86 protein-coding genes and 10 pseudogenes are annotated in these 107,351 nt (G+C 61.4%); 51 read left to right on the top strand and 45 right to left on the bottom strand.

Annotated elements, in window-relative coordinates:
• Positions 1 to 264: 264 nt before the first annotated feature.
• The 7 genes from VOM14_RS27775 to VOM14_RS27745 form a co-directional block, all read right to left on the bottom strand.
• Positions 265 to 2,952: an excinuclease ABC subunit UvrA gene (locus tag VOM14_RS27775; RefSeq protein WP_327631933.1), complete on the bottom strand. Its 2,688-nt coding sequence runs from the start codon at positions 2,950 to 2,952 to the stop codon at positions 265 to 267.
• Positions 2,953 to 3,324: 372 nt separating this feature from the next.
• Positions 3,325 to 4,953 carry an FGGY-family carbohydrate kinase gene (locus VOM14_RS27770; protein ID WP_327631932.1) on the bottom strand — a complete coding sequence of 543 codons (1,629 nt, stop codon included), beginning with the start codon at positions 4,951 to 4,953 and terminating at the stop codon, positions 3,325 to 3,327.
• 69 nt (positions 4,954 to 5,022) lie between these two features.
• A complete protein-coding gene (locus VOM14_RS27765; protein ID WP_327631931.1) occupies positions 5,023 to 5,751 on the bottom strand; it encodes an SDR family oxidoreductase in 729 nt (242 codons plus the stop codon).
• A gap of 25 nt (positions 5,752 to 5,776) precedes the next feature.
• The gene (locus VOM14_RS27760; RefSeq protein ID WP_327631930.1) at positions 5,777 to 7,060 is read right to left on the bottom strand and encodes a sugar ABC transporter permease; all 1,284 of its coding nucleotides are present in this window, start codon (positions 7,058 to 7,060) and stop codon (positions 5,777 to 5,779) included.
• Positions 7,061 to 7,085: 25 nt separating this feature from the next.
• Complete coding sequence (locus VOM14_RS27755; protein ID WP_327631929.1) at positions 7,086 to 7,889, bottom strand: ATP-binding cassette domain-containing protein; 804 nt, start codon at positions 7,887 to 7,889, stop codon at positions 7,086 to 7,088.
• A gap of 70 nt (positions 7,890 to 7,959) precedes the next feature.
• Positions 7,960 to 9,015, bottom strand: coding sequence for an ABC transporter substrate-binding protein (locus tag VOM14_RS27750; RefSeq protein ID WP_327631928.1), 1,056 nt, complete (start codon positions 9,013 to 9,015; stop codon positions 7,960 to 7,962).
• Positions 9,016 to 9,025: 10 nt separating this feature from the next.
• Positions 9,026 to 10,015, bottom strand: coding sequence for an AraC family transcriptional regulator (locus VOM14_RS27745; protein ID WP_327631927.1), 990 nt, complete (start codon positions 10,013 to 10,015; stop codon positions 9,026 to 9,028).
• A 687-nt stretch (positions 10,016 to 10,702) separates the two neighbouring features.
• Between VOM14_RS27745 and VOM14_RS27740 the strand changes: the two genes are divergently transcribed.
• The gene (locus VOM14_RS27740) at positions 10,703 to 11,161 is read left to right on the top strand and encodes a hypothetical protein (protein WP_327631926.1); all 459 of its coding nucleotides are present in this window, start codon (positions 10,703 to 10,705) and stop codon (positions 11,159 to 11,161) included.
• A gap of 211 nt (positions 11,162 to 11,372) precedes the next feature.
• On the opposite strand, the gene VOM14_RS27735 is transcribed toward VOM14_RS27740, so the two are convergent.
• From VOM14_RS27735 to VOM14_RS27705, 7 genes and pseudogenes are all read right to left on the bottom strand, one after another.
• Positions 11,373 to 11,759, bottom strand: a complete 387-nt coding sequence (locus tag VOM14_RS27735; protein ID WP_327631925.1) for a hypothetical protein — start codon at positions 11,757 to 11,759, stop codon at positions 11,373 to 11,375.
• A 140-nt stretch (positions 11,760 to 11,899) separates the two neighbouring features.
• Positions 11,900 to 13,204 (bottom strand): annotated as a pseudogene (locus VOM14_RS27730) (methyl-accepting chemotaxis protein); the annotation flags it as partial.
• Positions 13,146 to 14,405 (bottom strand): MFS transporter, encoded by a 1,260-nt coding sequence (locus tag VOM14_RS27725; protein ID WP_327631923.1) that lies wholly within the window; start codon positions 14,403 to 14,405, stop codon positions 13,146 to 13,148. The pseudogene VOM14_RS27730 and the gene VOM14_RS27725, both read right to left, overlap by 59 nt.
• 33 nt (positions 14,406 to 14,438) lie before the next feature.
• The gene (locus tag VOM14_RS27720; protein ID WP_327631922.1) at positions 14,439 to 14,783 is read right to left on the bottom strand and encodes a hypothetical protein; all 345 of its coding nucleotides are present in this window, start codon (positions 14,781 to 14,783) and stop codon (positions 14,439 to 14,441) included.
• Positions 14,784 to 14,880: 97 nt separating this feature from the next.
• Positions 14,881 to 16,299, bottom strand: a complete 1,419-nt coding sequence (gene pyk / locus VOM14_RS27715) for a pyruvate kinase (RefSeq protein ID WP_327631921.1) — start codon at positions 16,297 to 16,299, stop codon at positions 14,881 to 14,883.
• Between the two features lie 2 nt (positions 16,300 to 16,301).
• Positions 16,302 to 17,642, bottom strand: a complete 1,341-nt coding sequence (locus VOM14_RS27710; RefSeq protein WP_442955592.1) for a glycerate kinase type-2 family protein — start codon at positions 17,640 to 17,642, stop codon at positions 16,302 to 16,304.
• A gap of 158 nt (positions 17,643 to 17,800) precedes the next feature.
• Positions 17,801 to 18,895 (bottom strand): tartrate dehydrogenase, encoded by a 1,095-nt coding sequence (locus VOM14_RS27705; protein WP_327631920.1) that lies wholly within the window; start codon positions 18,893 to 18,895, stop codon positions 17,801 to 17,803.
• Between the two features lie 115 nt (positions 18,896 to 19,010).
• Between VOM14_RS27705 and VOM14_RS27700 the strand changes: the two genes are divergently transcribed.
• Positions 19,011 to 19,937, top strand: coding sequence for a LysR family transcriptional regulator (locus tag VOM14_RS27700; RefSeq protein WP_327631919.1), 927 nt, complete (start codon positions 19,011 to 19,013; stop codon positions 19,935 to 19,937).
• Between the two features lie 56 nt (positions 19,938 to 19,993).
• Here the strand turns inward: VOM14_RS27700 and VOM14_RS27695 are convergent.
• Positions 19,994 to 20,077: pseudogene (locus VOM14_RS27695) on the bottom strand (IS6 family transposase); the annotation flags it as partial.
• Positions 20,078 to 20,182: 105 nt separating this feature from the next.
• On the opposite strand from VOM14_RS27695, the gene VOM14_RS27690 reads away from it, so the two are divergent.
• Positions 20,183 to 21,628, top strand: a complete 1,446-nt coding sequence (locus VOM14_RS27690; RefSeq protein WP_327631918.1) for a DEAD/DEAH box helicase — start codon at positions 20,183 to 20,185, stop codon at positions 21,626 to 21,628.
• A gap of 106 nt (positions 21,629 to 21,734) precedes the next feature.
• Positions 21,735 to 21,956 (top strand): annotated as a pseudogene (locus tag VOM14_RS27685) (EAL domain-containing protein); the annotation flags it as partial.
• A 494-nt stretch (positions 21,957 to 22,450) separates the two neighbouring features.
• Here the strand turns inward: VOM14_RS27685 and VOM14_RS27680 are convergent.
• Positions 22,451 to 23,491, bottom strand: coding sequence for a helix-turn-helix domain-containing protein (locus VOM14_RS27680; RefSeq protein ID WP_327631917.1), 1,041 nt, complete (start codon positions 23,489 to 23,491; stop codon positions 22,451 to 22,453).
• A gap of 185 nt (positions 23,492 to 23,676) precedes the next feature.
• Between VOM14_RS27680 and VOM14_RS27675 the strand changes: the two genes are divergently transcribed.
• The 3 genes from VOM14_RS27675 (at position 23,677) to VOM14_RS27665 (ending at position 27,404) form a co-directional block, all read left to right on the top strand.
• Complete coding sequence (locus tag VOM14_RS27675) at positions 23,677 to 24,498, top strand: SDR family NAD(P)-dependent oxidoreductase (RefSeq protein ID WP_327631916.1); 822 nt, start codon at positions 23,677 to 23,679, stop codon at positions 24,496 to 24,498.
• 52 nt (positions 24,499 to 24,550) lie between these two features.
• Positions 24,551 to 26,008 carry an amino acid permease gene (locus tag VOM14_RS27670; protein ID WP_327631915.1) on the top strand — a complete coding sequence of 486 codons (1,458 nt, stop codon included), beginning with the start codon at positions 24,551 to 24,553 and terminating at the stop codon, positions 26,006 to 26,008.
• 259 nt (positions 26,009 to 26,267) lie between these two features.
• Positions 26,268 to 27,404, top strand: a complete 1,137-nt coding sequence (locus VOM14_RS27665; protein WP_442955591.1) for a branched-chain amino acid ABC transporter substrate-binding protein — start codon at positions 26,268 to 26,270, stop codon at positions 27,402 to 27,404.
• Here VOM14_RS27665 and VOM14_RS27660 read toward each other — a convergent pair.
• A pseudogene (locus VOM14_RS27660) lies at positions 27,350 to 27,847 on the bottom strand (NAD(P)-binding domain-containing protein); the annotation flags it as partial. The gene VOM14_RS27665 and the pseudogene VOM14_RS27660 sit on opposite strands and share 55 nt — an antisense overlap.
• Positions 27,848 to 28,004: 157 nt before the next feature.
• Entirely contained in the window at positions 28,005 to 28,256 is a 252-nt protein-coding gene (locus VOM14_RS27655) for a putative quinol monooxygenase (protein WP_327631914.1), read from the bottom strand.
• Positions 28,257 to 28,259: 3 nt separating this feature from the next.
• Here VOM14_RS27655 and VOM14_RS27650 point away from each other — a divergent pair.
• A pseudogene (locus VOM14_RS27650) lies at positions 28,260 to 28,550 on the top strand (TRAP transporter large permease subunit); the annotation flags it as partial.
• Between the two features lie 131 nt (positions 28,551 to 28,681).
• On the opposite strand, the gene VOM14_RS27645 reads toward VOM14_RS27650, so the two are convergent.
• Positions 28,682 to 29,584, bottom strand: coding sequence for a 3-keto-5-aminohexanoate cleavage protein (locus VOM14_RS27645; protein WP_327631913.1), 903 nt, complete (start codon positions 29,582 to 29,584; stop codon positions 28,682 to 28,684).
• 184 nt (positions 29,585 to 29,768) lie between these two features.
• On the opposite strand from VOM14_RS27645, the gene VOM14_RS27640 reads away from it, so the two are divergent.
• On the top strand, positions 29,769 to 30,812 hold the full coding sequence (locus VOM14_RS27640) for a phosphotriesterase family protein (protein ID WP_327631912.1): 1,044 nt from the start codon (positions 29,769 to 29,771) through the stop codon (positions 30,810 to 30,812).
• Positions 30,813 to 30,831: 19 nt separating this feature from the next.
• Here VOM14_RS27640 and VOM14_RS27635 read toward each other — a convergent pair whose 3' ends face one another.
• Entirely contained in the window at positions 30,832 to 31,710 is an 879-nt protein-coding gene (locus tag VOM14_RS27635; protein ID WP_327631911.1) for a TetR/AcrR family transcriptional regulator, read from the bottom strand.
• Positions 31,711 to 31,983: 273 nt separating this feature from the next.
• Between VOM14_RS27635 and VOM14_RS27630 the strand changes: the two genes are divergently transcribed.
• The 5 genes and pseudogenes from VOM14_RS27630 to VOM14_RS27610 all read left to right on the top strand — a co-directional run bounded on the left by VOM14_RS27630 (position 31,984) and on the right by VOM14_RS27610 (position 38,222).
• A complete protein-coding gene (locus VOM14_RS27630) occupies positions 31,984 to 33,069 on the top strand; it encodes a porin (protein WP_327631910.1) in 1,086 nt (361 codons plus the stop codon).
• 55 nt (positions 33,070 to 33,124) lie between these two features.
• Complete coding sequence (locus tag VOM14_RS27625; RefSeq protein WP_327631909.1) at positions 33,125 to 34,423, top strand: MFS transporter; 1,299 nt, start codon at positions 33,125 to 33,127, stop codon at positions 34,421 to 34,423.
• A gap of 116 nt (positions 34,424 to 34,539) precedes the next feature.
• Positions 34,540 to 35,901: an aspartate aminotransferase family protein gene (locus tag VOM14_RS27620; protein WP_327631908.1), complete on the top strand. Its 1,362-nt coding sequence runs from the start codon at positions 34,540 to 34,542 to the stop codon at positions 35,899 to 35,901.
• 3 nt (positions 35,902 to 35,904) lie between these two features.
• Positions 35,905 to 36,813, top strand: a pseudogene (locus VOM14_RS27615) (amidase); the annotation flags it as partial.
• A 1,127-nt stretch (positions 36,814 to 37,940) separates the two neighbouring features.
• The gene (locus VOM14_RS27610; protein WP_327631907.1) at positions 37,941 to 38,222 is read left to right on the top strand and encodes a phosphatase PAP2 family protein; all 282 of its coding nucleotides are present in this window, start codon (positions 37,941 to 37,943) and stop codon (positions 38,220 to 38,222) included.
• Here VOM14_RS27610 and VOM14_RS27605 read toward each other — a convergent pair.
• The gene (locus tag VOM14_RS27605) at positions 38,215 to 39,150 is read right to left on the bottom strand and encodes a LysR family transcriptional regulator (RefSeq protein ID WP_327631906.1); all 936 of its coding nucleotides are present in this window, start codon (positions 39,148 to 39,150) and stop codon (positions 38,215 to 38,217) included. The two genes, VOM14_RS27610 and VOM14_RS27605, sit on opposite strands and share 8 nt — an antisense overlap.
• A gap of 145 nt (positions 39,151 to 39,295) precedes the next feature.
• Here VOM14_RS27605 and VOM14_RS27600 point away from each other — a divergent pair, with 145 nt between their 5' ends.
• A complete protein-coding gene (locus tag VOM14_RS27600; protein WP_327631905.1) occupies positions 39,296 to 40,675 on the top strand; it encodes an NAD(P)H-dependent oxidoreductase in 1,380 nt (459 codons plus the stop codon).
• 94 nt (positions 40,676 to 40,769) lie between these two features.
• Positions 40,770 to 42,074, top strand: coding sequence for an MFS transporter (locus VOM14_RS27595; RefSeq protein ID WP_327631904.1), 1,305 nt, complete (start codon positions 40,770 to 40,772; stop codon positions 42,072 to 42,074).
• A gap of 400 nt (positions 42,075 to 42,474) precedes the next feature.
• On the opposite strand, the gene VOM14_RS27590 is transcribed toward VOM14_RS27595, so the two are convergent.
• Positions 42,475 to 43,623, bottom strand: a complete 1,149-nt coding sequence (locus VOM14_RS27590; RefSeq protein WP_327631903.1) for a WD40/YVTN/BNR-like repeat-containing protein — start codon at positions 43,621 to 43,623, stop codon at positions 42,475 to 42,477.
• 34 nt (positions 43,624 to 43,657) lie between these two features.
• A complete protein-coding gene (locus VOM14_RS27585; protein ID WP_327631902.1) occupies positions 43,658 to 43,927 on the bottom strand; it encodes a MoaD/ThiS family protein in 270 nt (89 codons plus the stop codon).
• A gap of 519 nt (positions 43,928 to 44,446) precedes the next feature.
• Here VOM14_RS27585 and VOM14_RS27580 point away from each other — a divergent pair.
• The 7 genes from VOM14_RS27580 (at position 44,447) to VOM14_RS27550 (ending at position 52,531) form a co-directional block, all read left to right on the top strand.
• A complete protein-coding gene (locus VOM14_RS27580) occupies positions 44,447 to 45,022 on the top strand; it encodes a hypothetical protein (protein ID WP_327631901.1) in 576 nt (191 codons plus the stop codon).
• An 11-nt stretch (positions 45,023 to 45,033) separates the two neighbouring features.
• Entirely contained in the window at positions 45,034 to 46,671 is a 1,638-nt protein-coding gene (locus tag VOM14_RS27575) for a hypothetical protein (RefSeq protein ID WP_327631900.1), read from the top strand.
• 1 nt (position 46,672) lies between these two features.
• Entirely contained in the window at positions 46,673 to 48,691 is a 2,019-nt protein-coding gene (locus VOM14_RS27570; RefSeq protein ID WP_327631899.1) for a hypothetical protein, read from the top strand.
• Positions 48,692 to 48,720: 29 nt separating this feature from the next.
• Positions 48,721 to 49,410 carry a hypothetical protein gene (locus VOM14_RS27565; protein ID WP_327631898.1) on the top strand — a complete coding sequence of 230 codons (690 nt, stop codon included), beginning with the start codon at positions 48,721 to 48,723 and terminating at the stop codon, positions 49,408 to 49,410.
• A 123-nt stretch (positions 49,411 to 49,533) separates the two neighbouring features.
• Positions 49,534 to 49,926: a lysozyme inhibitor LprI family protein gene (locus VOM14_RS27560; protein ID WP_327631897.1), complete on the top strand. Its 393-nt coding sequence runs from the start codon at positions 49,534 to 49,536 to the stop codon at positions 49,924 to 49,926.
• A 1,000-nt stretch (positions 49,927 to 50,926) separates the two neighbouring features.
• Positions 50,927 to 51,193, top strand: coding sequence for a hypothetical protein (locus VOM14_RS27555; RefSeq protein ID WP_327631896.1), 267 nt, complete (start codon positions 50,927 to 50,929; stop codon positions 51,191 to 51,193).
• A 510-nt stretch (positions 51,194 to 51,703) separates the two neighbouring features.
• A complete protein-coding gene (locus VOM14_RS27550; RefSeq protein WP_327631895.1) occupies positions 51,704 to 52,531 on the top strand; it encodes a gamma-glutamyltransferase in 828 nt (275 codons plus the stop codon).
• 529 nt (positions 52,532 to 53,060) lie between these two features.
• On the opposite strand, the gene VOM14_RS27545 is transcribed toward VOM14_RS27550, so the two are convergent.
• The 4 genes from VOM14_RS27545 to VOM14_RS27530 form a co-directional block, all read right to left on the bottom strand.
• Positions 53,061 to 54,935, bottom strand: coding sequence for a TRAP transporter large permease (locus VOM14_RS27545; protein ID WP_327631894.1), 1,875 nt, complete (start codon positions 54,933 to 54,935; stop codon positions 53,061 to 53,063).
• A 54-nt stretch (positions 54,936 to 54,989) separates the two neighbouring features.
• Positions 54,990 to 56,009 carry a TRAP transporter substrate-binding protein gene (locus VOM14_RS27540; protein WP_327631893.1) on the bottom strand — a complete coding sequence of 340 codons (1,020 nt, stop codon included), beginning with the start codon at positions 56,007 to 56,009 and terminating at the stop codon, positions 54,990 to 54,992.
• A gap of 162 nt (positions 56,010 to 56,171) precedes the next feature.
• The gene (locus VOM14_RS27535) at positions 56,172 to 57,068 is read right to left on the bottom strand and encodes a PCC domain-containing protein (RefSeq protein WP_327631892.1); all 897 of its coding nucleotides are present in this window, start codon (positions 57,066 to 57,068) and stop codon (positions 56,172 to 56,174) included.
• A 119-nt stretch (positions 57,069 to 57,187) separates the two neighbouring features.
• The gene (locus VOM14_RS27530) at positions 57,188 to 58,018 is read right to left on the bottom strand and encodes an IclR family transcriptional regulator (protein WP_327631891.1); all 831 of its coding nucleotides are present in this window, start codon (positions 58,016 to 58,018) and stop codon (positions 57,188 to 57,190) included.
• A gap of 286 nt (positions 58,019 to 58,304) precedes the next feature.
• Between VOM14_RS27530 and VOM14_RS27525 the strand changes: the two genes are divergently transcribed.
• From VOM14_RS27525 to VOM14_RS27510, 4 genes are read left to right on the top strand one after another with little or no spacing between them, the layout of a single operon-like run.
• Positions 58,305 to 59,126, top strand: a complete 822-nt coding sequence (locus VOM14_RS27525; RefSeq protein WP_327631890.1) for an SDR family NAD(P)-dependent oxidoreductase — start codon at positions 58,305 to 58,307, stop codon at positions 59,124 to 59,126.
• A 52-nt stretch (positions 59,127 to 59,178) separates the two neighbouring features.
• A complete protein-coding gene (locus VOM14_RS27520) occupies positions 59,179 to 59,949 on the top strand; it encodes an SDR family NAD(P)-dependent oxidoreductase (protein ID WP_327631889.1) in 771 nt (256 codons plus the stop codon).
• Between the two features lie 34 nt (positions 59,950 to 59,983).
• Entirely contained in the window at positions 59,984 to 61,153 is a 1,170-nt protein-coding gene (locus VOM14_RS27515; protein ID WP_327631888.1) for an acetyl-CoA acetyltransferase, read from the top strand.
• Entirely contained in the window at positions 61,150 to 62,751 is a 1,602-nt protein-coding gene (locus tag VOM14_RS27510; protein ID WP_327631887.1) for an acyl-CoA synthetase, read from the top strand. The genes VOM14_RS27515 and VOM14_RS27510 overlap by 4 nt, the downstream gene beginning before the upstream one ends.
• Before the next feature lie 138 nt (positions 62,752 to 62,889).
• Here the strand turns inward: VOM14_RS27510 and VOM14_RS27505 are convergent, their stop codons facing one another.
• Positions 62,890 to 63,132 carry a hypothetical protein gene (locus VOM14_RS27505; RefSeq protein ID WP_327631886.1) on the bottom strand — a complete coding sequence of 81 codons (243 nt, stop codon included), beginning with the start codon at positions 63,130 to 63,132 and terminating at the stop codon, positions 62,890 to 62,892.
• Between VOM14_RS27505 and VOM14_RS27500 the strand changes: the two genes are divergently transcribed.
• The gene (locus tag VOM14_RS27500) at positions 63,131 to 63,442 is read left to right on the top strand and encodes a DUF4148 domain-containing protein (RefSeq protein WP_327631885.1); all 312 of its coding nucleotides are present in this window, start codon (positions 63,131 to 63,133) and stop codon (positions 63,440 to 63,442) included. The two genes, VOM14_RS27505 and VOM14_RS27500, sit on opposite strands and share 2 nt — an antisense overlap.
• Before the next feature lie 165 nt (positions 63,443 to 63,607).
• Here the strand turns inward: VOM14_RS27500 and VOM14_RS27495 are convergent, their stop codons facing one another.
• From VOM14_RS27495 to pdhA, 4 genes are all read right to left on the bottom strand, one after another.
• Entirely contained in the window at positions 63,608 to 63,763 is a 156-nt protein-coding gene (locus VOM14_RS27495) for a hypothetical protein (protein ID WP_442955590.1), read from the bottom strand.
• Positions 63,764 to 64,020: 257 nt separating this feature from the next.
• A complete protein-coding gene (locus VOM14_RS27490) occupies positions 64,021 to 65,136 on the bottom strand; it encodes a dihydrolipoamide acetyltransferase family protein (protein ID WP_327631884.1) in 1,116 nt (371 codons plus the stop codon).
• Positions 65,137 to 65,143: 7 nt separating this feature from the next.
• A complete protein-coding gene (locus tag VOM14_RS27485; protein WP_327631883.1) occupies positions 65,144 to 66,121 on the bottom strand; it encodes an alpha-ketoacid dehydrogenase subunit beta in 978 nt (325 codons plus the stop codon).
• Positions 66,114 to 67,202 (bottom strand): pyruvate dehydrogenase (acetyl-transferring) E1 component subunit alpha, encoded by a 1,089-nt coding sequence (gene pdhA, locus VOM14_RS27480; protein WP_327631882.1) that lies wholly within the window; start codon positions 67,200 to 67,202, stop codon positions 66,114 to 66,116. The genes VOM14_RS27485 and pdhA overlap by 8 nt, the downstream gene beginning before the upstream one ends.
• Before the next feature lie 934 nt (positions 67,203 to 68,136).
• On the opposite strand from pdhA, the gene VOM14_RS27475 reads away from it, so the two are divergent.
• The 6 genes from VOM14_RS27475 (at position 68,137) to VOM14_RS27450 (ending at position 75,497) form a co-directional block, all read left to right on the top strand.
• Entirely contained in the window at positions 68,137 to 69,372 is a 1,236-nt protein-coding gene (locus tag VOM14_RS27475; RefSeq protein ID WP_327631881.1) for an MFS transporter, read from the top strand.
• Between the two features lie 71 nt (positions 69,373 to 69,443).
• A complete protein-coding gene (locus VOM14_RS27470) occupies positions 69,444 to 70,367 on the top strand; it encodes a LysR family transcriptional regulator (RefSeq protein ID WP_327631880.1) in 924 nt (307 codons plus the stop codon).
• Between the two features lie 74 nt (positions 70,368 to 70,441).
• Entirely contained in the window at positions 70,442 to 71,971 is a 1,530-nt protein-coding gene (locus VOM14_RS27465) for an amidase (protein ID WP_327631879.1), read from the top strand.
• Between the two features lie 7 nt (positions 71,972 to 71,978).
• Positions 71,979 to 73,343, top strand: coding sequence for a D-serine ammonia-lyase (gene dsdA, locus VOM14_RS27460; protein WP_327631878.1), 1,365 nt, complete (start codon positions 71,979 to 71,981; stop codon positions 73,341 to 73,343).
• Positions 73,344 to 73,682: 339 nt separating this feature from the next.
• Positions 73,683 to 73,871 carry a hypothetical protein gene (locus VOM14_RS27455; protein WP_327631937.1) on the top strand — a complete coding sequence of 63 codons (189 nt, stop codon included), beginning with the start codon at positions 73,683 to 73,685 and terminating at the stop codon, positions 73,869 to 73,871.
• A 501-nt stretch (positions 73,872 to 74,372) separates the two neighbouring features.
• On the top strand, positions 74,373 to 75,497 hold the full coding sequence (locus tag VOM14_RS27450; RefSeq protein ID WP_327631877.1) for a VIT1/CCC1 transporter family protein: 1,125 nt from the start codon (positions 74,373 to 74,375) through the stop codon (positions 75,495 to 75,497).
• Positions 75,498 to 76,929: 1,432 nt separating this feature from the next.
• On the opposite strand, the gene VOM14_RS27445 is transcribed toward VOM14_RS27450, so the two are convergent.
• Together VOM14_RS27445 and VOM14_RS27440 are read right to left on the bottom strand one after the other, a co-directional pair.
• Positions 76,930 to 77,892 carry an aliphatic sulfonate ABC transporter substrate-binding protein gene (locus VOM14_RS27445; protein ID WP_327631876.1) on the bottom strand — a complete coding sequence of 321 codons (963 nt, stop codon included), beginning with the start codon at positions 77,890 to 77,892 and terminating at the stop codon, positions 76,930 to 76,932.
• Between the two features lie 10 nt (positions 77,893 to 77,902).
• On the bottom strand, positions 77,903 to 79,231 hold the full coding sequence (locus tag VOM14_RS27440; RefSeq protein ID WP_327631875.1) for an LLM class flavin-dependent oxidoreductase: 1,329 nt from the start codon (positions 79,229 to 79,231) through the stop codon (positions 77,903 to 77,905).
• A gap of 281 nt (positions 79,232 to 79,512) precedes the next feature.
• Between VOM14_RS27440 and VOM14_RS27435 the strand changes: the two genes are divergently transcribed.
• From VOM14_RS27435 to VOM14_RS27420, 4 genes are all read left to right on the top strand, one after another.
• Positions 79,513 to 80,418: a TauD/TfdA dioxygenase family protein gene (locus VOM14_RS27435; RefSeq protein ID WP_327631874.1), complete on the top strand. Its 906-nt coding sequence runs from the start codon at positions 79,513 to 79,515 to the stop codon at positions 80,416 to 80,418.
• 41 nt (positions 80,419 to 80,459) lie between these two features.
• The gene (locus VOM14_RS27430) at positions 80,460 to 81,515 is read left to right on the top strand and encodes an ABC transporter substrate-binding protein (protein ID WP_327631873.1); all 1,056 of its coding nucleotides are present in this window, start codon (positions 80,460 to 80,462) and stop codon (positions 81,513 to 81,515) included.
• A 205-nt stretch (positions 81,516 to 81,720) separates the two neighbouring features.
• Positions 81,721 to 82,560 carry an ABC transporter ATP-binding protein gene (locus VOM14_RS27425; RefSeq protein ID WP_327631935.1) on the top strand — a complete coding sequence of 280 codons (840 nt, stop codon included), beginning with the start codon at positions 81,721 to 81,723 and terminating at the stop codon, positions 82,558 to 82,560.
• Positions 82,557 to 83,441 (top strand): ABC transporter permease, encoded by an 885-nt coding sequence (locus VOM14_RS27420; RefSeq protein ID WP_327631872.1) that lies wholly within the window; start codon positions 82,557 to 82,559, stop codon positions 83,439 to 83,441. The genes VOM14_RS27425 and VOM14_RS27420 overlap by 4 nt, the downstream gene beginning before the upstream one ends.
• Positions 83,442 to 83,549: 108 nt before the next feature.
• Here VOM14_RS27420 and VOM14_RS27415 read toward each other — a convergent pair whose 3' ends face one another.
• Both VOM14_RS27415 and VOM14_RS27410 read right to left on the bottom strand, forming a co-directional pair.
• Entirely contained in the window at positions 83,550 to 84,224 is a 675-nt protein-coding gene (locus VOM14_RS27415) for a LysR substrate-binding domain-containing protein (RefSeq protein ID WP_327631871.1), read from the bottom strand.
• Positions 84,225 to 84,303: 79 nt separating this feature from the next.
• Positions 84,304 to 84,501 (bottom strand): annotated as a pseudogene (locus VOM14_RS27410) (integrase core domain-containing protein); the annotation flags it as partial.
• On the opposite strand from VOM14_RS27410, the gene VOM14_RS27405 reads away from it, so the two are divergent.
• The 7 genes from VOM14_RS27405 (at position 84,489) to VOM14_RS27375 (ending at position 91,295) form a co-directional block, all read left to right on the top strand.
• Positions 84,489 to 84,818, top strand: a complete 330-nt coding sequence (locus VOM14_RS27405; RefSeq protein WP_327631934.1) for a DUF5372 family protein — start codon at positions 84,489 to 84,491, stop codon at positions 84,816 to 84,818. The pseudogene VOM14_RS27410 and the gene VOM14_RS27405 sit on opposite strands and share 13 nt — an antisense overlap.
• Positions 84,819 to 84,994: 176 nt before the next feature.
• Complete coding sequence (locus tag VOM14_RS27400) at positions 84,995 to 85,447, top strand: helix-turn-helix domain-containing protein (protein WP_073426921.1); 453 nt, start codon at positions 84,995 to 84,997, stop codon at positions 85,445 to 85,447.
• 279 nt (positions 85,448 to 85,726) lie between these two features.
• Positions 85,727 to 86,098, top strand: a complete 372-nt coding sequence (locus VOM14_RS27395; protein ID WP_327631870.1) for a recombinase family protein — start codon at positions 85,727 to 85,729, stop codon at positions 86,096 to 86,098.
• A gap of 127 nt (positions 86,099 to 86,225) precedes the next feature.
• Positions 86,226 to 87,467 carry a site-specific integrase gene (locus VOM14_RS27390; protein ID WP_327631869.1) on the top strand — a complete coding sequence of 414 codons (1,242 nt, stop codon included), beginning with the start codon at positions 86,226 to 86,228 and terminating at the stop codon, positions 87,465 to 87,467.
• Positions 87,464 to 88,444, top strand: a complete 981-nt coding sequence (locus tag VOM14_RS27385; RefSeq protein ID WP_327631868.1) for a tyrosine-type recombinase/integrase — start codon at positions 87,464 to 87,466, stop codon at positions 88,442 to 88,444. Before VOM14_RS27390 ends, VOM14_RS27385 begins: the two co-directional genes overlap by 4 nt.
• Positions 88,441 to 89,460 carry a site-specific integrase gene (locus tag VOM14_RS27380; protein WP_327631867.1) on the top strand — a complete coding sequence of 340 codons (1,020 nt, stop codon included), beginning with the start codon at positions 88,441 to 88,443 and terminating at the stop codon, positions 89,458 to 89,460. The genes VOM14_RS27385 and VOM14_RS27380 overlap by 4 nt, the downstream gene beginning before the upstream one ends.
• Positions 89,461 to 89,645: 185 nt before the next feature.
• Positions 89,646 to 91,295, top strand: coding sequence for a recombinase family protein (locus VOM14_RS27375; protein ID WP_327631866.1), 1,650 nt, complete (start codon positions 89,646 to 89,648; stop codon positions 91,293 to 91,295).
• Positions 91,296 to 91,307: 12 nt separating this feature from the next.
• Here the strand turns inward: VOM14_RS27375 and VOM14_RS27370 are convergent.
• Both VOM14_RS27370 and VOM14_RS27365 read right to left on the bottom strand, forming a co-directional pair.
• Positions 91,308 to 92,320: pseudogene (locus tag VOM14_RS27370) on the bottom strand (IS3 family transposase); the annotation flags it as partial.
• Positions 92,321 to 92,952: 632 nt separating this feature from the next.
• Positions 92,953 to 94,014, bottom strand: coding sequence for a class I SAM-dependent methyltransferase (locus VOM14_RS27365; protein ID WP_327631865.1), 1,062 nt, complete (start codon positions 94,012 to 94,014; stop codon positions 92,953 to 92,955).
• A gap of 204 nt (positions 94,015 to 94,218) precedes the next feature.
• On the opposite strand from VOM14_RS27365, the gene VOM14_RS27360 reads away from it, so the two are divergent.
• The 3 genes and pseudogenes from VOM14_RS27360 to VOM14_RS27350 form a co-directional block, all read left to right on the top strand.
• The gene (locus VOM14_RS27360; RefSeq protein ID WP_327631864.1) at positions 94,219 to 94,638 is read left to right on the top strand and encodes a MarR family winged helix-turn-helix transcriptional regulator; all 420 of its coding nucleotides are present in this window, start codon (positions 94,219 to 94,221) and stop codon (positions 94,636 to 94,638) included.
• An 84-nt stretch (positions 94,639 to 94,722) separates the two neighbouring features.
• Entirely contained in the window at positions 94,723 to 96,033 is a 1,311-nt protein-coding gene (locus tag VOM14_RS27355) for a chloride channel protein (RefSeq protein ID WP_327631863.1), read from the top strand.
• A gap of 598 nt (positions 96,034 to 96,631) precedes the next feature.
• Positions 96,632 to 96,815: pseudogene (locus VOM14_RS27350) on the top strand (protein mobD); the annotation flags it as partial.
• Positions 96,816 to 96,928: 113 nt separating this feature from the next.
• On the opposite strand, the gene VOM14_RS27345 reads toward VOM14_RS27350, so the two are convergent.
• Both VOM14_RS27345 and VOM14_RS27340 read right to left on the bottom strand, forming a co-directional pair.
• Positions 96,929 to 98,788, bottom strand: coding sequence for a sulfatase-like hydrolase/transferase (locus tag VOM14_RS27345; protein WP_327631862.1), 1,860 nt, complete (start codon positions 98,786 to 98,788; stop codon positions 96,929 to 96,931).
• A 312-nt stretch (positions 98,789 to 99,100) separates the two neighbouring features.
• The gene (locus VOM14_RS27340; RefSeq protein WP_327631861.1) at positions 99,101 to 99,565 is read right to left on the bottom strand and encodes an SgcJ/EcaC family oxidoreductase; all 465 of its coding nucleotides are present in this window, start codon (positions 99,563 to 99,565) and stop codon (positions 99,101 to 99,103) included.
• 101 nt (positions 99,566 to 99,666) lie between these two features.
• On the opposite strand from VOM14_RS27340, the gene VOM14_RS27335 reads away from it, so the two are divergent.
• Positions 99,667 to 99,921, top strand: coding sequence for a hypothetical protein (locus VOM14_RS27335; protein WP_327631860.1), 255 nt, complete (start codon positions 99,667 to 99,669; stop codon positions 99,919 to 99,921).
• Between the two features lie 266 nt (positions 99,922 to 100,187).
• Here VOM14_RS27335 and VOM14_RS27330 read toward each other — a convergent pair whose 3' ends face one another.
• Positions 100,188 to 100,508, bottom strand: coding sequence for a DUF4148 domain-containing protein (locus VOM14_RS27330; protein ID WP_327631859.1), 321 nt, complete (start codon positions 100,506 to 100,508; stop codon positions 100,188 to 100,190).
• Positions 100,509 to 100,782: 274 nt separating this feature from the next.
• Here VOM14_RS27330 and VOM14_RS27325 point away from each other — a divergent pair, with 274 nt between their 5' ends.
• Positions 100,783 to 102,636, top strand: a complete 1,854-nt coding sequence (locus VOM14_RS27325; RefSeq protein ID WP_327631858.1) for a hybrid sensor histidine kinase/response regulator — start codon at positions 100,783 to 100,785, stop codon at positions 102,634 to 102,636.
• Here VOM14_RS27325 and VOM14_RS27320 read toward each other — a convergent pair.
• The 3 genes from VOM14_RS27320 to VOM14_RS27310 form a co-directional block, all read right to left on the bottom strand.
• Positions 102,578 to 103,330 carry a response regulator transcription factor gene (locus tag VOM14_RS27320; protein WP_327631857.1) on the bottom strand — a complete coding sequence of 251 codons (753 nt, stop codon included), beginning with the start codon at positions 103,328 to 103,330 and terminating at the stop codon, positions 102,578 to 102,580. The genes VOM14_RS27325 and VOM14_RS27320 overlap by 59 nt on opposite strands.
• A gap of 257 nt (positions 103,331 to 103,587) precedes the next feature.
• Complete coding sequence (locus tag VOM14_RS27315) at positions 103,588 to 104,058, bottom strand: ribonuclease (protein WP_327631856.1); 471 nt, start codon at positions 104,056 to 104,058, stop codon at positions 103,588 to 103,590.
• Between the two features lie 327 nt (positions 104,059 to 104,385).
• Positions 104,386 to 105,300, bottom strand: a complete 915-nt coding sequence (locus VOM14_RS27310; protein ID WP_327631855.1) for a LysR substrate-binding domain-containing protein — start codon at positions 105,298 to 105,300, stop codon at positions 104,386 to 104,388.
• 135 nt (positions 105,301 to 105,435) lie between these two features.
• Here VOM14_RS27310 and VOM14_RS27305 point away from each other — a divergent pair, with 135 nt between their 5' ends.
• On the top strand, positions 105,436 to 106,833 hold the full coding sequence (locus tag VOM14_RS27305; protein WP_327631854.1) for an FAD-binding oxidoreductase: 1,398 nt from the start codon (positions 105,436 to 105,438) through the stop codon (positions 106,831 to 106,833).
• Between the two features lie 41 nt (positions 106,834 to 106,874).
• Here VOM14_RS27305 and VOM14_RS27300 read toward each other — a convergent pair.
• Positions 106,875 to 107,351, bottom strand: a pseudogene (locus VOM14_RS27300) (hypothetical protein); the annotation flags it as partial.

Genomic DNA, 107,351 nt, shown 5'->3' with positions numbered 1-107,351 from the left:
CTGCCAACACATCGCGCTGCTGACATCGACCAGTTGCTGCCTCATCGTTGGAAACCTGACGTAGCCGCGATATAACCTCAGCTCGCGCCAGCGCTACCTGCCGTGCCTTCCCCGGGCGCTTACGGCGTATCGGGTTTTCGACCCAGTTATGCCGACTCCCCGGTTATGCCGCGTTCTGAATCCACGGGCACAACATGCCAGCGGCCCTCTGTTCGATTTCCGAAAGAGAAACACGGAACTCGCTAGCGTACATGTTTCCTTCTTTCATGCTACGAGGTGCTGCCGCAGATACGCCGCGGTGCGGCTTTCCTTCGCGCGCACGACCTGGGCCGGTGTGCCGCTCGCCACGATCTCGCCGCCGGCGTCGCCGGCGCCCGGGCCGACGTCGACAACCCAGTCGCTTTGTGCGGCCACCCGCATGTCGTGCTCCACCACGACGACGGTGTTGCCGGCATCCACGAGTTCCTGGAGTTGCACCATCAGCCGGTCGACGTCGGCGGGATGCAGGCCGGTGGTCGGTTCGTCGAGGATATACAGCGTGTCGCCGCGTTGCGCGCGTTGCAGTTCCGTGGCGAGCTTGATGCGCTGAGCTTCGCCACCGGACAATTCAGTGGCGGGCTGACCGAGCCGCAGATAGCCAAGGCCGATGTCACGCAGCACTTTCAGTGCGCGCATCGCGCTGGCTTCGTCGGCGAAGAAATCGCAGGCGGCGTCGACGGTCAAGCCGAGCACCTCGGCGATGTTCTTATCGCGCCATGTGACTTCCAGCGTCTGCGTGTTGTAGCGCGTGCCATCACAGGTCGAGCAGGGCGCATAAACGCTTGGCAGGAACAGTAGTTCGACGCTGACGAAGCCTTCGCCTTCACACGTCGGGCAACGGCCTTGCGCCACGTTGAACGAGAAGCGGCCCGCGCCGTAGCGACGCTTGCGAGCCAGTGGCGTGTCGGCGAACAGCTTGCGCACGTGGTCGAAGAGGCCCGTGTAGGTGGCGAGATTGGAACGCGGCGTGCGGCCGATCGGTTTCTGATCGACGCGCGCGAGGCGGCGCAGCGCGTCCATGCCTTCGGCAATGCGGCCGCCGGTCGGCGCGCTCGCGCCCGCGAGCAACGGGTCCTGCTCGTCGTCGTCCGGGTTTTCAAAGACGCGTCCAAGGTGGCTAGCGACCAGTTCCGGCAACGCCTGGCTCACGAGGCTCGATTTGCCCGAGCCCGACACGCCCGTGACGGCAGTCAGGCAGCCGAGCGGAAACGCGGCGTCCAGCCCACGCAGATTGTTGCGCGTGATGCCGGCGAGCCGCAGCCAGCCGGCCGGTTCGCGCGTCGCGCGTGCGACGGGCGCGGGCGGCGCAAACAGATGCTGGCGCGTATGCGACGCTTCGACATTCGCGAGGCCGGCGGGCGGCCCGCTATAGATCACATGGCCGCCGGCTTCGCCGGCCGCGGGACCGACATCGACGAGCCAGTCTGCGCACCGCATCATCTGCAGATCGTGTTCGACGACAAACAGCGAATTGCCCGCGGCCTTCAGGCTTTGCAGCGCGCTGAAGAGCGCTTCGCCATCCGCGGGGTGCAGGCCGGCCGACGGCTCATCGAGCACATACACGACGCCGAACAACTGCGACGACAACTGCGTGGCGAGTCGCAAGCGCTGCAGTTCGCCGGATGACAGCGTGGGCGTACTGCGCTCCAGCGCGAGATAGCCCAGACCAAGATTGACCAGAGTCGTCAGGCGTTCGAGCAGCTCGGCTGCAATGCGTTGCGCGGCGACGCGTTTTTCCTCGGACAGGTTGGGTGTGCGCCGCACGTCGGGCGACGCTTTATGCGCGGAACCGCCTGCGGCGATCCGTTTATCGACGGCATCGCGCATGGCGCTCCTGCTGAGCACGCTGCCTTTGCCGGCGTCTTTGCCCGAATGAGCGGCATCCCGCTCGGGCCATTCGCCGCGCGCGATCGGTTCGAGCATCTCGGCAAGTCTGGCCAGCGGCAACTGAGCGAACGCGCCGATGTCGAGTCCGGCGAATTTCACCGACAGCGCTTCCTTCTTGAGCCGCTTGCCATGACAGGCCGGACAGACGCTGCCAATCATGAAACGCGACACGCGTTTTTTCATCAGCGCGCTTTGCGTGTTCGCGAACGTGTGCAGCACATAGCGGCGTGCACCGGTGAATGTCCCTTGATAGCTTGGTTCGTCCTTGCGCTTGAGCGCGGCACGCGTTTCTTTCGGCGTGAGTCCGGCGTAGACGGGCGCGGTCGGCTGTTCGTCGGTGAAGAGAATCCAGTCGCGGTCTTTCTTCGGCAAATCACGCCACGGTTTATCGACGTCGTAGCCAAGGGTCACCAGAATGTCACGCAGGTTTTGTCCGTGCCACGCGGGCGGCCATGCAGCGATTGCGCGCTCGCGAATGGTCAGCGAGTCGTCGGGCACCATCGATTTTTCCGTGACCTCGTACACGCGGCCAACTCCATGGCAAGTCGGACAGGCGCCTTGCACCGTGTTCGGCGAGAAATCCTCGGCGAACAGCATGGGCTGCTTCGACGGGTAGTCGCCCGTGCGCGAATAGAGCATGCGCACGAGACTCGACAGCGTGGTCACGCTGCCAACCGACGAGCGCGCACTCGGCGTGCCGCGCTGCTGCTGCAACGCGACCGCGGGTGGCAGGCCTTCGATGGCGTCCACTTCGGGCACGCCGACCTGCTCGATCAGGCGCCGGGCATACGGCGCGACCGATTCAAAATAGCGCCGCTGCGCTTCGGCGTACAACGTGCCGAATGCCAGCGAAGATTTGCCCGATCCGGACACGCCGGTGAAAACGACCAGCGCATCACGCGGAATCTGCACATCGATGTTTTTCAGATTGTGTTCGCGAGCGCCGCGCACCCGCACGAAGCCGGTGAAGGCGGGTTCCTCGGACGGCGGCGGCGTCGAGCGAGCTTTGTTGTGGATGGGGTCCATATCGATGAGTGGCGAATAAGCATGGCCCTGCGGGCGAGCGCTAGTGAAGTCGCACAGAGCATGCCCGACGGTTATATGGCGATGAGGCCAGGGGAGGCAGGGCGCACGCACCCCTGTCAATCGAGAAATGACCGCCTGTCATTGAAGCGCCTAATCCGCGCGCAGAGCGCGGTGGCAAACGGACGCGTCACTGGCGGCGCAAAAGAGGGCAGTCACTGCCTTTCGACGCGACACGGATCGGTCATCCCAACGTCTGTTGTAACCGGATTAGCGGCCTCTCGACCAGCGGCATCGCTTGCGTCGTCGTTCTAGTGACACGCGGTTGCAAGCTACGCAAATACGCGTCATTTGATGTTTGTTTCGCGGTGCCGGCTAACGAATCTCCCTGGCGACAGCCTGCAAGCGCGCGAACGCAACGAACCGTGCATCATGCAACGCGCGTACATCGCGATGGGGTTCGTAGACTTTGCTGACCTGAGACATAACGCCCATCGCAGTCTGCATATCGTTGAATTGCCCGCCTGCCACGGCGCCAAGAATCGCAGCGCCGAGAAGAACGGGCTCCTCCGCCCGCGCGGCCAGCACCGGCTTGCCCACCGCATCGGCGAGCAACTGACGGACGAGATCGTGTCGGCCCGCTCCTCCGCTGATCATCACCCGTTCGATCGGTGCGCCCGCCGACGCCTGAGTCTCGACTATCTGGCGCAAGCCATATCCGATACTGCAGATACCCGCGATATAGAGCGATACAAGACTGTCGAGGTCGGTTTCCATGCCGAGGCCCGCGATCACAGCTCTCGCATGCGGATCGGCGAACGGTGCACGGTTGCCCAGGAATTCGGGAACTACGTGCACGCCTTGCGCCAGTTTCACGACGTCGGACAAAGTGTCAGACGCCTGCGTCGCGAGATTGGCGAGCATCGCGGGCAGTGACTGTCCGACTTCCTCCGAACGGCTTCGCGCCTCGGCGGTTGCCGGATGCAGCGTGAGCAGCCTTTCGATGGCCGCGCCCGCAACGGACTGGCCGCCCTCGTTGAGCCAGGCGTTCGGGACCATCGCCGAGAAATACGGCCCCCAGACGCCAGGGACGAACACCGGTTCGCGGGTCGTAGTCATCGTGCAGGACGACGTTCCGAACACATAGGCCAGGCAGGCTTGCGGCTCGCCTTCGGCGCCCACCGTGCCGATGCCGCCCGCGTGCGCATCGATCACGCCCGCGGCAACCGGCGTCCCCGCGCGCAAGCCGAGTTGCGCCGCTGCCTCTTTTGTCAGGCCGGTTCCCAACGGCGTGCCGGGTTCCACCACCTTTTGCCCGATGCGGGAAAAATCTTCGTCCGCCAGCAAGCCCAGTCCGACGCTGCGAAAATAGCTCTCGTCCCAACGACGCTCATGGGCAAGGTAGGTCCACTTGCAGGTGACCGTGCACGTGGATCGCGACAGGTCGCCCGTCGAACGCCACGTCAGAAAGTCGGTGAGATCGAAGAACTGCCATGCATCGTCGAATACGGCGGGACGATTCTCGAGAAGCCACAGCAGCTTCGGCGTTTCCATCTCCGGAGATATCTTGCCGCCCACATACTTCAGGACATCGTGCCCCGCGGCGTTGATGCGTTCCGCCTGCTCCACGGCGCGGTGATCCATCCAGACGATGATGTCGCGCTCTGCCTCCTCCGACGGCCCCACCGGTAGCGGCTTGCCGCCCTGGCCCAGCACAACCAGCGAGCAGGTCGCATCGAACCCGATCCCGACGATCCGTTCCGACGACACATCCGCCTGCGCAACCGCATCCTTGACCGCGTGACAGACGGCGCCCCAGATTTCGGTGCTGGATTGTTCGACGATGGACCCGCTCCCGCGATACAGCGTGATGTCGTGCTTCGCCGTCGCCAGCATGCGGCCGTCGAGGTCGAAGACGCCCGCGCGCGCGCTGCCGGTGCCGACATCCACGCCGACGACAAACCGCGCGTTCGTTGCGTCCTGGATCGTGTAATCAGAAGTCATGGCTTACTGCCTGTTCAAGCGTTGGGTCGATGTCGAGGGACATCCGCGCCCCTCGCATGGCGGTCGGTCTCAGAGATCGACCGCGTTCGGAAGGATCACGAGGTCGCGAATGGTCACGTTGCGCGGGCGCGTCAGCATGAAAAGCACGCAATCGGCCACTTCCTTCGGCTGCATCAGGCTGCCGGATGCGAGCGCCTCGTCCATCTTCGCCTTGGGCCAGTCGTCTAGCAACGCGGTCACGACCGGCCCCGGCAATACCGAGCCCACGCGCACGCCATGCTTCGAGAGCTGTCGCCGCGTCGTGTGCACGAAGGCCTGCACCGCAAACTTCGAAGCGGTGTAGATCGGCTCCCAGACCACCGGTACCACGCCCGCGATGGAGCTGGTGAAGATAATGTCGCCGGACTGCTGCTTCACCATGTGCGCAAGGACGGCGTGCACCGAACGGAACGCGGCATTGATATTCAGGTTCAGCATGCGGTCCCATGCGTCGGGATCGCCTTCGGCCACTTCGCCGCCCACGTACGCGCCGGCATTCGCGTGGAAGATGTCGAGGCCGCCAGCCGCATCGAGAATGCGCGGCAGCAGGCCCGACACTTCCGCGGGGTTCAACAGGTCGGCGACGAGGGGCAATGCATCGGGACCGAGCTCCGCGCACAGCGTATCGAGCCGCTCTTTGGCGCGATCGATCAGCACGACCTTAGCGCCATGAGCAATCAGCTCACGCGCGCATGCCAGACCGATCCCCGACGCGGCACCCGTAATGGCCGCGACTTTTCCCTTGATTGCGTCAGTCATTCATCCGTCTCCTGGATATTTGAAATCAGGCGCGACCGTGCGAGACGCGCGATTGCCGGGCAAGCGAATCGACGATCACCGCAATCGCCAACACCGCGCCCGTGATCATGAAACGCAGCGAGGACGACAGGTTCAGCAGCGTCAGTCCGCTCGCAATCGACTGGATCACAATGATGCCCAGCACCGCCGAGTACGCGCTGCCGCGCCCGCCGAAGAGACTCGTCCCGCCAATCACCGCCGCTGCAATCGCATTGAGATTGACGTCCCCGGTGCCGGCCTGCTGACTGGCCGATGCGAGTCGCGCTGCCGACAGGACGCCGCCGAGCGCCGCGAGACCCGAGCAGAGCACAAAGGCGCTCATATAAATGCCTTTGACGTTGATGCCCGCGCGCCTTGCTGCTTCTTTGTTGCCGCCGACTGCGTGCATCGAACGGCCCCATCGCGTGCGTCTCAGCATGTAGTCCATCACGACCGCAAGCGCCAGAAACAGCGCGAACAGCAGCGGAATGCCGCGTCCCCGGTTCAGGTATGCCACCACGACTTCCAGCAGCACGGTAACGACGATGCAGCGCGTGAGCAGACTGCTCATCGACGGCGCCGAAAGGTTCGACGCGCGGCGGCGCTGGTGCGTGCGCATCCCGAGGACCAGCATGACGACGCCCGGCACGAGCGCAATCACATACGATACGACCGGCGGCAGCACGATCAGCTGTCCGAGGTTGACCATCGACGAACCATAGGGCAGGTTGATGGAGCCGCTCGCGCCGAGCACGTAGAGTTGCAGCCCGAGCAAGGCGAGCAAACCGGCCAGCGTCGCCACGAAACTCGGCATCCCGAGGCGGTTGAGCAGCGATGCATACAGCGCGCCGACGACCACGCCCACCACGATGGCCGCAACGATCGCCAGCCCCACCGGCCAGCCGTGGTTGACCCAGAGCATGCCCACCAGCGCGGAAGCGAAACCGCTCATCGAACCGACGGAGAGGTCGATTTCGCCCACCATCAGCACGCACACGATACCGAGCGAGATGACGCCGATGGTCGAGCAGTCGAAGAGCAGGTTGACCAGATTGTTGGCAGACAGGAAGACCGGATTCAGGCTCGTGAAAACGGTCCAGATGATGATGAGACCCGCGACGACGGGCAGTGAACCCAGATCACCCGACTTCACCTGATCGACGAACGCCGAGACCGTGCCTCCGATGCCCGTGGCGTGTTTCACGCGCACATCGCTGCGATCCAGCAATGGGGAAGGCTGATCGGGCTTCTGCGGATTTCCCTGCGGAGCACCCTGGACCTGGTTACTCATGATCGTTTCTCCCACTAGGCATTCATTAGGCATTCGTTTGAACCTGACGCCGGTCGGCGCGGCGCGAGACTGCGTTCTCGGTTGCGCCGGTGATCGCGGCGACGAGCTCCTGATTCGACGAGTCGGGATAGAAGACGCCGTTGTTCTTGCCGAGCCGGAGCACGACGATCCGGTCCGCCACGGCGCGCACATCTTCCATGTTGTGGCTGATGATGATCACTGCGTGTCCGCGATCACGCACGCGTTCGATGAGATTCAGCACTTCCGCGGTCTGCGCGACGCCCAGCGCGGCGGTCGGCTCGTCCAGCATGATCAGTTTGGGGTCGAGCAGCAGAGAACGTGCGATGGCAACGGTTTGCCGCTGGCCGCCGGACAGCGATGCCACCACATCGCGCACATCGGGAATGCGCGCCGACAGTTCGTTCAGAAGGGTCCATGCCCGCATCTCCATCGATACTTCGTCCAGGCGCATGGGACCGAGCTCTCGCCCGAGGAAAATATTCGCGACGACATCGAGGTTTTCACACAGGGCGAGATCCTGAAACACCGTGGCAATGCCCAGATCGAGCGCCGCTGCCGGGTTCGCCAGCATCACTTCGCGACCGTCGAAGGTGATCGTGCCCGAGCTCGGCTGGTGCACACCTGCCAGCACCTTGATGAGCGTCGATTTGCCCGCGCCGTTGTCGCCCACCAGCGCGACGACTTCTCCGGCATGTACGTCGAGTTCGATGTCCGTCAGGGCCGAGACCGCTCCGAAGTGCTTGGATATGTTGCGCAGACTAAGCACCAGGTTTCCCGGGGCGGGGCGCTTCGTGGAGTTGTCAGTCATGGACCGTACCTCTGCATGATTGAATGAAAACCCCCGTGCGGCGCCGGTGTTGGTCCGGCGCCGCGCCGGTTCAGTTGGTGATGCCGAGCTTCTTGCAGCCTTCCGCGTAACGGTCGGTACACAAGGTCTTGGCGCTCGCGAAACCCTTGTCGACTACTTCGGCCTTTAGATTCTTCGCCGTGATGACCGTCGGCGTGAAGAGCTGCGTGGGCGTGTTGAAGAGCGTCGTTTCGCCCTTCGCGGCCTGTCCGGACAGGAACCCCACGGCGACCTTGGCCGCGGCCGCCGCAACGGTTTCGCTCGGCTTCAGGATGGTGTTGTACTCGTCGCCGGCGATGATCAGTTGCAGACCCGCGATGGTTGCATCGTTGCCCGTCACCGGCGGCACCGGATTCACGCCAGCCGCCTTGAAGGCCGCGACCGTTCCGCCAGCCGTGCCGTCGTTTGCCGCCACGACGCCGACGATCTGCGACGGGAAGCGGGTGATCTGTCCGCTGACCCATTGCTGAGCCTTCGGCGGCGCCCATTCGGGCGTGTCGTACTCGGCCAGCGTCTTGTAGCCGCTAGACGCGAGGCCGGAATGGATGCCCTTTTTGATCAGCCCCGCTGCGGCGTCGGTGGGAGAGCCGTTGACTTCGAGAAGACCTCCCTTGTTAGTCGGCACACCAGTCTCTTTCAGATGCTGCACAAGCGACTGGGCGATCATGCGGCCGATGCCTTCGTTATCGAACGAGACATAGTAGTCAGCCGGCGTCGATGGAACCGGGCGATCGTATGCAATCACCTTCACGCCCTGACTTTGCGCCAAATGAACCAGCGCCGCCGCCGCGGTTGAATCCACCGGGTCAAGCACGATTACCTTTGCGCCCTGTGCGATCACCGAGTTGAACTGCTGCTGCTGAGTCGCAACGTCCGCGTTCGCGTTCTGGTAGAGCACCTTGCAGTCGGGACACAGCTTGGACATCGTTGCTTTGAACCCTGGGAAGTCGTGCTGTTCGTAACGGGTGGACGCCTGGTCCGGCATCAGGAACGCGACCGTACCCGAAGGTGCCGCCATTGCCGATCCGCTTAGCATACCTAACGTGATGGCGCTGATGCTGCCAACGAGTGTCGAAAGCTTCTTCATACAGTGTCTCCTATGCTTCTTCGATGGCGGCACTTGCCGCCGCGTGTTGTCGCGCCGAACCGGGCGCGTCGGATCCGCTTGCCGCATTGAGTTGCTGATAACCACGCCACCTGGAAGGCGACATGCCCTTGAGCAACAGAAACTGACGGTTGAAGTTGGACAGGTTGTTGAATCCGACCTGATAGCAGATATCGCTGATACTCAGTTCCCCGGACATCAGCAACTGGCACGCAAGATTAACGCGTAGCCGGTTCACGTACTGCACGAAAGGCACGCCGGTATGGCGGCGAAAGTATCTGGAGAATGCGCTCACGCTTTGGCCTGCCAGACCTGCCAGGTCAGTTTCGCGAAGTTCCTGCGCAAGGTTCTTGCCGATGTACGTCAGCACATGATTGATACGCGTCTCGGCGTAGCGCGCCGGATCAGCCCGATAGGCGGCGCTTGCCAGCTTGACTGGCCCCTTGCTTTGAAGAAGGAGGGCGAACAGCGATACGAAGAGCGCGATCCGCCGCATTCCCTGCGCGTGCAGCATCTCACGCATGATCGGCTCGGCGGCGGCGCCTGTATCCGGAGTGAACAACACACCCCAGCCCGACGCCTCAAGCAGATCAGTAACCTTTCTGAATTCCGGAAACGCATCGATTGCACGCATCACAAATTCAGAATCGAACTGCAGCACCAGGCATCGTTCGCTCACTGGCTCGCCCCGCGGCACATTGCTCACCCAGTTGTGCGGCAGATTGGGCCCGGTCATCACGAGATTGCCAGGCGTGAAATCTCCGATGTAGTCACCGACGAAGTACTTGCCCGTCGTGGCGGTGATCAGGTGAAGCTCGTACTCGGGATGGAAGTGCCAGCGCACCGTGCTGTAAGGATAGCCGTGCGACCACACTTTGAACGATTCGTCGCGCGATACGGCGACCAGCTCCAGGTCGGGCTCAGCAACACGGGGGCGACGGCGAGGGCTGCCTTCGCCCGCATCGGTACTGTCGTTCGTCACGTCTGTCTCCATGGGCCACCGTCTTTGTCGACGATTGTTCGGTTGTCACCGCTTCCATGGATCGAAGAATAGTGGATGACGCAAAATTTCACTACACAGGATAGGACACACCTCTGATATTTTTTTGCATTCGGGAAAGCCCTATCGCGTTTCATAGTCAAAAATCGTGCAGTGCAGCAGGTTTTGCAGGCACGGACTGCGGCGACCACGGTCTCGCGAGGCGCATCGAAGTCAAATTTTTGGTAGGCCCCAACTTTCGCCACGCGAAGGGGCCATTCCTCTCCCTTTTCCTCTTCAACTGAAGCACGAGCTGTCGGCAAATCCTTTCGCCGCACGCGCGCGTTCGCTAATTGCGGCATACCAACCCGCAGCCAATGTGCCGCTCCCTATCGCCGAACTTCGGCAATGGCGGAGAAGCGCCGTTCGGCCGTTGCAGATCGAATGCTCGCGTGCTATTGCGTAACCGATCCTTGAGCTACCGAACAAAGGTTACCGAACAAAAGCCGGAGAGATCGTTGCTTCATGAGTCAGATCCAATAGCATGCCCGCCCGCTCACCTCGCGAACCCAGTCCAAAAAGCAGGCACGCGCAAGTGCGTGTAAATTAGCATCTCGTAGTATGCGACCCGGCACTGGGTCTTCGGATCGGTGCCGTCCGAGTCTGTCCTGAAGTTGCACAGGAGCCGGTATGAGCATGAAACACAACAAGAAAGGTCATCTCGAAGCTGCGGCGTCACACCACGAGCAGGCTGCGCGACATCATCGTGAGGCGTCTCGACACTTCGAGGCCGGTCGAGATTTTGCACACGCCGCACATCAGGCAATAATGGCCCATGGCCACACGTTGCATGCGATCGATCAGGCACACGAAGCAGGCGCGCACAGCGCCGCTCCGGCGTCGATTACCACTCCATCCACCGACTCAGGCGCAAGTGCCGCGGAGGTGGCCAAACATCATGCGGCGGCCGTGGAGCTTCACACGCAGGCGGCACAACATATACGCCACGCTCTCAAGATCTTCGATCAGGATCGAAGCGCGGTCTCTCACGACGCACAACTAGCTCTCTCGCTTTCTCTGCGCGCGTTGTGCCACGAGAACGAAGCAGCCAAGCTATTTGTCACGCTCGCGACCAGCGGCGCTTCCTGAGGATGATTCAATTCAACTGATCACATTGCGTTTCGTCGAGTCCTTAGAGCGGTCCGGTATCCGTTGATACCGCGTCATGAGTGCACTCGAAGCTGAATCGTTTTCTGCGCAGCATGCGCGCTTTAAAGCAGCAGGTTCGCACGGATCTACGTTCGTAAGACGGCTGTGGAGATCCGTGCATTGAAACGTACAGGGTAATCTGGCGTGCCACTCAAGACCGGGCCTTTGCCAGCAAGTCTGTTGCGATAGACTTCGCATGCGCTACGGCCTGTTGCGCGTCCATGAAAACACCGAGCTGCTCCCAGTGCTCCTCGACCGCGTACGTTCCTTTCATGCTGAGTGCCCTTTGAACGCGCAACTGCGCCGCATACGTGCCGTCCTGCAATGGTCGCGCAGTCGCTATCACCTTGTGCGGAAGGTCGGATCTTTCCGGTTGAAGCAACTCGACAGCACTGCCAGGTATGCCGATATTTTTCAACTCGTTCCTCGCTTTGCAATCCGGGCAGTAAAAGCACCACCCCTGGTCCTCGTGAGCGGATCTGACCTGACCGCGAGCTAGCACGGCGCGACATTCAACGTTTTCGCAGATGAACGGCATAGCAGTCTCCGGAGTTGTCTGGAAGAAATCCTAGCATGTCCGCCTACCGCCAACCATCGCATTGTTGCCGTGCCTAAGGCTAAGGAAAACCCGCATGCGCCATCTGCCGGCGCTATGCCGGCTCATCCGATGTATGCGATTCACGCCTTTTCGCTCAGCCTGAAGGCCGATACGGCTTCTTCAAGGTGACGCGCCTGCGCCTCTAGAGAAGCGGCCGCCGCCGCAGCCTGTTCGACAAGCGATGCGTTCTGCTGGGTTACCTGCTCCATCTGTGAGACAGCCTGACCGATTTGCACGATGCCGCTCGCCTGTTCCGTCGACTCAGCCGAGATCGCCTGCACGATGCTTGCGACTTGACGCACGGCATCGACGGTATCGTCGATGGTGACGCCTGCGTGCGCGACGAGTGCATTGCCGGACTGTACTTTCGAAAGCGAGGCATTGATCAACGTTCGAACTTCTCGCGCCGCTGCCGCGCTACGCCCCGCAAGGGCACGCACTTCGCCTGCGACCACAGCAAAGCCGCGTCCCTGTTCGCCGGCCCGCGCGGCTTCTACTGCGGCATTCAAGGCAAGAATGTTTGTCTGAAACGCAATGCCGTCTATTGTGCCGATGATCTCGGCGATTTTCGCCGAGCTATCCGTGATTTCGTTCATGGTGGACACCACGCCGCGCACCACCTCTCCGCTGCGCGTCGCGATTTCTGCCGCGGTGATCGCAAGTGTGCTGGCTTGCCTTGCATTCGCCGCGTTGTTGGTCACTGTCGAGGTTAGCTCTTGCATGCTCGCAGCGGTTTCCTCCAGTGCGGTGGACTGCTCTTCCGTCCGAGAGGACAGATCAAGATTTCCAGCGGCAATTTCCCGGGCTCCCACATTCACCGAGTCGGAACTGCTGAGTACTTGTTGAACCGTGTGAGCGAGTCCTGATTTCATTCTGGCGATCGCGGAATGCAGTTGACCTACTTCGTTTTCGCCGGCACTGGTAATGTGAATGGTCAAGTCGCCATCAGCTACGCGATGCAGTAGATTCGCGGCTTCCGCCAGCGGCGCAACAATGAGCGCCCGCAACGCAAAATGCACCGCTCCAATGAGCCCGAGCGAAATCAGCACGCCAACCGTGACCAGTGCCACGATCAGACGATATCGCGCACTGCCGCGATCGGCCTCCGCCTGCGCAAGCGCAGTGGTCTGCTGCTGAAACAGATCGATCGCCTTCGAGTAATCAGCTCCTGAACGCGTCACGTCGAGTGTGTTGATCGCCACGAATGCTGCAACATCATTCGCGCGTAACGCGTCGATCGCGCGCTGCATCGCTTTGGAGTGAAGTTGAGCAGCGCGAATAATGCCGTCCCGGAGCGCATTATCCTGCCCGACGAACGGCGCTGCGTCAGCGAATACCTGCAGTTCCTTGCGGGATTTCGTGACGCTCGACTGTGCATCGTCGAGCGTCGCGGTAACCGCCCGTCACGTTCTTGAGCCAGCCGATCGCGAACGGACCGACGAAGCCGCCCAGATTGCCGATCGAATTGATCATCGCAATCCCGGCCGCCGCGCCGGCACCTGAGAGGAACATGCTCGGCATGGCCCACAAGGGCGCTTTGGCCGCGCTGATGCCAATGTTCACGATCACAAGCGCCAGGATGATCATCAATGCAGTGGTGGCGTTGCCCGCAAACAGGAAGCCAAGACAGGCCAGCGCACACGGAATGACGACGTGCCACGTGCGCTCTTCCGTGCGGTCCGAATGCTTTGCCCACAAGATCATTGCGACCACGGCGAGGATGCTCGGTATGCCCGCCAGCAGCCCCGTTTCGAACGAGCCAAAGCCGTATTGGCGAATGATCAGCGGCGCCCACAAGCCGAGCGTGTAAAGACCCGCTGACGTGCCGAAGTAGATCAGCGCCAGCGCGAGCACGCGCGGATCGCGCAGGGCGCTCAGTGCGCCAGCGGTGTGGCCGGCATGTGACTGCTTCGCATCCGCTTCGAGCTTCAGCTTCGCGATCAGCCATTCGCGCTCTTCCTGCTGCAGCCATTCTGCTTTCGACGGCGTGTCCGTCAGATACTTCAATACGCAGAAGCCGAGAATGATCGCGGGAACCGCTTCAAGGATGTAAAGCATCTGCCAGTCGGCGAGACCCGCGATCGACGGGAGCTTCATGATCGCGCCGGAAATCGGCGAACCGATGGCGGTGGATATCGGCGCGGCGGCCATGAACCATGCCGCGGCAACTGCACGTTGACGCGATGGAAACCACAGGCTCAGATACAGGATGATGCCGGGGAAGAAACCCGCTTCGGCGACGCCCAGAATAAAGCGTAACGCGTAGAAACTGTTCGGCCCGACGACGAACGCGGAAGCTGCCGATACGATGCCCCACGACACCATCACGCGGGCAATCCAGCGACGCGCGCCGACCTTGTGAAGAATCAGGTTCGACGGCACTTCGCACAGGAAGTAGCCAACAAAGAAAAGTCCGCCACCGAGCCCGAACGCGGTCGGCGACAGGCCAATGGCCTTGTTCATCGACAGTGCGGCGAAGCCCACGTTGACGCGGTCCAGAAAACTCACGAAATACAGCAGCATGACAAACGGGATGATCCGCAGCATCAGCTTGCGGGACACCCGGCTTTCGAGTTCGGAAATCATTGTCTCCTCCTTGGAGGCTTGAGCATTGCTCTTTTAAAAATGGACTATGTCTGTGCGTGGTCCGGCCGCCGCTGTTCCTGCTTTTATGGTTTTCGGCTGGCAGACCGGAGTGCCGACGCTCCTCGATACGAAGCCGTGTCGCCAAGTTCGGCTTCGATCAGTCACAGCGCAGCGCCTCCGACAAACGCGGCACGCCGACTGCGTCCTCGCGACATATCGGTAGAGCGGAACCTTCGCTGCGGCGGCCGCCGCCTTGGCCGTGGCCAGCGAAAGCGCGAGGATCGCGTCCGCGCCCAGGCGCGCTTTCGTCGGTGTGCCGTCGAGCTGGATCATGCGGTTATCAATGCTCGTCTGCTCGTGGACGTCGAAGCCCGGCAAAGTCTGCCGCAGCTCGCCGTTGACATGATCGACAGCCAGCCTGACAACTTACCGCCATACCGGAATTTGCCGCCCTCAATGCGGGCCATTACACGCCTCACAGGATTTGAGCAATGCGCAGCAGATTGGTCGTGCCGGGGGTGCCGAAAGGCACGCCCGCGGAAATCACGACGGTCTGTCCTGTTTCGCCAAATCCTTCTTCGCGCACGGTCTGGCAGGCGAGTTCGCTGACTTCCTGCACGTCGATGACCTCGTCGCAGAGAACTGGATGCACGCCCCACGCCAGGGCGAGGCGCCGGGCGGTGATCTGTCTCGGCGTCATGCCGACAATCGGCGCGCATGGCCGTTCGCGCGCCATGCGCAAGGCCGAGTAACCGGAACTCGTGTACGCAACTGTCGCCACCGCGTTAAGCAGGCCGGTGACGTGCCGCATCGCGTAGCCGATCGCGTCCGACGCGCTCGCACGGGGCGCCGCGTGCGACGCCGCGATCACTTCGCGGTAGTAGGGATCACGCTCGGTCTGCGAGATGATGAGGTCCATCATTCGAACGGCTTCCACCGGATATTTGCCGCTTGCCGATTCGGCCGAGAGCATTACCGCGTCAGCGCCGTCGTAGATGGCAGTGGCGACGTCCGACGCTTCGGCGCGTGTCGGGACCGGCGCCGCGACCATCGATTCGAGCATCTGCGTTGCAACGATCACCGGCTTGCCCGCCTTGCGGCAGGCGCGAACGATGCGCTTCTGGATCGCCGGCACCTGTTCAGCCGGCATCTCCACGCCGAGATCCCCGCGCGCGACCATCACGGCGTCGGCTTCTTCGACGATGGCCTCGAGGCCGCCGATCGCCGCCGGCTTCTCGAGCTTCGCCACAATGCCGACGCGATCGCCGACGATCCTGCGGACCTCCACGATGTCCTCGACACGCTGCACGAACGACAGCGCGAGCCAGTCGATGCCGAGCGTCATGCCGAACTCGAGATCGCGGCGGTCCTTCTCCGTCATTGCGGATAGCGGCAGCACGACGTCCGGGACGTTCACGCCTTTGCGCTCGGAAAGAGGGCCGCCCACGACGACGACAGTTTCCGCGAAGTCAGGGCCGCAGCGTTCGACGCGCAACTGGACGCGCCCGTCGTCGAGCAGCAGGTTGGTTTGCGGCTTGAGCGCCGCAAAGATTTCCGGATGCGGCAGCGAAACACGCGCGCTGTCGCCGGGCGTCTGTGCGTCGAGATCGAGTCGAAACGCAGCGTTCTTTTCCAGCACGATCGGGCCGTTTGCAAATGTGCCGATGCGCAGCTTCGGACCCTGCAGATCGAGCAGCACGCCGATCGGCCGGCCCGCGTCTTCTTCGATCGAGCGAATGATGTCAAGACGTCGTTGATGATCGTCGTGCGTGCCATGGCTGAAATTCAGGCGGAAGACATCGGCGCCCGCGTTGAACAGCGCTTCGATGGTGTCGCGGCTGGTGCTCGCGGGGCCCAACGTCGCGACGATTTTGGCATTACGGTGGCGGCGCATCTCTATCGACTCCGGGAAAAATCGCCGTGCTGAGCGGCAATGAAGATGGCACGAAAATCGTTGACGTTGGTCAGCGTCGGCCCGGTGATGACCGAGTCGCCCAGCGCCTGGAAGAAACCGTGCGCGTCGTTGTTTTCAAGGCGCTCGGATGGACGGATACCGCGCTCGCTGGCGCGTTTCAATGTGTCCGGACGCAGCAGTGCGCCCGCGATTTCTTCCTGACCGTCGACGCCGTCGGTGTCGCCCGCGATGGCGAACACGCCCGGCTCGCCTTTCAGCGCGATCCCGAGCGACAGCAGAAATTCGACGTTGCGGCCACCGCGACCATCGCCGCGAATCGTGACGGTCGTCTCACCGCCGGACAGCAGGATGCAGGGCGCCTGGAAGGGCTGTCCGCGGCGGCTGACCTGTCGGGCGATGCCCGCCATGACTGCGCCTACGTCGCGGGCTTCGCCTTCAATGGCGTCGCTGAGAATGTGGACGTCGATGCCGGCCGCGCGCGACTGCCTGGCAGCCGCTTCGAGCGCGAGTTGAGGCGTCGCGATCAGATGCGTTTCGATGTTGGCGAGACGCGGATCGTCCGGCTTCAGCGTTTCCGTGCAGCCGCTCTCAAGCAACGCGATGGCCGTAGGCGAAGCACAGATTTCATAGCGACGCAGTACCCCGAGCGCATCGGCGCACGTCGACGTGTCGGGAACAGTCGGACCCGAGGCGATGTCGGCAATGACGTCGGCGGGCACGTCCGAGATGATCAGGTTGACCACGCGCGCCGGATGGCAAGCCGCCGCGAGCCGGCCGCCCTTGATGGCCGACAGATGCCGGCGCACGCAATTCATTTCGGAAATCGTCGCGCCGCTGGCAAGCAACGCCTGATTGATTTCCTGTTTGTCCTGCAACGTCAGTCCTTCGGCGGGAAGCGGAAGCAGCGACGAGCCGCCGCCGGAGATCAGGCAAATGACCAGATCGTCGGCAGTGAGTCCCGAGACGAGTTCGAGCATGCGTTGCGCAGCCTTCAAACCGTTCTCGTCGGGTACGGGATGCGCGGCTTCGACGATCTCGATCCGCTCGCACGGCACGGCGTATCCGTAGCGCGTGACGACGAGACCTTCCAGCCTGTTCGTCCAGTGTTCTTCGACGGCGCGCGCCATTGCCGCGGAAGCCTTGCCCGCACCGATGACGATGGTGCGTCCGCGCGGCGCTTCAGGAAGGAAGTCGGGCACGCGCAGCGCGGGTTGTGCCGTGGTGATCGCGGCTTTGAACATGTTGTGCAACAGGCCGTCGACGTCGAAATCGCTGTTGACGGCGTCGCTGCCTGGCAGCGTGAGTTGAGCGGTGGCTTTCATCTCTGCTCTCGCAAAGAAAGGGAGCACCGGAGTGCGTAGGGCTTGAACATCGTGTCTTTTGTCTTCTGCCTTTGATTCGCCGCGCTCGGGACGAGCCGGGCCACGGCCGCCGCATGGCGGACCGTGTAGACCCGGCTCCAGTGAGCCTCTGATGAGATTTACGCCGCGTTCGCAGCGGGCGCGGCGGCTTGCTCGATGAAGGCGCAGACGGCGGCCGTCACCTGGGCGGTCGTCGCCGTGCCGCCCAGGTCGCCGGTATGCAGCGACGGGTTCGCGGTCACGGCTTCCACTGCCTGCATCACGCGCTTCGCGGCATCGGCTTCGCCCAGATGTTCGAGCAGCATGACGACCGACCAGAACGTGCCGACCGGATTCGCGAGACCCTTGCCCATGATGTCGAACGCGGAGCCGTGAATCGGCTCGAACATCGACGGAAAGCGGCGTTCCGGATCGATGTTGCCGGTCGGCGCAATGCCGAGGCTGCCGGCGAGCGCGGCGGCGAGATCGCTGAGAATGTCGGCGTGCAGATTGGTGGCGACGATCGTGTCGAGGCTTGCGGGACGGTTGATCATGCGCGCGGTCGACGCATCCACCAGTTCCTTGTCCCACTTCACGTCCGGGAATTCCTTCGAGATTTGCAGCGCGATTTCGTCCCACATCACCATGGCGTGACGTTGCGCGTTGCTCTTCGTGATGACGGTCAGCAACTTGCGCGGACGCGACTGCGCGAGGCGGAACGCGAAGCGCATGATGCGCTCGACGCCGGCGCGGGTCATGATCGACACGTCCGTCGCGGCTTCAATGGGATGACCCTGGTGCGCGCGGCCGCCCACGCCGGAATATTCGCCTTCCGAGTTTTCGCGCACGATCACCCAGTTCAGGTCTTCGGGCTTGCAGCGCTTGAGCGGCGCGTCGATGCCGGGCAGGATGCGCGTCGGGCGGACGTTCGCGTACTGGTCGAAGCCCTGGCAGATCTTCAGACGCAGGCCCCACAGCGTGATGTGATCGGGGATGTCCGGGTCGCCGGCCGAGCCGAACAGAATCGCGTCCTTGTCGCGGATCGCGTCGAGTCCGTCCGCCGGCATCATCATGCCATGCTGGCGATAGTAGTCGCCGCCCCAGTCGAAGTTTTCGAATTCGAACGCGAACGACTTCGTGGTCTTCGCGAGTGCGTCGAGAACTTGCGCGCCGGCCGGCACGACTTCCTTGCCGATGCCGTCGCCGGGAATGGTCGCGATGCGATAGGTTTTCATGCTGTGTCTCCGTCCTTCGTGTGTTTGCGGTGTGACTGAACTCTACCTACATCTGAATGCAAAAACCGGTGCTAGAATAAAAGCATCTTTAACTAAAATTCATAAATTAAAAGCCATGCGCGACACCGTCCATCCCGCGGATCTCAGCTTTTTTTCGACGCTCGCGGCGTGCGGCAGTCTGAGCGCGGCGGCGCGAGAATTGGGGCTCACGGCCGCGGCGGTCAGCAAGCGGCTCACGCAGATGGAAAGCCGCGCGGGCGTGGCGCTCGTCAACCGCACGACACGCCGGATGATGCTCACGCCCGAAGGCGAGCTGTATCTTCAGCATGCGCGCAGGATTCTCGACGAGATCGACGAGCTGGCAGAACTGCTGGGCACGGCGAAGAAGAGTCCGAAGGGACTACTGCGTGTGAACGCAACACTCGGGTTCGGACGCAGCCATGTAGCGCCAGCGATTTCGCGCTTTGTCTTGAAATATCCGCAGGTCTCGGTTCAGCTTCAACTGTCGGTCACGCCGCCGCCGCTCACGGACGACACCTTCGACGTCTGTATCCGCTTCGGCGAGCCGCCCGATACGCGAGTGGTCGCGCGGCGTCTCGCGGGCAACCGGCGGTTGCTGTGTGCTGCGCCTTCGTACATAGCGTCGCGGGGGATGCCGATGACGGCGCACGACCTCACGCGGCACAACTGCATCGGCATTCGCCAGGGCGACGAAGCTTATGGCGTGTGGCGCCTGACCTCGGGCAGAGGCGCGTCGCGCAAGACTGAGGCGGTGCGGGTCAATGGAACGCTGACCACGAACGATGGCGGAATCGCCGTGAAGTGGGCGCTGGAGGGACACGGCGTTCTGATGCGGGCTGAATGGGACATCGAGCAATATCTGGCTGACGGCTCATTGGTCCAGGTTCTGCCCGATCACGACACGCCGAACGCGGACATCTTCGCGGTCTATTCGCAGCGGCATCAAATGTCGAACCGCATTCGTGCGTTCGTCGACTTCATCGCGCAGGATCTTGGAAGTGAAGCGGGCGAACCCGCCTAGACGGTTCGGCCCTTGGCGGATCATGTGACGATTTTGCTGCCGGACAGCATGACGGGTTTGATGGCGCGGTGGTCCTGCGCGACGATGTTGTTCAGGTATTTGTTTTGGCCGATCTTGATCGGCGTCGGTCGCCCGGCACTGCTACTTTTTCGGTGACGACCAACGTCGATCTTTTTGCCCGTTGATCTGCGCGGCGCAATAAGGCCGTAACCGCTAAAATTGCGGTTTTCGCCCGGAATACGCCAATGTCTTTTGCCTCGCTTGGCCTGATCGAACTCTTGCTGCGCAATGTGCAAGACCTCAATTACCAGACACCTACGCCGGTGCAGGCCAAGGCGATTCCTGCTGTGCTCAGTGGCAAGGACGTCATGGCTGAGGCACAGACCGGCACCGGCAAAACGGCGGGTTTTGCGCTGCCGCTGTTGCAACGGCTCGTGCAGCACGGCCCGGCTGTGTCCAGCAACCGCGCGCGCGTTCTGGTGCTGGTGCCCACGCGCGAACTGGCCGAACAGGTGCTGCAAAGCTTTATCGAATACGGCAAAGGCCTCGACTTACGATTTCTGGCCGCCTACGGCGGCGTGAGTATCAACCCGCAGATGATGAAGTTGCGCAAAGGCGTCGACGTGCTCGTTGCCACGCCGGGCCGTCTGCTGGATCTCAATCGCCAGAACGCCGTGCAGTTCGATCAGGTACAAACGCTGGTGCTGGATGAAGCCGACCGCATGCTGGACCTGGGCTTTGCGCGCGAACTCAACGCCGTCTTTGCTGCCTTGCCCGCTCAGCGCCAGACTCTGTTGTTCTCCGCCACGTTTACCGACGATATCCGCGCCATGGCGACGGACATTCTGCGCGGCCCGGTCAATATCAGCGTCAGCCCGCCCAATGCCACGGCCAGCAAGATCAGGCAGTGGGTGGTGCCGGTGGATAAAAGGAACAAGCCTGAGCTCTTCATGCACCTCGTGGCTGAGAACAACTGGAAGCACGCGCTGGTGTTCGTCAAAACCCGCAATGGCGTGGATTACCTCGCGGCCATGCTGGACGAAGCGGGTTATGCGGTCGACACCATCCACGGCGACAAACCGCAACCCGCGCGCCTGCGTGCGCTGGAGCGCTTCAAGACGAGCGAAGTACACATGCTGGTAGCCACCGATGTGGCCGCGCGCGGGCTCGATATCGACGACCTGCCGCTGGTGATCAACGTCGATCTGCCGATCGTGGCGCAGGACTATGTGCACCGTATTGGCCGTACGGGCCGCGCGGGCGCCAGCGGCGTGGCGGTGTCCCTTGTGTGTGCCGATGAAGCGCCGCAACTGGCCGCGATTGAAGCGTTGATCCGGCAAACGCTGCGTCGTGAAGAAGAGCCGGGTTTCGAAGCCGAACACCGCGTGCCGGAAACCAGCGCGACGGGCCAGATCATCAGGAAACCGAAGAAACCTAAGAAGCCCAAAGTGCCGCAAGCTGCACCGGGCGGCAAGCAGGTGGTCAGCAAAAAGCTGCGCCCGCAAATTGGCGAAAACAAACGCAAGCCCGCGGCGCAGCGCGCTGTGGCCGGGGGTAAAGGCGCAAGCTTGTCGAGTGCTAACCCATTCAGCGTGCAAAAGCCGGGCAGCAAACCCGCCAGCAAACCCGCAGCGAGTTCACGTAAGCCGGCGGGCAAACCGGCTGGTGGTCGCGGCAAACGTCCATCCTGATCCGTGGGGACGGGGAACGCCAGCCCGGAAACAGGCTGGCGGTTTTGCGGCCCGTTGGAAGACAGCGGCGCGGCTTTTGCGTGCAGCGGGTTGGGGGTAACTGCGCGTGAATCAGGTGGACGCGGGCGGCGCCGACCTCATTGTGGGCGTCGTCGCTGTCGCAACGCATTATGGGTTACAGGTCATTGCGGAAGGCGTCGAGACCGAATCCCACCACGCTGCGTTGCTCGCAACGGGAGTGCCATTCGCACAAGGATATCTCTATCAAAGGCCGGTGAGAGCGGGGCAGTTCGCGCAGCGGCGGCATGAAATAGCGATGGTCTCCTGAACAAGCGCCCCGCGCGAAGCTTTGCAACAACCGTGCGACGGACCGATGCGGCCGAAAGGGCAGCGGCGCGTGGGCTCAACCGGAAACGGGCAGCGCAAGCTGCCCATATGGGTCGTCGCACGCGGCCTCATAAAGCCTTCGATGCTCGACGCGATTGAGCGGCCCGTCGCGTCACCTCAATCACCGCTGTCGATCGGAGCCAGCGCCTTTTGTGGCACTGGTCGCGCTCGCCAAGCCAAGCCAAGCATGCCGGTCAAAAGATGTACCTGTTATTTTTGGAAATAATTAGGGCCGAGTGTTTGTTGCCTAGCGCACACGTGACAGTTTTATGACGCGTTACTTTCGGTACTGGAAAACCTGTCAGTTTCCGCAACGGAGGGATTTTTTGACGGCCCACCAACTCGACCTGGTGGGTTTTTTTTCGTTTGTTCAAAAAGCCGCTAGCAACTGAATTGCCGTCGATCGACGTTCCCTTCGATGTGCTGGACGGTCTCTCAATCGCGGCGCGAAAAACGCCTTGTCGTCGCGGAGGGCAACTCACCGAACATGACACGATAGTCATGCGCGAAGCTGCTGAGGTGCCAGAAGCCCCATTTCGTTGCTGCCGACGTCACGGACTCGCCGACCCTCAATTGCCGTCGCACGTGATTCAGGCGCACCGCCCGAAGGTATGCGATTGGATTAAGGCCAAGCGCTTCCTGGAAGGCGTACTGCAACGTCCTTCTGCTGACGCCCAACTGCACGCACAGCTCGGCAATCGATAATGGACAACTCGCGGGGTTCTGAAGATTTTCCTGCACCGAATTCACAAGCGACCAGTATTTTGTCGGGCCGACAGTGGTGGCTGCAGCACCCGGAGCAACCGAAATGACTTCGGAAATCGCATAGAGGATCGTTCTTTCGAGAAGCTCGATGCGCTCGTCAGTGTCTGCCTGTTCGCCGGGCGATGATTGTGCGGCGGCAGCGAGCGTCTGCTTGAGAAGGTCGCGCAGGTTGCCTGCGGTTTCGGCGGCCATTGGGATGAGCGGGCCCATCGGTCGGGAAACCAGCGACGTTCCTAACACACGCATCGAATCCGACGACAGCTTCTCGGGTTCTATTTCGACATTCACGAGAACATGCCGGTCCGGCGAGAAGAACTCGAACTCAGAGCCGCTGGAGAAGACATGCAGGCTGTCACGTTCGCTTTTTTCTCCACACATTCTGGCGTGGCCTTCCAGCTCCAATGGAACGGCGACAGCCAACCTGTTAGAAGGCACCGACCCTTGCTGCATGATGACTTTGTCCAACTGCTCGACCAGCAACCTGATCCCGCCGAGTGAAACGATGGACGACGAGCCGTGGAAGAGACCGCGTGAGATCTGCGTGTATTGGAGGCTCCAGCCGTCGAATGCACGTGCCTGCTCGTCCACGTCGGTAAATGAGCTAAATGCGACCGTGCGTGCCAGAAGCCGGGCACTCGAAGAAGTCGTCGAAACGGGGGGCATACTCATCAGAGAAAAGCGGGGTGCCGCATCATGTGATCTTTCGTCCATGGACGATAACGCGCCGTGGAGGCAAATCAGATGCCCGTGCAAACCCTTACTTGCCGAAATACGATAGTGCTCAAAAAAGCGGTCTTCTAGAGTGAGATCAACCCGCAAGCCGCGACCTTCGCCTGGGGATTCGGCGATACCGTCGCGGGGTGACGCGGGATGTGCGGCTCTACGGAGACAGAAAGATGGACATGAAAGCGCGAACTGCCGATGAAGGCCTTTTGACCTCCTCAATCAACCCTTCGCGACTTCAGGACCGAAAGGTCTTGATCACCGGCGGCGCGGGCGGCATGGGTCGCGCCGCGTCGCTGCTATTCGCACGACACGGCGCCGAACTGGCAATCATCGATATCGCGCGGGATGCGGGCGAACAGGTGGTGGACGAGATCCGCAGCAAAGGCGGCCGCGCAACGTTTTATCAGGCGGACGCATCGAGCTCTGAACAGATCGGCGCTGCGGTCCGCGCGGCCACCGAGTCGCTCGGATGGGTCGACTGCCTGTTCAACCACGCGGGAACAATTGTGGTGAAGCCGCTGCACGAGACCACGGACGAGGACTACGACCGGCTCATGGCGATCAACGCCCGGTCCGCCTTCCTCACCTGCCGGGCTGTGCTACCGGGAATGGTCGCGCGCGGCAAAGGCAGCATTGTCATTACGTCATCAATCGGCGGCGAGAAAGGGTTCGCGCTTGAAAGCGTGTATTGCATGACGAAGGGGGCGGTCCTGCAACTCGCTCGTTCCATCGCAGCTGAGTACCGAGGCAATGGCATCCGCTGCAACGCGATCTGCCCGGGATTCGTCCGTACCGCTCATGGCCTTCGTGAGATCGATGAGCTTGACCGGCTGGGCCAGAAATGGGAAGACGCGGGCCTCGCCGACACTCAGGTCCGCATTTGCGAAGCCGAAGAAGCAGCATCGGCGGCACTTTTCCTTTTGTCGGATGACGCCAGTTTCATCAACGGCGCCGCCCTTTATGTTGACAACGGCTGGTACTCCAAAGGCTAGTCGTCAGCGAAAGTTATCGAATCACCGAAGTGCAGACAGCCAGGAGTTCGAAATGACTCACAGAGAAAAATCACGATCTGAAGCACGCGAGAGCGAAGACAGCAGATTGCTGGCGCTAGGCTATCAGCCGCAATTTCGCCGCGTTCTCGGTCTCTTCGCCGACTTTTCCCTCGGCTATTCCTATATGAGCCCGATGGCAGGCGTGTTTGCCCTGTTCTCGACAGCGCTCATGGCCGCTGGACCGGCCTTCTTCTGGACGATGCCGGTGGTGCTCGCGGGCCAGGCGTTCGTATGCCTGGTATTCGCGGAGGCAGCGTCTGCCTATCCGATCGCCGGCGGCATCTATCAATGGGCGCGCCAGTTCGGTGGAACGCGTTGGGGATTCCTGACAGCGTGGATTTATCTGTTCGCACTCGTTGGAACCGGGGCTGGCATCGCTGCCGGCGGAGCGCCTTTCCTCGCCAGCCTTCTGGGCGCGCCCGCGACGCCGACGTTCAACGCGATCGCGGGCATTGCGATCGCCGCCATTGCGATAGCGGCGAACTTCGCAGGGACTCGCGTGCTGGCAAAAGCCACGGAAGTCGGGGTCTGGGCGGGCATCATTGGGCTCGTCGTGTGCGGCGTCTATATGCTCTTTTTCGCTCGTGTGCAGCCGCTTTCGATCATCTGGAATTCATATAACGTCGCACATGGGAACTATACGGCGGCACTGTTTTCGGCGGGCCTCATCGGCATCTGGATCTTCTATGGCTTCGAAGCCTGCGGAGATCTGGCGGAGGAAGTCGAAGGGGCGTCCCACGCGGTACCGCGAGCCATGCTGCTGACTATCGTATGTGGCGGCACGTCCGCATTGCTCATGACGGTTGGCCTGCTGTTCGCGATTCCTGATCTGGCCGGCGCGCTCAGCGGCAAGGTTGCTGATCCAGCGAGCGCCGCGATCCAGCAGGCAATGGGCCCACTGGGTCTGAAGATCACGATGGTGTGCCTGCTTGCCGTGGTGGTCAGTGCGGTCGCGTCGGTCATCGCCTCGATCAGTCGCCTGATGTTCTCGCTTGGCCGGGACAACATGATCATCGGCGCCCGCTTCCTGGGACGACTCAGCCGAACGCGCCAGCAACCCGTTCCTGCGATCTGGACGACGTCTGGACTGACCATTCTTGTTCTGTCGGTCGGGTTCATCTCCGCCAATGCAGCGACGCAGATCATCAGCTTCGCCACGACCGGGATTTACGCGGCGTTCCAGATGGTGGTGGTCGCCTCTCTGGTCTCCAGTCTTAGAGGTTGGCGTTCCGACGGCGCTTTTCAACTTGGTGTGAAAGGGATTGTCATCAAGATTATCGCGCTGGCTTTTGGAATCGCTTCGATCATCGATCTTGCCTGGCCGAGAACGCCCGAAGCAGGCTGGTTCGCCAACTGGCTCATTGTGATTTCCATGGTCGTCATTGTCGTTGCCGGCTTGATCCAGATGGCCAGGCTCGAGTTGCCATCGAACAGATTAACGATGGAATAAAGTACGACCGCGCATCGTGTCGATGCACACTCGTTAAGTGATGGAATCTCGGCCGCTTGCGCGCGACGCTAGTGTTAATCCGTAGAAATGAAAGCGGAGTTTTGACGCAAAATGTTTGTGGCCACTTTTGTCCGGAGTGTAGACGCGGCGATATAAGGGGCGAGTCGCAAGCTTTAGGAATGAATGTGAAGAAAAAGGTAATCCGATGCAGAAGGTACCGGCTCGGATTTTCGACATTCCTCTGATCGAGGTGCTTGTCATGAAAATGCTTCATTCACTCATCGCGGCCTCCGCGCTCTGCATGGCCCCGCTCGTCGCCAATGCGCAGCAAACCGTCAAGATCGGCGTTTCTGCGCCGCTCACTGGGCTGGGCGCGGCCAATGGCAAGGACATCGAGAACGGCGTGCGTCTGGCGGTGGAAGAGGCGAACGCGCAACACCCCAACATCGGCGGACAGCCGATACAGTTTGAACTCGCATCGGTCGACGATCAGGGCGATCCGCGCGTCGGAGTGCAAGTAGCGCAGAAGCTCGTAGACGACGGTGTCGTGGTCGTGGTCGGCTATTACAACTCCGGCGTCGCGCTTCCCTCTTCGCCGATCTTCGCGCGCGCGGGTATCCCGCTAATCGATCCCGCGGCGACCAATCCGGCAATTACGCGCCAGGGCTTGAATAACGTGTTCCGCATCATCGCGACCGATACGCAGAACTCGGGCAACGCAGGCACCTATGCCGTGAAGGTCACACAAGCGAAGCGGATCGCGGTAATGGACGACCGGACTGCATTCGGACAAGGCGCGGTCGAAGAATTCAAGAAGGCCGCGAAGGCGGCCGGCGGTCAGATCGTGGCCGAAGAATATACCAACGACAAAGCTGTCGAGTTCAACGCGCAACTGACGAACATCAAGTCGGCCAACGCCGACCTGCTGTACTTCGGCGGACTGGATGGCCAGGCGGGCCTGATCGTCAAGCGCATGAAGCAGCTCGGTTTGCACGCACAATTTGTTGGTAGCGGCGGCATTGCCGATAGCGTCTTCATCGGTAATGCAGGAAGCGCAGCCGAAGGCGCGATGGCTTGGGAATATGGCCGACCTGTCGATTCATTGCCCGAAGGCCGCGCATTTGCGGAAAAATTCAAGAAACGCTTCGGCGCGGACACGCTGACGTACGCGCCCTTCGCCTACGACTGCGCGGCACTCGCCATCACAGCCATGAAGCAGGCGAATTCGGTGAAGCCGGCGGTGTTCATGCAAACGCTCCGCACGATTCAATACAACGGCATTACCGGTCATATCGCGTTTGATAAATACGGCGATCTGAATAATCCGACGTCGACGCTTTATCAGGTCAAGTCGATGAAATGGCAACCGGTGACGACCATTGGTGCGGAAAAGTGAACGAGGTCGCTGCACATCGGCATGATTGAAGTGACGCAGCCGGAACACTCGCGCGAGAAACCGCTCGATAGTGCAACGGGAGCGACCGTTCCGAAACACGGTTGCTTTTCTTTTCGCGCACCTTTCGCAGTTCCCTCGATCGTCCTGCAACAGAATTTCATGTCTCGGCAAGCCCGTTTCGTCTGCGCAATTCCCGGATCAGTGATGCCGCGCGCCTTTGCCGCGTCGGCGTGACGCAGCGCCGCGTCGGCGGGGATTGAACTCATCACGATCAGCACGCTGCCGGCGCGCATCGCTGTCATTACGCCGTGCTCGCCAAGCAGAATGCTGTCGCACGCCGGCCCCGAACTCAGCATGCAGATCACGACGTCGGCGTCGCTCACGGCGTCGCTTGCGTGGTCGGCGATGCCGACGCCCGCCGGGGCGAGCGCCGCCGTTTTGTCGCGGGTGCGGTTTCAGGCGGCGACGCGGTAGCCGGCTCCGGCTATCCGGCGACCCATGGGCGAACCCATGATGCCGGTGCCAAGAAAGCCTACGACAAGGGACGCGCGCATCATGACTGCTCGCGGGCGCCGAAGCGTACCGCGTGCTCGGCGACGATCAGCGCCGGAAAACCCGCGCGAAAGCGCTCCAGATGCGCAGTTGCAAGTGCGCGTCGAAAGCCGCGTGATCGTCGTACACCTCGTAAAACACGACTCGCGGCGGCGTTTCGTCGATCCGGACGATATCGAACTGACGGCAGCCGGCCTCGTCGGCGAGAGAGTGCCGCGCGTCGTCGCGGGCGAGCGCGAGAAAGTCCGCAAGACAGTCGGACTTCACCTCGAACTCCGCGATGACCACAAACGGTTTCAATGCCAGGTTCGCCGCACGTTCGTGGTCGCATTGCCCGCGCTCGTGCTTCCATTCCTGATTCGAAGCGCCGTGATGGAGGGCATCGCGACGGCGACCGAAGTCTCGACGATCGGCATCGCGTACTCGCTCCTGATCGGGCTGCTGATCTATCGTGGCGGGCTGACGTGGAAGTCGGTTCTTCCGATGCTGCTTCAGACCGCGGCGCTCTCCGGCGCAATCCTTTTCATTGACGACGCGGCGAGCGCGATGGGCTGGGCGCTGACGCAGTCTGGCTTCTCCCACGACCTCTCGAAAGCGGAGGTAGATCCTCGGCACAAACGGGAAGGACTATTAATCCAGTCGATGAGCGAGCTGAGCTCCGATAAATCGAGTTCTCTGTGAGCTTTCCGAAAGTACATCGAAGGCACGTCCGCCGACATTTGCGACTAGCTATGCAAATGGGGGGCCGGTCTCAAGCCGATGATGTCGCGCGCCTGCGCCGGCGTGGCCGGCTCGTAACCCATCTCGCGCACGAGCCGCACGATGCGTTCAGTCAGTTGCACATTCGTCGCGAGTTCGCCGGGCCCGTAGTACAAGTTGTCTTCGAGACCCACGCGCACGTGTCCGCCCAGCAGGAGCGAATTCATCGCCGAAGGCAGTTGCGCGGGGCCAATGCCGCTGACGCAAAAGATACTGCCTTTGGGCAAGAGATCCACCATCGAATGCAATACGCGCGGCGTATAGGGCATGGCGTTCTGGAAGCCACGATGCGCGCCGAGCACGATGTTGACGAAGAACGGTTCCGTATCGAAACCGGCGGCCGTGAGCGCCGCCACGTCCTGGACGATGTGCGTCGGGCTGAACACTTCCCACTCGGGTTTGATGCCGCGCTTTTTCATTTCCGCCGCGAGTTGCTTCGAGCGCTGCGGCGAGGTGTGCATCAGCAGTTCCTTGTCATCGAAACTCGCGATGATGGTGGTCGCGTCGAGCGTGCACATTTCCGCGCCCGCTTCGAGTCCCTTCAGCCGCTCCTCCCAGAGAATCTCCCAATATCCGTTCGGCGCCTGCGCGATCATGTCGCCGTGCACGCCGCCGCCGGTCGAGTTGTTGATGACGATGTCGCATTGCGCGCGAATGCGAGCGTTGATGTCGCGATAGATCGCGGGATCGCAAGTCGCGCCGTCGTCGGGGCGGCGCGCGTGAATCGCCACCACGCTCGCGCCCGCGTTGAAACAGTCGTACACGTCGCTGGCGATTTCGTCGGGTTGCGTCGGCAAGTTCGGGTTCTGCTTCTTGCTAGCCATGCCGCCGGTCGGTGCAATGGTCACGATGACTTTCGGTTTACTCATGGGTGCCGTCTCCGCAAGATGTTGTTGCGCTTGGCCAAATTTATTTGACCAAGGAACAGTTGTTTGTTGTTCAGCGTACAATGAAATTTATTCCCGCTTCGTGGACGCATCAACCTGGGGATAACCTGAGCCTGGTCTGTCTGGCTCGCGCTTGCCGCTTCAACCCTCTCATGGACGCCGCCATATGAATGAACCGCTTTCGCGCAAGGGCCGCATTCAGACCGTGCTCGGCCTGATCGAACCCGAAGCGCTCGGTCCAGCGCTGATGCACGAGCATCTGCTGATCGATCTCGTGCCGCCGCGTCTCGCCGAAGACGCCGATCACGATCAGACCGACATCGACATCTGCAATTGCTGGAAGATCAACTACGGGCAGTTGCGGTCGCTGAAAAACTATCGGCTCGACCAGAAGGAAGTGGCGATCGAGGAAGTGGCGGAATTTCGCGCGGCTGGCGGGGCGGCCATCGTCGATCTGACCACGGGCGGGCTAAAGCCCGATCCCGAAGGGCTCGCGCATATTGCGCGCGAAACGGGCGTGCATGTGGTGATGGGCTGCGGCCACTACGTGCACGAGTATCAGGACCCCGCGAACGCGCAGCGCAGCATCGACGACTTCGCGCGCGAGATGATCGGGCAGATCACGGAAGGCGCGTGGGGCACGCAGGTACGCGCGGGCATCATCGGGGAGATCGGCTGCCAGTCGCCGTGGACCGATCTGGAAAGGCGCGTCGTGCACGGTGCGCTGCTCGCGCAGCAGGACACGGGCGCGGCGCTCAACATTCATCCAGGCCGTCACGCCGATCAGCCGCAGGAACTCGTCGATACGATCCGGCGTCTGGGTTTTCCGCTGGAGCGCGTCATCATCAGTCACATAGACCGCACGATTTTCGACGACGAACGGCTGCTGCGCCTCGCCGACTCGGGCTGCGTGATCGAATTCGATCTGTTCGGTTGGGAGCAGAGCGCCTATCCGATGTCAGACATCGACATGCCCAACGACGGCGCGCGCCTGCGCATGGTGCGCTCGCTGTTCGACCACGGACACGCGGAGCGCGTGCTCATCAGCCACGACATCTGCACGCGCACGCGTCTGGGCCGGTACGGTGGCCATGGTTATCAGCACATCTTCGCCAATATCGTACCGCGCATGCTGCGGCGTGGCTTCACGCAGGAAGAAATCGACGCGCTGCTCACGCGCAATCCGCGCCGTCTGCTGACGTTCGTTTGAAGTGGCTCGACTGCATAACTTACTTCGCGAGCATGCGTTCCATGCCCGCGATGGTGACTTCCACGAAGGTCTCGAAGCTCGAATCGAGTGGCACCTCGCTGCCGCTTTGCCAGCGCACGATGAACGCGCGGTTCGCGAGCGCGGGGAGATGACGCGCGAGCGTTGGGTATTCGAGTGCGCGGATGTCGTGGACCTTTTCCTGCAGCTGGTTCGTCCAGACCTCGAGATCGTCGGTGGGAAGTGGCGCGAATTCGAGTGTCGCGAACCCGACCATGCTAGCGACCACGACGTTGTACATGTCGGCGAGCCGCGCTTCGTCGTAGCCCGCCTGCAACAGCACCGCGAGAATGCGGTCAATCAGCAGCGGGCTCAGGCTCGCATTCGACACGAGTTGCGCGCCTACCAGTTGGGCGACGTTCGGATGCTGCTGCACTGACCTGCGGTAGCGGCGGAACAACTCGCGAAACCAGTCCTGCCAACTGAGCTTGCCGATTTCCGGCGCGACGCCCGCCATAGTCGCCTCGACCACTGCCGCGAGCAGCGCGTCGCGATTGGGCACGTGCCAATAGACGGCGGTCGGATAGACATCGAGCTGGCGCGCCACTTCGCGAAGGCTGAAGGCCGTGAGGCCATTCTGATCGATCTGGCCGATCGCCACCGCGACGATGCGTTCGCGCGTGAGCGCCTTGTCGGCGGCCGTAGCTTTCTTTGGGGCCGCGCGGCCTGCGCGCTTCGCGGACGCTTCGGCTGAGGCTTTGGTCGACGTCTTAGGCGGAGCTTTCGTCGCGCGCCCCGTCCTGCCCGCATTCGCACTGTTCGCTGCGGCTTTCGTTGCGGCTTTCGTTGCAGGTTTCGACGTCTTCGCTGCGGTTTCCGTTGCGATCGTGGCTTTCTTCACATGTGATCCGTTATTCGATGAAGCGCCCGGCGCGCCACGCTGGCCATTGAGCTCAAGTGGGGTCGGGTTGGACAAGGTTTTCATTGTATACCGCACAACTGTCTCTTCACCGCGACGCCGGGCGCATCTCCATTTTTTTCCTGGTTGCGTTTCCGTTTCGATCGCTCTATAACCTCGTCTTGTTCACTGAACAATAAAACAATGTTCGAGGAACAGATAGGCGGAGGACAACGTTCAGCCGCGACATTCACACGACGGGCATCGGAGATCGTTATGAAATGGACAGTGTTGGGGAGCGCGATGGGCCTTATGGCGGCGAGTGCCGCTGCGCACGCGCAATCGTCGGTCACGTTGTACGGCGTGATCGATGATGGGCTCACGTTCGTGTCGAATCAGGGCGGCCATCACGCGTACCGCATGGACGACAGCATCAGCCAGGGCGATCGCTTCGGCTTTCGCGGCGTGGAGGACCTGGGTGGCGGCCTGAAGGCGATCTTCAATCTCGAAGGCGGCTTCAACCCCAACACCGGTGCGTCGCGTCAGGGCGGTCTGGAATTCGGGCGACAAGCGTATGTCGGGCTGCAAAGCGATCGCTTCGGCACGCTCTCGCTCGGCCGCACCTACGACCAGATGACGACCACGCTGATCCGCTATCACTCGGGCTACTGGTCCGGAATCTACGCGTTCGACGCGGGCGATCACGATCGCATCTCCGGCAACTGGCTCAACAACGTCGTGACTTACGTGAGCCCGACCCTGCGCGGCCTGCGTTTTTCCGCGCAATACGCGTTCAATTCGCTCAGCGCCCCGGCTAACAACTACGGCGTCGCATACAGCCTGAGCGCGACCTACGAGCACGGTCCATTCAGCATCGGCGCGGCGACCACCAGCATTCACGACTACACGGTCACGCCCGGCAGCAGTCTTGGCGTTGGCAGTTTCCTCGGCGTCGATGTCGCGTTTGCGTCGCGAGCCGTGGTGGTCGATCGTTATCGCACGGCGGGCGTGGGCGCCTCGTACGACTTCGGCATTGTGGGTTTGTCGGGCCTGTACACGAATACGCGCTACGAGAAGGGCGCGAATGCGTCGACGATGCAAAGCTTCAACGCGGTCCTGCACGCCAATCTGCGCCCGGATCTCGTGCTCGCGGGCGGCTACGGTTATTCGAGGATGTCTCCGTATCAGTGGAACGAATTCAACGCGGTGCTCGACTATCTGCTGTCGAAGCGCACCGACGTGTATCTGAGCGCGAACTACGACAAGGCCAACGGCGGCGCACGCGCTGTATTGGTGACGCTGCCGATCTCGAGCAACGACAAGCAGCTTGCCGTGCGGGTGGGTATTCGCCACAAGTTCTGATTCTCGCCACTGCGCCAAGTCACTCCTTTTCCCTGTCTTCCTGCCGGACGCGATCATGAACAGCTCATCTCACGCAGCCCCCTTCGATGCCACCACGCCCGCCACACTGCGCGCCGAGCAACGGCGCGCCATCGGCGCAGGCATGGTCGGCTATATCCTCGAATGGTTCGACTTCGGCGTGTACGGTTTTCTCGCGGCGATCATCGCGAAGAACTTTTTCCCGTCGACGGACGAATTCACGTCGTTGCTGGCCTCGTTCGCGGTGTTCGGCGTGGGCTTCGTCGCGCGGCCGATCGGCAGTCTGGTGCTCGGCCGCATCGCTGACGTGCGCGGTCGTCACATCACGCTCGCCACGACGATGATTCTGATGGCGGCCAGCACCGTCGCGATCGGTTTCCTTCCCACGTACGAGCGCATCGGCGTCTGGGCGCCCGCTCTGCTGGTCGGGGCGCGTCTCGTGCAGGGTTTCGCGGCGGGCGGCGAGTGGGGCACGGCGGCGGCGTTTCTGGTGGAGTGGGGCGGCGCGAACCGGCGAGGCTTCTTCGGCGCGTTCCAGCAATCGAGCATTGCGGCGGGTCTGCTGCTGGGCTCGCTTGTCGCGGCCATTCTGAGTAGCGCACTCGACGCGAATGCGCTCGCCTCGTGGGGCTGGCGCATTCCGTTCTTTCTCGGTGCGTTGCTCGGGCCCGTGGGCATGTACGTGCGCCGCCGCGTGCAGGAGTCGCCGTCGTTCGAAAGCGAAGCGGCGCGCGCCCACACCCTGAGCGGCACGCAATTCGCGAAGTCGCTCTTTCACGCGTTTTCGTTCGTGATCTTCTGGGCCGTGAGTTCGTACATGGTCGCGGTGTATATGCCCACGTTTGCGAACAAGTACGCGCATATCTCACGCGCAGAGGCACTGTGGACGAGCACCGCCTCGCTCGCCACGGTGATGATTGTCGCGCCGCTCATGGGCGCGCTATCCGACCGCATCGGCCGCAAGCCCGTGCTGCTCGCGAGCTGCGCGTTCTTCGTGCTGCTTTCGTATCCGCTCTATGCATTCATCGTGTCGGGCATCGGCTTCAAGACGTTCTTCTGGACGCAATTGCTGATGAACGTGGTTTTCACGATGTACTCGGGCGCGGGTCCGGCGGCGCTCGCGGAAATGTTTCCGACGCGCGTGCGCTCCACGGGCGTGGCGTTCGGCGGCGCGCTCGCGACGATACTCGGAGGCTTCTCGCCGTTCCTCACCACGTGGGCGATCGCGTTGACGGGCGCAAGCGCCAATGCGGGCTGGCTGCTTGCGGGCAGTGCGCTGTTCACGCTGCCCGCGCTCGTGATGATGAAGGATCGTGCGCACGAAAAGTCGATCTGATGCGCGATCTGATTTGTCGCGCGAGCCGCTGCAAAACTCGCTGTGAAATTGTGTTGTTCACCGTACAATGAACTATTGTTTATAGATCCACCGTTCAACGAAGCAGGAAATCCAGAATGATGACGTCGATCCTTCCCGAAGCGCGGGATTCCGCCCGCAGCAAAGCCGCCACGGTCGGCGAGGCGCTTGCGGCTGCCGCCGCCGCGTACGCCGCGCGCAACCCGCAAAGCGCGCAGCAGTACGAGCGCGCGACCGAAGTCATGCCCGGCGGCAACACGCGTTCGGTGCTGTTTTACGAGCCGTTTCCGCTGACGATGACGAAAGGCGAAGGCTGTCGCCTGTGGGACGCGGACGGTCACGAGTACCTCGATTTCATCGCCGAATTCAGCGCGGGTATTTACGGCCATTCCAATCCACAGATTCGCGCGGCCATCGACGCCGCGCTCGACGATGGTCTGAATCTGAGCAGCCACAATCTGCTCGAATCGCGTCTGGCGAAAGCAGTGTGCGAGCGCTTTGCCTCGCTCGAAACGGTACGCTTCACGAACTCGGGCACCGAAGCCAATCTGATGATGCTGGCCACCGCGAAGGCGTTCACGCGGCGCGACAAGGTGATCGTGTTCGTGGGCGCCTATCACGGCGGCGTGCTCACGTTCGGGCGCGGCGCGAATATCGTCAACGTGCCGCACGACTTTCTCTACGCTGAGTACAACGATCTCGACAGTGTGCGGCGTTTGCTCGATGAAAACCCCGCTGAAGTCGCGGCAATTCTCGTCGAGCCGATGCAAGGCGCGTCGGGTTGCATCGTCGGCGAAATGGGCTTTTTGCAGGGCCTGCGCGAACTCGCAACCGCACACGGCGCGCTGCTGATGTTCGACGAAGTGATGACCTCGCGGCTCGCGCCGGGCGGCTTGCAAGCCGCGCTAGGCATCGCACCCGATCTCACGTCGCTGGGCAAGTACATCGGCGGCGGCATGTCATTCGGCGCATTCGGCGGGCGCGCCGACATAATGAAGCTGTTCGATCCGCGCCAAAGCGGCGCACTGCAGCACGCGGGCACCTTCAACAACAACGTAATGACGATGGCGGCGGGCTGGACCGGCCTCACGCAGATCTATACGCCTGACGCGGCGCGTGCGCTCACGACGCGCGGCGACGCGTTGCGCACGGCGTTGAACGCGCGCTTCGAAGCGGCAAACGTGGCGATGCGGTTCATCGGTATCGGCTCGCTGATGAATCTGCAGATCACCGGGCGACCGGTGCGTTCGGTGCGCGACATCGACGCATCGATGAACGTATTCAAGGACCTGTTCTTCTTCTATCTGATCGAGCAGGGCATTTATATCGCGCGGCGCGGTTATGTTGTGCTGAGCCTGCCGGTCGGCGATCCGGAGATGGCCCGCTTTGAAGCGGCGGTCGCGGGTTTCATCGAGCGCTATGGGCTCCTGCTGCCGCGCGGCAGCCAACCCGCGAGCTAACGCATGGGTCTCGTCGAACTGTCCGCGCCCGAATTGCGCAAGTTGATCGGCAGCAAGGCTGTATCGCGGGTCGAACTCACCGACGCGTGCATCGCGCGCATCGAGACGCTCGATCCGTACGTGAACGCCATGGCCGCGACCGACTACGACGCGGCCCGGCGCGCGGCGCGAGCGGCGGAAGACGTCGTGATGCGCGGCGCGCCGCTGGGCCTGCTGCATGGTTTGCCCGCCGGCATCAAGGATCTCGAAGCCACGGCCGGCTTGCTCACCACGCACGGCTCGCCGCTGTATCGCGACCTGGTGCCGAGCGAGGACAACCTGCTCATCGCGCGCTTGCGGGCAGCAGGCGCGATCGTCGTCGGCAAGACTAACGTGCCGGAACTGGGCGCGGGGGCGAATACGCGCAATCCCGTGTGGGGCGCGACGGGCAATCCGTTCGATCCGAACCGGAATGCGGGCAGCTCGTCGGGCGGTTCGGCCGCCGCGCTCGCGTGCGACATGCTGCCGGTATGCAAGGGTTCCGACACGGGCGGCTCGCTGCGCATTCCCGCTGCTTTGTGCGGCGTGGTGGGGTTTCGTCCGTCGCCGGGGCTCGTGCCAAGTCCGCGCAAGCTGCTGGGCTGGACGCCCATTTCAGTGGTCGGGCCGATGGGGCGCAACGTCGCTGAGGCGCGTCTGCAACTCGCGGCGACGGCCGGGCTCGATAGCGGCGATCCGCTCAGCTATGACGTGGATGTCGAGGCGTTTCTCGCGCCGCGCGAGATCGATTTGAGCCGCCTGCGTGTGGGCTGGACCGAGGATTTCGGCGTGTGCGATGTCGACGACGACATTCGTCGCACGTTCCGCCGTAAGCTCGACGCGATGCGCGGCATGTTCGCCGAATGCGAGCCGATCGACGTCGTTCAGGGTGAGGGCTCCCCTCACGAAGGCCGGAGAGGAGGGACTTCATTGGTCTGAGGCATCGACGATGACTCTCCCGTTGGCCCTAAACCCCGGCAAATCTGTGTAAAGGGAGCTGGCCGGGGATCAGTTGCGACAAGCCATGTGTGGTCGGGCCTGCGGGCTTCGCGTGCGGCCGCAACCGAACGGTCGCCTTGTGGCGTGATGACCCTGTTCGCGGACGTCAACCCACGCTCCCCATGAGCCGCACGTTCTGCTTGATCGCTCGCCACATCTCAACGCCGACGACGGCCGCACTTACCGGATCTGTCCCAAAAATACCGATCCTTGGGAGGGTATCGAGAGGCTGACCGTGGCCGGCGGTAGTGCCTTTGGGGCACATGGCCCTCCTGTAGTGGACGGAACGGAGAATGCTGCGTGTCTGATGACGGACCGCATCCAAAGCGTCCGCCTGCACGGCGGCATCCAGAAAGCATTTGCGTTTTTCTACTGCCGTAGCGTTGAATGGACGTGCGGCTCACGTCCACCTTGCACCTCGCTTCTGGACGGTAGAAAACGACGATGAGCCCTTCAAGGAAAGGTTGTAGCGCGCGTCTGATCAGCATGGGCACACTGATCGCCCTAGGCGGCACAGCGGTGTTTGGGCGCGGCATATTTCTCGCGCCAGCTGGTGGTGGCTGGTATGACGAATTCGCGGGTACGGGCTTCTTTATCACGGGCCTCGCCTTGGCGACGGGTCGTCCATGGGTGCGCGGCTGGCATGCAATGTTTCTTTTCGTCACGCTACAGTGGACGCTCCTCGAAGCACACCCGTTATCCTGGGAGCTGGAAGCTCGCATCATCGTAGGAGTCGTCGCTGGGGCAATGTTGCTATTGCCCGCCGTTGGCCGGGATCTGATCGCATCGCCATGCGGTTGCGTTACTCTGATCGGCCGCACGGAGCGGTCGCTGTTGTGGTTTGATGCTGCTCCCGCGGCGCTCGCCGCAAGCGTCCTGTTGAGTATCGCTGCATGCGGGCTCACAATCTGTTTCCGCTACGCAGGTGTTGATGGTGTGACGCAGGTTGCGTCGCGCAACGCTCCTCAGTTGGCCCTCGCTGTCAAGGGGCAGACGAACTCGGTAGTGTCCAAGACGAACGAATGCTTCAACAGTCGCATACAGACTGCGCGGTCTTCGTGTGTCTACCGCGCGTCTATGTGAGGCTGCATTATCCGACCGACGTCATCGGAGGCGCGCTCATCGGCGCATTTTGCGCATGGCTGCTGACACGCAAGCCGATACGCTCCCGCATCGCGCCGGTGTTCGTGCGATTCATGGAATATCGGCCGGCCGTGGCCTACATGCTCGCCTTTCTGTTTTTGTTCCAGCTCGCGACGATGTTCGATGAGCCGCGTTACCTCGCGACGTTGATCATCAAGTAATTGCACCGTGGGTAGTTTGATTGACTGCTTCCAGCGAATCCTCCAGAAACCACCTCCCCGCACATTCATTGCGGATGAAGTCCGCGAGCCATCTGACGCGCGCGACATCGCGTGTTTCCGCGAGCGTCACGAGCCAATACGACCGCGATAACGCAATCTGTTCGGGAAACAGGCGCACGAGATTGGGATCGGTGCGCGCGATGAAGCACGGCAACGCGCCGAGTCCGACTCCGCCCGACACGGCGGCCGCCTGACTGATGACATTGGAAATGCGAATCGTCGGCACGAGAGAATTCGAAATCTGCGGCAGATAGTTCAACTCGGCGGACCACATCTGATCCTCGACATATCCGACCCACGGATGCTTCAGCAAATCGCGCCGCGACGCGATCTTCCGATGCCGCTCCAGATAATCGCGTGACGCATAGACGCCTAACGCATAGTCGGTCAGCTTGTGCGCATACACGCGCCCTTGCGCGGGCCGCGTCATGCTGACGGCGAGATCGGCCTCTCGCTTCGAAAGACTGAACATGCGCGGATTCGCGATCAGCTCGATCTCCAGTTGCGGGTGCACGGCTGCTATTTGCGCGATGCGCGGCGCGAGGAAATAGGTGCCGAATCCCTCCGGCGTGCCGATGCGCACGCTGCCCGTCAGACCGATCGACGCATCTTCCAGCCGCTGGCGCATGCGCATCGCAAGGCTCTCCATGGCTTCCGCGTCGCTGAGCGCGCGCTCGCCTTCGGGCGTGAGCACGAAGCCGAGCGAACTGCGATCGAAAAGCCTTGCGCCCAAGGCCTTTTCCAGCGCGGCGACGCGCCGGCTCAAGGTCGAATGATCGACGCCCATCTGTTGCGCCGCGACCGTGAGCCGGCCTGCGCGCGAGATGGCGAGGAATGCCTGAATGTCGTCCCAGTCGAAGCCACGCATGTGAATTTCTGCACAAAGCGGTTGCCAATTTGCCCATTCTATTGCAAAAAACATGCTGCTATCTTCTCCCTGAACTCTGCGAACACAGAGAACGCGGCGCCTCGCACCGGTCGCGAAAGCGCTGACAATTCAGGAGACACACAACATGTCGCTCATCGCGAAACTCAATACCCGCGCCCAGGAAGGCAAGCCAGTGAAGGTTGGTCTGATCGGCGCGGGGAAATTCGGCTCCATGTATCTGTCGCAGGCGCCGCGCACGCCGGGCATTCATCTGGTCGGGGTGGCGGATCTGTCGCCCGAGCGCGCGCGCGCGTCGCTGAAGCGCGTGGGCTGGGAAGAAGCGCGCTATTCCGCGCGTTCATGGACCGAAGCAAGAGCCAACGGCTCGACGTTCATCACCGACGACGCCGACGCGATGATCGCGAGCGATCACGTCGATATCGTCATCGACGCGACGGGCAGCCCCGCGGCGGGCATTCATCACGCGCTTCTGTGCTGCAAGCATCGCAAGCACATCGTGATGGTCAACGTCGAAGCGGATGTGCTCGCCGGTCCGCTGCTCGCGCGCCGCGCCGAGGAAGCGGGCATCCTCTATTCGATGGCATCGGGCGACCAGCCCGCGCTCATCGCGGAGATCGTCGACTGGGCGCGCACCATCGGCATGGAAGTGATCTGCGCGGGGAAGGGCACGAAGTACCTGCCCATCTATCATCAATCGACGCCCGACACCGTCTGGGGTCACTACGGATTCACCGAAGAGCAGGTCGGCTCCGGCGACTTCAACGCGCAGATGTTCAACTCGTTTCTCGACGGCACGAAGTCCGCGCTCGAAATGGCGGCGGTGTCCAATGCCTGCGATCTGCGTCCACCCGCCGATGGCCTCGCGTTCCCCGCATGCGGCGTCGATGATCTGCCGAGCTTGCTGCGCCCGGCATCGGACGGCGGCATCCTGCCGCATCGCGGAAGCGTGGAAGTAGTGTCGTCGCTCGAACGCGATGGCCGCCCCGTGTTCCGCGATCTGCGCTGGGGCGTGTATGCGGTCTTCGAAGCGCCGACCGATTACGTGCGCGACTGCTTTGCGCAATACGGCCTCAAGACCGACAGCACGGGCCGCTTCGCCGCGATGTACAAGCCGTATCACCTGATCGGCCTCGAGCTCGGGCAATCGATCGCGAGCATCGCCGTGCGCGGCGAAGCGACGGGCGCGACGACGGGCTTTCATGGCGACGTCGCGGCCACGGCGAAGCGCGATCTGCGTGCGGGCGAGCGTCTGGACGGCGAGGGCGGCCATACCGTCTACGGCAAGCTGATGCCCGCCGCCGATTCGCTGATTCAGGGCGCATTGCCCATCGGGCTCGCGCATAACGTCGTGCTGCAACGTCCGGTCGCGGCGGGACAGCCCGTGCGCTGGAGCGACGTCGCATTCGACGCCAACAAGGAATCGGTGCGCGTGCGACGCGAAATGGAAGACATCTTCCGCGCCGAGATGAAGCTGGAGGTGCCCGCGCAAAAACTCGCCAGCTAAAGACATGAACGTTGTTTGATCCCGTGCGCCCGGTCCATTCGATGGCCCGGGCGCTTCGCACTCTCAACGCCCGGCAAAGGGCGACGGAGGAGACATGAGCCAAATCAGCGAAACGCTAGGCGTCGCACAATCCGGCACGGTGGACGTGTATCGCAAGATCACATGGCGCATTATGCCGTTCATCGTGCTGTGCTATCTCAGCAATTATCTGGATCGCGTGAACGTAGGCTTTGCGAAGCTGCAGATGCTGTCCGATCTCGGCTTCTCCGATGCCGTCTATGGCCTGGGCGCCGGCATCTTCTTCATCGGCTACTTCATCTTCGAAGTGCCGAGCAATCTGATTCTGCATCGCGTGGGCGCGCGGCGCTGGATCGCGCGCATCATGATCACGTGGGCGATCATCTCGGCGCTCACGCTCGTCGTGAAGACGCCGTCCCAGTTCTATCTGGTGCGCTTTTTGCTGGGTGTCGCCGAAGCGGGCTTCTCGCCGGGCATCATGCTGTATCTCACGTACTGGTTCCCCGCAAAAAGGCGCGGCTTCGCGTACGGCGTGTATTACATCGCGATTCCTCTCGCGGGCATCGTCGGCGGCCCGCTGTCGGGCTGGATCCTGTCTGCGTTCAGACATTCGGGCGTAATGGCCGCGTGGCAATGGCTCTTCCTGATCGAAGCGATTCCGGCGCTGATCGTCGGCATCATGGTGCTGTGGCTCATGGTCGACAAACCGAGTCAGGCGAAGTGGCTGACCGACGATGAAAAGCGCCTCGTCACGCATGCGGTCGAACGCGAGGAAGCGGACAAGACCTCGCACCACAACGCGCGCGAGTTCCTCTCCGACGTCAACATCTGGAAGCTGTGCGGCGTGTACTTCTGCCAGATCATCGGCCTCTATGGCCTCAGCTTCTGGTTGCCGTCGATCATCAAGGACAGCGGGCTCACGAATATCGAGCTGATCGGCTGGCTCTCGGCGATTCCGTATATCGTCGCAATTCCGGCGATCATTCTCACCGGTATGAGCGCCGACAAGTTCCGCTCGCGGCGCATGCATTTCTCGGTGGCGCTCGTGATCGGTGCGATCGGCTTTGCGGCGAGCGGTTACGTGGGGCATCAACCGGCGCTCGCGGTGATCGCGCTGAGCGTGGCGGCAGCGGGCATCCTGTCGGCGCTTTCGCTGTTCTGGGGCATTCCCGCCGCGTTCCTCGCCGGCACGTCCGCGGCGGCGGGCATCGCGGGCATCAATTGCGTCGGCAATCTCGCGGGCTTCGTGTCGCCCTATATGGTCGGCTGGCTCAACGTGACCACGCACAACAACAGCATCGGGCTCTATGCGGTCGCGGGATTCATGGTCATCGGGGCGTTCGCGGTGCGGGCGATTTCGGGCAAGCTTGCGGATCGCTGATCTTCAGTTTGATCAAGAGCGTCCGCCTGGTGCGGGCGCTCTTGGCGGGAGACTGAGTTTCGTCGGAATGCGACATTTCAAATTGGGCGTGCGACAAACCCAAAGCTGATAATTTTTTATGTGAATCAGCTACGCTGCCAAGATGCTGAGGCGACGGCTTCGATTTCAGTCTTCCGCAACCGGGCCAGGAACGGCCATTCGTCAGAATCATTCTCCCGGACGCACAGGGGCGGCTCCGCACCTGCAAACGGCCATTCGATTGGCGAAAATGAGCCGCCTCCCGCCAAAAGCTGTCTCTCGCACGTCCGCGTGACTGCCGGTGCTGATCAGACGTTCGGCAAAGTGTCAAAAAGTCTCTTGTGACAAGCCGAGCTACATCTCACCAGCCCGCCTCGTGCTCTCATCCAAACCGAACACAATAAGCAGGCGGCAAATGCGCCGAAATCAAATGCCAGCTTTCGCCGCCGTCGTCGGACGTCCATAGCGCGCCGGTGGTCGACGCCATCGCGAGGCGCGTGCCAGAGTCATCTACAGCGAGCCCGTGCCGATACACGAGGTCATACGCCGGTGCAGGCGGCAACCCGTTCGAGAAACGCTCGAACGTGCGGCCGCCGTCGCGTGTGCGCGTGACGACGAACTGGCCGTCCACCGGGATGCGGCACTGGTCTTTCACGGCGGGCACAAACCACGCGGTGTCCGGCTCGCGCGGATGCACGGCAACCGCGAAGCCGAAGCTCGACGGCTGCGCTTCGATCCGCTGCCAGTGCGCCGCGCCGTCGGTCGAGCGGAAGATTGCGCAGTGATGCTGCGTCCACAGCGCCTCTGGGCTTGCCGCGCATTGCACGACGCGGTGCGGGTCTTGCACGTTGGCATCGCCGCGCCGCTCCGGCGGCATGTAGTCGGCCTCCATGCCTTCGGCACTTACGCGCCAGGTCGCGCCGCCGTCGGCGGTTTGCCAGACGCCGCCACACGACACGCCGATTGTCACGTGCCGGCTGTCGCGCGGATCGACCATCACGGAATGGATGCCGGGCGCGTCGTAGCCGCCTCCGAACCATTCTCGGCGCTCCGGGCGATCCCACAGCGCACGGTTGAGCACCCATGTGTCGCCGCTATCGTCGGAGCGGAAGAGGCCGCCGGGAATCGTGCCGGCCCACAGGACGCCCGGCTCGTCCGGGCCGCCGGTTTCGAGCGACCAGATTTGCTGGAGCGTCCAGGGAGGGGCCGGCGGGCTGGGCACGGCCGCGCTCGCGTTGTCCGCGCTCGTGTCCGCGCCGTCACCGGTATGCGTCTCGTCGGCAGGCTGCGGCGGGTAGACGGGGACAGCGCATTCTTCCCAATCCTCTATGCCCGCGCGCCGGCGATGCAGCTTCACGCCGAAGTGGCCGAGGTTGAGCGCGGCATACAGCGAACCGTCGCGCGGATCAGACAGCACCATACTCACCGGCTCGCCGACGAAATAAGGCTCACCGAGCGTCCAGCCGCCCTCGCCGTCGGCTTGCAGAACGAACAATCCCTTGCGGGTTGCAACAAGCAATCGATCGCTCATGTGGAGTGTCTCCTGGAGTAAGAGCGGAATCTTCTTATCCGCCCGACAACGCCTGTATGACGTAAACCCGGCTTTCCTCGCCGAGCGCATCGGACAGATGTTGTCGGTCGCGCACCGGCCGTCCGTCGACAAACACGGCGAGATGCTTTCGCAGTGAGCCTTGATCGTCAAGGATGTACCCGCGCAGTCGAGGTTGCGCGGCGAAGACGGCCTCCAGTGCTTCGCCGAGCTTGCGCGCGTCGATCTCGCGCTCGGGCGTTGCGATATGCCGTTGAATCGAAGCAGCGAAGAAGATGTGCGCCATGGCGGGACAGCCGAGCGGGAAAGGCCTATGCGTCGATTCTGCAGTTTAGACGATCCGCAAGGTGTTTCGGGGCATCGCGCTACAACAGACGACAGGTTGTGCCTCTGAAGCGGCCGTTGCGGTATCGCGAGTCCGAAAGGCCACCCAGGAATCCGCCAACCTGTCGGCACGTTGATGCCGGTACCTGCGCGTCTGCTATGGCGATTGGGGCGTTTCACAGGATCACTTTCGCGACGGGATCCGTCTACTGCGAAGGACGTCTATTGGCCCTCGGGGCGGGCGCAAAATATCGTTATAAAAAATAAAACGATTGTTGTTGCAATTCCTTCGAACTTGTTTAATATGAGCGCGCGAAAAACAGTGCGCATCTGGGCTGGCGCCGTTTGTAAATCGAGATAAGACGCTGCAGATTTTCGAAGGATCACATGCGACGACGCACGGACCGAACGGGCTCACGAATATCTGCAAGGTGTTCGTTTTAAATAGCGGCAAAGATGGCGCAGGCCGCCAGTGACGAGAGTGAACGCAGACGTGCGAGTCTGTAAAAAACAAACTCCTGCACCCGGCCCGCAAAAAATTTCTCACGGGGAGACCACCCATATGTGCTGCAACTTGAAAGTTGCGTCGCTCACGCTCGCCTGCCTGTTTCTCGTGTCAGCATGCGGGTCGCGCGATCACAGCAATGTAGCGACGTCGGGAGACACGAAGGTCTCAGTCGACGCAGTCCGGGCAGCTCTCGACCAGAAGAACTTCGGGCTGGCCGCATCGCTAGCCGAGAAGCTCGCCACGCAAGATCCGGCCAATGTCGATACATGGCTTGTCGCGGCTGACGCGAAGGCCGCGTCCGGGAGCCGTCTGGGTGCGCTTGCTGCGCTGGAGAGTGCCCTCAAGCACGGCATGCGCGATACCATTCGTGTCGATGAGGACCACTATCTTGATGGCATCCGCTCATCGGGCGAGTACCGCGCGCTGCTAGCGCGCTTCGGGCTCGTCCAGCCAGCCGCACAGGCGGGCGACACCTCAATTGCCGAAACGGCAACCGGCACCGTCGTGCGTGCCGGCGACGTATCCGTCACGATTCCCAATACGAAATAAAACAGACCAACATGAAAGCAATCAACAAGGAGCTGCGCGTAGCAGCAATGGCGGCGCTCGTCCTGACACCAGCAGCGCATGCCATGGATATCGAGGCGCGCGGCGTGGGAACCACTGCCATTACGGGCGATATCAACTCAGTGCGCACGACGGCGCTTAGGCAGGCGAAACGCAACGCAGTCCTTGCGGCGCTGGACAAGGTCGTGGGTGCGGGTACGAGCAAAAGTCCCGACGTTCAGTCGAAGCTCGATGACCTTGTCGTTCAGGTCGGAGACGAGTCGTTCTATAACGCGACGCCGAGTTCTGCAGATGGGCAGTATCAGGTAAGCGTCACCTTGCGTATGGACGACAAAGCCTTGCGCACAGAGATCAGTGATCTCGGCCTCGCATTGAATACGACGGCAACGCGGAGCCAGCCGATTCTGGTGATGATGGATGAGTTCTTCACGACGCCGACAAATTTGCATGCGCCACTTGAAGAACTGACGGAATTCCGTCACGAAGAAGGCTCGCATTACAACGAGAAAGAAGCCGCAGCAAGCTCGAAGAGCGCTGCATTCGCGGCGAGCAGCAATTCCGCTTATGCGTCGAAGGAGCAGGCGGCGTTCGCCGTCAACGATAAGTCGGCTAATCGTGTGAGCGCCGCTCACGACACACGAGTAGCGGGCGCGGCTCAGGATGGATACGGCAATGCCGCCGCCGTCGCTGGCCGAGATTCGGGGCGCTACGATGCGTCGGGTGAGAGGAGCCATCAGGCAGCGGGCGCCGCGTCGCGCGACGTGGCTGCGGCGCAGAGCACGAAGGTCGCAGCAGCGTCGTCGTCCCAGTCGGCCTATGCGCACAACGTCAACGCCGAAGATCACGACAACACGTATTACCGCAAGCTCGTCAAGTACCAGCCGCAAAACACGGGTCCGGACAGAAAGAACTACACCTACAACGAACTCAAGGGTCAGTTGGGTGACCTCGACATCAAGGTGCTCGACAACGCGCTGTTCAAGAGCCGCTATTTCGGCGATCGGGCGATTACGCTCGACCAGCTCGAGAACAGCGCCGAACTCGCCAAATACGTCGATTACGCGCGCAAGGATGCGACAGCCGATTATCTGATGATCGGCTCCTCGGTCATCTACGACGTCGGTATCGACAAAAATTCTGGCCAGGAGTCGTGCACGGGCGTTGCAAGCACCAAGACATTCTCGACGAAGACGGGCGAAGACATCGGCTCGGCCACACAGTCAGAAGCCGCGATCGGTGCGTCGTCCGACGACTGCCGGGCGCGTCTGGCAGTGAAGCTGGCCGGCAGTCTGGGCAATCAGGTCGGCAAGCGGATACAGGAATTCGTTAAGAAGCGCACGATGTACGGTGCGCAATACACGATACGTTTGACGGGCGACAACCTGTCGTTGATGACGCGTACGTCGTTCAGCCAGGCATTGAAGAACGTGCCGGGCCTCGACAAGGCAACGCAGCGTCAGGCGGGCTCGGGGCAGCTCGAGGTCATCGCGACATATCACGGCAGCGACCCGCTCGATCAGGCCGTCGCGATGGCGCTGGCAGGCAGTCCGCAGTTTGCGAGCCTCGACTCGGCCGTGGACGGTAACGTGATTACGCTGTGCATGAACGGCTGTAAGAAGGGAGTGCACTGACATGCGTACGAAGGCGCGCAAATTGATCGCGGCACTTGCGCTGGCAGGTGCGGCGGCGCATGGCCATGCAGCAACGGGCGTCGGCCTCTATGTAGTGCCGGGCATTTTCTTCGACGATACAGCCGCGACCGACGGCACACCGTCGGGCAGTAGCAAGATCGATCCGGCCTTTCGCGGTTCGCTCGATATCGGGCAGACGGTGGCCTTGTTGCAGCAGCGCGCGCAGGCGCATTTCCAGGCGCTGGAAACGACGATCGACAGCAAGAATCGTTTGCGCACGCTGGCACTGTCGGTGCAGGTGACGCGCGTCTCCCGGTACCAGATCGAGAAGACGGATGGCACCATGGACATCTATCTGCCGATCACGCTGAGTGTCTATATCAGCAATCCTGTCACAGGCGAGGTACTGCAGTCGTTCAGCAAGACGCGTTATGAAGTGCTGACCGTCTCGCACTCATTGGCGCGCGCCGATGTCGAAGCAAAAGTCGCCGCCGCCTATCGTGCAGGTTTCGGCGCGCTGCTGGACAGCACGCTCGATACCGCGGCGAGCCAGTTCAAGCCGTACGTCGTAGAGACAAAAGTGGCGGATACCTGGCGCGGCTTTGCAATTCTCGACAACGGCTATCAGTCGGGCATCGGCAAAGGCGACATACTGGATAGCGATGACGCGCAATTGCGCGTCGAGTATGCCGGGCGGAACTATGCGGTGGCCGTACCCGTGCTGGGTACGGCGAAAGAAGGCGCGACGTTCAGCCGCCCTGTCACGATGGCGCTCTCCGACGTGAAGAAGCCCCGCGTGCTCGCACTCGTCAGCGACAGCAACACCGATCTATCCGAGGCCGTCAGCACGCAGCTATTTACCGACAAGCTGGGCAGCAGCGCGCCGTTCGCGACACTGCCGCTGAATGCGAACTTCAGTCAGGTCCAGGCTTCGATTGACAGCCATACGGGAATCGGGCACGAAGTCAGTGGCAATCGGGCGTTGCCGGACTTCTTTGTCCGCATGATGTTGCCGCCGGCACGCAACTACACGCTCGCGACGAATCTCAGCTACAAGACGCGTCAAAGCTATCAGGCCTGGGCATTTGCAGAACTGCTGTCGCGCGATGGCCGCGTGCTGTACGCGGCCGACGTCAATCAGCGCATCGATGATACGGTCACGAACCAGTCCGGGTTCAGTGTCGCGGACCGCAAGGAAGTTGTTTTGAAAAACGCGTTGACGGAGCTGGCGGATCGCTTCAGCAAGGAAGTCCGTTTCACGCCTGTCACCTTGAAGGTGAGCGACGCGTCATCCGATTCGTTCACGATCGACGACGCCGGCATGGTGCTTCAGCCCGGCGATACGGTGCGCGTCTATCATGACGCGGGGCGCCCGGGCGGCATCGCCGAAAACGCATTGGTGCCGGTGTGGGATGCAAACGTCACAGGCCGCGATGGCAGCAAGGTCACCGCGGCGCCCGTACTGCCCGTAGCGGGCAAACCGCCACGGCCATCGAGCGGCGACGTGGTGCTGGTCGACAGTGTCGCGGGCGCGGGCGCAGGCGCGCAGCGCCTCGCGTTCTGTCCTTCCGACAAGAACCAGATCGGCTCGTTTTCGCTCGAACGCTTCAATCAGCTCGCTTACGCGAGTGCGACGCATGCTCCGGTTACGCTCGTCGATCCGTCGCTGGCGGCGTTCGTGAACGCACGGGTGAACGGTCAGTCCGGTTTTGCGAAGTCGCTCGAACTAAAGCCAGCATCATATGACCGTTGTCTCGAAGCCCTGAACCGCATCGACCGGAAAGATCAAAAATGCAGCGATGGTATTTGCGCGACCGTCTATGACGTGAAGCTCGCATATCGCGAAACAGCGAATGGCAACACGTTGGGCCAGCTCATTTTGCAGCATGGCTTCACAACCAACAGCTATCCGTCGTCTACGGATGCGCAAAACCTCGGCGCGTTGCAGAACATCGATCTTGACGCGGATACGCGCGGCAATCTCGATAGTGTCATCAAGCAGTTCATCAAGAACAACTAAGACCTCACTCCAACCAAGGACCAGACCAAATGAAAAAGTACTCCATTCTCTTCGGCTCGCTGTTGGCGACCGCATTGGCGATCAACGCACCGCAGGCATCGGCATTCGGTATCAGCAGCCTGACCTCGGCGATTCCGGGCGTGAGCGGCGGCGCGGCATCCAGCAACGTGTCTGCCGCAGATATCGACGTATTCATCAAGACCGCGCAGGACGCGGACGCCATGATCGCGTCTTCGACCGATTACATCTTCCGTGCACTCGCGGACAAAGCAGATATTGAGAAGTACGAAGCGGGTATGGCACAGGCGCGAACGATTGCGGACCCTAAGGAACAACAGGCTGCCATCGACAAAATCAAGGATGACGAGGTCACCGCAACGCAAAAGCAACTCGCTAGCGCAGACATTCAGCAGAAGCTGAATGGCATGAGCAAAGAGAAATTGAAGGCATTCGGCAACGCGGCCTTCACCTACATGTTGGGCGTGCTAAAGGACAAACAACTGGCGGACGGCAGCCGCGCACTGGTGACGGGCGTTGCTGCGAATCCGGTGCTGGTGGGCCGCCTCGCTGCGCTCAAGGATGTGGTGTCGTCGGTTAGCTCGCAAGCGGTGAACACCGCGAAGATCGGCGACGGTCTCGTGAAGATCGCAAGCGCAGGTAAAGTCATCACCTTGCCGACGTCGTCATCGGACAAGGCCAAGGCGGTTGCAACTTTCTAAGCCCACGTGTCGTAACCGACACGCTGGTTGACGCGGTGGAGACCTGCGCATCGGCTCTCCATCGCTTTTCGAGCGATAGCGATGCGCCTGCCGATAACGTGCACATCGCGACTGGGGGATTACATGAACAAGTTAAGTCGGCTTCTGATTTCCTGCTGTATTTCGGGGTCGCTGCTCTGCACGGTTGCAAAAGCGGCGACAGCGAGCGGCCACGACGCGTGCGCCGCCGCAGAGGAGACCGGGGTTACAGCGACCATCCTTGATTGCCTTGGCACGGAGAACAGCAAGGCCGACAAACGGCTCAATGCAGTCTACAAATCCACGATGGCGCGTCTGGACGCGTCGGGTAAGGAGCGACTGAGGAATGAGGAACGCCAGTGGATCAAGGTGCGTGATGCGAAGTGCAATGCGGCGGGCAAAGAATTTGACGGAGGCAGCTTGCAGCAAGTGGAGCAGAGCAGCTGCTTCGTGGACGCCACCAAAGAGCGAGTACACGCAATCGAAGGGTTTCACTGAGCCCGTTGAGCCATATTTGTTTCCGGGTCTAGTCCTCGTGATCGGACGGAACACTTCTCGATAGCGCAGTGCGTGTTTCGAATGGACACTTTGCGATGGGCGGCTGACGACGTAGCCACGTTTTCGCCTCAACCTGACGACACACCCGTCAGACCGACATGCTGGTCGGTGGCATTTGATCTTCGCCATTGCGGCGTACTGTAACGACCGACTGCCTCGAGCATTCGAATGAAAATCGACGGTTCGTCAATGAACCAGTAATACGGTTTCAAGAGGGGCAAAACGGCAACCTCAGCTCCGTCCTCGCGTATTCGCCTTTGCATGGAGCGCACGGCGCGGCGACCGTCGCGCTCGACCGTGGGGCGCTGGTGGACCAACGGCGGTCCTTCGATGGATGAAAGCAGTGTCGCTCGAACGGCTGGTTTGCTTCGACATCGCCCATCGGTTAGTTCCAACGGATGGCGTGAACGAGCGAGTGGTGGCGCCTCAGCTGCAGCGCCGCCCCGGTTGCCGACTTCCGCTGGATCGCAGGCCGCGTTTAACGATGGCTGTGAAACGGACGTTTAGACGCCGGTTGCAGTTTTCATCCGCGATTTGTTCGTTGCCCGGTAGCGCAAAGCGTGACATGCGCTCAGGAAGCGGCGCGGTGCCCTCGGCGCGCCCAAGGCGCCTTAATCGCCCGACCAATAGGGGTATTCACCGAAAACTTTCAACAAGCTTCCGTCACATTCCCCGATTAGAATGTTTCCTCGAAATGCGCCCGTGGGTCCTTGTCTACGGTCCATTGCATGCCGCACTTGCTGCAAATGCAGTGCGTTCTTGCGTGAGCGGAGAGATCGCTGAATTGAAAACATCGCGTGGAGTGACAGCATCAACGTGATCGCGGTAGGGACGGCGATATGAGGGCCGACAAATTGCATGAATAGTGCACATGTGCGCGGATGAGAGTACGGCCTGCGCACGCAAACAACGACAAACTAATACTGAGAGAGTTGGAGAAATGACAGCGGAAGTTGCAACACTGTTAGTGCCTACGCATCATCAAATCAAGATTCAGGCAAGAAGCGGCGGTATGCGGGTGACTGCCATATGGCAGGTGCTGATGCCGGTCGCCGGCGACATTGAGCGCGTGCAGGTAGCAGCCAGCAGAAAACATGACTTCGAGGACATGACAATTTCGTTTGCCAAAGCGACCACCGGGTCGCTCGGCACCGTCCTCGCGCGGTTGAAGCAGATGCCATGGGTGTCCACGGCAGAGCTTTCGTAGACGTTCGGGCGTCGTATGTGTGCGATGGGCCAATGTCGCGGCCCTGCACTTGCGCGGCGCAATCAAAACGGACGTGTCGACGCCTTTGAGCGATGGCACGTCCGCGTTTCCCGGCCCACACACATCGACTCCGGTGCAGGTTGGAATTGACCTGCCGGTAATGAGCTGCGCGAGGCAAGTGGATGAAGACTGTAGTCAGACCGGAACCTGTAAAGACGGGAAGTCCTTACACACCGCAAAGCGCGGAGGATGGCTCGAAGCAGTCGCTCTCGACTTGAGGTCTTCGTGGAGACAAATCGCCGAGGCGCGCCTAAAGCGATGGCCGCTTCTTTTCGATGGACAGAAGAAGGAACTTCAAATGCGTCAACGATTGTCGTTACTCGCTGGATGCCTCCGCGGTCAAAGGCGTCGCGCAAGCGGCGGATAGCCTGATATTCTCCGCGCCGCTACGTGTGCCGTCGCCAGCTCCGATAATATGTGGACGCAACTCTAACTGTCTGTCGCGGCCGTGTGCCCGCCACACCACCAACGACGTCTTCAATGAGGCTCGCAACGCGCTTACATCGCGGGTCGCCTTCCCGGCACATGTTCGCCGCCTGTTCTGCTACCTTCTGGGACGAGCGACAGCAGGTTAGATGTAGCAGCGGACCGACGCAAAATCTCATTCCGCCTGTCGTGGTGCACGACCGGGCTCCAAGCCGCTGCGAGGTGCAAACGCCAATCGATATTCGGTATCGCGGCTTCGAAGTCCGGCAGACGCCGCCCAATTCGACCGGCTTCGCTCATCTGGTTGCGTTGAAAATTCTCGAGCGTTTCGATCTGTCCGAGCTTGGGTATTTGTCGGCCGACACGCTGCACCTGCTGGTCGAAGCGAAGAAGCTCGCCTTCGCCGTTCGTGAGCGATATGCGAGCGATCCGCGCCGCAGACCTGTTCCCGTCGACGAACTGCTCGACGAGCGATTTATCGATGCGCTAATTGCGCGGATCGATCGAAAGCGCGCGGCAAGTATCGATCTGCGCGAAGCTTGGCAGGCGGCGTCGTCGGTCACGACGGCGCGTCGGCACGCGGGCAACACCACTTACTTTTGCACGATCGATGGTGAAGGCAATGCGGTCTCGGCGATCCAGAGCCTCAATAACGCATTCGGTTCGGCTGTCACGTTGGGCGGCACCGGGGTTCTCCTCAACAACCGGATGACCTGCTGGCATCTCGACGCGGACCATCCGAACGCGCTCGCGGCCGACACGCGTGTCAGGCAGACGATGAACGCACCGATAGTGCTGCGCGACGGCCGCATATCGACATGTCCCATCTGCTTGGCGAGTCGCCATCAATGAGCCGAAATTTTCATTGATGACGAATCGTGGACCCCAGGGTCGATGCCGCGCAAGTATCCTGGAACCTCCAAACCACGTATTCGGTGCGCTCACCATGCTCCGGAGAATGCGTATCCTGGAAACAGGAAACGGAGGCATTTATGTGCTACTCGGCGCAGATTCAGGCAGCCTATGACGCAACAAAACGCAGTCTAACCTCAGAGGGAGAAAGTAGTGAGTCTTCCCCCTCTGTGGAGATTGCGGCAAGGCGCATCAATTCGCCTCGTTGTTGAAGCTCGATCCTTAAAAGCGTGCCATCGAACAGGCGAATTAATGCGCGTCGAAGCGCTGGGGGCATGCTCTGTCCCGCGTCAGCCAGCCCCACGGAAACAGAAATGCCAGCACCCGGCATCGCGCCAAGGGCTGCAGTAAGCGAAATCGGATGCGTCTTGGTTTCCTTTTCAAGTATTTTGCCTAACTGTTCGTTCTCTGCCGTTAGCCGCTCGTTCTCTTCTCTTAGATGATCAATGCACAAACGAGTCTTTGCGTCTTATCGAGCAGGCAAAAAGCCGGTGGATAGCCACGGCACCGCGGCGACCACGATCAGGCCCATCACGAGCGCCACGACATAGCCGATGATCGGCCGCGTGCCTTCGTCCGGATGTACCTTGCTTATCACGCAGGCCGCGTAATAGCCGACGCCGAATGGGGGCGTAAAAAGGCCCACGCCCATTGAGAGCACGACGACCATTGCATAGTGCACCTCGTTGATGCCGACGCTTTGCGCGATCGGGAACAGCAACGGCCCGAAAAGCACAATGGCCGGGATGCCTTCGAGTACGCTGCCGAGAATCACGAATGCGACGATGGAGATTGCCATGAAGCCCGCGCGGCCACCCGGCACTGCCTGCATTGTCGAGGCGAGCAAAGTCGAGAAGCCGGACTGGGTGAGCGCCCACGCCATCGCCGTCGCGGCGCCGATGATCAGAAGGATGGCGCCGGTGAGCGACGCCGTTTCGATCAGCATCGGATACAAGCGCTTCAAGTCGAAGCGGCGATATATTACGATGCCGATCACGACGGAATACACGATACCGATTGTCGAAACCTCGGTTGCTGTTGCGATGCCTTCAATTACCGCGATGCGAATCACGACGGGCAAAGCAAGCGCGGGCAGTGCGATCAGAAATGCCTTGGCGATCGCCGCGCCCGACGCCCGCTCTACGTCGACGGAATCGTCTTTGCGATAGCGCCACCGCACCAGCGCGCACAGCGCCAGGCCGAGAATCATGCCTGGCAGCAGTCCGCCCGTGAAGAGCGCCGAGATCGAGACGCCTGTGACCGATCCGATGGTGATGAGTACGAGGCTGGGCGGAATGGTTTCTGTCTGCGCTCCGGTGGCTGACAGCAGTGCGACCAGATCGCCCGGCTTCGCGCCGCGCGCCTTCATCTCCGGAAACAGCACGGGCGCGATCGCGGCCATGTCCGCGGCCTTCGAACCGGAAATGCCGGATACCAGATACATCGCGCCGATCAAAACGAATTGAAGTCCGCCGCGAACATGGCCAAGCAGATTGCCGAGAAACGTCACCATGGCGCGGGCCATGCCGGTCATCTCCATCAGCAAGCCGAGGAAGACGAAAAGCGGCACGGCGAGCAGGATCAAATGACTCATCCCTTCGTCCATGCGGCCGACCATGATCAGCACCGGCGTGGACGTGCTCAGCGTCAGATAGCCGAACGTCGCGAGTGCGAACGAAAACGCAATGGGAACGCCGGTCAGCACCATGAGCGCGACGAGGCCGACGAAGAAGAACAACAGGTTGAAGTTGCCGAGCGTCATGAGCAACGGACGCGCCAACGCGAGAGCACCGGCGATTGCCATCACGCTCACGAGCGCGGTCGCGACGAGCCGCCAGTTGCCGACGCGCGCGAGCCGCAGAAGCGCACTGAGTGCCATGAGCGCGCTGCCGACCGGTAAGGCCGCCGCGCGCCATGAATCGGCAATCTCCAGCGCGGGCGTCGTGATCATGGCCTGATCTTCGGCGAAGCTGTAAGCGCATGGCGTGAACAGGACAAGGAACAGGAGCGGTGCCGCGATTGCGAGCACATCGAGGAACGCGCGCCGGCGTTCGGTCATGTGACCGACGAGCGCAGTCATGCGCATGTGTTCACCGCGTTGGAACGCGATCACCGAACCGAGCATGGCGAGCCAGATGAAGAGAATCGACGCAAGCTCGTCGGACCACACGAGAGGATTGCTCAGTACTGCGCGGCTCACCACGCCGGCGAACAGGATGCCGACCTCCGCGACTACGAGAAGCGCCGCGGGCACTTCAACCAGCATCGTCAGCACGGATTGCAGTGCGGCGAGCAGACCGCTGTTCGATACCCCGGTTATCGCGGGCAACGCTTCGTCTTTCATGGTGGTCTCCTGATTCAATGCATGCGACGCATGCGCGGCCTTCGCGGCCAGCACTTACAGCGTGCGACCTGCTCCCTTCTGCAGCAGCGCCCATGGTTCGTCACCGAATTTGCCGTGCCACTCCTTATAGAAGCCAGAAGCGTGGAGACGGCTCTGGAACGCGGCGGTGTCGACGGAATTGAACGTCATGCCCTTCGCGGTCAAGCTCGTTTCGAGAGAGGCGTTGAGCGCCGCGACATCCGCACGTTGCTTCACGGCAGCGTCATTGATGTGTTTCTCGATCAGCGCGCGCACGTCGGGCGGCAGCTTCTGCCAGCTCTTTACGTTCGCGAGTTGCCAGAAGCCATCCCACATGTGGTTGGTCTTCGCGATGTACTTTTGCACCTCGTAGAGCTTGCCGGTATCGAGGATCGCGAGCGGATTTTCCTGGGCGTCCGCGACCTTCGTTTGCAACGATGAATAGACTTCGGCGAAGTTGATCGTCAGCGGAGCGGCGCCGAAGTCGCGGAACATCGAGGTCCACATCGGCGATGCCGGGACCCGGATCTTCAGCCCTTTCAAATCGTCCGGCGTCTTCACGGGATGGTTCGAGGTGCTGATCTGACGAAAGCCGTTGTCGAAGATCTTCGGCATCGCATAAAGGCCGCTTTTGGAGATTTCCGCTCGCACGTAGTTGCCGAGTTCGCCGTCCATCGCGGCCCAAACGTGATCGTAATCGGAGAACGCGAAACCGATGCCGCTGATCGCGGCCTTCGAAACGAGCGTGGAGAGGATCAGTGGGGAGAGCGAGAAGAAATCGATAGCACCGGCGCGTAGTTGCGACAGCATGTCGGTGTCACCGCCCAACTGGTTATTCGGAAACACCTGAATGTCGACCTTGCCACCCGTTTCCTTGCGGATCGCGTCGGTCGCTTCGGTGATACGCACGATCAGCGGGTGCGTAACGGGCGCATTGCTCGCATACTTCATCGTGAAGTCGGCGGCATGAACGCGGGTTGTCTTCAGGATGGCCGGAAACGCGAGCGCGGCGCCAGCGGTGATCTTCAACATCGAACGGCGGGAAAGGTTTTGCACGGTGCTTGTCTCCAGAAGCTAGTTGTTTATCGGTATCTCGCAAGGACTAGGCGAGCGATGGACGGCCAATGCACGCGCCTCGTTCGTTGCTTCGTTGACGGCGCGCTTTCGTGTCGTTTGACGACTGACGAACAGGTAGTGACGCGTGGTTCAAAGTGCCGCTTAGAGCAGCGTCTCCTCCAGGTACAACTCGAAACAGATCAGGACGGGATTGTCGCCGCGCACGAGACGACCTCGATGCACGTCGCCGCGCGGGTCGATCAACGCAATGTCGATCGTGGCGCGCGGACCGTCTTGGGTGTCATGAACCTCGCCATTCACCACGAGAATCTCGGTGGCGACGTCGTCAATGGGAGGAGCATTCTCGAACCTCGCGCCGACAATGCTGCCTACGCTGCCGCGAATCTTCGCGGCACGTATGTCATGGTTCCGGCAGGTCTGCTCGATTGCGCCGACCAGATCTTCATTCGGACGGATGCGCGCGACGACGCATTTGCGGTTCGGCACAAGGCGGCCTGCCGCCGTGCCACGCGCGGATTCGCGAGACAGAACGACGGGACGAAGCAGCGTGAAATTCGTTTCGGAATCGAACTCCGCCTGCATCCATGCGTTCGACGTGCCCCATGCGCGCGCCTGTGAAGGCTTCGCTACCCGGACCTGATCCGAGAAGATGTGGCCGCCTTGCCAGCGACCTTCGGGCGTCTTCCACACCGCATGGCAATGGACGAACGGTGCACCGTCGCGACGGCCGATCGTCGCGCATGCGAGTTCGACATGGAGCGACGTGTCGATCCGATGCTGCTCGCTATAGAACGCCACATGTTCCGCATCGTTCGGCAACGCGGGGCGCACGTAGTGCAGCGATTCGAGCCTGAGTCCTTCGATGCGCACGGTCGCAGTGGAGAGACCGGCTGCTTCGAGCGGCGCACACAGCGCATCGCGCAGGCTGTCGCCGGGTTGGAGATCGAATGTGAGTGCGAGCGCGTCGCCGCAAATCGACTCGATGCGCTCGGCGGCTGGCATGCCGGGTTGCGTAAGAAGGCGGGAAGTGGTTCTCAAGACGTCTCCGGAATTGATTGCTGACTCTTGTTCCATGCCGATAAGGGACTGCGGCCGTTGTTCTGGCCACATTCGCCCGATGTGCTACTTCTCGCGCCGCGCCGAGGACGCGACGATCGTCATCGCTGCAAGGCTGCCGACGCTTCCGCGCGCCGGCTGTCGAGCCGCTGCTTCACGCGCGCCTCGACATTGCGTACTTCGGTCTGCAGCATCCTCACGAGCTTGCGTTGACGGTCTTCGTCCATCCGGCTTTCGATCGCGCCGATGGAAAGCGCCGCGCACGGCTCGCCGGCTTCATCGCGGATCACGATGCCGAGTCCCCACGAACCCGGACTGATCAGACCGCGATTCGACGCATAGCCACGCTCGCGCGTCTCGCGCACGAGCTGGCGCAGGCCGTCCGGGGTGAGCAGGGGATAGTGCTCGCGGTAGCTCTCTTCGCAGGCGGCCAGCACATGTTCGATTTCGTCGTCGTCGAGTGCGGCCAGCAACGCGACGGCACCCGCGCCCACCCCGAGCGGATGACGGTCGCCCACGGATAGCACTTGTGCGCGAATGTGATACATGCCTTCCTCGCGATGCGTGCAGATGGCGAAATCGCCGCGCCGAACCGTGAGAAACGCCGTGTCTTCCGACAGGTGCGCGAGCCGCACCACGCTGTTCGCAGCCAGTTGATGCACGCCGAAGCGCTCCGCGGCTAGCGCACCCAGCACATAGCTTTCGCAGCCGAGGTGATAGCGCCGGGTTTCCGGGTCCTGCTCGACGAGACCGCCGCGAATGAGCGCACCCAGCAGCCGGTGGGCGGTCGGTTGCTTGAGACCGGATTGCGCAACCACTTCGCGCAGCGGCATGCCGACGCGGCTATGCGTGGCGACGAGTGAAAGCAGCGACAGCGCGCGATCGATGCTCTGGGCGCCGTCCCGTTCGAGCGGTACGACGCGATCGCTCATGTGTGTTTCCCTCTGTGCTGCGCCCGGATCTTTCTTCACGATTTGCGCTCCACAATATGGACTGTTGGAGTGTCATTTGCGCAGACCAATCGACTGCTGGCATCCACAATGCGGAGCCGTTTCCGCGCATTCTAGTAACGAAGCGGTTTGCGGCCCTATCGTGGTTAACGAGCACTATTCACAAGGGGACGCGATCTCGTAACCTGCGATCCGGTTAAGCACGCAATTAACGCTCCATATTGTGGAGTACTTATTCAACGCAGTGCAAGCACAGCGGAGATGCGTCATGACGGAAAACTGGGCGGCGCCCTTTTCGATGAGCGGCAAGACGGTACTGGTGTTCGGTGCGGGCGGTCCTGCCGAAGGCTGGAACAACGGGAAGGCTGCGGCCTATGCCTATGCCCGGGCGGGCGCACGGGTTTGCTGCGCGGATCTCGACCTGGAAGCGGCGGAACGCGTCGCGAACGGCATCGTTAAAGAGGGCGCCGAAGCGTTTGGCCTGCGGGCGGACGTGACGGATTCCGCCTCGGTGAATACCGCGGTCGCCGCGCTGATCGAGCGTTGGCAGAAGATCGACGTGCTGCACAACAACGTGGGCGCAACGCATATGGGCGGCCCCGTGGAGCTGGACGAGGCGACCTTCCGCCGTTCCATCGACCTGAATCTCGGTTCCGTCTATCGCGCTGCAAAGGCCGTGTTGCCGCACATGATCGCGCGCGGCGAGGGGGCGATCGTCAATATCTCGTCATTGGCGGCGGTCGGCTGGACGGGGTATCCCTATTTCGCTTACGCGGCGTCGAAGGCGGCAGTGAATCAGGCCACGGTCAGCATCGCCATGCAGCACGCGCGACAGGGCATTCGCGCCAATTGCGTGATGCCGGGCGCGATCGACACACCGCTCATCTACTCCCAGATCGCAAAACAATATGCGTCCGTCGAGGAGATGATCGCAGCGCGCAATCGCATGGTGCCGATCGGCAGGATGGGCGACCCGTGGGACGTAGCGCATGCGTCGCTTTTTCTCGCGTCGGACGCCGCGAAGTTCATCACCGGCGTGAGCCTTGCCGTGGACGGCGGCCAGAGCAGCGCGATGGTGCCGCTCCAATGACGCGCGGTTCGCACAGGATTTCCTATCGAAGCACCACAGAGGAGCGGCTCCCATGAGCGCAAACAGACAGACGGACGCGCGCGTCGCGGTGATCACCGGCGCGGCGGGCGGCATTGGCGCCGCGATAGCCGCGCGCCTCGCACGCGCCGGCATGCATGTCGTCGTCACTGACCTCGATTTAGGCGCGGCCGAAGCGGTCGCCGCGACGGTCGCGGAAGAGGGCGGCGCTTCTTCGGCGATGACGCTCAACGTCGGGGACAGCGACGTGATCGGTGAGTTCTTCGCCGCGCTCGACTCGAAGCTGGGCCGCTGCGACGTGCTGGTGAACAACGCAGGCATCGCAAGCCTGATTCCGTTCGGTGAATTTCCACTCGATACGTGGCGCCGGATCATCGAAGTCAACGTGACCGGGCCGCTTGCGCTCACGCAGCACGCCATCAAGCGCATGCGGACCCGCAACTGGGGGCGCATCGTCAACATCGCGTCGACGAGCGGTATTCGCGCGGGCGCGGGGCGCACCGGGTACGGCACGTCGAAGGCCGCGCTGATGGGCCTCACCCGTCAGATGGCGATCGAACTCGCGCCTTTCGGCATTACCGCGAACGCGGTCGCGCCGGGTCCGGTCGAGACGCCGCTCGCGCGGCATCACTCGCCGGCCGCGCGCGAAGCTTACATGCGGCTCGTGCCCATGAAACGCTATGGCATGCCCGACGAGATCGGCGCGGCGGTCGGATACTTCGCCTCCGACGACGCCGCGTACACCACGGGCCAAACGCTTGCCGTCGACGGCGGTTTTCTTGCTGCAGGCGTCCTCGACGCGTGACGCGATACGACGGACCCTACCCTCGGAGAGAATCATGAATGAGAAGGCGCAACTGGTAGGCTGGGCGCATTCGCCTTTCGGCAAGCTCGATACGATCGACATCGAAACGCTGATGGGTGGCGTGATCGACGGGGCGCTCGCGCATGCGGGCATCGGTGCCGCCGACGTCGATGCCGTGATGGTCGGCGTGTACAACAACGGCTTCGCAAAGCAGGGTTTCGAAGGGGCACTGCCCGCTCTCGCACAATCGGGCCTGCGCTTCACACCGGCCGTGCACGTCGAAAATGCCTGCGCGACGGGTTCGGCGGCGCTGCATACGGCGATGGACTTCGTCGAATCCGGACGCGGCAAGATCGCGCTCGTAATCGGCGCGGAAAAGATGACGGGCGTGCCGTCTCAGGCGATTGCCGACATCCTGCTGTCCGGCTGCTATCGCCGTGAAGAAGAGAACCCTTTGGGTTTCGCGGGAATTTTCGGCCGCATTGCGCAGACGTATTTCGAGCGGCACGGCGACCGCAGCGAAGCTCTGGCTATGATCGCGGCGAAGAATCATGCGAACGGTGCGCGCAATCCATACGCGCACGTGCGCAAGGACCTGGGCGTCGAGTTCTGCAATACCGTGTCCGACAAGAACCCGCTCGTGGCCGGGCCGCTGCGCCGCACCGACTGCTCGATGGTCTCCGATGGCGCGGCTGCACTCGTCGTCGCCTCAGCCGACGTGGCGCGCAACATGCACCGCGCCGTGGGCTTTCGTTCGCGCGTGCAGGTCAATGATTTCCTGCCGCTGTCGCGGCGCGATCCGATCGGCTTCGAAGGCGCGCGCCGTGCATGGGACGAAGCGAAGCGCCGCGCGGGCGTTTCCATCGACGCTCTCGATCTGGTCGAAACGCACGACTGCTTCACGATTGCCGAGATGATCGAATACGAGGCGATGGGTCTTATGCCGGCCGGCGAAGGCTGGCGCGCGATACAGGAAGGCCTCACGAAGCACGACGGAAAGCTGCCGGTGAATCCGTCGGGTGGTCTGAAGTCGCGAGGTCATCCGCTGGGCGCGACCGGCGTCTCGCAACACGTCATGGCCGCGATGCAACTGACGGGAGAGGCCGGCGACATGCAGATTCCTCAAGCCGAACTCGCCGGCGTGTTCAACATGGGAGGCGCCGCCGTGGCCAACTACGTGTCGATTCTGGAGCGCACAAAATGAAATTGACGGAAATGGCGCCGGTTTCCGAGCGCGTGATGAATCTGGCGTATATCGCCACGCAGAATGCTCGCCGTTTTTCCGATGGCAGCGCTATCGTGTTCGGCGAGATGCGCTGGACATGGCGCGAATTCGACGCGCGCGTGTCGGCGCTCGCTGCGGGCCTGCAGGCTGCCGGCGTGAGTGCGGGGCATACGGTGCTCGCACATTCGTGCAATACCAACGAAATGCTCGAAGCGATGTTCGCGGTGTGGCGCATCGGAGCGGTCTGGGTGCCCACGAATTTTCGCCTTGCGCCAGGCGAGATCGCCGGCATGGCGCGTCTGACGAAACCGGACGTGCTGTTCTGCCAGACCGACTATGGCGCACACGCGGCGGCGGTGAAGGCTGAAGCGCCGGAGTGCAGAACGGTGTGGATCGGCGGCGAGACCCCGGCGCCGCAAGGCGAGCCGACGCTCGACGCGCTGATCGACGCGCACGCGGGGGCGAGTGTGCCGAACGCGACGGTCAAGCGTGATACGCCCGCGTGGCTTTTCTTCACATCCGGCACGACCGGCAGTCCGAAGGCTGCGATCCTCACACACGGTCAACTCGCGTTCGTGATCAACAACCATCTGTGCGATCTACTGCCGGGCATCACGCATCAAGACGGCTCGCTTGTCGTCGCGCCGATCACGCATGGCGCGGGCATGCATCAGTTGAATGTGATGGCGCGTGGCGCGGTGACGGTGCTGCTGTCGTCGCAGAAATTCGACGTCGCCGAAGCGTTCTCGCTCATCGAAAAGTTCAGGCTGACGAATCTGTTCACCGTGCCGACTATCCTGAAGATGATGATCGAGCATCCATCCGCGGATCAGCACGATCATTCGAGCCTGCGTTATGTGATTTACGCGGGCGCGTCGATGTACGAAGCGGACCAGAGGCGCGCGCTGGCCAAGCTCGGCCTCGTGCTCGTGCAGTATTACGGCCTGGGTGAAGTGACGGGCAACATCACCGTGCTGCCGCACTATGACCACAACCCCGAAACAATGACCCACCGCCCGCGTACCTGCGGCTTCGAGCGCACCGGCATGCAGGTGTCTATTCAGGACGACGACGGCAACGAACTGCTCCCGGGCGAAACGGGCGAGGTCTGCGTGATCGGTCCGGCGGTGTTCGCGGGCTACTTCAACAACCCGGACGCCAATGCGAAGGCGTTCCGGGACGGCTGGTTCCGTACCGGCGACATCGGGCGTATGGACGAGAACGGTTATGTCTATCTGACGGGCCGCGCATCGGATATGTTCATCTCGGGCGGCTCGAACGTGTACCCGCGCGAAATCGAGGAAGCCATTCTTACCCACGGCGCGATCTCGGAAGTGGCCGTGGTGGGCGTGCCGGATGAACAGTGGGGCGAGGTCGGCGTGGCGGTATGCGTACTCCATCAGGGGCAGCAACTCGACGAGGCGGCGCTGCAGGCATTCCTGAAGGATCGCATCGCCAGGTACAAGTTGCCGCGACGCGTCGTTTACTGGGAAGCGCTGCCGAAGTCCGGATACGGCAAGGTGCCCAAGCGGATGGTGCTCGACGAACTGAAGCGCCGCGACACGATCGGAGCATAGGAGCGGGTTGCGATGGGAGGCAAGGGCGGTCGCGAGGTCATTCGAACGCCGCTCCCGCATTGACTATCGGTCGTTGGCGCGCAAGAGTGATCGTTTCGACCTGCGGCACTTCGGAGATCGCCTTCAGATTTCGTTTATCTATGGAATCTGCGATTGATTTGGTTTCGCCTCCAGGAGATCGATCAGCCATTGATCGCGCTGGTGCAGCATTTCAGGGAACGCATACGGCATCAGCTCTGCATCGACGCCTTTCGCAATCGACTCGATGTAGTCGCCGTTCTCGGGATGAGGTGCCCAGGTCCGAAAGGTCTGCCTCAAGCCGCCAGCAGCGCAGGCCTGACCTCCAATGGGCCGGGCCGTTGCAGAGAGGATCGGAATCATGAGTGGACGACAGTCAGCCAGGGCGGCACTTTCCGCGGCGACACTACTGCTTGCCGGTTGTGTCGTCGGCGGCATGCCGTATGCCGGTCCGCACCTCACGCTGACAGAGTGTCGCGACCTCGCGGCGCTCAGGACAAATGCCCCCCCAACGATGGGGGAACACCAGAGCGAGCTGGCCGCGCTCCGAAAAGCCGGCTACGACCCGTCCCCCTGGTATGACGATCCCAACTACCCAGATGATCTTCAAGCGGCACAGCGCCTGGTCGACTACTGGTTCCAAACCGAGTGTCAGCAAGCTCAGCCGCGCTGAAGACCTACGGTCTATGAACCGTTGACGTTTAAGCGTCGAACGTTTAGCAACGCTTGGATTCCGCGCGTTCGGACCACATCTGCCGACTAATTGCGCTGGCCGACAAATGAAGCTCCTGTCCCGCTCCCTACTGATCGGACGAAATCGCGCACTGCCGACATCGAGTCAACGACGCTTGTTGTTCTTTCGGATTTGGGTGATCTCACCATCCATGACAAGGGCGTAGCCGATAAACAGCTCCTCGCCGAGTTTGATCACGATGAGCGCCTGAATGAACACCCGCTCACCAATTTCGATCGCCTCGCAGTTTGGCTTGCACACGCGTGTTTCAGAAACCGTGCGCTGTTGCCGCCACGGCTATTCCGTTTGAAAAGGCCACGTGACGCGAAAGGCTTCGCCGCGTGCGCGCAACCGGTCGGCTCATTTGATCTTGTGTCATTTCCAAAAAAGGCATTCATTGGAACCGGAACTCCGACGCCTCTCACGCGATGGGTCGATCATGTCGTACGGCAAGCATGCGTTTCCAGGACGGCCAACCGGTTTTTGATTGCGGTCCAGATACCCGCGCCTGAACACAGTCACCGCACCATCTGCAGATCCGCAATCGCCGCGGCGAGAAAGCGTGCTGCTTCACCGCCCGTGACAACCCGATGATCGAACGTCAAACTCAGTGGCAAGATCCTATGCACGACAGGAACCCCGCCGGACGCCACGACCTGCTCATGAATGCGCCCCGCTCCGAGAATCGCGACAGTGGGTGGCACGACGACGGGAGCCGCGTATTTGCCTGCGATCATGCCGAAGTTCGACAGCGTGATGGTATTGCCGCGCAGTTCTTCCGGTGGAATCTTGCGGGCCCGGATGTCGGCGCGCATGCGGTCGAGCCCCGCGCGCAGATCCGCTGCGTCGCGGTGCGCGACGTTGCGCAACACGGGCACGAAGAGACCATCGGGTAGATCGACGGCGATGCCGAGATCTACTTTGTCCAGCAGGTGGCGCCGTCCCGCATGTCCGTCGTACCATGCATTGAGCGCCGGTTCGGCGCGGCATCCGGCCACCAGCGCACGGATCAGGCGGATCGTAACATCAGTATGTGGTGGCCATCCGTTGATGTCGGCGTCGTCGATGACGGTCGCCGCCGCCACCTCGCTCTGCGCGCGTGCCATGTTTTGCGCCATCGCGCGCCGCACGCCGCGCAGCACTTCAGGCGGCCCGAGATCAGTGAATATCTTCGCGACACGCCGAACGTCCGCCGCCGTGATGACACCCTCCGGACCCGACGGTGTCACCATCGACAGTTCGACATCCAGCTTGCGCGCGAGCGCCCGCACTGCGGGGATCGCCTTGATCGCGCCGACACCTGCGCCCGCGCCGCCGCCCAGTGCGGCCGGCGCTTCCTGGACAACATGCTGGCCGATCTCCACATGGCCAACCACGGTGCCGGCATCGGCTTCGTCGGCCGCCCCTTCGAATGCGACTAGCGGTGCCCCCAGATGCACGATGTCGCCCACCTGGCCGAACAGTTTCACGACGCGGCCGGATTGAGGCGACGGAATATCGACGATCGCCTTCGCCGTTTCGACCGACAACAGCGGTTGATCCGCGCGAATGTCATCGCCGCTCTTGACATGCCATTCGACGATCTCCGCTTCCCTCAAGCCTTCGCCGAGGTCGGGTAGTTTGAAGATTTTCATGGTTTCACTATGCTTCCAGCGCTTGTCTGACCGCGTCAACGATGCGCGCGGTGCCAGGCATATATTGACTTTCGAGCCTGAACAGCGGCACCACCACATCGTATCCGGTGACGCGCTGCACCGGCGCAAGCAGTGAGTAAAGTCCCCGCTCGGCGATGTTGGCCGCAATCTCCGCACCGACCCCGCCGCTGCGTGAGCCCTCGTGCACGATCACGCAGCGCCCGGTTTTCGCCACCGACGCGAGAATGGTGTTCATGTCGAGCGGCTTGAGTGTCGCCACGTCGATCACCTCGACCGACACGCCTTCCTGCGCGAGCAAATCGGCCGAGGCCTGCACGTCCTGCAACACACCGCCCCAACTCACCAGTGTGACGTCCGTCCCATTGCGTAACACGAAGCAACTGTCGAGCGGCAGCGCTTCGCCATCGTCCTCCACCGGCTGCCTGAAGAGTCGATACAGGCGCGTCGGCTCGAAGAAGATCACCGGGTCCGGGTCGCGGATCGCCGCGAGCAACAAGCCGTACGCGCGAGTCGGCGAGGACGGCGTCACGACACGTAGTCCGGGTATGTGGGTGAAGAGCGCTTCAGGGCTTTCGGAATGATGCTCGGGTGCGTGAATGCCGGCGCCGCATGGCGCACGGATCACTAGCGGGCACGTCAGCCGTCCGCGCGTTCGATGCCGCAACCTCGACGCATGATTCAGAATGTGGTCGATGGCCGGATAGATGAACCCTGCGAACTGAATCTCCACAACCGGCTTCAGACCCATCGCCGCCATGCCGATCGCGGTGCCGGCAAGCGCGGTTTCGGCCAGAGGGGTATCGATCACCCGCTGTGCGCCGAAGCGTGTCTGCAGCCCGGCGGTTGTCCGAAAGACGCCGCCATTCATGCCAATGTCCTCTCCGAGCAGCACGACGGCCGAGTCATGCGCCAGTTCGTAGGCGAGCGCCTGATTGAGCGCTTCGACCATGTTGAGGTCAGCCATTGCCGTTCCCCGAGGTCGGCGCGAAACGCTGCGCCATTGTCAGTTGCTCGCGCATCGCCGGCGGCAACGTCTCATACAGGTGCTCGAACATCGCGGACGGTTCCGGCGGCGGTATGGCGAGGTACGCATCGACGGCCTGCTCGACCTGCGCATGGCAAGCCTTGCCGAGTTGCTCGTCCTGCGCCTTGTCCCAGACGTTCGTGCGCATCAGGTAAGTGCGCAAACGAAGCAGAGGTTCGTATTCCCAGCGCTTGCTGATGACTTCGGCGTCGCGATAGCGCGTGGCGTCATCGGCTGTCGTGTGATCGCCAAGACGATAGCTGAGCGCTTCGATCAGCGTCGGGCCGTCACCTCGGCGAGCCTTGGCGAGTGCTGCGTGGACAACCTGATACACGGCGATCACGTCGTTGCCGTCGACCTGAAGCCCGTCGATTCCCGCTGCGATCGCTTTTTGCGCAAGCGTTTGGGCAGCGCTCTGGCGGCTGCGTGGCATCGAAATTGCCCACTCGTTGTTGTTGACCACGAGGACAAGCGGTGCCTGCCAGACGCCGCTCATGTTCATCGCCTCATAGAAGTCTCCCTTGGACGTGCCGCCGTCGCCGACGATCGCCACCGCGACGCGCGGTTCATGGCGCAGCATGAACGCGTAGGCTGCGCCGGCGGCATGGCATATCTGTGTTCCAATCGGCACACAGTTCGGGAAATCGTTGCGGGGCACGCCGAAATCGCTGCCGCGCTCGTCGCCGCCCCAATACAGCAGACTTTCCGCGATGGTGACGCCGCGCAGCAATTGCGCGGCGTGATCGCGATACGAAGGGAACAGCACGTCGTCGGGCTGCATCGCGCTGGCCACGCCGACGCCGACCGCTTCCTGGCCGACCGACGACGCGAAAGTGCCGAGCTTGCCGGTACGCTGCAGCGCGACCGCCTTCGTGTCGAACGTCCGCGTCAGCACCATCGCGCGATAAAGAGAAATCAGCACCGACGAGTCCCGCGCAAAGGCAGGCAAGGCCTGAACAGCCTCGCCATCGGGGCCGAGATATTGCGTGTAGCCGATGTGAAAAGTCGCAGCCGTGCTCATGTCCGCCCCCCATGTTCTTCCAGATAACGAAGACGTGCCGGAGTTCCCCCGCGCGAGCGACACGACACGCTCGGCGCAGCGCGTACAAACTTCAGTTTAGGCATTGAAAGTAGCGGGGCAAAGCAGGTTCGGGTAACGGTCAATGCACTTGTAATGCAGCAGGCGCAGGCATGCGCCATCTTCCGCCCGGTTTCTCGCACGCTCAGCTGCGGGGCCACTGTCGAGGGCCTGCGCGCTACCATGGCTGGCAAAATGAAGGCACAAGCCCGCGTTGTCGAGGACGCACGGCACAGGCTTCAAATGCCAGCGGATCTGTCGCATTGGAGCTCACGAGACCGCCAGCGGGCGCCATGACGCCGAGCACCGAGTAATGCAAGGGCCGAAAGGCGGCCGACGCCATGCTGTGACCGGTACAGTTCGAACGTCAGCGAGTCCGGGGCGGTGGCCCGCGCCCAAGGCTGGATGTTCGATATACCGTGAATTCCCCGCGCGACTAGTTGTTGCGCAGTAGCCGACGGGCAGGCGAGGTGCGTTCGATTAAACGGTCGCTTATGTCAGCCGGGACGACGGTACTTCCGGCCATCATCTCCACGCGCGACGCGGCGGTTGTCGCGGGCGGCGCCTGGACTCGCTGCCTGGACTCGCTATTTCTGCGGCAACCTGGGCGTCGAAATGCCGCAACTGCTGACGCGTGCGTCTGTATTGCGCTTACCAAGCGTGTGTGCGTGGGATCGCCTGATGCGCCTCTCGGGGAAATCAACGAGGCAGTGGCGCTTGTTATAACCGTGAGTTTTCGGGAACGAAGCCTTCGGAATATGTCACTTGTCGCGGCATTTGTGGCTACCTAGCATCAGCCAAACAAGTCGCGGTGAGGGCGCTCGGCACAGCCGACGTCCGCCCGTTTTCTCCTAACCGGCCCAGGCAGACGTCCAGGATGATCGACCCTAATAAGAGCAAAGGCGCCAGCATCGCGGTTTTCGCGTTGCTATATCTCGGCTATTGCGTTTCCTACATCGACCGCTCCGCGATCGCGCTGTCGCTCGTGGCGATCGGCAAGGAATTCAATGTCGGCTCGGCCGCGCTCGGCGTCGTCATGAGCACGTTCTACATCAGCTACGCCGCCATGCAGATTCCCGGGGGCTGGATTGCCGATCGCTGGGGCAGCAAGAAGGTCATCGTTGCGTCGGTCGCGTTCTGGTCCCTGTTCACGCTAATGACCGGCCTCGCGTGGTCGCTCGCGTCGCTCATCGCGATCCGCTTCGTCTTCGGTCTTGGCGAAGGCGGATATCCGGGGGCGGCGGTCAAGGGCGTCACCGAATCGTGCGCTCGCGCCGATCGCCCGAAGATGTCCGCGCTTCTCATGTCGTCGAACTATGTCGGGAGCTTCATCGCACCGCTCGCCATCGCGCCGCTCATTCTGTATTTCGGCTGGCGTCATGCGTTCGTCGCCGCGGGGATCGGCGGACTCGTGTTTGCGCTTGTCTATCTGTTCGCTGTGAAGGACACCCATCGGAAAAGGGACGCGGCTGGCCGCTCCACCCGCATCGACAGTGCGGCGACGCGCGCGCTGCTGAAGATGCCGCTGATGTGGAAGATCCTGCTGACGTGGTTCGGCATGGGCATCGTCAACAAGGGACTCGACGCGTGGATGCCCGCCTACCTTCTGACCGAACGCCATCTGGACCTGAAAGCGGTCGGCATGCTGACGCCGCTGCCTTTCGTGGCGGCGAGCATTTCGACGGCGCTCGGCGGCGGGATCCTCACGCGCTGGTTCGACGGCCGCGAAAAGTGGCTGATGGCCGTGTGCTGCGCCATCTCCGGTTTCTTCCTCTACGAGATGTACACGGCGCAAACGGTGACGGGCGTGATCGTATATCAATCGATCGTCTACTTCTTCAAGTCCTTCGTGTTCGCGGGCGTCTTCGCGTTGCCGACCAGGTTCCTGCCGCAAAAACTCATCGGCACGGGCGCGGGCATGGTGAACTTTGGCGGGCAGGTCGCGGGATTCATCGCGCCCGCCGTCATCGGGCTGCTCGTTTCGATGACCGGCAACTACAACGCCGTGTTCGGCTTTCTGATCGCGGCGACGGGCCTCGCGTTCGTCACCAGTCTCTCGATCCGTCTCTCGCCTGAAAGCGACGCGCGCCTTGGCGCTGTCGAAGAAGCCTGAGCGCATCGCGAAGCAGGACCACGCCGGCGGGCGCTATGATGCGAAGTTCCGCATCATCACATCGATCCATCATGAGCGCCCGCATCCTTCAGGAAGCCGCCGTCCGTTACTTCCTCGAAGTCGTCAACACCGGTTCCATCGCCGATGCGGCGACACGGCTGAGCGTCGTGCCGTCCGCTGTCAGCCGGCAGATCACGCGGCTCGAAGCCGAACTCGGCACGCCGCTCTTCGTGCGGCAGTCGCGCGGCATGGTGCCGAGCAAGGCCGGCGAAATGCTTGCCGCCTACGCCCGGCGCTCGCAACTCGACGCCGAACAGATATCACTCGAAATCGATGCGCTGCGCGGCGAAGCCGAGCGCACCATCCGTATCGCCTGCACGGAGGGTTTTGCGGCCGCGTTTCTGCCGCGCGCGATGGCGGACTTCCGTCGCAGCGTCGCGCCCGCATCGTTCGAGGTTGTCGTCGATACCGCCGCGGGCGTCACGCAGCGCGTGCGCGAAGCCGAAGCCGATGTGGGCCTCACCTTCAGCTTCGGTCCGGCAAAAGACATCCATGTGATGTTTTCCGCGCCTTCGCCGGTTTTTGCGATCGTCGCGGCATCGCATCCGCTCGCACAGTCGGCGCAGGTTTCGTTTCGCGACTTGCTTGCGTATCCGCTCGCATTGCCCGGCGTTCATTCGACGCTGCACAAGCTCATCGATATCTATTGCAGCCGCGAAGGCGTCGCGTGCAAGAGCGTGCTTGCGAGCGCGACGCTCGAAACGCTGCTCGGCTTCACCATCGAAAGCGATGCCGTCACCTTCAGCGGCGAACTCTTCGTGCGTCCGCGTCTCGAAGCGGGCGAACTCGTCGCGCTGCCCGTGCCGGAACTCGCGACGAGCGAACGCGCCATCGAGATACAAACGCTCGCGCGACGCGAAATGCCGCCGCTGCTGCAAGCGTTCATCGCGCGGCTGAGCGATGCGTTGTCCAAAAGTGAAGCCACCCTTCGATAAACATCACTGGCCGGTGATTTATACGTCGTCTACATTGAGCGCACTCTTTCTGTCATCGCTAACAGGACCGCTCGATGAACGACCGTCACGAACTCACGCGTCATAGCGCCGTTGCGCTGCGCGCGCTCTTGCTGGCGCGCGAAATCTCCGCCGTCGAATTGCTCGACGCGTGCATCGCGCGCATCGAAACGCTCAATCGGTATGTCAACGCCATTACCGCGACCAGCTTCGAGCGCGCGCGCATCGAGGCGTGCGCGGCCGACGCGGCACTCGCGCGCGGCGAGGCCGTCGGCATGCTCCACGGCCTGCCCATCGGCATCAAGGATCTCGAGGAGACCGAGGGCTTGCTGACGACCTACGGTTCGCCGCTCTATCGCGCGAACGTGCCCGCGCGCGACAACACGCTCGTGCGCCGTCTGCGCGCGGCGGGCGCAATCGTCGTCGGCAAGACGAACGTGCCCGAAATGGGCGCGGGCGCGAACAGCTTCAATCCCGTGTGGGGCGCGACGGGCAATCCGTTCGATCCGCGCCTGAACGCGGGCGGTTCGTCGGGCGGCTCGGCCGCCGCGCTCGCGCTCGACATGGTGCCGCTCGCGAGCGGTTCCGACACCGGAGGTTCGCTGCGCATACCGGCGGCGAAGTGCGGTGTGGTCGGCTTGCGCACCTCGCCCGGCCTCGTGCCGAGCGATCGCAAGCCGCTCGGCTGGACACCGATCGCGGTCGTCGGACCCATGGGACGCAACGTGGAGGACACCTGGCTGCAACTCGCGGCGACGGTGGGCCAGTCCGACAGCGATCCGCTTGGTTATCCGTTCGCGATGAACCCGACAATGGACGGCCGCGCGCTCACCGACTTGTCGAAGCTGCGCATCGGATATACGGAGGATTTCGGCGTCTGCGAAGTCGATGACGCCATCCGCGCCGTGTTCCGCCGCAAGATTGACTGCCTGCGCTCGCACGTCGCGGTGTGCGAACCGGTCGAGGTCGATTTCGACGGCGCGCATCGCTGTTTCGACGTGTTGCGCGCGGAGGCCTTCGTCGCGGGCCTGCAAAAGGCCTACGAAACTGATCCCGATTCGCTCGGGCCGAATCCGCGAGCGAACTACGAAATGGGCATCGGCATGGGACTGTCGGATTGCGTGCGCGCGCACGCCGATCAGACGCGCCTGTTCCGGCGCTTCCAGATGCTGTTCGATCGCTACGACGTCATTCTGTCGCCGACGACGCCCGTGTCGCCGTTTCCGTGGACACAGCCGTATCTGAAGTCGGTGAACGGCGTCGCACTGGAGAACTACTATCGCTGGCTGTCGCTGACCTACGTCGTGACGCTCGCGACGAATCCGGCGTTGTCCTTGCCATGCGGTGTCGATCATCGCGGCATGCCATTCGGTCTTCAGATGATCGGCGCTTTTCGCGGCGATCTTGCATTGCTCGACGCGGCGCGCGCCTTCGAAACGCTTTTCGCGTCCTCCGACGAAACGCGCCGGCCGGTTCCGGATGCCGCCAGGCTGCGCGCATCGGATGTCGAGCTGAAATCCATCGTCACGCATCCGCCCGTGCTGGATGCCGTGGCGTCTTCAAATTCATCTTCTTCCGCCGTCTGACCCGAACATGATCGATTCCATCTACGACAAGCCACTCGATGCGTGGCTGCGCGACTATCCGCTCCTGCGTCCGCTCATGGCGCTCCAACCCGTCGAGTGGTTCAATCCGGCCGTGGCGCCGCTTTCCGTCGCCCTCGACGACATCCCACTCGACGCATCGCATATCGCCGATGCGAGCGCGCGTCTGCAACGCTTTGCGCCGCTGCTCGCGCAAGTCTTCGACGACGTCCGCGACGCGGCAGGCATCATCGAATCGCCGTTGACGGCCGTGCCCGCATTCGCCCACGCCGCGAGCAGGCGCTACGGCGTCGATGCGCCCGCGCGTCTGCTGCTCAAGCAAGACAGTCATCTGCCGATTTCCGGTTCGATCAAGGCGCGCGGCGGCATCTACGAGGTGCTTTTCCAGGCGGAACAACTCGCGCTGCGTCACGGCCTGCTCAAGGAAGGCGACGATTACCGCGTGCTCGCCGGCGATGCGTGCCGCGCGCTCTTTCGCAAGCACAGCATCGCGGTGGGATCGACGGGTAATCTGGGCATGTCGATCGGCATGGCGAGCGCGACGCTCGGCTTTACGACGACCGTGCATATGTCGGCCGATGCGCGTCAGTGGAAGAAGGACCGTCTGCGTGCGCACGGCGTGACGGTCGTCGAATACGCGGGCGACTACGGCGAAGCGATCGAAAGCGGCCGGCGTCGCGCGTCGGAAGATCCGATGTGCCACTTCGTCGACGACGAAAATTCGACGACGCTGTTCCTCGGCTACGCGGTCGCGGGCGAGCGCCTCAAATGTCAGCTCGATGCGGCGAATGTGCGCGTCGATGCCGGGCATCCACTCTTCGTGTATCTGCCGTGCGGCGTGGGCGGCGGCCCGGGCGGCGTGGCGTTCGGATTGAAGCTCGCATTCGGCGATGCGGTGCATTGCATTTTCGCGGAGCCGACGCATTCGCCGTGCATGTTGATGGGGGTGCTGACCGGCTTGCACGAGAAGCTTGCGGTACAGGACTTCGGGATCGACAACGTGACTGCGGCCGATGGCCTTGCCGTCGGCCGTCCGTCGGGTTTCGTCGGCCGTGCGATGCAGCGCATGATCGACGGCTACTTTACGGTGGAAGATCGCGAACTGTATGCGCTGCTCGCGCTGATGGCGGATACGCAGGGCGTTCGGCTGGAGCCTTCAGCGTTGGCGGGCGCGCCGGGCTTCGCGCGAGTGTTGAGCGAGACACAAGGTTATCGCGCGCGCATGACGCTCGACGCTGTCGCGATGCGCAACGCCACACACGTCATCTGGGCGACGGGCGGCGGTATGGTGCCCGATTCAGAGATGTCCGCGTATCTTGAAACGGGGCGTGCTGCGCTGCAGGACGAGGGATAAAACGACGAGCCTAGCGTGCTCGACAATCGAAAGTGACATCTCGGGCCGACGCGCTTATCTGAACGGTAGGAGCGGATCCGTCAACCGCCTGTCGCTGAGCTTTCCCTTTGGCGCGCGACGCAGCGCCTTTAACGTAATTGCGATAAGGGGATGCTGAATCGTCCGGAACTGGATTTGCGAAATTTAACTGCCGGGTTGCGTACTGAATCGCGAATGACGCACGGACAATCGAGGCGGGAGTGGCTTCGGGAAGGCATTACGGAAAGGACTCAGCGAACTGCCCGCAACCCTTTGCGCCTGCTAGACTGGAAGTTACCCATGCAAACCATGGAGGATGACATGATGTCCGTCTACGTGGTGAAGACCGGTGAACAGTTCCTCTGCACCGCCGAGGACGGCGACATCGGCATGGCATCGGCGATCGAAAATGCCACGTCCTTTCTTTCGTATGAGGAAGCGGAAAAAGCGGCAAACGAGAACGCCGACCCCGGATACGAAATCGTGGCCGTCTGCGTTATCAGACACTGAGCGTGGTCCGCTGGCGGGTACTCAGCGAGGGAGGCCAATACCAATTTCTCTCGCGCCGCGCGATATGGTGCTCCGCTTGACCGCATCCGAATGGGCCTGCCTTGCGCATCGAGATTCGCACGGCGGTCAACGCGCGCGTTGACCGCCTTCATTCACGGGCTCATGGCCGCCGAACGGCTCGAAGGACATCCGTTGACACTCATCGCCGGAGCGGATATTTCACCCTTGTCTGGCACTTCACATGAGGTGGGCGCAGCGTTTGCTGTGGTCCACAAGTGGCTCGGCGACACGATCATCTGGATTGCCGGATTTCACTCACTCGCTGCTCTTTACCATCACATTGTTCTCAAAGACGACGTCCTAATCACGATGCTTCCGCGCTGGGTTCCAGTGAGACGAGGAAGAAGCCGATGACACCTCTAAACGTCGCAATAGATAGCTCGTGTACTGGACCGGTTAAGAACCAGCACACTCGTTACCGAGAACCTATGGGACCACATCATGGCATCCAGAAAGGAGCTCCAGCGTTACCGTGCGCATCTTGCCGACGAGCGACATAGCGCGGCGATCTATGAAACGCTCGCGCACGTTGAAAAGGACATTGACCGGAAGCAGGTCTTCAGCGAGCTCGCTGCAGCGGAATGGACGCATGCAAAGGTATGGGCTGACAAGCTGAAAGCGAACGGACAGCGCGTCCGGGACAGGCAGAGTGTCAAGACTTTCATCATGAAAGGCGTAGTCCGTATCTTTGGTCCGCGATTTGTGCTGCCGACGCTTGCAGCCGCCGAATTCGCAGACCGGAACAAGTACGCGGGCAACCCGGAGACCGCCACAATGTCCGCAGAGGAACGGCAGCACGCGAGCCTGGTGCAGGGCATGGTGAACGAGGACAAGCCGGAACCGGCCCAGGGGAACGAGATTGCCGAGGCCGAGTCCTGGCATCGGGGTGTCTCATCCGGCAACGACCTTCGCGCTGCCGTGCTGGGTGCCAATGACGGACTGGTATCGAACTTCTGTTTGATCATGGGCGTAACGGGCGCAGGTACAGGCAACAAGGCGGTTCTGCTCACAGCACTGGCGGGACTAATCGCGGGCGCTTGTTCGATGGCACTTGGTGAATGGCTGTCCGTCACCAATGCGCGCGAACTTGCGAGAACGCAGATCGCCCTGGAAGCCGACGAACTTGAACATACCCCCGACGCGGAGGAGCACGAACTGAGGCTCATTTACCGCGCCAAAGGCCTGGCGGCCGACGAGGCGAAGCGGGTGGCAGCACAGATGATGCGCGACAAGGACAAGGCACTGGACGCGCTTACGCGTGAGGAGCTCGGGTTGGACCCGGCGGAGCTCGGTGGCAATCCTTGGACTGCGGCGGGATTTTCGTTTTTCCTGTTTGCGGCCGGGGCCATATTTCCAGCGATGCCATTCCTATGGTCGGCTGGCTGGGTCGCGGTACTCCAATGCATCGCCTTCAGCGTGTTCGCCCTGGCAGCCATCGGAATGTTCACGTCCTTGTTCAACGGTAGAAGCGCGATGTTTTCCGCCGGTCGTCAGGTCGTCATCGGTCTCGTGGCTGCTGCGTTCACATTCGGCATTGGGCATTTGTTAGGTGTATCGGTTTCGTGATGAACGCCTTCTTTACAAGGGGAATGCTGCCTGGAACGACAAGAGAATAGGCGGACTATCTGGACAGCCGGTAGCCGCACAAAAATTTTTCGCACCACTACCGTGGCGTCACGGAGATAGCAGGCAGTATGCTTAGACTGCTTTCTCTGTGTCGGCCCGGTGAGAGCCAGTAGAGCGGGCAAAGCAAAAAGACAGGCAAACGTGATCGCATCGCGGCACTGAGCGTTGCGCAAGACGCCAGTTGCCGGCTCCTCGGCGGCGTGCCGTCGCCTGGCGGCAGTTCGACGGTTGCCTTGACGCCGGAGCAGAAGTCGGATCTGATGGCCAAGCAAGCCCGAGTAGATCGAGTGGCACGAATCCAGGGGTTCTGCTGTTGCTCTTCCCGCGCAATGCAAGGCAAGCGGTGTCGGAACACCATCGTCGGCGCGACGTCGTTGGAGCAGGATGCGACAGCAGGGATGAGCCGCGGGTCTGCCAATTTGTGCCGTTTCATGCCGGGCCTTCAAGGGCAGAAGGCCCGCGCTACGTTTTTGAAAAAAGGGCGGTCTGACCCGCCGCCAGGTATGGCATTTGCTCGTTGAAAAACACGCAGTTTCCAAGGAGCCGAGGCCATGAAAAAAATTGCCATAAGTGTTCTGATTGCCATGAGCAGCCTGGCGGTAGCGGCGCCAGCGCTTGCCGACTACGGCCACCGTTGGCACCATTGTCACCGGTATTGGCATCACCATCATTGGGAACGGGTATGCCGATAGGACCTCACCGCCACTGTCCATCATCGTCTCGCTGACGGCCAGTGATCGAAACCGCAGATCACTTCGGGCGTACTGCGATGCTGGTTGAAGCGGTGCCAACGTTCAGGACGCCGCTGCCAACCTAGGAGATCAAGCCTTGCCGCGTTGGAGATCCTTCGGGAGTTGACCACGTTGGATCGACCGGGCACACGTTGACCACGAGTCCCGTCGGGTCGGATGCCCCCACGACAAATCGGGCGTCTGTTCCGGCCGCGGCGAGCGCCTGCGTCGCGCCCGCAAATTCGATCTGCGATGCACGAGGCGACGCTGCTGCGCTGGCGCACCCTGTCTGCGACTGCTGGCCGATCGACGGGGCTGCGAACGCCGTCCCAATGCTTCCCAGGCAGGCGAGAAAAGCAGGCCATAGGAGGTTACGCATAATCCCTCCTCGGATTGACGCGGACGGGTTACCTCACTTTCTGCTTATGTCAGGCGCCGCGTTATTTCTCTCCTGCGCATATGTCATTTGCGGATGCCTGCGCGGCCTCAGGGCTTGCGGCTAGCCAAGGGATGCAGACCGGGACGCGGCAGACCCAGATGCGCCGACAGCAGCGTCCCTTCTTGACGACGTCACTCATCAGGACAAGAAAGCATTCGAGCTATGGATATGTGCACCAATGCTTTTACAGAACGCCTGAGGTTTACCGGATATCGACGATAGCTTCACGCACATCGATCTTGCGCGGAATGACGCGCTCGCGGTAAGCCAGATCGGCGGAGTCCTGCTGGGCCTTGATGACTTCGTCTGTGAGCGGATAATGCACGCCCCATTCGAGCCGCGGCAGCGCACGCGACCAGATGTCGAGCCGCACACCCGTGTTCTGCGACAGAAACTGCGCCGTTTGAGCGGGATGCGCGAGTTCAAGCGCGGTCTGACGATCGAGCACGTCGAAGAGCAGCCGCAACGCGGCAGGGTAACGCTGTGCGAATTCGCGCGTACCGATATAGAAGCCGTATTGCGGCACCGATAGCTGGCCGATAGAGAGGATCGTGCGCGCGCCTGTCGTGAGTTCGGTATCGGCGTAGCGCGGGTCGGGCACGGCCCACGCATCGATGAAGCCGCGCTCGAACGCGGCGCGCGCGTCGCTGTAGTTCAGATAGACGAACTGCACCGCTGACGCCGGTATGCCCGCGTCGGCGAGTGCCTTCAGCACGAACAGATGTCCTTGCGAGCCCTTCGCGAAGGCGACCTTCTTGCCCTTCAGAGCTTCGATGCGCCGGATCGGCGAACTGGCGGGCACGATCAGGCCGTAGCTCTTTTGCAGACGCGGCGCGAATGCCACGTACGCGACACCGGGCGCTGCGCCCGCCTGCGCGAGAATTGGCGGCGTCGAGCCTACCGCACCTACGTCGACGTCACCCGTATTGATCGCTTCGACGAGCGGCGCGCCATACACGAATTCTTTCCATTTGACGGTGACGCGGTGCGGCGCAAAGGCTTTTTCCAGTTCGCCGGATGCACGCAACGCAACGAGCGGATCGCCCTTCTGGATGCCGATATTGATCGTTGCGGGCCACGTGCTGTCGGCATGAGCCCATGTCTGAAAACCAAGGCAGAAGACGAGCACAACGAGCGCTCGCCCCAAGCGGCAGAGTGATTGCATGATGGCGGAATCAGTTCGGAAAATACGGGTTGGCGGGACGGTTGAGCCCGTAGTGGCCGCGCAGCGTGTCGGCTTCGTATTCACGTCGGAACAGTCCGCGCTTTTGCAGGATCGGCACGACGTGGTCGGCGAAAACATCAAGTTGTGCCGGCAGGACGGGCGGCATCACGTTGAAGCCGTCCGCCGCACGGCTTTCGATCCAGTCTTCGATCACATCGGCGACGCGCTCGGGCGAGCCTGCCAGCGTGAAATGACCGCGCGCGCCGGCAAGCTGACGCAGCAGTCCACGCAGCGTCGGTCGTTCGCGCGCGACGAGATCGGTAATCACGGCGGCACGGCTTTGCGCGGCCTGCACCGTCGAAGGGTCGGGGAAGTCGTCGCGCGAGAGCGGTTGATCGAGCGGCAGCGCGGAGAAGTCGTGTCCGCCGAAGCGGTTCGACAACCGGCCCAGGCCGACTTCGATATCGGTCAGTGCGTTGAGTTCTTCGAGCAATGCCTGGCCTTCGGCATCGGTTGAACCGATTGCGGCGCTCAGACCGGGAAGAATCACGATTTCGTCGGCGCCGCGTCCGGCTGCGATTGCCGCCTGCTTGAGTTCGGCGTAGAAGTCCGCCGCCGAAGCCTTCGTCAGATGCGCGGTGAAAACCGCTTCGGCGTGGCGGGCAGCGAACGCCTTGCCCGTCGCCGACGATCCCGCCTGCACGAGTAAGGGCCTCCCTTGCGGCGTGCGCGGCAGATTGAGGGGACCGGCCACGCGATAAAAGCTGCCTTTCCAGTCGATGCGCCGCACACGCTCGCGATCGAGAAAGCGCCCGGTGTCGACGTCGTCGATGATTGCATCGTCGGCCCAGCTATCCCACAGCGCCTTGACGACGCCGACGAAGTCCTCTGCGCGCGCGTAACGTTCGGCATGCTCGGGCGCGCGTTCATAGCCGAAGTTCGGACCGGCGCCGCCGACCCACGATGTCACGATGTTCCAGCCGATGCGTCCGCCCGAAATGTGATCGAGCGACGCGAACTGGCGCGCCAGATTGAATGGTTCGGTATAGGTCGTCGATGCCGTGGCGATCAGGCCGATGCGTGTCGTTTCGCGTGCGAGCGCAGCCAGCGTCGTGAGCGGTTCGAGTGCGCCGCTTGCGACATGGCGCGCGCCTTCGCCGAGTTCGAGTGCGTCGGCGAAGAAGATCGAATCGAAGCGGCCCGCTTCGGCGCGCTTTGCTAGATCGGCGAAATAGGTGATATCGGTCAGCGCCTTGCGCGTCGCGCCGGGATGACGCCAACCCGCTTCATGATGTCCGCGGCCGTGGATGAACAGATTGAGATGAATCGAGCGAGGCATAGATGGTTTTGTCGTGCGTGCAGTGACGAGGCGATGGAGGGACGACTCATTCTATTGACGCAGGCAAGCGGCTCAAACGAAGGAAGTCTGATATCGATATCGCGCCCGCAGTCACCTGTTCGACGGTTCACACCTGACTCGTTCGGTGCGCCTGTCGCGGGAACATCGGCTTTATGACTTCAGCAGATAAGCGTATCGCCTTTGCTTCGTTGTCTCGCCGATAGGGCAGACCGTACATTGTGAGTCTCGATTGAACCTGAGCCACGAGCTTGAGCCATCCTGTGAGCAACAGCGCATCCGCCCCTTACGACAGTCAAACCGATAACCCGGCGCAACAGTCCTTCGAGATCCGCGCATTCGAGGCGCCGCTGGGCGCCGAAGTGATGGGTCTCGCTCTGGACAAGCCGATTTCTTCCACGGATTTTGCGCGTATCCATCGCGCGCATCTCGATCATCATGTGCTCGTGTTTCGCGATCAGCGCATCACGCCGGAACAGCAGGTTGCATTCAGCCGCCGCTTCAAGCCGCTCCAGATTCACGTGCTGCATCAGTTCGCTTTAACAGGGAATCCGGAAGTGCTGATCGTCTCGAACATCGTCGAGAACGGCAAGCCGATCGGGCTCGGCGACGCTGGCCATTTCTGGCATTCCGATCTGTCGTACAAGGAAAAGCCGAGTCTCGGTTCGCTGCTGCATGCGCAGGAACTGCCGTCCGAAGGTGGCGATACACTGTTTGCGAACATGCATCTGGCGTGGGACACGCTGCCTTCGCCTCTGCGCAAAGCCGTCGAAGAGCGGCGCGCGGAACACACCTATCTTGCGCGTTATGCGGAGTTGCAGGCGCGCAGTCCGTGGCGTCCGAACCTGTCGGCGGAGCAGATCGCGCAGGTCAAGCCTGTCGAGCATCCCATCGTCCGCACGCATCCGGAAACAGGCCGCAAGGCGTTGTTCGTCAGCGAGCATTTCACGACGCGCATTGTCGGTCTGCCTGAAGACGAGAGCCGCGCGCTGCTCGACGAACTGTTCGCGCATAGCGTGCTTCCCGTGCATCAATATCGACATCGCTGGCAGCCGCACGATCTGGTGTTCTGGGACAACCGGTCGCTGATGCATCTGGCGGCAGGCACGCCCGACAATCTGCGTCGCAAACTCTATCGCACCACCATCGAAGGCGATACGCCGTTCTGAGTCATCGCTCGCGCGGCTTTAGAACCACTACGGGGGATTTCATGTTGCATGCTTCTCGCGCGGCGTTGTCCGCGCTCGTGCGGCCTGCGCGCCGGATCGCGGCCACAGCCTTGACCACTATCGTCGGCGTGAGCGCATTGGCGTCACCAGGAATTGCGCACGCCGAAGGGCAGATTCGCATCGCCGAGCAGTTCGGCGTCGTGTATCTGCTGCTCAATGTCGCGCGCGACCAGCATCTGATCGAACAGGAAGGACGGCGCGAAGGCATCGACATCAAAGTTGACTGGATGCGCCTGTCGGGCGGCGCGGCTGTGAACGATGCATTGCTGTCGGGATCGATCGATATTGCCGGCGCAGGCGTCGGTCCGCTGCTGACGGTTTGGGACCGCACGCATGGGCGGCAGAACGTGAAGGCCGTTGCATCGCTGGGCAATCTTCCGTATTACCTCGTCAGCAACAATCCGAACGTGAAGAGGATCGCCGACTTCACCAGCAAGGATCGCATTGCGGTTCCCGCTGTCGGCGTGTCGGTGCAGTCGCGGGTGTTGCAGTACGCCGCCGCGAAGCAGTGGGGCGACAAGGCGTTCGACCGGCTCGACGGCTTCACACAGGCGATTCCCCATCCCGATGCGACAGCGGCGATCATCGCCAACAGCACCGTGATCACCGGTCACTTCGGCAATCCGCCGTTCCAGCAGCAGGAACTCGCGCAGAATCCGAAGGCGCATATCGTGCTGAACTCGTATGACGTGCTCGGCGGCCCGAGTTCGGCGACGGTGCTCTATGCGACCGAGAAATACCGCACGGAAAATCCGAAGACGTATCACGCGTTCGTCGCCGCGCTTGCGCAGGCAGCGAAGCTGATCTCGACGAACCCCGAATTGGCCGCCGATATCTACATTCGCGTCAACGATTCGAAGATCGATCGCGCGCTGCTGCTGAGGATACTGCACGATCCGCAGGTCCAGTTCAAGATCGCGCCGCAGAACACGCTGGGCCTCGCGCAGTTCATGTATCGCGTCGGCGCGATCCGCAACGAGCCGAAGTCCTGGCGCGACTACTTCTTCGACGATCCCGCGACAGCGAGCGGAAGCTGATTTGTCCAATGCCGCATGAGCGTCGCTAGCGATGCTTATGCGGACGCTTGCTTTCAATATGCGGATTCGTTGGTTGGTGATGTTCGGGCTTGCCCTTATGTTGTCGTTTTTATCTGCTGGATTTGCCATCGTGAATGCAACCACGACTGAAACCTGGGGCGCGACCGGCACATCGCAGCGCACTGCTTCCACGCCGCCTGCTTCGTTGAACACATCAGGCGTCGCCGATCGTGAAGGTGTCGCGCTGAGCGAGCGTCTGCTAGCAGTCGATCGTGTGAGCCTCGCATACCGCACGCGCGATCGCGTCGTGCGTGCGACGCACGACGTCAGCTTCGATGTATACGGCGCAGACCGCTTCGTGCTGCTGGGTCCATCGGGTTGCGGCAAATCGACCTTGCTCAAAGCCATCGCGGGATTTATCGAGCCGGTGTCCGGGACCATCACCATCGACGGCGAACGGGTCAGGGGGCCGGGCGCGGATCGCGTCGTCGTGTTTCAGGAGTTCGACCAGCTGGCGCCGTGGAAAAAAGTCGTGGAGAACGTGGCGTTCCCATTGCGGGTCGCACGCGGATGCTCTCGAGCCGAAGCAAAAGAACGCGCGTTGCACTATCTCGACAAGGTCGGCCTTGCCGGTTTTGCCGAGGCTTATCCGCACACGCTGTCAGGCGGCATGAAGCAGCGTGTTGCGATTGCCCGCGCGCTGTCAATGCAGCCGCGCGTGCTGCTGATGGACGAGCCCTTCGCCGCGCTCGACGCGCTCACGCGCCGCAAGATGCAGGAAGAACTGCTGCAACTGTGGGAGGACTCGCGCTTCACGCTGCTGTTCGTCACGCATTCGATCGAGGAAGCGCTGGTGGTCGGCAATCGCATTCTGCTGCTGTCGCCGCATCCGGGCCGCGTTCGTGCCGAGTTGAACAGTCATCAGTTTTCGCTGCGCGACTTCGGCGGTGGCAACGGGCAACAGGATTTCCAGCGAAGCGTCGCCCGTATTCATCGTCTGCTGTTCGATACCGATCTGCCCGCGCAACGGGAGCGTCACGCATGAGTACGCCTATCCCGTCCGGTTTCGTTCCGCCCGTACGTCTCGAATACGAGCGGCCTCTCGAAGCGCCTGGGGTGCTCAGTGAAGCGGCACCATTGCCGCCGATTCAGCGCATCTGGGATGCCGCGTGGTTCCGGCGCGTGCTGATTGCGCTGGTGTTGATCGCTGCGTGGGAAATCACCGCGCGCGCCATCGATAACGACCTGTTGCTGCCGACTTTCGGCGCAACAGCGAAGGCGTTCGTGCAAGGCGTCGCATCAGGTGAGCTGTTGATGAAGACGGCGATCTCGCTGTCGGTGCTGCTGCGCGGTTATGCGATCGGTGCGTTGCTTGCGTTTGCGCTGACGTCACTGGCCGTATCGACGCGTATTGGACGTGACCTGTTGTCGATGCTGACGGCGATGTTCAACCCGCTTCCTTCCATTGCGCTGTTGCCGATCGCGCTGCTGTGGTTCGGCCTCGGGACGGGAAGCATCCTTTTCGTGCTGGTGCACGCCGTGCTGTGGCCGCTCGCGCTCAGCATTTACACGGGCTTTCTCGGCGTGCCTGAAACGCTCAGGATGACTGGGCGCAATTACGGTTTGCGCGGGCTGCGCCAGGTCATGCTGATTCTCGTACCGGCCGCGCTGCCGGCGATCGTCGCGGGGCTGCGGGTAGGCTGGGCTTTCGCGTGGCGCACGCTGATTGCGGCTGAACTGGTGTTCGGCGCGAGCGCGGGGCAGGGCGGCCTCGGCTGGTACATCTTCCAGAACCGTAACGAGCTGTATACCGACCGTGTATTCGCGGGACTCGTGGCCGTCATCGTGATCGGACTGCTTGTCGAGCATCTCGTATTCGATACGCTTGAGCGGCTGACCGTGCGCCGCTGGGGCGTGCAGCACTGAACGGGTTATCCACATTTTCTGTTGAAAGGGTTGTGGACAAGCTTGAAAAATCCGCACCAGGAACTGGGGTTCCTGGCTCTTCGAATGTTGCCCCTGATCGCTCCTGCTTTATTGCGAGGAGAGGTTGCGCGACCGTGCGATCTCCTTGGTGAGCTGCATGACCGTGCGGCACGCCAGCGTCAGTTCGCCGTGGGGCGACATGGCCAGCGCAATGAAACGCGGCACGGACGGATCAACCACCATCGACGCCTGCAACCGGCATTCCTTTTCAAGATTGGCAATCGCGTAAGGTCCGAGCAATGCGTAGATTCCGCCATCTGCCACGATGTGCCCCTGCAGACTCAAAGAGTCGGCTTCTGCCGCGAAATTCAGGGAGACCTGATGTTCCCCGGCAATTTGTTCGAGCCGGTCACGCCAGCTATTGGGGCGGCAGAAAAAGACAAGTGGAATCCCGTCGAGCTTGGAAAATGCAACTGTGGACTGGCTGGTCAAAGGATCGCCTTCCGCGCCGACCAGGTAGGTCGCCGCCTCAACCAGATACTCGTCACCGTTTTTCGGCGTCGGACTATTTCGAAAAAGGATGGCGAGATCAACACTGCCGTTCTCCAACCACGTTTCCAACAACGCCCCTTGGCCCTCGCGCACCTGTAACTGCACCAGGGGATAACGCTCTCGAAGGCGATGGTAAAGGGTGCTGACAAGGGGATGAGCGGTGGAGGGCAAGATCCCGAGCCTGACCACGCCGATTGGCTCGCCCGCTGTACTGCGGATGTCGTTGGACAACTGTTCGGTGCTGGCAAGCCACGTCCTGACACGCGGGGCAATCCGCGCCTGGATTTGCCCCCCACTCCCGGACACCATCTCACACCAAGGTTGATAAATCGGCTTTACGTCGGAACTCGCGCGGCGAGCGGTATTTCAGCGCGCTATGCGGGTGTTTGTTGTTGTAGTGTTCGAATGCGACGGCTAGATTGCGCACGGCGGTCGCCGCGTCAGGCTTCGGCATGAATGCAACGTAATCGCGCTTCATCGTCTTGACGAAGCTTTCTGCCATGCCATTATCGTAAGTCAGCAACTGCTTGCCGTGATGACGGTTGCGCGACCGTAACGGTCGAGATCACCCATCCATTCCATCCCCTGCGGGGTACCCGAGTCCAGTTGGTTACTCGCCGCCAGAACTGGGGAGAGGATCGTGTCATGTTCTATGACGAGCATGGCCGGCTGGTATCGATACTGGCGTCATGGACTGATGTGGACGAGCCCGACGCGTTCGCTCAGACCGCAGCGGGACGCTCCGAGTTTCGTGTCGATGACCTTCGAAGGCTGCGCGCGCTGATCGACGACCTGAGGCCGGAGGTCCTCGGTCGTGTCAAGTAAATTACGCCGTGTTTGTAAGCTAAATAACGCCGTGACAGTCGCGCGTACACTTGACGTCTGTGACGCTTATATCGCTAGTTCGCCGGAATGGTCACGCTCCCGTGTCTGGGCTGGCCTTGACATTGAAGTATTAGCGGCATATTTTAAGTTACACATCTCAAGCCGGCGCAGCGACCTTGACCAAGCTCGATTCGAAGCAGGACCGCCTCAGGCGCCTCGGCGTGCTGAACCCTCATCCCGAGCGGGTGCGGGCTCCCTGGTTTCAATCGAACGATTTCTTCGATGCCCGCGATCTGATCCAGGTCAAGTACGAGATGCTGCGCCACGTCAGCGTCGACGGCGCCTCGAAGGCCGACGCTGCAGAGCTGTTCGGCGTGTCCCGCCCGACTTTTTATCAGGCCGAGGCAGCATTTGCGCGCGATGGGCTGGCCGGACTCATGCCGAAACCGCGTGGACCCAAGGGCGCACACAAACTCAATCTCGAGGCCATGGCCTTCGTCGAACGACATCTCGAAGGCGACGGCTCCATTCACGCCCGCGCACTAGCCGAGCAACTGGAATCCGAGCTCGGCATCTCGGTCCACCCCCGCAGCATCGAACGCGCGATTGCGCGCAAAAAAAAACCGTAGAGCCATCCGTCGCCGCCCATCCCCTCGAGCAAGCCTTGACTGCTGCCTACGAGGCACTACGCGACGCGGTAATAGAAGGTGCCCCGTGCCCCGAGGGTATGGCGGCGATTCGTTATCACGGCATGCTGCATGGGCTTCCCATGCTTGCGATGACGGCCCCTGCGACCAGCGACGCTCCTGCATCTCGCAGAGAGGAATGCGTGGGCGCACTCCCAGCCAGCGACGAATTGGTACGTCTGTTGGCCAATCTCGTTCTGCGCACCCATTCGGAGCTCGCCCATGTCTACTGAGCTGTATCAGAAAGTCACGCCCGACCACTTGCGGCGTGATGCCTTCCTTTACGTACGGCAATCGTCGCTGCGTCAGGTCTTCGAGAACACCGAGAGTACGAAACGCCAGTACGCATTACGCGAGCGTGCCGTATCGCTGGGCTGGCCCATCGAACGCGTGCACGTTATCGACAGCGACCTTGGTCTGTCCGGCGCAAGCGCAGAACACCGGGACGGTTTCCAGCAACTGGTATCGGAGGTCGCCATCGGTCACGCCGGCATCGTACTCGGACTGGAGGTGTCACGTCTCGCGCGCAACAACGCAGACTGGCATCGGCTCATCGAACTTGCCGCATTGACCCACACCCTGATTCTTGACTAATGTCGAGCAGTCCGTAATGTGGAGTACGTGGCTATAACGCACCACCGTACATTGGGACCGGAGGCAAAGACTTTACATTAGTACCATGATCGGAGCTCCTTCTGCGTTTATTCGAAAGGAGATTCTGATGATCTGCGAACTCTTACCCACGTCCTATGCCCGGCACCTTTCCCTACCTTTGCTCGGGTCAGTTCTCGACGATTTTGATGACTGGCTTGTCGCGCAGGGATATCGGTTCGGCACCCGCCAGTGCTACGTTCTCCGCTGCACGGCAATCGAGGCGTATTTTCACAAACGTCGTCAACGTAGCTTTGCGACGCTAACACGAGAGAGCCTGCGTAAGTGCTGGCGGTATTTTCGTCAACGTCCCGGCGGAGTATCCGGCACTGTCGGATGCTTGCTGCGCTTTCTCCAAAGTCGGCGGATGCTAGCGCCCAATCCACCAGCGGAAATGCCGTTCGATGCGAGCGTCGCCGCTTACCTTCGGCACCTGACCGAAGTCAGGGGACTGTCTCCGATCACTATTGAGCAACATGCGCACACGGCCTGCCAACTGTTGCGTTTCCAGATTGATTCGGATTCGGCCTTTCGGCTGGCCGATCTTACCCAGACCCACATCGAGCGTTTCATCATCTACGCCGGCAGTCGATTCGGCCGGGGCACACTTCAACATGTCGCTGCTCAGGTTCGCGGTTTTCTGCGATTCCTCGCCTTGCGTGGCGAGATATCTCCGGGACTGGACCGCCAGATTGACACGCCCCGAGCCTATCGCCTTCAATACCTGCCACGTGTATTGCCTTGGGAAACCGTCTCGGCGTTGCTCGAGTCGATCGATCGGAGATGTCCCGGCGGGTTGCGCGATTACGTCATTTTCCTGCTCATCGCGACGTACGGACTGCGCGGGTGCGATGTTGCCAGCTTGCGGCTGGATGACGTCGATTGGCACGCCGGCGAGATTCATATCAATCAGTCTAAAACCAGGCACCCTCTGAATCTCCCGCTGACCGACCCGGTCGCCGCGGCACTGATAGCTTATCTGCAGGAGGCTCGCCCCCACACGGCCTGTCGCGAGATTTTTATGAGCGTCGTTGCGCCGATTCTGCCCATCAGGAGGCAGGCCGTTGGTTACGCGTTCCGCTTCCGGGTCGGGCAAAGCGGACTCGCCATCCCGTTTCGGGGAGTTCATTGCCTGCGGCACTCGTATGCAACGCATTTGCTTCGCGAGGGCATCCCCCTCAAGACCATCGGCGACCTTCTCGGTCATCGCAGCACGGAGAGCACATGCGTGTACCTCCGGCTCGATCTTGAGGAGCTGCGCGAGGTGGCGTTGCCACTGCCCGCGTCAGCTATTCAGGAGGCCATGTCATGAAACGTATGAATGAGAGCCGCTTGTCCTCATCAATTGGACGTTACGTCGAACTGAAGCAGGCACTGGGCCGAGGCTTCGCGCGCGAGCGCCGCATTCTCGAAACCATCGAGGACAGCATGATTCGTGTCGGCGCCGCCGACTTGACCCAGAGCCTATTCGCGCGCTGGTGCCAAACGTTAGTCGATTTGTCACCCACGGTCCGACGCAACCATATGCGGATCGTGCGCAATTTTTGCCTCTATCTCCGTCGCACCGAGCCGGATTGTTTCGTGCCGGACGCTGACGACTTTCCGCGACGGCACCAGCCCGTTCTGCCTCACATCTATACCAACGCGGAAATCACGCAACTGCTGCAGGCTGCAGCGAAGCTGAAGCCGATGCCGCTTTCCCCTTTGCGTCCACAGGTTTTCCGCCTGGCGATCGTGTTGCTCAACACCACAGGAATGCGGCGCGGGGAGTTGGCGCACTTGACCCTCGCGGATTATGACCAACGTGCCCAGAGCCTGCTCGTGCGGCAATCCAAATTCCACAAGTCTCGCCATCTGCCGCTTTCGGCCGATACGAACCGGGAAGTGGCGGCCTATCTTGCCCGCAGGCGAGAGGACCGTCTGCCAATGGGATCCGGCTCGGCGCTGCTGTGGAACCGGTATCCCAATGGTTATTCGGATTCCGGGCTGGGGGACGGAATTCATGAGCTTGTGCGCGATTCGGGTATACGTACAGCGAACGGGAACCTACCGCGCGTTCATGACATGAGACACGCCTTCGCGGTCAGAGCACTCCTGCGCTGGTATCACGCCGGCGTCGATGTCCAGACCAGGTTACCGGTACTCGCGACCTACATGGGCCACGTCTCCATCGCCTCGACCGAGTATTACCTGCCATTTGTTGCTGAACTTGCCGGTGCTGCCAACAGCCGGTTCGCTGGTCGCTACGGCACACTCATTGAACCGTTTGCCGACGGAGGTGCAACATGAGAGCCACCTACCCCAACGCGCTGGCGCGCACTGTACGCTGCTTCTTCAGCGAATATCTAACCGAACAGCGTGGCGTGAGCCGGCATACCACGCTCAGTTACCGTGATACGATGATTCTGCTGCTGCGCTTCGTTGCCATCTCCGAGCACAGTGATCCAGCCACGCTGGATCTGGATGCGATCTCGCCGGAGGCCGTCCTGGCATTCCTGAACTACCTGGAGCAGGAGCGTCACAACCAGGCGTCCTCGCGCAACGTGCGGCTCGCCGCCATTCATGCGTTCTTCCGCTACGTGGCAACGCATGTGCCCGAGAGGATCGAACAGGCGCAGCGGATTCTGGGCATTCCGTTCAAGCGCACACGAACCGGATCCGTCGACTACCTCGAGGAGAACGAGATCCGTGCCGTCCTGGAATGTATCGATCGAAGCACCTGCTACGGCCGTCGTGACTACGCGTTACTCGGTGTGCTGTTTAATACCGGCGCACGGGCCCAGGAAATCGTCGACTTAAACGCCTGTGACCTGCAGATCGATCCGCCATCCCAGGTAACCCTGTTCGGCAAGGGAAGAAAGAGGAGAGTCTGCCCGCTCTGGCCTCAGACGGCACAGGTGTTGAAGCAGTTCGTGATGGAAACGCAACTGGACAGTCGCTCGAATACGCCGCTCTTCTGCAACCAGCGAGGGCAGCGGCTCACGCGGTTTGGTATCGGCTACATCCTGTCGAAGTACTTCCGCGCGGCAGTGATCAAATGCCCGTCGTTGGCCAGCAAGCGCCTTCACCCGCACTGCGCCAGGCATAGCACAGCGATGTTGTTGCTCAAATCCGGGGTGGATCTGGTAACCATAAGTCACTGGCTCGGTCACGCCAGCGTCAACACCACCAACCGCTATGCGAGCGCCGATCTGGAAATGAAACGCCTGGCCATTGCCCGGGCAAAGCCGCTTGCAAACTCGCTCACACCGCCTGACTCTTGGCGTCAGGATGCCTCCGTCATCAAGTGGCTCGCTTCGTTGTAGCGCTAAGGTAATGGGGAGTCTGACTATCCGGGCTCCCCTTTCCGCGAGCGATCGAGGGCTGTACTCCACATTACGGACTGCTCGACATTAGTCAAGTAACGTTATGCATAACGTTACTTGACGAAGACGGCGTCTATGATCCGGCTTACTTCAACGACCGCCTGCTGCTCGGTCTGAAGGGAACCATGAGCGAGGCTGAGTTGCACGTTCTGAATGCGCGGCTGCAGGGTGGGATGCGCAACAAGGCGCGACGTGGCGAGCTCGAACTCCCGCTGCCCATCGGACTGGCCTACCATTCAAATGGATCGGTTGTACTTGACCCTGACCAGCAAATCCACGCGAGCCTGCGACTGCTGTTCGATACTTACCGGCAAACGCACTCGGCGAGCATGGTTGTACGCCGGTTCCGTCGCGAAGGCTGGGTCTTCCCGCGGCGTATCCGCCGCGGCATCGGCAAAGGCGAAGTGCAGTGGGGCGGGCTAAATACATCGCGTGTTCTGCAGATTCTGCACAATCCCCGATACGCTGGGGCCTTTGTGTATGGACGGACACGCATTGGACGCAAGGCTGACCTGACGAGCACGCAGTTAAAGGTCGCGCAATCCGACTGGCAGGTGCTCATCCGCGGCGCCCACGTCGGCTATATCGATTGGGACGAATTCGAGCGCAATCAGGTGACGCTCAGGCAAAGCGCAAACGGATTCGGTTCGCTCGCACGAGGCACCGTTCCTCGCGAAGGCGATGGACTGCTACAAGGGCGAGTCATCTGCGGGTTGTGCGGAAATCGCATGCGCGTGCGCTACCAGAAGGTAAGCGGCAGGCTTGAACCGTACTACGTATGTCATGACGTCGCTGCCCATGATGCTGGCAAACCGTGCCAGTCGGTACGTGGACGCGCAATTGATGATGCCATCAGCGCATTACTGCTTCAGACGGTTGGGCCGGCAGCCATCGAAGTGGCGCTCGCGGTCGAGGACGAGATCGCCGGACGTATTGAACAGGCCAACTCCATGCGCCTGAAGCAACTGGAGCGCGCGCGTTACGAAGCCGAACTCGGCCGCCGTCGCTACATGAATGTTGATCCAGCAAACCGGATGGTTGCCGATGCGCTGGAAGCGGACTGGAATGATCGCCTTCGTCGACTGGACGTACTACAGCAGGATCACGAACGCCAACGCCGATCGGATCAGGATCTGCTTGGCGACCAGGCTCGCGCGCGCATTCGGGAACTCGCGGATGACTTCGCCGTTGTGTGGAACGACAGACGTATCGAATCGGTCGAGCGCAAGCGTATGCTAAGACTGCTCATTGAAGACGTCACCCTTGTGAAGTCGGAGAAGGTCTCGATCCATGTGCGCTTCCGCGGCGGCCGCACGACCTCACTCACAGTCGACAAACCCAAGTCGATGGCACTTGTACGCAAGACACAACCGGCGGTCGTAACCGTCATCGATGGGCTTCTGGAAACGTGCACCGATCAGCAGGTCGCCACACGACTCAACGAGCTCGGATATACAAACTGGCAGCACCAGACATTTACCGCCAGGAAGGTGGCGTTGGTACGGACCACCTATGGGCTGCCGAGCCGATTTGAGCGACTGCGCTCGCGCGGTCTGCTCACCGGCGCCGAACTCGCCACGCAGCTCAAGGTTAGCCAAACCACGATCCACCAATGGGGACGGCAAGGGCTTCTACGACGGCACGTTTACGGGCATGATCACCGGTGCCTATACGAACCTCTGGGCAATGTCGTGCTCGTCAGAGGCATTGGTGGACGCAAAGCAACGCGGCCAATCTTCATTGCCGCTCCAACTCCCGGACAAGGTGCAATGTGAAACCTACTCCTTGCTCTGCGGGCTACATACGGGCGTGGTCAACGGCTTGAGACCAATATCTGAAGCGAACGCGCGGGTCTTTTCAGCAATGTAACCCGAGCCGTTGTCGCTGAGCCATTCGATTTGCGCTGGCGCTTTGCGAACGTTCCCGAAACGATGTTCGACAGCCGCCAGCATGACATCGCGCACAACGTCGCCGCTATGACCGCCTGTCGTCGCTGCCCAGCTCATTGCTTCGCGGTCACAGCAATCGAGTGCGAACGTCACGCGCAGCGGCTCCCCGTTGTCGCAACGAAACTCGAAGCCGTCAGAGCACCATCGCTGATTGCTTCTGGGCACCGCCACCGTACCTTCATGCCGACGCTCGATGCCCGGCCTCGCAGGCCTCCTGTGAAGCAGCAAATCGTGCAGGCGCATCACGCGATAAACACGTTTCGCATTCACTGGAGCCTCACATCGCAATTCCCGCACGCTTCGCAACAGGCCCCAGACGCGTCGATAGCCGTAACTCGGCAAGTCAGCAACGAGCAAACGGATTTCGTCGACGATGCCTGCATCATCCGTTTTGGGTGCACGACGGCCATCCTGCCAGTCAGCAGCCCGGGCGAGCTTTACCGACAAATTTGAGCGCGCTACACCGAGAACGTCACAGACCTGCTTCACTGGCCGTCCCCCGGTAATGAGGGTGAGCGCGCAATCCATTTTCGCGACTTCATCACCTCCACGGCTTCCCGGAGAATCTCGTTCTCCATCGTCTTCTTGCCCAGCAGGCGCTGGAGCTCCTTTATCTGCTTCAGCGCGTCGCTCAGCTCGGACGCCGGCACAACTTCTTCTCCAGCGCTCACTGCCGACAGGCTGCCGTCCTGATACAGCTTGCGCCACTGAAACAGTTGATTTGGATTGATGCCGTGCAGCCGAGCCACCATCGACACGGTCTTACCGGGCTCGAACGTTTCCCGAACCATCGCCAGCTTCTCGTCGGCCGACCAGCGCCGCCGGCGCTCAGGTCCCGTCAACACTTCCATCACTTCGTTCTTATTGTTAGTCATATACACAGTCTTATGCCTACCCGCTATTGTAAGTAAGAGACTGTGTCCGGTCTTTCAGGGGGCTGTTCCACTCCGAACCCCGGTCAGCACCTACTTGATTGGTCCCAACGGGCCATTCCAGCAATTCGCGAGACGTTCGGCAGGCGGGGCAGCCGCCTCAATGAGCCTGCACTGGGATGGCGGGTGCTCGGTCCGCACCAACCCTACCAGCGAGGGACGGTTGTTCCATCGGAAGCGGCTGTTCTGGTCAAGTGAGCCTGAACGGCACCTTCGGGTCGCGTTCGGACGGTCGCAGCGCTTCGATGCAAAGCCGGTTCATGTGATGTGCATCGGGCGCTTGCCGGCCAGTTTCTGCCGCTCGCCCTCGCTGTAACGGTGTCATTCAGGTGACTGATTTGCCTCGAGAACGGTCATCGCGTTAGCGATCGTCCAGCGATCTCACGGAGCTATAGAACGCGATCGGCTCCTTGTTCCTAGGGACTTGCACGTTCCCGGAACGATTTCGATTGCATGTGTCGATTCGGCGCTTGCGCTTCGCCACAAGGGTTCGGCGTCTGCGTGGCGATACCAGCTAACTTTGAATCCAACGCGCCAGCTATCCGGTATCGTCAACTCTGCGCCTGAAAAATCAGATTGAATGGCGTCTGCGCGACACGCCTAAAACGCCCAAAGCCTCCGGCGGTCACCACTTTTCTCAGGCGCGCTTCACCCGCCTGCGCGCCGAGCGCCCGTCTACCTTCCTGCGACAGCGACGCGCCGGTGCAGATCATCGTCGAGGCTGAATAAAAAACGCGGCCGACCGGATTCAGGTTGTCTTCGAGACGGTCGTTAGCAAATGGCTCGACGAGCATCCATGTGCCGCTTTCCTTGAGCGACTGAAATACGTGGGTGGCGGCCCCGGTGGGATCGCCCATGTCATGCAGACAGTCGAAGAAGGTGACGAGATCGTAATCGTTGCCCGGGAACTGTTGCGCGCTGGCGACTTCGAACCGCACGCGATCGTCTACACGCGCTTCAGCCGCCAATTCGCGCGCCCGCAGAATGGAAGGCTCGTGATAGTCAAAGCCGAAAAATGCGGCGTCCGGATAGGCTTGGGCAAGCAGTATTGTCGAAGCTCCGTGCCCACAACCGACGTCAGCCACGATCGCGCCTCCTTTTTTGAGTGCGGCCTCGACGCCGTCGAGCGCGGGAATCCATTCGTCGACGAGATGGGCGGAATAGCCCGGACGAAAGAAGCGCTCGGTGCCCCTGAACAACGAAGGATGATGCTCGTGCCATCCCACGCCCAGGCCCGTGCGGAACGCGCCTTCGAGTTTGGGTAGCGCGCGGAACATCGCTTCGGCGCAATCGCAGAACCCGGGGATGAAGGTCGGGCTGGTCTCGTCCGCGAAGCACATTGCCATTTCGGGTTCGAGCCGATACGCGTCACGCGTTGCGTCATACGCGATGAAGCCTGACGCGGCTTGCGCCGCGAGCCACTCGCGCACGTAGCGCTCGGCGAGCCCGGCATGGCTGGCGACCTGTTCCGAGGTCATCCAGTCCTGTTGGACCATCGCCTTGTAAATTCCTAGCCGGTCACCCAACGCGATTAGCGGGGCGGAGGCGATAGCACCGAATTCACCGACCATGCGCTCCATGAAACGCTGCAACTTCTGTTCGTCGTATTGCATGAATCACCTCCGGATGCCGTCAGCCGGCAGAGAACGAAGATCAACTGAATACGCAAGCAAGAGTGTCTAAGTATAGGTGGTAGAAATGAAAATGAAAGGCGGGGAATGCCTTTGCGCGCGCAAGATTATGTATGATCCGCCAACGTCAATGACGTATCAAAATGGATTATGTGGATGACGAAGTATCGCTTAACGGGAATGACTATGCCGAACGACACGAATAAAAAAAGCGCGATGCCAGAAAAGCACGATCTGGAAGCCATGTCGATCTTCCGCTACGAACTGCGCAAGTTCCTGCGCGTGTCGGAGGAAATCTCGAATGCCGCAGGAATCACGACCCTGCAATATCAACTACTGCTGCACGTTCGCGGCTTTCCCGGGCGGAAATGGGCGACCGTTGGCGAACTCGCAGAGCGCCTTCAGGCGGCCGCAAACGGCACCGCTGCGCTAGTGTCGCGCTGCGAAGTGGCAGGGCTCGTCACGCGCAAAACAGACAAGATCGATCGACGTCAGGTGCAGGTGCATCTGACCGCAAAAGGCGAGCGATGCCTGCTGGCGCTCGCGGCGGAACACAAGGCGCACTACGGATCGTTCGGCTGGGTGTTCGGCGAAAAAACAAACTGAGCAGACCGCGGCGACATCGACGTAAAAAATGGGGTGAGATATTTATGGCACAATGTGCTTTAAATTTCAATCGCCCCTTCTCTGATGCGCACTCCAGGATTCATCGATCGACGCACGCTCTTGCGCGTCAGACGCTTGTGGCTGCACTACGGGATATTCTGGCTCGGCGCCATCATAACCGGGCTAGTCGCAGTCATGTACGCTCGGCTGATTGACTTTGGCTACGATGCGTTTCTTCACGTTAGCGCACTCTACTGGTGGCTGCCGCTGCTGCTCACGCCGGCGATAGGTGCATTCGGCGTCTGGCTCACGCGCCGCTTCTTCGCGGGTTCGGAAGGCAGCGGCATTCCGCAGGTGATCGCCGTGTTGCACGACGGGCGGGAACTTGGACCACGTCTGCTTACGGTGCGCATTCTCGTCGGCAAGATCGCGTTGTCGTTCCTGTCGATTCTCGGAGGCTTCACGATCGGTCGCGAAGGGCCGACCATCCATGTGGGCGCGGCGCTCATGTACAGCTTGCGCCGCTTTTATCCTGCACGTCTGCGCAGCATGGGCGGCGGGAGCCTCGAGCGGAATCTGGCGTTGGCGGGTGCGGCAGCGGGCTTGTCGGCGGCGTTCAATGCGCCGCTCGCGGGCGTGGTCTTTGCCATCGAAGAACTGACGCGTAGCTTCGAACAGCGCACGAGCGGCGTGCTGATTACGGCGATCATTTTTGCGGGCGTCGTTTCGCTGGCGCTGCAGGGCAACTACACCTATTTCGGCACCATCAATGTAGACGGACATTTTCCCGATTCACTCGCGCTTGCGGTCGTGTTGCTCGGGGCGGTGACTGGTCTCGCCGGTGGAGTGTTCTGCTGGCTGCTCGTGAATACTCGACGCTGGATGCCAGCCGTGCTGGTGAACTGGCGTCAGTTCCATCCGGTCGGGTTCGGTGCGGCGTGCGGCTTGTTCATCGCCGTGGTCGGCGTGATTGCAGGGGGGCACACGTTCGGCAGCGGTTACGCCGAAGCGCGTGGCATGCTCGAAGGGAGTTCGCAACTCGGAGCGAGCTATCCGTTGGCAAAAATGGCGTCGATGGTCGGATCGTATCTGCCGGGTGCACCGGGCGGACTCTTTGCGCCGTCGCTTGCCATCGGTGCGGGAATCGGCAACGCGTTGCATCTCGTCTTTGGAAGCCTGCAGTTGCCGATGCTGATTGCTCTCGGGATGGTGGGCTATCTCGCCGCCGTCACCCAAAGTCCCATCACGGCATTCGTTATCGTCATCGAGATGATCAACGGTCATTCGCTCGTGCTGTCATTGATGGCGACCGCGCTGATTTCAAGTCAGGTCTCGAAGCTGTTCGCGCCGCCTCTGTACGAGGCACTTGCTGAGAAATATATGAGCAAAGGCTAAATATTCGCGAGTGGAACCCTCTTTTATGCGCACTGCCGACATAGACGCTGATTACACTTTGGTGCCCGGCCACGCCGGATGATGATCTTCGCCGGTCAAGAGCGGCCGTCCGCCGTCGTCGGTCCGCGTGCATTTGAGTAATCTCTGCCCTCCGCTAGGGGACATTGGAGGCTGAAAGCATCGATCGTCCGCGATGGGTCGTCAAGTACGCGTTCGCCGATGCGCGAGTCGGTGCTCCGCAGCGGGCTCAGGCGAACGGCCGGTTAGTACTATGCAGCCGTCCGACGAGAGGCAGTAGCTGAGCGTCCACAATGGCCGAAGTGCCCGCGCTTGCCGGCAGGCAGATCTCGGCCAAGAGCCGTCGGTCGAGGCCTCCATCCAATCTGAATAACCAAGGCCGCGTCTGCCCCCGCTCAATGGCCGGCTTCCGGCGAGAAAATTATCATTCGTACTGCCTCAACGCGGCCAAAAGCGGTCGGTATCACCGTGAAATTTTCCGCTAAGCGGCCATTGCGTCGCGCCGACCACAACATGATTCATTACTAGACGACCGCAAGAAAATCCTCTCTTGCGGCTGCCTGCCAACAGGCAAGCGCTTTGCGACGAGATGACCTGTGCGGCGTACGACCTCGACGACGCTGATGGCTGGATCGGGTTTGTCAACTTCTGCGACCCGCATCGAGACGCGGCCTTGATCGTCAACACGGCCGCACGTAATCAGGCCGGGGTTGCCGCGATACGGCGGCACACTGGCCCGAACTCTTGATCCACTGTCGGCGAAACGGCTTGCTAAATCGACCGGCGCCGACTTGAACGCAACGCTCACGAGGCTGGGAAGCCAAATGGCGCGCGGGCACATTCAACGCGGGCACATTCAATACGGCGCGGCCAGTGCTCACACGTCCCCGATCTTGAACGGCAACTCGAAGTTCCCTCCGCTGTTGATGAGGCTGATGTACTCGATATAACGCGACTGCGCCGTATCCTGCGCGGCGACAAATTTGCCTGGCAGCGGAGCTTGCAACTCATTCGGAAGAATGTCCGTCATCAATTGCTGATACAGCGCCTGCGCCGCGCGTGACTGATTCTGGTTGTCAAGCTCAAGCCTTCCTTGCTCGGTCGCGTAATCGTAATACTCGAGATCGCTCGAGCCGGTAATGGTCGTCGTAGATGGCGCCCAGTTTGAATAGGTGCCGAGCTTGCCTTCGTCCGTTCTCACGCCAATAATGTGCGAGGCCGACGAATTGAAGTTGTACACTTCCGGGACAGTTTCATCGGATGCAAAGACCACATAGGGTCGGCCTGGCGCGCTCGCGCTCTTCAGCATGGGAAGCATATCGTGGCGGTTCCCATACATCTGGGCGTAGTCTCCGGTCATCCAGCTTCGCGTGCCGCCGTTGGCGATGGTCGCCAGCATCGGAAGGATGTCGACGGACGAGGTCAGACCGCTGCGAACGACATCGAGATCGCCGTTGTACTGTCCGGTCGGATCGACCACGATGAGCGGCACATTGAACGCCTCTTCGTAGCACGTTCCGGTCTTGCCCGAGATCATGCCGTGCGCGCCCGCATAGTCGCCGTGGTCCGAGGTCAGGACGATGATGGTCTTTTTGGCGACGGCAGGCGGCAATGAGTCGATCACGGCGCCTATTTTCGCATCGACTATCGACATGATCTGCGTGTACGAATCGAGGCCACGCTTCCAGTAATGGAAAGGAGCCTTGGCGACCCCCTTGGTCTCCGAAGGCGGCGGCAAATTCGGATTGACCGGATAAGCCGAGATTTCAAAATCCGTACCCCGCGTGTCCTGCACGCCACCCCAGACCGCTTCCTGGAGAGTGCGGTTGAAGGTTTGCATCGGAGGTTTGTTGGCGGCCAACTGCGAACCCGATTCCCAATTCGGCGCCGTTGCTGGGTACCCATATTGGGGCGGATTGCGCAGCGGATTGAACTCCCAGTTGTACGTCGGTGGCCCTGCGGTGTAATCGATCCACTGGGAATAGCCGTTCGGGTTGTACTTGTTCGAAGCGAAAAGCTCAGTGAAGCGCTTGAACTCCGTGCCAGCAGGAAAGAACTCCTTGTCGTGCGGATTGATGAAGCCGACGGTCAGGCACCAGGGCGGGTCGGCCGGCCTGCGCCGCTGCAGCCACTGCGTTGCTTGATCCGCGATGTTCGTGTCGCTCAAGTACCCTTGCCCCGGGTCGCCGATCGTGCCCTGCAGGTTGCTGCCAGTCGGATCAGGGTATGTCATCCCCTCGAAACCATATAGCGCGAGAGGCCTCTGCCCCTTGTGCACGATCGACAAATGCCACTTGCCGATATACGGCGTGATATATCCGAGCGACTGCACGATCTTGCCGTAAGTTGGAAACTGACGGTTCAGCACCGGTTGTATCGACACCTTGGTGTCGGGCGAATCCAGGATGGTCGTGAGCAGCCAATTCTGGTGGGTATAAAGTCCCGTGACGAGCGCGGCGCGCGCGGGGCTGCATGCCGAAGCCGCCGTGTAATGGCCGGAAAACTTGACGCCCTTTTTCCACAGATCGAACGTGCGGGGCATATAAGCCTTCAGGAACTCGCGTGCGTCCTGAACCCCTTTCGGAAACACACGGGGAAAGCGCATCTCGTCGAGGAGAATGAACAGGATGTTGGGCTTACCGCTTTGAGCGTCGCCGGCGCTTTCGGCGGCGACGTTCGTCGTTGCGATGGCCGCGCCGACGGCAGAAGTCTTTTTGATAAAATCGCGCCTATCCATGATCAGCATTCCTTAGGAAATATCGTGGGTATGGTACTTTGATGCCGGGCGTTGTCCGTCGACTTTGATGTGATTAATCCAGCCAGCAGCGGTTCTTTAGGTGGGCGCGAGCGCGGTGTCGAGCCACACTAAGGATAGGCGAAACGGCCCCTGCTCAAAGGAAGAATTCATTTCATAGCATGTCAGCTTCCAGAGGCCGGCTACGGCTTACGCTGCGCGGCCGCACCACGCGCGTCTCCCGGTGAGTCGCGCGAGTTCTTCTCTAAACAGTCGTTCAGGCGGTAAGCAATGGCCTTCTCCTGGCTGCCCCGTTTATTCGCTCTCCGGCATCTTCGACGAATGATGGCTCGTAATCAGCCATTTGCGGCCGTTCCAGACATAGGTAAACGTATAACGCGCCTTGACTGTGGAACCGTCACCGAACTTAAACGTGTAGATCCCGGCATCGATCGCAGCATTGCACTCGATCATGACGTGGCGGAAGTCAATGGTGCCGACGGGTTTGCTTTCAAGAAAATGCTTGAAATAGTCTAGTTTCTCGTCGACCGACAACCTCGGCTTGTTCGAAACAGTCGGCAACAGGATGGAGTGTGGCGCGTAGTTCGCCACGACCTTCTGAGGATCGCCTGTCTTGAGCGAGTCGTTCCATCGATTGAAGAGCGCAGCAATCTGCTTTTCGGAAGCGGGCTGGCAAGTCTCGGTCTTCGCGAGCGCGCCGCCGCTAACACCGCTTAGCACTGCGACAATGGCAAACCATTTCGGTAGGTGGTTCAACATGAAACCCCCCTCTGCTCGTCGAACGTTGTGGCGCGAAGGCCGCGCGGCACTGAGACTTCCGAAAGTTTTATAGCTGAAAATTTGCGCAACACCAAAAACATTTGCGTCGCGCCCTCGACGATATCGTCGGCCTCGACGTCGTGCCAAGAGAACTCAACGGTTTCGTCGAGGAAATGGACGCGCATGGTTGTCATTGTCAGCCGATGCGCGACAACGAAGTGCTCACCACGGATGCGGCCGGCGGCACTCCGTCTATCGGGGCACTTATTGGTTGCAAGAACCGTTTCGAGTGTCCTGGCATGTTGTCGCTCAGCCGCCGGTCTGTGTCGAATCTGCGACTGTCGGATAAAGCCTAAGCGCGCACGTCGGTCATGCGGCAGGGGCCGGCCATGAAGCGTCGGTCGGCCGCCTCGTTGTTCAGCCGTCTCGACGGCGGTTGCGGGTGGGTGAGCGGTCGCTAGCGATGCGGGAAAACAACGTGAGAACGCGCAATCCCGCGCGGGCACCTGGGCATTCATCACCGAGTTGGCCGGCAAAGCCTGGGTTTTCACGCCCGGCCCGGCGGGTGAATGAAGCAGCGGTCCCGATGTGGGCACACCGCAAAGGAAAGTAGGGATAGCTGCTACTGGCCTCCAAAATAGAGTTGCTTCATGTCTTCGGTCGAGGCGGGGCGAACGACAGCAGCGGAACCGGACGCCGATGAGCCGGAGGGCACCCCGCCATACGCCGTCGGGCTCTGGCTCGATAGCCGTGCCTCAGCCGCCTGAATGTCGCTCGGATAACTCGTATCCGCACCTTTGGCCGGATCATATCCGGCCTGTTCGAGCTGCTGAAGCTCCGCTCGCACCTGGGCGCGCGTCGGTGCCGGGTCCGTCTGGGAGAACGTGGCAAGAGGGATGGAAAGCGCCGACGCTGCGGCGACCGCAATAACGAAAGATTTCATGGCGACCTCCTCGTAAATGCCGGGAAGCAGGAATTCCCGACTCCCGTTTTCCGGCGATGTCATTTTGATTTTCGACCAGAGCCGACGCCATCGACACCCACGTAGGTAGGCGAGCATTCGAAATCGAGCTAGGAAAGATGTAGGAATCCGGAACCAGACAGGCACATTCGTACCGCTACATTTGTGTACTCGAATTCGAATGACGTCCTGCTATTCTGTTTGGATGTCACGCTGCCGTATCCGCGGGCGGTGACATTCCTGATCGAGCATGGCCATGAGATTGCCGGACTTCCGGGTGCGCAGGTTCAGATCGGCGGCTCAGGAACGTGCGTTCCGGATGGACTACGCGCGCCGCTTCTCCGGACAGCGAAGACTGGCCATCGCAATCTTTGCTGCGTTATGGATCGCTTTTTCCATCCGCGATTTCGCTCGGCTCGACATACTCGATCCCGCCAACCTGCACCACACCGAACTCATTTTCGTGAGAACCGCTGCTGCGATTGGCATGGGTGTGGCCGTCCTGATGTGGACCCCGCGCGCGCTCGACGAGCGCTGGGCCGTCGGGCTGCTTTGCATGTGGACGCTCAGCGCCTGGTTGGCCACGCTCAGAATGCTGCAGATCGTCGACTTGCCGTGGCATGAACATTATTCGATCCTGACGCTCACGCTGTTCACGATATTCATGGCTTTCCGGCTTCGGGCGATCACGGCAGCGTGGCTGGTCGGGCTTTGCGTCGCGAGTTATCTGCTCATGCTCTACCTTCAGCCGCCAGGCGAGAGGTTCGGCATGCATCTGTCGGCGGTGATTGCGCACGGCACGAGCGTGCCGCTGACGTATGCCATCGGGCTGGTTGTCAGTATTCCGCTGGAACGTTCGGCAAGGCGCGAATTCATGTATCAGCGCAACTTGCGCGCGGCCAAGGCGCGCGTCGAAGCTGCGTCGCGTGCGGTCAACGAACAGAACAAACGGATGCAGGAACTCGTCAAGGAGAAGGAACGGTTCTTTTCGTCGGCATATCACGACATCCAGCAGCCGCTTGCCGCAATCAATCTCTTCATCCGCAGCGCCCGGACGAGGATCAGGGACGGACAGGCGGTGGAACGCGACCTCGACGTCATCGAGGAGACCGCGTCCGACATTCTCGACATGTTCAAGGACATCCAGGACTATAGCGAGTTGGGTTCGTATGTTCCACGCCTGACGTCGGTCAATACGCTCGATCTGTTGATCGAGGTTCTCGAGCAATATCGGGAGACGGCCCAGTTGCGGGGAATCGATCTCAGACTCGCGCGGCGACGAGTGGACCCGCCGTCCATCGAGACCGACCGGTCACTCTTCAAACGGGCCATTTCCAATCTCGTATCGAACGCCATCAAAAGTACGTCGTCGGGCGGCGTGGTGCTTGGCTGGGTGCATCTGGATGAACGGCTGCGCGTCGATGTATGGGACACCGGAATCGGCATTGCGCCCACCCATCGGGAGGCGATTTTTGCCGAGTACTTTCAGATCAACAATCCGGGGCGCGACCGTTCGAAAGGGCTGGGACTGGGGCTATCGATCGTGCAGCGTACGATTCGTATTCTGCCGGGACACGCAATGAGTTTTGCATCGGTCGAAGGGCGCGGATCGCGCTTCTCCCTTTACGTGAGCGTTTCGGCATCCATGCCGGCCGCCGGTGCGAATCAGTATGTCGACCTTCACAGTCCCGATCTCAACGGCACGTTCATGCTGCTGTGTGACGACGAACCATTTGTCCTCGAAGGCCTGCGACGTCTTTTCTCGAGCGCGGGCTCGCTCGTGCATGCCGCGGAGTCGATGGCCGGATTCGAAGCCATTCTCGCCGATGACAGCCGCGTTCCCGATCTCATCGTGACCGACATCCGGCTGCGCGATGGGGCCTCTGGTAAAGAGGTTGCCGATCGGATCAGGCGTCACTTCGCGTGGGCGGGTGTTATTCCCGTCGCATTTGTTACCGGGGAGTTGCTGTCCGTTCAGGTGCTTCGCGATTTTCCGAGGCCGTTCGTGCTGTTGCGCAAGTCATCGGCGCCGGAAGATCTGGTGGCGGAGATCAGCCGGTTTGTTGGCGCCCATCGGAAGGTGAACCTCGATCTGGCAGAGAAGCTGTGACCGACAGCGTGCCGAGTGTGATGCCCTTGTCCGCGAGCATCACGATGAGTTCAGTGCGGCGCCGCAGGTTGAAGTGCGCGAGCAGATGACTGATGTACTTGCGCACTGTGATGTCTTCGAGCCCCATCTTCGACGCGATGGCTTTGGAAGGCAGCCCGCGTGCGAGCCACGTGAGTGTTTCGTACTCACGAGGCGTAAGTCCAAGAAGCGGAGCGTCCCAGAAGGTGGGGGCGCCGTTCGTTGGCTGTGCTCGTCCTGATTCGCGTGCCGGTGCCTCGGCAATGTCGATCGCGCGCCTTAGCCCGGCGATGCTCGCCGCGGGCAGGTACACGCCGCCTGAGAGCACGGCAACGATCGCGGCATGGAGTGCTTCGGGCGACGACGATTTCGGCACATAGCCCATCGCGCGGAGTTCGAGGCACCGGCTGATCGTCTCCGTGCTCTCATCGGCCGATATGACGACGACGGGCAAGGACGCTCGTGCGTCTTTCAACCGGACCAGCACATCGCAACCGTGCCCGTCAGGGAGTGCGAGGTCCAGAAAAACGATGTCCGGATGTTCGGCCATTGCCAGATCGACTCCATGCGACAAGGTACTCGCATGCAGCAGTTCGACATCCGGGGAAAGCTCCTTGACGAGCAGCGCAAGACCGGCTCTAAAGAGTTCGTGATCATCGACGAGCAGTACGCGCATTGCATCGTCTCCCGGCACGACATGCGATTTCGTACGGATGAGGCAAGCGGTGTTCGAGTTACAGCAATCTGCCACCGCGGCAGTATTCGAATGATCTTACACGCGGTTTGCTGTGGAGACCGGCCTTTCATGCGACGTGAAAAGCGAACGAGTGTGTCGAAGTCCGATCTTCTCCGGCCTGGCTGGGCTGCGAGTGCTGAAGGCGAACAATTTCAGGCGTTCGCCTAGATCAACCACTTTGAGGATCAGGCTCCCCCTTATCCTGCAATGCGCTTGAAGTTCGCGTAGTAATCGTCGGTGTAATAGCAGTCGCCGGTCTCCCTGCGCGGTCCACCACATACGATCCGGCGCTGCCCGCGATCCGTCGAACCCGGGGTGCGAACCGTGTATGTGTGGTAGTAGCCACGCGGATGCTTCGGCAGCAAAAGCGCACTGTTACGAAACAGTACGCCGTCGTCCCTAAAAGGGAACGGGCCGCCCGCTTTGATCAGCCGCAGTGTCTCGGCTGCTTCCCCCGGCAACTGTGTCCTGGTGACGGTACCCAACGTGCCCGTCACCTGCGCGCCTGAGGCCGTGGGTGTACCACTCGCGCCCTGCGCTGGCTGAACCGGCGCCTGGCTGGCGGATGCACCCGATGCCTCATTGGCGCTTCGCGAGCCATCCTTGCCGCATCCGGCGAGGATCGCGCTCAAGGCGACGACGCATGAGAAAGCCCACACTCTCATCACGAGACGACTCCCCTTCGTTGACCAGAACAGATGTAAAGCTATCGCTAATGGCGGCGCGAATCAACGTCCGAGCAAAAGGTCGGCACTCGGTACACGCCAACCATGCCGATGTCCTGTTCGCAGCGTTGAAGCTCGATCGCTCTCGGCGGGGCGCGTGCGGTCTATCTATACCCAAGGATGGTTCGGCTCGATCAGCCGTACACGTTCAGAATTGCACGAGATCTTGTCGGAGTTTCGCGAAGTTGGCCAGGCCGCATCGAAGCCTGATCGGCGACATGTCGATGTGCAAACGGACGGACGTTGACTTGCGCAAGAAACTGGCCGCTCCTAAGGTCGACGCGCGGAGGCGACCCACTGTACAAAGGTGCGAACTGCACTGGACGTCACGTGCTCCGCGAGATGGGTGACGTAGAAGCCGTAGCCAGGCAATGCAAAGGGCAGCACTTTCACGAGTGCTCCGCTCAGCAACGGCCGTTCCAGTACGATGTCGCTGCACAGTGCGATTCCCTGGCCGGCAAGAACAGCGTCAATCGCATGGAGTTCTTCCCGAAAGTTCAGATCACGCTTGCTGCGAAGAGGCGTGAGTGCGGATACCGGAATACCCGAAGCAGAAAACCAGCGCGGCCAGGACGGCGCTTCGGGATCTCCGTTCGTCCACTCGTAATGGATCAGAGGAAATCGAAGCAGGTCCATCGCCGCAATGGGGCGTGTATTTTCTGCCCCAAGGAGGCCGGGGCTAGCCACAGGGTAGAACGCATCGCGGGCAATCTCTTTACATACCAGACCTTTTGGCGCCGCGTGTGCATAGCGTATCGCGACGTCTGCTTCGCCCGCGTCCAGATCGAGGACCGCATCGGTACCGATAATCTGCAGCGGAATATCCGGGTGAGACTCGTGCCATTGCGACAGCCGCGGAACCAGCCAGCGACTCGCGAAGGCATTCGGGCTAGTGATCCGTAGCACGATCGTGCTGTCCATTTCCGCCACCGAGCAGAGTGCATCCGCGAACGAATCGAATCCTTTGTGCAGCGCCGGATACAGAAGTTGTCCGGCCGCGGTGAGTCGAATGGGTCGCGGCTGACGCGCGAAGAGTTGCCGGCCACACGCTTCTTCCAGCGTGCGGATCTGGTGACTCAGGGCTGTCGGCGTGACGTTGAGCTCTTGGGCGGCGTGCTTGAAACTGCGATGCCGCGCAACCGCCTCGAACGCCTGCAGCGAACGCAGAGGAGGCAACTTTCGCATCAGTTCAGTCTAGATGAACTTTTCTCATCTGGAGGCTGAATTCTTTCGTTTTGCTCCGACACGTGGGAAGTGCAACCATCAAGCGACCGAATCTGGAACGTCGGCTTCAGCGCCAGCGAGAACGAAGGAGGCAAGATGAGCACCGAAACAGCGTCGTCGCCTATCTTGAAGGGCGAAAGCGGGGCTGCCTCGCGTCAGTTCGAGCAATTGCGTGGCACGCTTCACGGCACGCTGGTCATGCCGCACGATGCGGACTACGACGAGGCGCGCCGGGTGTGGAACGGGACAGTCGACAAGCGGCCGGCAATGATCATCTATTGTGCTGACGCTGACGACGTGGTCGCAGCCGTGCGCTTTGCCAGGTCGATTGATTCGCGGGTTGCGGTGCGCAGCGGCGGTCACAACGTGGCGGGCCTTTCGGTCTGCGATGCCGGTATTGTTATCGACCTCTCCCGGATGAAACAGATTGACCTCGACGCTGACCGGCAGGTGGTGCGCGCGGAGGCGGGCCTTAACCTCGGTGAATTCGATCGGGCCACAATGGCCCACGGCCTCGCGACGACAACGGGTGTTATCAGCGACACGGGGCTGGCCGGCCTGACGTTGGGCGGCGGGTTCGGCAAGCTTGGCCGCAAATACGGGTTGACTTGCGACAACCTCGTCGCAGTCGAAATCGTCACTGCGGACGGACAAAAACGGTTAGCGAACGACAGCAAACATCTCGACCTGTTCTGGGCTGTGCGGGGCGGTGGAGGCAACTTCGGCATCGTGACAGCTTTCTACTTACGGCTTCACCCGCTGGCCCCCGAGTTGCTCGTGTGCTCCTTGCTGTACCCGTTCGAACAGGCACGCGCCGCATTGCGCTTTTATGATCAGTTTGCGCGCACCGCGCCGGATGAGGTGAGCGCGGATGCTGCATTCGTCACCCATCCTTCCGGCGAGCGATTCTTCAGCATATCGGCTTGCTATGTCGGCGCGCCCGAGTCCGGTCAACAGGTTTTCGAGACACTGATGAAGTGCGGCTCACCCGTCGACTGCCGCCTCGAGCGCTTGCCGTATCTCCAGATTCAATCAAGCGGCGACGGTGTGTTTCCGCGAGGCCGGAGATATTACTGGAAAGCGCAGTTCCTGAAAGAGATCGACGATGGCGCGATCGACGCGGTATTGGGCGCCTATGAACGTTCGCCGTCGCTGTCATCGCTGCTGGTGTTTCAGCATGTAGGGGGAGCCATTGCGCGTGTCGCCGGGTCCGCGACCGCCTACCCGCACCGCGACGCCAGCTTTGACTGCTTTCCCGTCGCCATCTGGGACGAAGCAGCCGAAGATGCCGTGAACGTCCAATGGGCGCACAGCATATGGGAAGCGCTAAGGCCGTATTCATGCGCAGGCGTCTATGCAAACAATCTCGGTGATGAAGGCAACGAACGCGTGAAGGAAGCCTATGGCAAGAATTATTCGCGGCTGACTTCCATCAAACGCCAGTACGATCCCGACAACTTCTTTTGCATGAATCAGAACATTGCTCCTGCCTGAGTACTTTCACTGGCGTGCAATACGGTACACGGAAACCTGGCTCAGTCGTCGTCATCGACGGCAGCGACCGTTTTCGAGCCGTCGGCTGTGGGCTTCGAGTAGATCGAGTGAGGGGCCGGATACGGTGTGTCGCCCATTACGCCTTTCCACAGCACGCGGTTGAACAACTCCGGAGGAATCCGATCTTCTTTGGAGAAGTCGAAGTCCTTCGTAGCGTTCGCCCAGTATGTCGCGCCATGCAGCGGATGAATGTCCGTGCCTTCGGCGAACTGGTTGCCGCCGCCGCTGGCGACCTTGCCCACGTTTGTGCCTTTCAGGATCGTCGAAGCAACCGCCGTGTAGGTCCACGATCCGTCCGCCCGCATGTCGAACAGGTCGGCCATTGGCCGCGCATAGAGATATGCTCGGATCTGGTGTACGGGGGAGTTGAGGCGGGAGATTGAAGGCGGTGGAGGTTTTAGCTGAGAATCTGATTGTCGAAGCCGGAAACCAGCAAACAACAAACCATCCACCATGAA

This window comes from Paraburkholderia sp. MPAMCS5 (assembly GCF_036016995.1).
Taxonomy (GTDB): domain Bacteria; phylum Pseudomonadota; class Gammaproteobacteria; order Burkholderiales; family Burkholderiaceae; genus Paraburkholderia.
The sequence above is the reverse complement of the archived record's forward strand: the minus strand, read 5'-3'. Positions and strand labels throughout refer to the sequence as shown.

Bases quoted from the DNA above. Each gene is read 5' to 3' on its own strand.
- VOM14_RS27520 (WP_327631889.1), top strand. From the start codon at position 59,179: ATGAGCGCAAACAGACAGACGGACGCGCGCGTCGCGGTGATCACCGGC.
- VOM14_RS27455 (WP_327631937.1), top strand. From the start codon at position 73,683: ATGATGTCCGTCTACGTGGTGAAGACCGGTGAACAGTTCCTCTGCACC.
- VOM14_RS27590 (WP_327631903.1), bottom strand. From the start codon at position 43,623: ATGAGCGATCGATTGCTTGTTGCAACCCGCAAGGGATTGTTCGTTCTG.
- VOM14_RS27760 (WP_327631930.1), bottom strand. From the start codon at position 7,060: ATGAGTAACCAGGTCCAGGGTGCTCCGCAGGGAAATCCGCAGAAGCCC.
- VOM14_RS27515 (WP_327631888.1), top strand. From the start codon at position 59,984: ATGAATGAGAAGGCGCAACTGGTAGGCTGGGCGCATTCGCCTTTCGGC.
- VOM14_RS27450 (WP_327631877.1), top strand. From the start codon at position 74,373: ATGGCATCCAGAAAGGAGCTCCAGCGTTACCGTGCGCATCTTGCCGAC.
- VOM14_RS27365 (WP_327631865.1), bottom strand. From the start codon at position 94,014: ATGCAATACGACGAACAGAAGTTGCAGCGTTTCATGGAGCGCATGGTC.
- VOM14_RS27420 (WP_327631872.1), top strand. From the start codon at position 82,557: ATGAGTACGCCTATCCCGTCCGGTTTCGTTCCGCCCGTACGTCTCGAA.
- VOM14_RS27340 (WP_327631861.1), bottom strand. From the start codon at position 99,565: ATGTTGAACCACCTACCGAAATGGTTTGCCATTGTCGCAGTGCTAAGC.
- VOM14_RS27675 (WP_327631916.1), top strand. From the start codon at position 23,677: ATGGACATGAAAGCGCGAACTGCCGATGAAGGCCTTTTGACCTCCTCA.
- VOM14_RS27625 (WP_327631909.1), top strand. From the start codon at position 33,125: ATGAACAGCTCATCTCACGCAGCCCCCTTCGATGCCACCACGCCCGCC.
- VOM14_RS27585 (WP_327631902.1), bottom strand. From the start codon at position 43,927: ATGGCGCACATCTTCTTCGCTGCTTCGATTCAACGGCATATCGCAACG.
- VOM14_RS27775 (WP_327631933.1), bottom strand. From the start codon at position 2,952: ATGGACCCCATCCACAACAAAGCTCGCTCGACGCCGCCGCCGTCCGAG.
- VOM14_RS27605 (WP_327631906.1), bottom strand. From the start codon at position 39,150: ATGCGTGGCTTCGACTGGGACGACATTCAGGCATTCCTCGCCATCTCG.
- VOM14_RS27320 (WP_327631857.1), bottom strand. From the start codon at position 103,330: ATGCGCGTACTGCTCGTCGATGATCACGAACTCTTTAGAGCCGGTCTT.
- VOM14_RS27510 (WP_327631887.1), top strand. From the start codon at position 61,150: ATGAAATTGACGGAAATGGCGCCGGTTTCCGAGCGCGTGATGAATCTG.
- VOM14_RS27740 (WP_327631926.1), top strand. From the start codon at position 10,703: ATGAGCATGAAACACAACAAGAAAGGTCATCTCGAAGCTGCGGCGTCA.
- VOM14_RS27560 (WP_327631897.1), top strand. From the start codon at position 49,534: ATGAACAAGTTAAGTCGGCTTCTGATTTCCTGCTGTATTTCGGGGTCG.
- VOM14_RS27525 (WP_327631890.1), top strand. From the start codon at position 58,305: ATGACGGAAAACTGGGCGGCGCCCTTTTCGATGAGCGGCAAGACGGTA.
- VOM14_RS27630 (WP_327631910.1), top strand. From the start codon at position 31,984: ATGAAATGGACAGTGTTGGGGAGCGCGATGGGCCTTATGGCGGCGAGT.
- dsdA (WP_327631878.1), top strand. From the start codon at position 71,979: ATGATCGATTCCATCTACGACAAGCCACTCGATGCGTGGCTGCGCGAC.
- pdhA (WP_327631882.1), bottom strand. From the start codon at position 67,202: ATGAGCACGGCTGCGACTTTTCACATCGGCTACACGCAATATCTCGGC.
- VOM14_RS27770 (WP_327631932.1), bottom strand. From the start codon at position 4,953: ATGACTTCTGATTACACGATCCAGGACGCAACGAACGCGCGGTTTGTC.
- VOM14_RS27465 (WP_327631879.1), top strand. From the start codon at position 70,442: ATGAACGACCGTCACGAACTCACGCGTCATAGCGCCGTTGCGCTGCGC.
- VOM14_RS27475 (WP_327631881.1), top strand. From the start codon at position 68,137: ATGATCGACCCTAATAAGAGCAAAGGCGCCAGCATCGCGGTTTTCGCG.
- VOM14_RS27620 (WP_327631908.1), top strand. From the start codon at position 34,540: ATGATGACGTCGATCCTTCCCGAAGCGCGGGATTCCGCCCGCAGCAAA.
- VOM14_RS27575 (WP_327631900.1), top strand. From the start codon at position 45,034: ATGAAAGCAATCAACAAGGAGCTGCGCGTAGCAGCAATGGCGGCGCTC.
- VOM14_RS27360 (WP_327631864.1), top strand. From the start codon at position 94,219: ATGCCGAACGACACGAATAAAAAAAGCGCGATGCCAGAAAAGCACGAT.
- VOM14_RS27710 (WP_442955592.1), bottom strand. From the start codon at position 17,642: ATGAAAGCCACCGCTCAACTCACGCTGCCAGGCAGCGACGCCGTCAAC.
- VOM14_RS27565 (WP_327631898.1), top strand. From the start codon at position 48,721: ATGAAAAAGTACTCCATTCTCTTCGGCTCGCTGTTGGCGACCGCATTG.
- VOM14_RS27555 (WP_327631896.1), top strand. From the start codon at position 50,927: ATGACAGCGGAAGTTGCAACACTGTTAGTGCCTACGCATCATCAAATC.
- VOM14_RS27705 (WP_327631920.1), bottom strand. From the start codon at position 18,895: ATGAAAACCTATCGCATCGCGACCATTCCCGGCGACGGCATCGGCAAG.
- VOM14_RS27640 (WP_327631912.1), top strand. From the start codon at position 29,769: ATGAATGAACCGCTTTCGCGCAAGGGCCGCATTCAGACCGTGCTCGGC.
- VOM14_RS27735 (WP_327631925.1), bottom strand. From the start codon at position 11,759: ATGCCGTTCATCTGCGAAAACGTTGAATGTCGCGCCGTGCTAGCTCGC.
- VOM14_RS27440 (WP_327631875.1), bottom strand. From the start codon at position 79,231: ATGCCTCGCTCGATTCATCTCAATCTGTTCATCCACGGCCGCGGACAT.
- VOM14_RS27610 (WP_327631907.1), top strand. From the start codon at position 37,941: ATGCTTCAACAGTCGCATACAGACTGCGCGGTCTTCGTGTGTCTACCG.
- VOM14_RS27345 (WP_327631862.1), bottom strand. From the start codon at position 98,788: ATGGATAGGCGCGATTTTATCAAAAAGACTTCTGCCGTCGGCGCGGCC.
- VOM14_RS27380 (WP_327631867.1), top strand. From the start codon at position 88,441: ATGAGAGCCACCTACCCCAACGCGCTGGCGCGCACTGTACGCTGCTTC.
- VOM14_RS27445 (WP_327631876.1), bottom strand. From the start codon at position 77,892: ATGCAATCACTCTGCCGCTTGGGGCGAGCGCTCGTTGTGCTCGTCTTC.
- VOM14_RS27725 (WP_327631923.1), bottom strand. From the start codon at position 14,405: ATGATTTCCGAACTCGAAAGCCGGGTGTCCCGCAAGCTGATGCTGCGG.
- VOM14_RS27395 (WP_327631870.1), top strand. From the start codon at position 85,727: ATGTCTACTGAGCTGTATCAGAAAGTCACGCCCGACCACTTGCGGCGT.
- VOM14_RS27755 (WP_327631929.1), bottom strand. From the start codon at position 7,889: ATGACTGACAACTCCACGAAGCGCCCCGCCCCGGGAAACCTGGTGCTT.
- VOM14_RS27595 (WP_327631904.1), top strand. From the start codon at position 40,770: ATGAGCCAAATCAGCGAAACGCTAGGCGTCGCACAATCCGGCACGGTG.
- VOM14_RS27670 (WP_327631915.1), top strand. From the start codon at position 24,551: ATGACTCACAGAGAAAAATCACGATCTGAAGCACGCGAGAGCGAAGAC.
- VOM14_RS27505 (WP_327631886.1), bottom strand. From the start codon at position 63,132: ATGATTCCGATCCTCTCTGCAACGGCCCGGCCCATTGGAGGTCAGGCC.
- VOM14_RS27310 (WP_327631855.1), bottom strand. From the start codon at position 105,300: ATGCGAAAGTTGCCTCCTCTGCGTTCGCTGCAGGCGTTCGAGGCGGTT.
- VOM14_RS27680 (WP_327631917.1), bottom strand. From the start codon at position 23,491: ATGGACGAAAGATCACATGATGCGGCACCCCGCTTTTCTCTGATGAGT.
- VOM14_RS27385 (WP_327631868.1), top strand. From the start codon at position 87,464: ATGAAACGTATGAATGAGAGCCGCTTGTCCTCATCAATTGGACGTTAC.
- VOM14_RS27665 (WP_442955591.1), top strand. From the start codon at position 26,268: ATGAAAATGCTTCATTCACTCATCGCGGCCTCCGCGCTCTGCATGGCC.
- VOM14_RS27570 (WP_327631899.1), top strand. From the start codon at position 46,673: ATGCGTACGAAGGCGCGCAAATTGATCGCGGCACTTGCGCTGGCAGGT.
- VOM14_RS27490 (WP_327631884.1), bottom strand. From the start codon at position 65,136: ATGAAAATCTTCAAACTACCCGACCTCGGCGAAGGCTTGAGGGAAGCG.
- VOM14_RS27470 (WP_327631880.1), top strand. From the start codon at position 69,444: ATGAGCGCCCGCATCCTTCAGGAAGCCGCCGTCCGTTACTTCCTCGAA.
- VOM14_RS27500 (WP_327631885.1), top strand. From the start codon at position 63,131: ATGAGTGGACGACAGTCAGCCAGGGCGGCACTTTCCGCGGCGACACTA.
- VOM14_RS27600 (WP_327631905.1), top strand. From the start codon at position 39,296: ATGTCGCTCATCGCGAAACTCAATACCCGCGCCCAGGAAGGCAAGCCA.
- pyk (WP_327631921.1), bottom strand. From the start codon at position 16,299: ATGCGCCGCCACCGTAATGCCAAAATCGTCGCGACGTTGGGCCCCGCG.
- VOM14_RS27375 (WP_327631866.1), top strand. From the start codon at position 89,646: ATGAGCGAGGCTGAGTTGCACGTTCTGAATGCGCGGCTGCAGGGTGGG.
- VOM14_RS27485 (WP_327631883.1), bottom strand. From the start codon at position 66,121: ATGGCTGACCTCAACATGGTCGAAGCGCTCAATCAGGCGCTCGCCTAC.
- VOM14_RS27330 (WP_327631859.1), bottom strand. From the start codon at position 100,508: ATGAAATCTTTCGTTATTGCGGTCGCCGCAGCGTCGGCGCTTTCCATC.
- VOM14_RS27530 (WP_327631891.1), bottom strand. From the start codon at position 58,018: ATGAGCGATCGCGTCGTACCGCTCGAACGGGACGGCGCCCAGAGCATC.
- VOM14_RS27390 (WP_327631869.1), top strand. From the start codon at position 86,226: ATGATCTGCGAACTCTTACCCACGTCCTATGCCCGGCACCTTTCCCTA.
- VOM14_RS27690 (WP_327631918.1), top strand. From the start codon at position 20,183: ATGTCTTTTGCCTCGCTTGGCCTGATCGAACTCTTGCTGCGCAATGTG.
- VOM14_RS27355 (WP_327631863.1), top strand. From the start codon at position 94,723: ATGCGCACTCCAGGATTCATCGATCGACGCACGCTCTTGCGCGTCAGA.
- VOM14_RS27645 (WP_327631913.1), bottom strand. From the start codon at position 29,584: ATGAGTAAACCGAAAGTCATCGTGACCATTGCACCGACCGGCGGCATG.
- VOM14_RS27700 (WP_327631919.1), top strand. From the start codon at position 19,011: ATGCGCGACACCGTCCATCCCGCGGATCTCAGCTTTTTTTCGACGCTC.
- VOM14_RS27305 (WP_327631854.1), top strand. From the start codon at position 105,436: ATGAGCACCGAAACAGCGTCGTCGCCTATCTTGAAGGGCGAAAGCGGG.
- VOM14_RS27765 (WP_327631931.1), bottom strand. From the start codon at position 5,751: ATGACTGACGCAATCAAGGGAAAAGTCGCGGCCATTACGGGTGCCGCG.
- VOM14_RS27430 (WP_327631873.1), top strand. From the start codon at position 80,460: ATGTTGCATGCTTCTCGCGCGGCGTTGTCCGCGCTCGTGCGGCCTGCG.
- VOM14_RS27750 (WP_327631928.1), bottom strand. From the start codon at position 9,015: ATGAAGAAGCTTTCGACACTCGTTGGCAGCATCAGCGCCATCACGTTA.
- VOM14_RS27545 (WP_327631894.1), bottom strand. From the start codon at position 54,935: ATGAAAGACGAAGCGTTGCCCGCGATAACCGGGGTATCGAACAGCGGT.
- VOM14_RS27325 (WP_327631858.1), top strand. From the start codon at position 100,783: ATGAGATTGCCGGACTTCCGGGTGCGCAGGTTCAGATCGGCGGCTCAG.